At 42.2% G+C, this 96,830-nt stretch carries 101 protein-coding genes, 13 tRNA genes, 1 pseudogene, 1 riboswitch and 1 other annotated feature (1 of these 117 only partly in view); of the genes and pseudogenes, 80 read left to right on the top strand and 35 right to left on the bottom strand.

Annotated features, from left to right (window positions below):
- The first annotated feature begins 53 nt into the window (after positions 1-53).
- From C6348_RS09495 to C6348_RS09435, 13 genes are all read left to right on the top strand, one after another.
- Positions 54-126 (top strand) — tRNA-Ala (locus tag C6348_RS09495).
- A gap of 25 nt (positions 127-151) precedes the next feature.
- Positions 152-225, top strand: a tRNA-Met gene (locus C6348_RS09490).
- Between the two features lie 4 nt (positions 226-229).
- Positions 230-306: transfer RNA gene (locus C6348_RS09485), tRNA-Ile, on the top strand.
- A 7-nt stretch (positions 307-313) separates the two neighbouring features.
- Positions 314-406 (top strand) — tRNA-Ser (locus tag C6348_RS09480).
- Positions 407-428: 22 nt separating this feature from the next.
- Positions 429-505: transfer RNA gene (locus tag C6348_RS09475), tRNA-Met, on the top strand.
- Positions 506-509: 4 nt separating this feature from the next.
- Positions 510-586 (top strand) — tRNA-Asp (locus C6348_RS09470).
- A gap of 18 nt (positions 587-604) precedes the next feature.
- A tRNA-Phe gene (locus tag C6348_RS09465) sits at positions 605-677 on the top strand.
- 27 nt (positions 678-704) lie between these two features.
- A tRNA-His gene (locus C6348_RS09460) sits at positions 705-780 on the top strand.
- 11 nt (positions 781-791) lie between these two features.
- Positions 792-865: transfer RNA gene (locus C6348_RS09455), tRNA-Gly, on the top strand.
- 17 nt (positions 866-882) lie between these two features.
- Positions 883-959: transfer RNA gene (locus C6348_RS09450), tRNA-Ile, on the top strand.
- Between the two features lie 6 nt (positions 960-965).
- Positions 966-1,040: transfer RNA gene (locus C6348_RS09445), tRNA-Asn, on the top strand.
- Between the two features lie 3 nt (positions 1,041-1,043).
- Positions 1,044-1,134 (top strand) — tRNA-Ser (locus C6348_RS09440).
- Positions 1,135-1,141: 7 nt separating this feature from the next.
- Positions 1,142-1,213: transfer RNA gene (locus C6348_RS09435), tRNA-Glu, on the top strand.
- A gap of 77 nt (positions 1,214-1,290) precedes the next feature.
- On the opposite strand, the gene C6348_RS09430 is transcribed toward C6348_RS09435, so the two are convergent.
- From C6348_RS09430 to C6348_RS09420, 3 genes are all read right to left on the bottom strand, one after another.
- A complete protein-coding gene (locus C6348_RS09430) occupies positions 1,291-1,767 on the bottom strand; it encodes a TspO/MBR family protein (RefSeq protein WP_034620862.1) in 477 nt (158 codons plus the stop codon).
- 86 nt (positions 1,768-1,853) lie between these two features.
- A complete protein-coding gene (locus C6348_RS09425; RefSeq protein ID WP_106042751.1) occupies positions 1,854-2,588 on the bottom strand; it encodes a TraR/DksA C4-type zinc finger protein in 735 nt (244 codons plus the stop codon).
- Between the two features lie 117 nt (positions 2,589-2,705).
- Complete coding sequence (locus C6348_RS09420) at positions 2,706-3,644, bottom strand: 1,4-dihydroxy-2-naphthoate polyprenyltransferase (RefSeq protein WP_106042749.1); 939 nt, start codon at positions 3,642-3,644, stop codon at positions 2,706-2,708.
- A 382-nt stretch (positions 3,645-4,026) separates the two neighbouring features.
- On the opposite strand from C6348_RS09420, the gene C6348_RS09415 reads away from it, so the two are divergent.
- The 6 genes from C6348_RS09415 (at position 4,027) to menC (ending at position 11,466) form a co-directional block, all read left to right on the top strand.
- The gene (locus C6348_RS09415; protein ID WP_106042747.1) at positions 4,027-5,445 is read left to right on the top strand and encodes an isochorismate synthase; all 1,419 of its coding nucleotides are present in this window, start codon (positions 4,027-4,029) and stop codon (positions 5,443-5,445) included.
- Positions 5,438-7,180, top strand: a complete 1,743-nt coding sequence (menD, locus tag C6348_RS09410; protein WP_106042745.1) for a 2-succinyl-5-enolpyruvyl-6-hydroxy-3-cyclohexene-1-carboxylic-acid synthase — start codon at positions 5,438-5,440, stop codon at positions 7,178-7,180. Before C6348_RS09415 ends, menD begins: the two co-directional genes overlap by 8 nt.
- Positions 7,165-7,989, top strand: coding sequence for a 2-succinyl-6-hydroxy-2,4-cyclohexadiene-1-carboxylate synthase (menH, locus tag C6348_RS09405; protein ID WP_106042743.1), 825 nt, complete (start codon positions 7,165-7,167; stop codon positions 7,987-7,989). Before menD ends, menH begins: the two co-directional genes overlap by 16 nt.
- Positions 7,990-8,003: 14 nt before the next feature.
- The gene (gene menB / locus C6348_RS09400; protein ID WP_034665273.1) at positions 8,004-8,822 is read left to right on the top strand and encodes a 1,4-dihydroxy-2-naphthoyl-CoA synthase; all 819 of its coding nucleotides are present in this window, start codon (positions 8,004-8,006) and stop codon (positions 8,820-8,822) included.
- A gap of 71 nt (positions 8,823-8,893) precedes the next feature.
- Positions 8,894-10,345, top strand: a complete 1,452-nt coding sequence (locus tag C6348_RS09395) for an o-succinylbenzoate--CoA ligase (RefSeq protein ID WP_223251547.1) — start codon at positions 8,894-8,896, stop codon at positions 10,343-10,345.
- Positions 10,342-11,466, top strand: coding sequence for an o-succinylbenzoate synthase (gene menC, locus C6348_RS09390; RefSeq protein WP_106042739.1), 1,125 nt, complete (start codon positions 10,342-10,344; stop codon positions 11,464-11,466). Before C6348_RS09395 ends, menC begins: the two co-directional genes overlap by 4 nt.
- Before the next feature lie 106 nt (positions 11,467-11,572).
- Here the strand turns inward: menC and C6348_RS09385 are convergent, their stop codons facing one another.
- From C6348_RS09385 to C6348_RS09370, 4 genes are all read right to left on the bottom strand, one after another.
- Complete coding sequence (locus C6348_RS09385; RefSeq protein ID WP_034665287.1) at positions 11,573-11,764, bottom strand: hypothetical protein; 192 nt, start codon at positions 11,762-11,764, stop codon at positions 11,573-11,575.
- A gap of 25 nt (positions 11,765-11,789) precedes the next feature.
- Positions 11,790-11,948, bottom strand: coding sequence for a DUF1540 domain-containing protein (locus tag C6348_RS09380; protein ID WP_008360682.1), 159 nt, complete (start codon positions 11,946-11,948; stop codon positions 11,790-11,792).
- A 68-nt stretch (positions 11,949-12,016) separates the two neighbouring features.
- Positions 12,017-13,063 (bottom strand): cytochrome d ubiquinol oxidase subunit II, encoded by a 1,047-nt coding sequence (locus C6348_RS09375; RefSeq protein ID WP_181185487.1) that lies wholly within the window; start codon positions 13,061-13,063, stop codon positions 12,017-12,019.
- 21 nt (positions 13,064-13,084) lie between these two features.
- Positions 13,085-14,416, bottom strand: coding sequence for a cytochrome ubiquinol oxidase subunit I (locus C6348_RS09370; RefSeq protein ID WP_066030510.1), 1,332 nt, complete (start codon positions 14,414-14,416; stop codon positions 13,085-13,087).
- A 175-nt stretch (positions 14,417-14,591) separates the two neighbouring features.
- On the opposite strand from C6348_RS09370, the gene C6348_RS09360 reads away from it, so the two are divergent.
- Positions 14,592-14,834, top strand: coding sequence for a type B 50S ribosomal protein L31 (locus C6348_RS09360; protein WP_034665302.1), 243 nt, complete (start codon positions 14,592-14,594; stop codon positions 14,832-14,834).
- A 73-nt stretch (positions 14,835-14,907) separates the two neighbouring features.
- On the opposite strand, the gene C6348_RS09355 is transcribed toward C6348_RS09360, so the two are convergent.
- Positions 14,908-15,897: a metal ABC transporter solute-binding protein, Zn/Mn family gene (locus C6348_RS09355; RefSeq protein WP_106042737.1), complete on the bottom strand. Its 990-nt coding sequence runs from the start codon at positions 15,895-15,897 to the stop codon at positions 14,908-14,910.
- A 212-nt stretch (positions 15,898-16,109) separates the two neighbouring features.
- Here C6348_RS09355 and C6348_RS09350 point away from each other — a divergent pair, with 212 nt between their 5' ends.
- A complete protein-coding gene (locus C6348_RS09350) occupies positions 16,110-16,676 on the top strand; it encodes a beta-class carbonic anhydrase (RefSeq protein ID WP_106042735.1) in 567 nt (188 codons plus the stop codon).
- Position 16,677: 1 nt separating this feature from the next.
- Here the strand turns inward: C6348_RS09350 and yidD are convergent, their stop codons facing one another.
- Complete coding sequence (gene yidD / locus C6348_RS09345; RefSeq protein ID WP_003217666.1) at positions 16,678-16,902, bottom strand: membrane protein insertion efficiency factor YidD; 225 nt, start codon at positions 16,900-16,902, stop codon at positions 16,678-16,680.
- Positions 16,903-17,028: 126 nt separating this feature from the next.
- Here yidD and C6348_RS09340 point away from each other — a divergent pair, with 126 nt between their 5' ends.
- A complete protein-coding gene (locus tag C6348_RS09340; RefSeq protein WP_003217624.1) occupies positions 17,029-17,502 on the top strand; it encodes an S-ribosylhomocysteine lyase in 474 nt (157 codons plus the stop codon).
- A gap of 114 nt (positions 17,503-17,616) precedes the next feature.
- Entirely contained in the window at positions 17,617-18,051 is a 435-nt protein-coding gene (locus C6348_RS09335) for a FixH family protein (RefSeq protein WP_106042733.1), read from the top strand.
- A 7-nt stretch (positions 18,052-18,058) separates the two neighbouring features.
- On the opposite strand, the gene ytzI is transcribed toward C6348_RS09335, so the two are convergent.
- The gene (gene ytzI / locus C6348_RS09330; protein ID WP_034665318.1) at positions 18,059-18,205 is read right to left on the bottom strand and encodes a YtzI protein; all 147 of its coding nucleotides are present in this window, start codon (positions 18,203-18,205) and stop codon (positions 18,059-18,061) included.
- Positions 18,206-18,336: 131 nt separating this feature from the next.
- On the opposite strand from ytzI, the gene C6348_RS09325 reads away from it, so the two are divergent.
- The 4 genes from C6348_RS09325 (at position 18,337) to C6348_RS09310 (ending at position 20,000) form a co-directional block, all read left to right on the top strand.
- Complete coding sequence (locus tag C6348_RS09325) at positions 18,337-18,774, top strand: Dps family protein (protein WP_003217576.1); 438 nt, start codon at positions 18,337-18,339, stop codon at positions 18,772-18,774.
- A gap of 121 nt (positions 18,775-18,895) precedes the next feature.
- Positions 18,896-19,087, top strand: coding sequence for a hypothetical protein (locus C6348_RS09320; RefSeq protein ID WP_034665322.1), 192 nt, complete (start codon positions 18,896-18,898; stop codon positions 19,085-19,087).
- A 156-nt stretch (positions 19,088-19,243) separates the two neighbouring features.
- The gene (locus tag C6348_RS09315; RefSeq protein ID WP_060597096.1) at positions 19,244-19,648 is read left to right on the top strand and encodes a phage holin family protein; all 405 of its coding nucleotides are present in this window, start codon (positions 19,244-19,246) and stop codon (positions 19,646-19,648) included.
- Between the two features lie 43 nt (positions 19,649-19,691).
- Positions 19,692-20,000 carry a hypothetical protein gene (locus tag C6348_RS09310; protein ID WP_034665329.1) on the top strand — a complete coding sequence of 103 codons (309 nt, stop codon included), beginning with the start codon at positions 19,692-19,694 and terminating at the stop codon, positions 19,998-20,000.
- A 28-nt stretch (positions 20,001-20,028) separates the two neighbouring features.
- Here C6348_RS09310 and C6348_RS09305 read toward each other — a convergent pair whose 3' ends face one another.
- Both C6348_RS09305 and C6348_RS09300 read right to left on the bottom strand, forming a co-directional pair.
- On the bottom strand, positions 20,029-20,820 hold the full coding sequence (locus tag C6348_RS09305; RefSeq protein WP_106042731.1) for an AIM24 family protein: 792 nt from the start codon (positions 20,818-20,820) through the stop codon (positions 20,029-20,031).
- A gap of 22 nt (positions 20,821-20,842) precedes the next feature.
- Entirely contained in the window at positions 20,843-21,496 is a 654-nt protein-coding gene (locus C6348_RS09300; protein WP_060597067.1) for a TerD family protein, read from the bottom strand.
- A gap of 249 nt (positions 21,497-21,745) precedes the next feature.
- On the opposite strand from C6348_RS09300, the gene ytkD reads away from it, so the two are divergent.
- Positions 21,746-22,222 carry an RNA deprotection pyrophosphohydrolase gene (gene ytkD / locus C6348_RS09295; RefSeq protein WP_034665337.1) on the top strand — a complete coding sequence of 159 codons (477 nt, stop codon included), beginning with the start codon at positions 21,746-21,748 and terminating at the stop codon, positions 22,220-22,222.
- A gap of 33 nt (positions 22,223-22,255) precedes the next feature.
- Here ytkD and C6348_RS09290 read toward each other — a convergent pair whose 3' ends face one another.
- The 3 genes from C6348_RS09290 to C6348_RS09280 are packed head-to-tail and all read right to left on the bottom strand — an operon-like array spanning position 22,256 to position 24,824.
- Complete coding sequence (locus tag C6348_RS09290; protein ID WP_370876318.1) at positions 22,256-23,002, bottom strand: ABC transporter permease; 747 nt, start codon at positions 23,000-23,002, stop codon at positions 22,256-22,258.
- 34 nt (positions 23,003-23,036) lie between these two features.
- Positions 23,037-23,807, bottom strand: a complete 771-nt coding sequence (locus tag C6348_RS09285; protein ID WP_034665342.1) for an ABC transporter ATP-binding protein — start codon at positions 23,805-23,807, stop codon at positions 23,037-23,039.
- 15 nt (positions 23,808-23,822) lie between these two features.
- The gene (locus tag C6348_RS09280; RefSeq protein ID WP_095286121.1) at positions 23,823-24,824 is read right to left on the bottom strand and encodes an ABC transporter substrate-binding protein; all 1,002 of its coding nucleotides are present in this window, start codon (positions 24,822-24,824) and stop codon (positions 23,823-23,825) included.
- 173 nt (positions 24,825-24,997) lie between these two features.
- Here C6348_RS09280 and C6348_RS09275 point away from each other — a divergent pair, with 173 nt between their 5' ends.
- The 4 genes and pseudogenes from C6348_RS09275 to C6348_RS09255 all read left to right on the top strand — a co-directional run bounded on the left by C6348_RS09275 (position 24,998) and on the right by C6348_RS09255 (position 28,061).
- Complete coding sequence (locus C6348_RS09275) at positions 24,998-25,378, top strand: hypothetical protein (RefSeq protein WP_223251546.1); 381 nt, start codon at positions 24,998-25,000, stop codon at positions 25,376-25,378.
- Between the two features lie 135 nt (positions 25,379-25,513).
- Positions 25,514-26,958, top strand: a pseudogene (locus tag C6348_RS09265) (phytoene desaturase family protein).
- Between the two features lie 26 nt (positions 26,959-26,984).
- The gene (locus C6348_RS09260) at positions 26,985-27,779 is read left to right on the top strand and encodes an alpha/beta hydrolase family protein (RefSeq protein ID WP_034665354.1); all 795 of its coding nucleotides are present in this window, start codon (positions 26,985-26,987) and stop codon (positions 27,777-27,779) included.
- A gap of 39 nt (positions 27,780-27,818) precedes the next feature.
- Positions 27,819-28,061 (top strand): DUF2584 domain-containing protein, encoded by a 243-nt coding sequence (locus C6348_RS09255; RefSeq protein WP_003217584.1) that lies wholly within the window; start codon positions 27,819-27,821, stop codon positions 28,059-28,061.
- A gap of 45 nt (positions 28,062-28,106) precedes the next feature.
- Here C6348_RS09255 and pckA read toward each other — a convergent pair whose 3' ends face one another.
- Positions 28,107-29,693: a phosphoenolpyruvate carboxykinase (ATP) gene (gene pckA, locus C6348_RS09250; RefSeq protein ID WP_012010978.1), complete on the bottom strand. Its 1,587-nt coding sequence runs from the start codon at positions 29,691-29,693 to the stop codon at positions 28,107-28,109.
- 228 nt (positions 29,694-29,921) lie between these two features.
- Positions 29,922-30,056, top strand: a riboswitch (SAM riboswitch).
- Between the two features lie 195 nt (positions 30,057-30,251).
- Between pckA and metK the strand changes: the two genes are divergently transcribed.
- Together metK and asnB are read left to right on the top strand one after the other, a co-directional pair.
- Entirely contained in the window at positions 30,252-31,454 is a 1,203-nt protein-coding gene (gene metK, locus C6348_RS09245) for a methionine adenosyltransferase (RefSeq protein WP_066030513.1), read from the top strand.
- A 148-nt stretch (positions 31,455-31,602) separates the two neighbouring features.
- Positions 31,603-33,501 (top strand): asparagine synthase (glutamine-hydrolyzing), encoded by a 1,899-nt coding sequence (gene asnB, locus C6348_RS09240; RefSeq protein WP_106042728.1) that lies wholly within the window; start codon positions 31,603-31,605, stop codon positions 33,499-33,501.
- A gap of 142 nt (positions 33,502-33,643) precedes the next feature.
- Here the strand turns inward: asnB and C6348_RS09235 are convergent, their stop codons facing one another.
- On the bottom strand, positions 33,644-34,159 hold the full coding sequence (locus tag C6348_RS09235; RefSeq protein ID WP_106031925.1) for a gamma carbonic anhydrase: 516 nt from the start codon (positions 34,157-34,159) through the stop codon (positions 33,644-33,646).
- Positions 34,160-34,204: 45 nt separating this feature from the next.
- Here C6348_RS09235 and C6348_RS09230 point away from each other — a divergent pair, with 45 nt between their 5' ends.
- A complete protein-coding gene (locus C6348_RS09230; protein WP_034665364.1) occupies positions 34,205-34,984 on the top strand; it encodes an alpha/beta hydrolase in 780 nt (259 codons plus the stop codon).
- Positions 34,985-35,014: 30 nt separating this feature from the next.
- Positions 35,015-36,094 (top strand): tetraprenyl-beta-curcumene synthase family protein, encoded by a 1,080-nt coding sequence (locus tag C6348_RS09225; RefSeq protein ID WP_060597057.1) that lies wholly within the window; start codon positions 35,015-35,017, stop codon positions 36,092-36,094.
- 5 nt (positions 36,095-36,099) lie between these two features.
- Here C6348_RS09225 and mnmM read toward each other — a convergent pair whose 3' ends face one another.
- Positions 36,100-36,684 carry a tRNA 5-(aminomethyl)-2-thiouridylate-methyltransferase MnmM gene (mnmM, locus tag C6348_RS09220; protein ID WP_106042725.1) on the bottom strand — a complete coding sequence of 195 codons (585 nt, stop codon included), beginning with the start codon at positions 36,682-36,684 and terminating at the stop codon, positions 36,100-36,102.
- Positions 36,681-37,646: a tRNA modification radical SAM protein MnmL/YtqA gene (gene mnmL, locus C6348_RS09215; RefSeq protein WP_003217704.1), complete on the bottom strand. Its 966-nt coding sequence runs from the start codon at positions 37,644-37,646 to the stop codon at positions 36,681-36,683. The genes mnmM and mnmL overlap by 4 nt, the downstream gene beginning before the upstream one ends.
- 152 nt (positions 37,647-37,798) lie before the next feature.
- On the opposite strand from mnmL, the gene C6348_RS09210 reads away from it, so the two are divergent.
- The 7 genes from C6348_RS09210 to C6348_RS09180 all read left to right on the top strand — a co-directional run bounded on the left by C6348_RS09210 (position 37,799) and on the right by C6348_RS09180 (position 42,674).
- Positions 37,799-38,074: a YtzC family protein gene (locus tag C6348_RS09210; RefSeq protein ID WP_034665376.1), complete on the top strand. Its 276-nt coding sequence runs from the start codon at positions 37,799-37,801 to the stop codon at positions 38,072-38,074.
- A 142-nt stretch (positions 38,075-38,216) separates the two neighbouring features.
- Positions 38,217-38,396 carry a hypothetical protein gene (locus C6348_RS09205; RefSeq protein ID WP_034665379.1) on the top strand — a complete coding sequence of 60 codons (180 nt, stop codon included), beginning with the start codon at positions 38,217-38,219 and terminating at the stop codon, positions 38,394-38,396.
- A gap of 17 nt (positions 38,397-38,413) precedes the next feature.
- Entirely contained in the window at positions 38,414-38,806 is a 393-nt protein-coding gene (locus C6348_RS09200) for a GntR family transcriptional regulator (RefSeq protein WP_034665384.1), read from the top strand.
- Entirely contained in the window at positions 38,799-39,677 is an 879-nt protein-coding gene (locus tag C6348_RS09195) for an ATP-binding cassette domain-containing protein (protein ID WP_106042723.1), read from the top strand. Before C6348_RS09200 ends, C6348_RS09195 begins: the two co-directional genes overlap by 8 nt.
- Positions 39,671-40,654, top strand: coding sequence for an ABC-2 transporter permease (locus C6348_RS09190; protein ID WP_106042721.1), 984 nt, complete (start codon positions 39,671-39,673; stop codon positions 40,652-40,654). The genes C6348_RS09195 and C6348_RS09190 overlap by 7 nt, the downstream gene beginning before the upstream one ends.
- A 21-nt stretch (positions 40,655-40,675) precedes the next feature.
- Entirely contained in the window at positions 40,676-41,374 is a 699-nt protein-coding gene (locus C6348_RS09185; RefSeq protein WP_106042719.1) for an ABC transporter ATP-binding protein, read from the top strand.
- A complete protein-coding gene (locus tag C6348_RS09180) occupies positions 41,364-42,674 on the top strand; it encodes an ABC transporter permease (protein ID WP_106042717.1) in 1,311 nt (436 codons plus the stop codon). The genes C6348_RS09185 and C6348_RS09180 overlap by 11 nt, the downstream gene beginning before the upstream one ends.
- A gap of 63 nt (positions 42,675-42,737) precedes the next feature.
- Here C6348_RS09180 and C6348_RS09175 read toward each other — a convergent pair whose 3' ends face one another.
- Positions 42,738-43,439 carry a coiled-coil domain-containing protein gene (locus tag C6348_RS09175; RefSeq protein ID WP_106042715.1) on the bottom strand — a complete coding sequence of 234 codons (702 nt, stop codon included), beginning with the start codon at positions 43,437-43,439 and terminating at the stop codon, positions 42,738-42,740.
- Positions 43,440-43,523: 84 nt separating this feature from the next.
- The gene (ytvA, locus tag C6348_RS09170; RefSeq protein WP_034665400.1) at positions 43,524-44,327 is read right to left on the bottom strand and encodes a YtvA family blue-light photoreceptor; all 804 of its coding nucleotides are present in this window, start codon (positions 44,325-44,327) and stop codon (positions 43,524-43,526) included.
- A gap of 426 nt (positions 44,328-44,753) precedes the next feature.
- Between ytvA and C6348_RS09165 the strand changes: the two genes are divergently transcribed.
- The 6 genes from C6348_RS09165 (at position 44,754) to C6348_RS09140 (ending at position 52,357) form a co-directional block, all read left to right on the top strand.
- The gene (locus tag C6348_RS09165; protein WP_223249904.1) at positions 44,754-45,083 is read left to right on the top strand and encodes a DUF4257 domain-containing protein; all 330 of its coding nucleotides are present in this window, start codon (positions 44,754-44,756) and stop codon (positions 45,081-45,083) included.
- A 103-nt stretch (positions 45,084-45,186) separates the two neighbouring features.
- Positions 45,187-45,408, top strand: a binding site (T-box leader).
- Between the two features lie 97 nt (positions 45,409-45,505).
- Complete coding sequence (leuS, locus tag C6348_RS09160; protein WP_106042713.1) at positions 45,506-47,920, top strand: leucine--tRNA ligase; 2,415 nt, start codon at positions 45,506-45,508, stop codon at positions 47,918-47,920.
- A gap of 130 nt (positions 47,921-48,050) precedes the next feature.
- On the top strand, positions 48,051-48,953 hold the full coding sequence (locus C6348_RS09155; RefSeq protein WP_106042711.1) for a dienelactone hydrolase family protein: 903 nt from the start codon (positions 48,051-48,053) through the stop codon (positions 48,951-48,953).
- Between the two features lie 46 nt (positions 48,954-48,999).
- Entirely contained in the window at positions 49,000-49,752 is a 753-nt protein-coding gene (locus tag C6348_RS09150) for an NAD-dependent epimerase/dehydratase family protein (RefSeq protein WP_034665411.1), read from the top strand.
- 219 nt (positions 49,753-49,971) lie between these two features.
- Positions 49,972-50,832: a carbohydrate ABC transporter permease gene (locus tag C6348_RS09145; RefSeq protein WP_087976618.1), complete on the top strand. Its 861-nt coding sequence runs from the start codon at positions 49,972-49,974 to the stop codon at positions 50,830-50,832.
- A gap of 25 nt (positions 50,833-50,857) precedes the next feature.
- Positions 50,858-52,357 (top strand): extracellular solute-binding protein, encoded by a 1,500-nt coding sequence (locus C6348_RS09140; protein WP_106042709.1) that lies wholly within the window; start codon positions 50,858-50,860, stop codon positions 52,355-52,357.
- Positions 52,358-52,402: 45 nt separating this feature from the next.
- Here C6348_RS09140 and C6348_RS09135 read toward each other — a convergent pair whose 3' ends face one another.
- Both C6348_RS09135 and C6348_RS09130 read right to left on the bottom strand, forming a co-directional pair.
- Positions 52,403-53,242, bottom strand: coding sequence for an aldo/keto reductase (locus tag C6348_RS09135; RefSeq protein WP_106042707.1), 840 nt, complete (start codon positions 53,240-53,242; stop codon positions 52,403-52,405).
- Between the two features lie 13 nt (positions 53,243-53,255).
- Positions 53,256-54,443 carry an MFS transporter gene (locus C6348_RS09130; protein WP_106042768.1) on the bottom strand — a complete coding sequence of 396 codons (1,188 nt, stop codon included), beginning with the start codon at positions 54,441-54,443 and terminating at the stop codon, positions 53,256-53,258.
- A gap of 157 nt (positions 54,444-54,600) precedes the next feature.
- Here C6348_RS09130 and C6348_RS09125 point away from each other — a divergent pair, with 157 nt between their 5' ends.
- Complete coding sequence (locus tag C6348_RS09125; protein ID WP_003217763.1) at positions 54,601-54,972, top strand: winged helix-turn-helix transcriptional regulator; 372 nt, start codon at positions 54,601-54,603, stop codon at positions 54,970-54,972.
- 37 nt (positions 54,973-55,009) lie between these two features.
- Here C6348_RS09125 and C6348_RS09120 read toward each other — a convergent pair whose 3' ends face one another.
- A complete protein-coding gene (locus tag C6348_RS09120; protein ID WP_106042705.1) occupies positions 55,010-57,310 on the bottom strand; it encodes a helix-turn-helix domain-containing protein in 2,301 nt (766 codons plus the stop codon).
- Between the two features lie 235 nt (positions 57,311-57,545).
- Here C6348_RS09120 and C6348_RS09115 point away from each other — a divergent pair, with 235 nt between their 5' ends.
- The 7 genes from C6348_RS09115 (at position 57,546) to C6348_RS09085 (ending at position 62,829) form a co-directional block, all read left to right on the top strand.
- Positions 57,546-58,511: an ABC transporter permease gene (locus tag C6348_RS09115; RefSeq protein WP_034665423.1), complete on the top strand. Its 966-nt coding sequence runs from the start codon at positions 57,546-57,548 to the stop codon at positions 58,509-58,511.
- An 18-nt stretch (positions 58,512-58,529) separates the two neighbouring features.
- On the top strand, positions 58,530-59,642 hold the full coding sequence (locus C6348_RS09110; protein ID WP_066030528.1) for a glycoside hydrolase family 88/105 protein: 1,113 nt from the start codon (positions 58,530-58,532) through the stop codon (positions 59,640-59,642).
- Entirely contained in the window at positions 59,639-60,163 is a 525-nt protein-coding gene (locus tag C6348_RS09105; protein ID WP_106042703.1) for a lipoprotein YteS, read from the top strand. Before C6348_RS09110 ends, C6348_RS09105 begins: the two co-directional genes overlap by 4 nt.
- A gap of 17 nt (positions 60,164-60,180) precedes the next feature.
- The gene (locus tag C6348_RS09100; RefSeq protein WP_106042700.1) at positions 60,181-61,473 is read left to right on the top strand and encodes a Gfo/Idh/MocA family protein; all 1,293 of its coding nucleotides are present in this window, start codon (positions 60,181-60,183) and stop codon (positions 61,471-61,473) included.
- A gap of 22 nt (positions 61,474-61,495) precedes the next feature.
- Positions 61,496-62,179 carry a YesL family protein gene (locus C6348_RS09095; RefSeq protein ID WP_106042698.1) on the top strand — a complete coding sequence of 228 codons (684 nt, stop codon included), beginning with the start codon at positions 61,496-61,498 and terminating at the stop codon, positions 62,177-62,179.
- Positions 62,180-62,233: 54 nt separating this feature from the next.
- Positions 62,234-62,545: a rhodanese-like domain-containing protein gene (locus C6348_RS09090; protein WP_003217560.1), complete on the top strand. Its 312-nt coding sequence runs from the start codon at positions 62,234-62,236 to the stop codon at positions 62,543-62,545.
- Positions 62,546-62,646: 101 nt separating this feature from the next.
- Complete coding sequence (locus tag C6348_RS09085; RefSeq protein ID WP_034665546.1) at positions 62,647-62,829, top strand: sporulation protein Cse60; 183 nt, start codon at positions 62,647-62,649, stop codon at positions 62,827-62,829.
- A gap of 44 nt (positions 62,830-62,873) precedes the next feature.
- Here C6348_RS09085 and C6348_RS09080 read toward each other — a convergent pair whose 3' ends face one another.
- From C6348_RS09080 to C6348_RS09065, 4 genes are all read right to left on the bottom strand, one after another.
- Positions 62,874-63,398 carry a CbrC family protein gene (locus C6348_RS09080; protein ID WP_106036982.1) on the bottom strand — a complete coding sequence of 175 codons (525 nt, stop codon included), beginning with the start codon at positions 63,396-63,398 and terminating at the stop codon, positions 62,874-62,876.
- A gap of 125 nt (positions 63,399-63,523) precedes the next feature.
- The gene (gene opuD / locus C6348_RS09075; RefSeq protein ID WP_106042696.1) at positions 63,524-65,056 is read right to left on the bottom strand and encodes a glycine betaine transporter OpuD; all 1,533 of its coding nucleotides are present in this window, start codon (positions 65,054-65,056) and stop codon (positions 63,524-63,526) included.
- A gap of 140 nt (positions 65,057-65,196) precedes the next feature.
- Positions 65,197-65,394: a hypothetical protein gene (locus C6348_RS09070; RefSeq protein ID WP_034665444.1), complete on the bottom strand. Its 198-nt coding sequence runs from the start codon at positions 65,392-65,394 to the stop codon at positions 65,197-65,199.
- The gene (locus tag C6348_RS09065) at positions 65,391-66,662 is read right to left on the bottom strand and encodes a BaiN/RdsA family NAD(P)/FAD-dependent oxidoreductase (RefSeq protein ID WP_106042694.1); all 1,272 of its coding nucleotides are present in this window, start codon (positions 66,660-66,662) and stop codon (positions 65,391-65,393) included. The genes C6348_RS09070 and C6348_RS09065 overlap by 4 nt, the downstream gene beginning before the upstream one ends.
- Before the next feature lie 175 nt (positions 66,663-66,837).
- Between C6348_RS09065 and C6348_RS09060 the strand changes: the two genes are divergently transcribed.
- Together C6348_RS09060 and C6348_RS09055 are read left to right on the top strand one after the other, a co-directional pair.
- Positions 66,838-68,460 (top strand): putative polysaccharide biosynthesis protein, encoded by a 1,623-nt coding sequence (locus C6348_RS09060; RefSeq protein WP_034665449.1) that lies wholly within the window; start codon positions 66,838-66,840, stop codon positions 68,458-68,460.
- A 16-nt stretch (positions 68,461-68,476) separates the two neighbouring features.
- Positions 68,477-69,193, top strand: coding sequence for a pseudouridine synthase (locus C6348_RS09055; RefSeq protein WP_034665452.1), 717 nt, complete (start codon positions 68,477-68,479; stop codon positions 69,191-69,193).
- 270 nt (positions 69,194-69,463) lie between these two features.
- Here C6348_RS09055 and C6348_RS09050 read toward each other — a convergent pair whose 3' ends face one another.
- Positions 69,464-69,685 (bottom strand): DeoR family transcriptional regulator, encoded by a 222-nt coding sequence (locus C6348_RS09050; protein ID WP_008356419.1) that lies wholly within the window; start codon positions 69,683-69,685, stop codon positions 69,464-69,466.
- Positions 69,686-70,056: 371 nt separating this feature from the next.
- Positions 70,057-71,355, bottom strand: coding sequence for an NCS2 family permease (locus C6348_RS09045; RefSeq protein ID WP_034665455.1), 1,299 nt, complete (start codon positions 71,353-71,355; stop codon positions 70,057-70,059).
- Between the two features lie 94 nt (positions 71,356-71,449).
- On the opposite strand from C6348_RS09045, the gene pepV reads away from it, so the two are divergent.
- Complete coding sequence (gene pepV / locus C6348_RS09040) at positions 71,450-72,850, top strand: dipeptidase PepV (RefSeq protein WP_034665458.1); 1,401 nt, start codon at positions 71,450-71,452, stop codon at positions 72,848-72,850.
- A gap of 23 nt (positions 72,851-72,873) precedes the next feature.
- A complete protein-coding gene (locus tag C6348_RS09035) occupies positions 72,874-73,500 on the top strand; it encodes a Type 1 glutamine amidotransferase-like domain-containing protein (RefSeq protein WP_034665461.1) in 627 nt (208 codons plus the stop codon).
- 48 nt (positions 73,501-73,548) lie between these two features.
- Here the strand turns inward: C6348_RS09035 and cysK are convergent, their stop codons facing one another.
- Positions 73,549-74,478 carry a cysteine synthase A gene (gene cysK / locus C6348_RS09030; RefSeq protein WP_034665463.1) on the bottom strand — a complete coding sequence of 310 codons (930 nt, stop codon included), beginning with the start codon at positions 74,476-74,478 and terminating at the stop codon, positions 73,549-73,551.
- Between the two features lie 94 nt (positions 74,479-74,572).
- On the opposite strand from cysK, the gene thpR reads away from it, so the two are divergent.
- The 4 genes from thpR (at position 74,573) to C6348_RS09010 (ending at position 78,147) form a co-directional block, all read left to right on the top strand.
- Entirely contained in the window at positions 74,573-75,124 is a 552-nt protein-coding gene (gene thpR / locus C6348_RS09025) for an RNA 2',3'-cyclic phosphodiesterase (RefSeq protein ID WP_034665466.1), read from the top strand.
- Positions 75,125-75,149: 25 nt separating this feature from the next.
- Positions 75,150-76,085, top strand: a complete 936-nt coding sequence (locus tag C6348_RS09020) for a hypothetical protein (RefSeq protein ID WP_034665469.1) — start codon at positions 75,150-75,152, stop codon at positions 76,083-76,085.
- Positions 76,086-76,133: 48 nt separating this feature from the next.
- The gene (locus C6348_RS09015; protein WP_034665473.1) at positions 76,134-77,063 is read left to right on the top strand and encodes a YegS/Rv2252/BmrU family lipid kinase; all 930 of its coding nucleotides are present in this window, start codon (positions 76,134-76,136) and stop codon (positions 77,061-77,063) included.
- Positions 77,064-77,346: 283 nt separating this feature from the next.
- Entirely contained in the window at positions 77,347-78,147 is an 801-nt protein-coding gene (locus tag C6348_RS09010; protein ID WP_170938436.1) for a phosphotransferase family protein, read from the top strand.
- On the opposite strand, the gene C6348_RS09005 is transcribed toward C6348_RS09010, so the two are convergent.
- Positions 78,144-78,419, bottom strand: coding sequence for a YtzH-like family protein (locus tag C6348_RS09005; protein ID WP_095286138.1), 276 nt, complete (start codon positions 78,417-78,419; stop codon positions 78,144-78,146). The two genes, C6348_RS09010 and C6348_RS09005, sit on opposite strands and share 4 nt — an antisense overlap.
- Before the next feature lie 188 nt (positions 78,420-78,607).
- On the opposite strand from C6348_RS09005, the gene trmB reads away from it, so the two are divergent.
- From trmB to C6348_RS08990, 3 genes are all read left to right on the top strand, one after another.
- A complete protein-coding gene (gene trmB, locus C6348_RS09000; RefSeq protein ID WP_060597029.1) occupies positions 78,608-79,249 on the top strand; it encodes a tRNA (guanosine(46)-N7)-methyltransferase TrmB in 642 nt (213 codons plus the stop codon).
- A 116-nt stretch (positions 79,250-79,365) separates the two neighbouring features.
- Positions 79,366-80,214 carry a YtnP family quorum-quenching lactonase gene (locus C6348_RS08995; RefSeq protein ID WP_106042692.1) on the top strand — a complete coding sequence of 283 codons (849 nt, stop codon included), beginning with the start codon at positions 79,366-79,368 and terminating at the stop codon, positions 80,212-80,214.
- 73 nt (positions 80,215-80,287) lie between these two features.
- On the top strand, positions 80,288-81,985 hold the full coding sequence (locus C6348_RS08990; protein ID WP_106042690.1) for an NAD-dependent malic enzyme: 1,698 nt from the start codon (positions 80,288-80,290) through the stop codon (positions 81,983-81,985).
- Positions 81,986-82,028: 43 nt separating this feature from the next.
- Here C6348_RS08990 and C6348_RS08985 read toward each other — a convergent pair whose 3' ends face one another.
- A complete protein-coding gene (locus C6348_RS08985; protein WP_003217759.1) occupies positions 82,029-82,343 on the bottom strand; it encodes a PepSY domain-containing protein in 315 nt (104 codons plus the stop codon).
- 199 nt (positions 82,344-82,542) lie between these two features.
- On the opposite strand from C6348_RS08985, the gene C6348_RS08980 reads away from it, so the two are divergent.
- Positions 82,543-83,616, top strand: a complete 1,074-nt coding sequence (locus C6348_RS08980; protein WP_106042688.1) for a M42 family metallopeptidase — start codon at positions 82,543-82,545, stop codon at positions 83,614-83,616.
- Between the two features lie 129 nt (positions 83,617-83,745).
- On the opposite strand, the gene C6348_RS08975 is transcribed toward C6348_RS08980, so the two are convergent.
- The gene (locus tag C6348_RS08975; RefSeq protein ID WP_003217634.1) at positions 83,746-84,192 is read right to left on the bottom strand and encodes a YtoQ family protein; all 447 of its coding nucleotides are present in this window, start codon (positions 84,190-84,192) and stop codon (positions 83,746-83,748) included.
- A 199-nt stretch (positions 84,193-84,391) separates the two neighbouring features.
- Here C6348_RS08975 and C6348_RS08970 point away from each other — a divergent pair, with 199 nt between their 5' ends.
- The 11 genes from C6348_RS08970 (at position 84,392) to ccpA (ending at position 95,976) form a co-directional block, all read left to right on the top strand.
- A complete protein-coding gene (locus tag C6348_RS08970) occupies positions 84,392-85,420 on the top strand; it encodes a PTS sugar transporter subunit IIC (RefSeq protein ID WP_060597026.1) in 1,029 nt (342 codons plus the stop codon).
- Positions 85,407-85,727 (top strand): thioredoxin family protein, encoded by a 321-nt coding sequence (locus tag C6348_RS08965; protein ID WP_034665496.1) that lies wholly within the window; start codon positions 85,407-85,409, stop codon positions 85,725-85,727. Before C6348_RS08970 ends, C6348_RS08965 begins: the two co-directional genes overlap by 14 nt.
- Positions 85,728-85,746: 19 nt before the next feature.
- A complete protein-coding gene (locus C6348_RS08960) occupies positions 85,747-86,559 on the top strand; it encodes a DUF1444 domain-containing protein (protein WP_080869489.1) in 813 nt (270 codons plus the stop codon).
- A 16-nt stretch (positions 86,560-86,575) separates the two neighbouring features.
- Positions 86,576-87,181, top strand: coding sequence for a YtpR family tRNA-binding protein (gene ytpR / locus C6348_RS08955; protein WP_034665498.1), 606 nt, complete (start codon positions 86,576-86,578; stop codon positions 87,179-87,181).
- A 196-nt stretch (positions 87,182-87,377) separates the two neighbouring features.
- A complete protein-coding gene (locus C6348_RS08950; RefSeq protein WP_106042686.1) occupies positions 87,378-90,128 on the top strand; it encodes a DNA translocase FtsK in 2,751 nt (916 codons plus the stop codon).
- A 303-nt stretch (positions 90,129-90,431) separates the two neighbouring features.
- On the top strand, positions 90,432-91,730 hold the full coding sequence (murC, locus tag C6348_RS08945; RefSeq protein ID WP_106042684.1) for a UDP-N-acetylmuramate--L-alanine ligase: 1,299 nt from the start codon (positions 90,432-90,434) through the stop codon (positions 91,728-91,730).
- Positions 91,731-91,955: 225 nt separating this feature from the next.
- A complete protein-coding gene (locus C6348_RS08940) occupies positions 91,956-92,375 on the top strand; it encodes a DUF948 domain-containing protein (RefSeq protein ID WP_003217556.1) in 420 nt (139 codons plus the stop codon).
- Positions 92,376-92,402: 27 nt separating this feature from the next.
- The gene (locus tag C6348_RS08935) at positions 92,403-92,873 is read left to right on the top strand and encodes a YtxH domain-containing protein (RefSeq protein ID WP_034665507.1); all 471 of its coding nucleotides are present in this window, start codon (positions 92,403-92,405) and stop codon (positions 92,871-92,873) included.
- Between the two features lie 33 nt (positions 92,874-92,906).
- The gene (ytxJ, locus tag C6348_RS08930) at positions 92,907-93,230 is read left to right on the top strand and encodes a bacillithiol system redox-active protein YtxJ (RefSeq protein ID WP_034665511.1); all 324 of its coding nucleotides are present in this window, start codon (positions 92,907-92,909) and stop codon (positions 93,228-93,230) included.
- Positions 93,231-93,447: 217 nt separating this feature from the next.
- Positions 93,448-94,524, top strand: coding sequence for a bifunctional 3-deoxy-7-phosphoheptulonate synthase/chorismate mutase (locus C6348_RS08925; protein ID WP_003217626.1), 1,077 nt, complete (start codon positions 93,448-93,450; stop codon positions 94,522-94,524).
- Positions 94,525-94,974: 450 nt separating this feature from the next.
- Entirely contained in the window at positions 94,975-95,976 is a 1,002-nt protein-coding gene (ccpA, locus tag C6348_RS08920) for a catabolite control protein A (protein ID WP_034665514.1), read from the top strand.
- A 42-nt stretch (positions 95,977-96,018) separates the two neighbouring features.
- On the opposite strand, the gene C6348_RS08915 is transcribed toward ccpA, so the two are convergent.
- A protein-coding gene (locus C6348_RS08915; RefSeq protein ID WP_066030541.1) for an acetoin utilization protein AcuC crosses the window boundary here: on the bottom strand, positions 96,019-96,830 show its 3' portion. Its footprint extends 349 nt past the window's final position; the window shows 812 of its 1,161 coding nt (coding positions 350-1,161); its start codon lies off the right edge, out of view; the stop codon is at positions 96,019-96,021.

Raw genomic sequence — 96,830 nt, 5'->3', positions numbered from 1 at the left:
TTTGGGACCAAGGGGTCGCAGGTTCGAATCCTGTCTTCCCGACCATCTTTTATGGGGCCTTAGCTCAGCTGGGAGAGCGCCTGCCTTGCACGCAGGAGGTCAGCGGTTCGATCCCGCTAGGCTCCACTTTTTAAAAGATTATTTTGATCATGGCGGTGTAGCTCAGCTGGCTAGAGCGTACGGTTCATACCCGTGAGGTCGGGGGTTCGATCCCCTCCGCCGCTATAAAGGACCTTTAGCTCAGTTGGTTAGAGCAGACGGCTCATAACCGTCCGGTCGTAGGTTCGAGTCCTACAAGGTCCACCATCTATACGGAGGAATACCCAAGTCCGGCTGAAGGGATCGGTCTTGAAAACCGACAGGGGTGTCAAAGCCCGCGGGGGTTCGAATCCCTCTTCCTCCGCCATATTTTTTAAAACCCATATCATCGCGGGGTGGAGCAGTTCGGTAGCTCGTCGGGCTCATAACCCGAAGGTCGCAGGTTCAAATCCTGCCCCCGCAACCAAAATGGTCCGGTAGTTCAGTTGGTTAGAATGCCTGCCTGTCACGCAGGAGGTCGCGGGTTCGAGTCCCGTCCGGACCGCCATTTTCAAAAAGAATACTTGGCTCGGTAGCTCAGTTGGTAGAGCAACGGACTGAAAATCCGTGTGTCGGCGGTTCGATTCCGTCCCGAGCCACTTTTATAAAAAAATATTGACAGTATGGCGGTTGTGGCGAAGTGGTTAACGCACCAGATTGTGGCTCTGGCACTCGTGGGTTCGATTCCCATCAATCGCCCCATACATATTTTTGCGGGTGTAGTTTAGTGGTAAAACCTCAGCCTTCCAAGCTGATGTCGTGGGTTCGATTCCCATCACCCGCTCCATTTGTATATCCGTTCATGGGCCTGTAGCTCAGCTGGTTAGAGCGCACGCCTGATAAGCGTGAGGTCGGTGGTTCGAGTCCACTCAGGCCCACCATGATATTCCGCAGTAGCTCAGTGGTAGAGCTATCGGCTGTTAACCGATCGGTCGTAGGTTCGAGTCCTACCTGCGGAGCCAAATGGAGAAGTACTCAAGTGGCTGAAGAGGCGCCCCTGCTAAGGGTGTAGGTCGCGCAAGCGGCGCGAGGGTTCAAATCCCTCCTTCTCCGCCATTTATCTGGCCCGTTGGTCAAGCGGTTAAGACACCGCCCTTTCACGGCGGTAACACGGGTTCGAATCCCGTACGGGTCATGTTTAAAAGAGGTCTTGTCAAAGATCTCTTTTTTATTTTCTTCAAAAGGAAAGACCGCCATCATAGCGGTCTTTTTTTACATATTCATGGAATAGATCGTATAAGACAAATATGTCGCAAAGAATCCCCATAAGACATAAGGGATCAGTAAAATTGGAACGACTTTGCTTAGTTTACGCGAGACGATGACAAGTGCAAGTGCTGTCAGTGCTACAAGCAGGCAGTCGATCGTAGCGGCAAATAAATCTTTTTGTGTAAATTGAAAAAAGCTAAAGGCTTGATTAAATACGTAATTTAAAAGAAAAAGAATCCAAAATGGTAAAGTGATTTTTTGAAATCCGTACTTTCCATAAATGATCGCTGCGGACAACGAGATCAGAGCAAATAAGACAGCCCACACAGCACCAATTACACCACCACTCGGTGTCCATTCTGGTTTATTCAGTGCATCATACCACTCTCTGTCAATCGGAAACAAGAATCCGGCAATAGAGAATAATGCGTATGTAATAAAGAAGACAACCACTGCCCAAATGATACTTTTTCTTGCCATTAAGAATCTCCTCCAATCAAATTCACTCTTAAAGTGATTTCCCAATCATTACATGATATAAACATAAAGCCCCCAATATGAGGGGACTAATGATTTTCTTCTGTATAAGGTTCTTCTTCGTACGGCTTCAAGTCACCAAATACCGTCATGACACTTTCTTCGTCTAATGCCTCTTCATAGGCTTCGTGGGCTTTATTTGGATATACCTTGCTTGCTTTGCCCTCAATATCAGCTGCTGCGAATCCTTCATAGTCCTCCACATAATCTTCATCTTCTGATTGCGTATACACATCATCGTATGTCAATGGAGGGAATTCCATATCGGACGGGGTATCAGAGTTTCCATAGCGTTCTACGTCTTGATATGCATCCTCTCCATCGTAGGCTGCGCTTTCTTCATTTTCAAATTGACCTGATGGCGGACTTAATAAATCCTCTTCAATCGGACGGTTTTGTGAAACGGTTTGTTCTTTTGAATGCTCTGTGCATGTGACGGCACTAGGCAAGGCTTCTAAGCGTTCCTTTGGAATAGGGGCTTTACAGACCTTGCACAGGCCATAAGAGCCGTCTGTGATGGCTTGAAGTGCTTCATTGATGTCTAACAGATGTTCATGTTCCAAACTGTTTAACGCAATATCTTTCCCGCGTTCGAATAGCTCTGTCCCTTGATCACCTGGGTGGTTATCATAGGCTGACAGTTCTCCGAGCGAATCATAAGGAAATGATACTTTTTGTTCATCGTCATGGCTTTTAGCTTCGAGTTCTTGCTTTTCATCGAGAAGTCGCTGCTTCAAATGATGTAATTCGTCTTTAGACAACAAAGCGATCATCCTTTCATATCAAACATAATGTTAGTATGAGCAATTTTGTCTGTAAGACTAGTTCCAATTTGAAGCAATTCCTCATGAAAAAACGCCTGCGGCTGCAGGCGTTCTTTGTTACGCAATATAGTATTGTAAGATCAAAGCGATTGTCAGCAGGAAACCGAAAAATGTATTGGTTTGAGCTGTAGATTTCATGGCATTCATTAATTCAATTGCTTTTTCTTTTTGCTTAAATTCTTTGATAGCTGTATATGCTTTTGGCACACTGAGTAAAACAAGAAGACTCCAAAGGCCGACAATATCTGTGAAGATATAAACAAAAATAAGTACATATGAGACCAAAAACATGGAAAGTAAAATGTTCACTGCAGCTTTTCGCCCAGCAAGGATTGCAAGTGTTTTTCGTCCATTTTCTTTATCGCCGTCTAAATCGCGGATATTGTTCGATAGTAAGATGGCACCAACTAAAATAGAAATTGGTAGTGAAACGAGAAAAGCTTTAGATGTCAGTGTGCCTGTTTGGATATAGAAACTAATCAAGATGATTCCTAGTCCCATAAAAGCACCTGACACAAGTTCTCCAAACGGCGTATATGCAATGGGTACAGGGCCGCCGGTATAGAAATAGCCTGCTGCCATACAAATGAGTCCTATCAGTGCAATCCACCAGCTAGACATCATGCAAATATACACCCCTAATAGTAAAGAAAGCGCAAATAGTGCATAAGCGAGGCTGAGGACTGTTTTTGGCTTCACACCGTTTCTTACAATGGCTCCGCCGATGCCAACAGATTTCTCGTTGTCCAATCCGCGAACATAATCAAAGTACTCATTAAACATGTTCGTTGCGATTTGGATAAACATAGATGCAAACAGCATAGCTAAAAATAGCCCAACATGTATTTGACCACTTGGAAGTGCTAGAACAGTTCCTAAAGTAACGGGAATAAATGCCGCTGTTAATGTATGCGGTCGTAGTAAATTCCACCAAATCCGCCAGTTTTTATCAGGCTTAATCGGTGAAAGCTGATCTGATATCGATTGATGCTGCATAAAATATACTCCTTTAAATAAAAAAATACGTACACGTCCAAATTCCAGTTTAGCAAAGTTCAAAAAGGTGTCAATATATTGATGCGATGAAACCGGAAAAAGATGTTTGCTAATCGTTGCCATATCGAGAGAAAGCTTGATCTTAGAACAGGACTTGCCATTTTTCCTTTAGATGCTCTCGTTAAAAGAAGCAGGAGCGAAAAAATCTAGAAAGCGTGATATAATAAGGATTCGAGGTTTTAAAAGCTGTTTTCTTTACTAAGTTCATCTGTTAAGGTTTATAATAGAAAAGCAGGTCATTCGACATACTCGAATGATCATGTATTTTTTCATTATGGTTTTATTTTTTTATGTTATTTCATGGATTTTGGAGGAATGTATCATGGTGACAACAGTGCAAAGTACTTTCCGGCAGGAAGCGCTTGCGACATTAGAAGAAGCGAATAACGTCAACCATGCTGTTTTGATAAGCTACTCCAGAAGAGTTGACGATCTGGATCCTCTTGCCTTTTTCCAAAGCGGCGAAGCGGATTTTTTAGGCGAGCGGTTTTTTTGGTCTGATCCAGAAAGCCAAATGATATTTTCTGGACTTGGCAGAGCGGCCGTCATTAAATCAACTGAGCAAGGCAAGGAACGATTTGATATAGTCCATCAAGAATGGGAACAGCTGAAGCAGCACATGTTCCATTTTCATGATGGAAAGGAGTTAAGGCAAGCGGCTGTTGGTCCGCTTTTATTTGGAGGATTCTCATTTGATCCGTATGAAGAGAAGGCGCGTCACTGGGAAGCTTTTGGCGAGGCTCATTTTTTTGTGCCATCGATGATGCTCACTGTCTCGAAAGAAGGTACGTTTCTTACGATCAATGAATGGAAGCAGGTGGACGGGAATGTTCATCAGCTCATTCAAGAATTAGAACAAAAAGCCTCTCATTTTGAAACATTACCGCTCAGACATGATGGACAAGCTGAACTTGTTCATATGGAAGAACTAGATGTGAAGGAATGGATGAAGGCGATCCAAGAAGCGACAGACCACATTCGTGCAAACGAATATGAAAAGGTTGTTTTAGCAAGAGAAGTCTTGCTTCACTATAAAAATCAAATAGAACTCGCTCCACTGTTAGCAGAATTATTAAAGCATCAAACAACGAGTTATGTATTTGCGGTTGAACAAGGAAGACAAGCATTTGTCGGAGCTACGCCGGAACGCTTAGTAAAAAAAAGCGGCGGAGAGGTCTTTTCATCTTGTTTAGCAGGTTCGATTGTTCGAGGAAAAGATGAAGCGGAAGATCGAGCATTAGGCGAGGAACTGCTGCATGATGAGAAGAATTTGATTGAACATCAAATTGTCGTCAATATGATTCAGCAAGCATTTGAGGCCAATTGCCTTCACGTGCACAAACCAAATCAACCTAGTCTTTATAAAACAAAAAACATTCAGCATTTGTTTACACCGATTGTGGGAGAAATTAAAAGCAGCTGTTCCCTCTTTTCATTAATTGAACAGCTCCATCCGACGCCAGCATTAGGCGGATATCCGAAGGAAAAAGCGGTTGAGGTTATTCGTGAAATCGAACCGTTGAAGCGTGGCTGGTACGCGGCGCCGGTGGGCTGGATTGACTCTCAGGATAATGGAGAATTTGCTGTCGCCATTCGGTCAGGTCTTATTGAGGAAGACCATGTTCGTTTGTTCGCTGGCTGCGGCATTGTAGAGGATTCCCTTGCAAAGCAGGAGTACGAGGAAACGCAAGTGAAATTAAGACCAATGCTATCTGCTCTTGGAGGTCGTCCGATTGAATAATCAAATCATGACAACATATATTGGCAGATTGATGGATGAATTTGTACAAGGTGGTGTGAAGGAAGCGGTTGTCTGTCCTGGTTCCCGTTCAACCCCGCTTGCGATGCTGGCTCTTGCCCATCAAGACATCAATGTTCATGTATTAGTGGATGAACGGTCTGCTGCTTTTTATGCGCTTGGTCTTGCAAAAGCAAGTCAAGCACCAGTGCTGCTTATTTGTACATCAGGTACGGCAGCTGCTAACTTTTACCCAGCCATTGTAGAGGCACATTATTCCCGTGTACCACTTATTGTTTTAACTGCTGATCGGCCGCACGAATTGAGGGAAGTTGGGGCACCTCAAGCGATTGATCAGCAATTCTTATTCGGTAAGTTTGTTAAATGGTTCACAGACTTAGCATTGCCAGAAGAAAGTCAGACGATGTTACGCTATGTTCAGACGGCTGCGGCAAGAGCAAATCATATGTCAATGCAAGAGCCGAAGGGACCTGTCCAGATAAATGTCCCTCTGAGAGAACCATTGCTTCCTGATTTGTCTATTGATCCTTTTGAGCGAGAAGAAACAGGCCGAAAAAAGGTCATAGCTGCAGGACAAGCTTTCCCAAATGATGATGTGATGTCTGAAATCATGACGGTCATGAACCATTCCAAAAAGGGACTGATTGTGTGTGGTGAACTTCATACGCAGGAAGAGAAAGAGGCAGTGTTACGTCTTTCGAAAGCCTTGCATATTCCGATTTTAGCGGACCCGCTTTCTCATTTGCGAAATGGTCATGAACATGCAGATCTTATTATTGATGCGTATGATTCATTATTAAAAGATGAAGCATTGCAGCAGCATCTATTGCCGGATATGGTCATTCGTTTTGGACCGATGCCTGTGTCCAAACCTTTATTCAAGTGGCTGGAAAAACATGTGGAAGTGAATCAGATTGTCGTTGATGCTGCCGGAGGTTTTCGAGATCCTGGATTGAGTGCTTCATACGTCATTGAAAGTGATGTGGCAACTTTTGTAGATGAAGTATTCAAGAGAGCGGATCAACGTGAGGATACAAGTTTTCTAAAACGCTGGCAGAATGCTAATTCTTCATTCAGAACGCATGCATCCCATTATTCTGATGAGAATCTGTCATTTGAGGGAAATGTGTACCGTCAGCTTCAGCATCTCTTGCCGAAGGAGAGTGTCCTTTTTATCGGAAACAGTATGCCGATTCGTGATGTGGATACATTTTTTGAAGCGCAATCGAAGCCTTTTCGGATGATGGCGAATCGAGGAGCCAATGGCATTGATGGCGTTGTGTCTACAGCACTTGGCACGTATGCGGCTTTGAAACAGCCAGTCACCTTAGTGATTGGAGATTTATCATTTTATCATGATATGAACGGTTTGCTTGCAGCTAAGCTGCTGGACATTCCGCTGACGGTTGTGTTGTTAAACAATGATGGGGGAGGCATCTTTTCTTTCCTTCCACAGGCGTCTGATGAACCGTATTATGAAAAACTCTTCGGTACGCCGACTGGACTGAATTTTGAGTATGCTTCGAAGCTGTATGGGGGAACCTATTCGAAACCGTCAACGAAACAAGAATTACATGATGTCTACATGGCGCATATAGAAGAGCCTGGACTTCATTTAATTGAAATTGAAACTGATCGGCATTCTCGTGTAAGCAAGCATCGTCAAATGATGGATGACATATTGGAAGAAGTGAAAAAAGAATGTCTTCTTTTATAATACGGATGCGTGATGGTGTGGCGTACGAGGTGGTGGATCAGAATCCATTGGCTGAGAATGCCACGCTATGCTTACATGGCTTCACTGGAAGCGCGGCTTCTTGGACGTTCTTGAATGGTTATATGGAGAATACAAAATTGATTCAAGTCAGCTTGCTTGGACATGGCCGCACGGACTCACCAGAAAGTATGAGAAGATATGCGATGTCGCATCAGCTGGCAGATCTTGCAGAGATTTTAAACCAATTAAAGCTTCACAAAGTGAATATTCTCGGATATTCTATGGGAGGACGTATTGCTTTATCATTTGCCTCTCGTTATCCAGATCGTGTCAACAAATTGATCCTTGAGAGTACCTCTCCAGGGCTTCGCACTTTTAAAGAGCGGATGGCAAGACTCAAACACGATCATCAGCTCGCTCAGAAACTTAGACATGAAGGTTTAGTGAAGTTTGTGGATTTTTGGGAGAGTATTCCACTGTTTGCTTCGCAGAAAACTTTATCAGCTGAAACGCAGGCTCAACTGAGAGAGGGAAGGCTGAAAGCCAATCCACTTGGACTGGCTCGCAGCTTAGAAGGCCTAGGAACAGGTTCGCAGCCCTCTGTTTGGAAGGCATTAAAGCATATGAATTTACCTGTTTTGTTGATTTGCGGAGCGCTTGATGAAAAGTTCTGCAATATCGCCAAACGTATGCAGCAGGAGCTTGAAGGCAGTCAATTCATATTGGCTGAGCAGGCTGGGCATACAGTTCATGTGGAACAACCACATTTTTTTGGTAAAATAGTAAGTGAGTTTATTACGCAAGATTAGAGGAGGAACTATTGATGGCTATTGAATGGCAAACTGAGCGTCAGTATGACGAAATTTTATATGAAACGTACAATGGGATCGCAAAGATCACGATTAATCGTCCACATGTACATAACGCGTTTACACCAAAGACTGTGAGTGAATTAATTGATGCATTTTCACGTGCTCGTGATAATTCAAATGTTGGTGTAATCGTACTTGCAGGAGCTGGCGGCAAAGCATTCTGTTCTGGTGGAGATCAAAAAGTACGCGGCCATGGCGGCTATGTAGGAGACGATCAAATTCCGCGTCTAAATGTATTAGACTTGCAGCGTTTGATTCGTGTGATTCCAAAACCGGTGATTGCAATGGTTGCTGGTTATGCAATCGGCGGCGGGCACGTTCTTCACGTTGTATGTGACCTGACAATTGCAGCAGATAATGCGATTTTTGGACAAACTGGTCCAAAAGTAGGCAGCTTTGATGCTGGTTATGGTTCAGGCTACCTTGCACGTATTGTTGGTCATAAGAAAGCGAGAGAAATCTGGTACTTATGCCGTCAATACAATGCACAAGAAGCGCTTGATATGGGACTTGTCAATACAGTTGTACCATTAGAGCAGCTTGAAGAAGAAACTGTGAAGTGGTGTGAGGAAATGCTAGAAAAGAGCCCGACTGCTTTACGATTCTTGAAGGCTGCATTTAATGCAGATACGGATGGATTAGCTGGAATTCAACAATTTGCAGGAGATGCGACACTTCTTTATTACACAACAGATGAAGCAAAAGAAGGACGCGATTCCTTTAAGGAAAAACGCAAGCCGGACTTCGGTCAGTTCCCGCGTTTCCCTTGATTCAATCATATCGATGAAAAACAGCTTAGTGCATCAGACTAAGCTGTTTTCTTTTAAGAAGAGGAGGTGTCATGATGAAGCAACCTAATTGGCTGCTGTACCGTGCTTATTTAACGCCAGAAAGAGTCGCGCTCATTTATCAGGATAAAAAGTGGACATTTCGCGATTTAGCTGATGAAGTAAATGAGCTTTCTAATAGACTTGCAGATGCATCATTGAAAAAAGGGGAAACGGTTGGGCTTTTGATGAACAATCAGCCTCAAATGGTGATGCTTGTTCATGCTTGTTTTTCATTAGGATTAAAAATCGTGCTATTGAACAATAAGTTAACAAAAGCTGAGAGGCGCTATCAGCTTGAAGATGCAAAAGCAGCCGCTTTATTAACTGAACCTGTTTATGCCAGTGATCATAAAGGTGATCTCCCCGTTTATACAATGGAGACTTTACCTGAAGCAGGTCAAGATAATGAAAAGAAAATCGAGAGCGAATTTGATTTGAATGAAACAGCGACCATCATGTATACATCTGGCACAACAGGACGCCCAAAAGGCGTGGAGCAAACGTTTGGCAATCATTTTCATAGTGCTGTTTCGTCTGCACTAAATATGGGCATCAGAGAGGATGACCGCTGGCTTATTGCACTGCCTCTTTTTCATATTAGCGGGTTATCCGCTTTATTTAAGTCTGTGATTTATGGGATGACTGTCGTACTTCATGAGAAGTTTGATGTCGATGAAGTAAAGGATTCTATTGAACAGCATCGTGTGACGATGATATCTGTTGTCCAAACGATGTTATCCCGTTTATTAAGCAGACTGGAAGAATGCCCGTCTTCTTTGCGCTGTCTTTTATTAGGCGGAGGACCTGCGCCTTTTGCGATGCTTCAAGAAAGCAAAGAGAAAGGCTTCCCTGTGTTTCAATCGTACGGTATGACGGAAACCTGTTCACAAATTGTGACCCTTGCGCCTGAATTTAGTGTAGAGAAGCTTGGATCAGCGGGAAAACCCCTTTTTGGGTGTGAGCTGAAAATTCAAGATGGTACACGCACTTGTCGTCCTTTTGAGCATGGCGAAATTATGGTGAAAGGGGCAAATGTCATGAAAGGGTACCTTTACCGTGAAGAAGCAACCGCAGCTGCCTTTGATCAAGGCTGGCTGAAAACGGGTGATATTGGCTATGTGGATGAGGAAGGGTTCTTATTTGTGCTTGACCGCCGTTCAGATTTAATTATTTCTGGCGGTGAGAATATTTATCCTGCTGAAATTGAAGCGGTTCTGTTAACACATCCGCATGTAAAGGAAGCCGGAGTGACGGGTATGTATGATGATAGATGGGGAGAGGTACCGGCTGCCTTTCTTGTCACAGACCATAAGATACCGGAGGATGAGCTCTATGCTTTATGTGAGTCGCATTTAGCAAAATATAAATGGCCCGCCGCTTTTCACTTTGTGGACGAGCTGCCAAGAAATGCGTCGAATAAATTGCAGAGGCACAGACTCAGGATCAAAGGGGTTTTTAGATGATTCAAATTGAACGAGTGATTTTATATCATGTCACGATGAAGCTCAAGCAGCCATTTACAACAAGTCTTGGAACCATCTCAGAGCGTGAGTTTATTATTGTCGAGGTAAAAGATCAAACAGGATTGACTGGATGGGGAGAGGTGTCAGCCTTTTCTTCTCCATGGTATACAGAAGAAACCATTGAGACTTGCTATCATATGCTGAGAGCTTTCTTTATACCGAATGTACTGACACGCACCTTTACACACCCTTCAGAAATACCAGACAGCCTGTACCAATTTAAAGGTAATAGGATGGCGAAAGCGGGAATCGAAGCGGCTGTTTGGGATATTTATGCGAAGCGTGAGAATAAGTCGTTACGCGATGTATTAGGCGGCACCAAAGAGAGAATACCTTCTGGTGTTGTGGCGGGGTTAGGACCCATTGACGCCATGCTGAAGCAAATTCAGCAATATGTTGACCAAGGCTATCAGCGTGTGAAGGTGAAAATTAAGCCGGGACAGGATATTGGACTTCTTAAAAAAATTAGAGAGTCTTTCCCTAACCTTCCATTAATGGCGGATGCAAACTCTGCTTATGAATTAAAGGATATTAGCAAGCTCAAGCAGCTCGATGACATTCGTTTATTAATGATTGAACAGCCATTAGCTGCAGATGATATCGTGGATCATCGCCATTTGCAAAAGCATTTAAAAACACCGATATGTTTGGATGAAAGTATTTGTTCTTTAGATGATGCTAGAAAAGCTGTAGAGCTTGGCAGCTGTCAAATTATTAATGTGAAGCCTTCACGAGTTGGGGGGCTGACAGAAGCCCTTAAAATCCATACATTCAGTAAGGAGCATCAAATTCCATTATGGTGCGGAGGGATGATTGAAACAGGCATTTCCCGCGCGCAGAACGTGGCACTTGCTTCCCTTCCTCAATTTACAATCCCAGGTGATATTTCAGCTTCATCAAAATATTGGGAGCAAGATATCATTTTTCCTGAAATCAAGGTTGAGAATGGTTTTATTGAGGTACCTCGTTCCCCAGGAATGGGCGTAGAAGTGGACTATCAAGCGCTTCGTTCTTTTTCAGATAAAATTGACGTGTTTACAAAACATGATTTTGTGATGTGAAAACGAGTGAATCACCTTTTGCACATCCAATAAAATCTATGTATAGTGAGAGAAAGTTTTTCCTTCCTGTCTCATTAAGAAAGAAAGAGCGGTGATCCGCTCTTTCTTACTCTTCTACAAGCTCGCTGTCGTAAGCAAGCTGTCCGATATAGTGATTCATTTCATTGGGCATGTCTGCTGCATGGCCATATTCATAATCCCAAAGGTTTAAAAAGGAGTGAGCAGCCTGATAAAATGCGGCTTCGTCCGCGTCATGAATTTCGTCAAAAAACGTTTGAAGCAGCCGATCGTGTTTCAATGTGAAGCGCCTCCTTTAATGAGACTTAAAGATCTTGTGGTTTAAACGTTTTACAATCCGTTTCTTCACTTTTTTCAGCCGTATTTCCTGTGTGGCTGACGACATAGATTGCATCTGCCCCACAGCGGTTTCCAGCATTCCAATAGGAACAGTTATTGACTTCACAAAGGATTTTTTGACTCATACAGATGACCTCCTTTTGAGTATGTCTTTCTTCTATAATGTAACCGAAATGAACCTCGTCCATTCATGTTAATCTTCCTGACGAATATAGCGCTTATCCTTCATAAACAATTTCCAGAAGAAATAGAACCCAGGGAATAAGATGATAAAACCTACAATATAGGTGATAAACAATGCTCTAAATGTGACAGGGTCTGTAAATCCAGACATGATTGTAATATCTGGATAGGCCATATAAGGCAAATGGGCACGTCCGTACACGTAGCTTGCTAAAAAATATTGAATGGTAATCGCAATGACAGCTAAACGTGGCCGGCCTTTCCGCTGCTTAAACCGGCTGTTTGGTAAAAATAGAGCCAGTCCTGCTAGCAAAAACATCAGGAGTGATACAAGAAGAATAGGAATGTTCTGCATCATTTTTGTGAACAGCCAATTGGCCTCGCTTCGTAATGTCAGCATGATAAAAAAGGCCATCAGGAGTGAAAGCGGACCCGTAATGAGAGCCCCTCTTCTATAAATGCTGTAAGCTTCATCTTCATCAGCCACATTCGAGAAATCAGCTAAAAGCAAAGACGAAAGAAAAAGGGTGCTGAAAATGGCAAAGCCGACAAAAGAATAGACATTTGCACTCGTAAAGACCAGTCCAAGATCTAATGAGTAGACGTTGTTCTCCTGAAAGATAAATCCACCATGAGTAATCGGAAGAACCATGATCAGGATGGACGGAATGATAAAGCCGCTAATCCCTGAAATGTAAGTAACCGCTTTTCGGTATTTTTTAGGGAGAGAATGAGAAAACACGAGAAACCCGCTTCGCAGTGCAAGTAGTAACAATATGATGCTGCCGGGTATTAATAAAACGGTACCAAGTACAAAGGTCGCACCTGGAAACAAGCTAAACAATGCAACAACAATCGCCACAATGAAGACGTTTGTTACTTCCCATGTTGGAGAAAGATATTTATTTGCAATATTAGCGGCCTTTGTTTGTTCTCTATTCATATAAATCATCGACCAAAATCCTGCGCCGAAATCCATTGATGCCATCACTGCATAGATAAAAACGAATCCCCATAAGATGGTGATTGCAATGAGCGCATCAGTTGTAACATCCATTTGCATCTAGATCGCTCCTTTTTAAGATTCTGTTAACCGTAGGTCTTCTTCAATCGAATGTTTTCTAAAGTAGTACGTCAGTACAATAACGGTTGCTATGCCTAAGATGAGATAGACAATGGCAAAAAGGATAAAGAGCGTACCGATTGAACCGGATGATGTGACGACCTCTGAGGTTTTGAGCATTCGATAAATGACCCATGGCTGACGGCCTGTACATGCAAAGATCCAGCCGAACTCAATGGCCAAAAGACTAAGGGGCCCGCCGAATAAGTAAAGAAAAAGGAGCCACTTCGGATAATGTTCGCGTTTTAAAATTTTACGGTAAAGCAGTGCTAACACTGCAAACAAAATGAGGACTGAGCCAATGATAACCATGCCGTTAAATAATGTGTGAATAAATAAAGGCGGCCACTCGTCACGAGGGAAATCATTTAAGCCTTTGACCACCGTATCAAAGCTATTTCCTGCCAGAAAACTAAGCGCCCAAGGGATTTCAATTGCTCCTTTAATTTCCTGTGAATCGGCATCAGTAAAACCACCTATTGCAAGAGGCGCATGTGATTGTGTTTCAAATAAACCTTCAGCACCGGCTAACTTTTCAGGCTGATATTTATACAGAAGCTGAGCAGACTCATGACCATTTAAGGCCGTAAGAAATGAGAAAAGGCCTCCTACAATAAGTCCAAGAAAAAGGGCTTTTCGATGAAAAGTATAGAGTTTCTCATTCTTTCTTGTTTTGAGCATTTTAAAAGCGGCCACCGAAGCAATCACAAAAGCACCTGTTGTAAAAGCAGACAGCACGACATGTGTCGCAGTCACCACAAAGCTTGGATTGAAAAAGGCCTTCCAAGGCTCGATATTTGTAATCTCTCCATTGACCATTTGAAAGCCAGCAGGTGTTCCTTCAAACGCATGTACGTTTGTGATCAGAATCGCTGAAGCGGCTGCGCCAATCACGACAAAAATAACGGTAATGATGCGCATAGCAGGTGATAGGCGATCCGCTGCGTACACATAAATAGACATAAATAATGCTTCAATAAAGAACGCATAAATTTCAATCTGAAATGGCAGTGACATGACCTTTCCGATGACCTCCATAAAACCTGGCCATAGAAGAGCGAGCTGAGTACCAGCAATCGTGCCTGTTGGAATGGCGACACCTAACAAGACAGCCTGCGCTTTCGTCCACCGTTTGGCCATGACAGCATAGTGAGGGTCCTTCGTTTTTTGGAAGATGAGTTCAGCTAACAAAATCATTAGCGGGATGCCCACGCCAAGCGAGGCATAAATAATATGAAAGCCCATGGTTGTGCCGAACAGGCTTCTAGCTAAAACGAGATCAGTCAATTTTTTCTCCGCCTTTCTTATCGCTTCTCTTTTTCATGATGTTATTATTCTCCACCATTTTTAGATTATTCTTCCTGACTAAGAAAGCTTGATTTTTGACAAGTTGTAAAAGAGGGAGTAGAATATAAATGTAAAGCGTAATCATTACGTTTTGATAACGAAAGGAGTTTTGACATTGAAAAGAGATATTCATCCAACCTCACATGAAGTTGTATTTATGGACGTAAACAGCGGTTACCGCTTCTTGAGTAAATCGACAAAGACATCCAATGAGACAGTAGAATGGGAAGATGGGAAAACGTATCCTGTGATTAAAGTAGAAACAAGCTCTGATACGCATCCTTTTTATACAGGACGACAAAAATTCGGAGAAAAAGGCGGAAGAGCCGAGTTGTTTAAGAAAAAATATCAAATGTAATAAAAAGCACACCCTGAATTGGTGTGCTTTTTTGCAGCAAAGAACCCCGGATGATCACCCGGGGTTCTAGTAATTAATCATTTAAAGCGGTTTTTAAGGTCTTTAGATTTTGTTTCATTAAGCTGATGTAGCTTTCGCCATTTTTGGCATCATCTTCAGTAATAGATTCTAGATTTTTAAGTGTGAGGCTTTTTGCCCCAATTTCACTGCGGATTGTATCTGATACTTTGCTGCTGACGTTGTTTTCAAAAATCACATATTGAATGTGATGCTTTTCAGCTTTTTGTACAATGCTTTCGAGCTGCTTTTGTGAAGGCTCTTCAGAAGCGGATAACCCTAATACACTGATTTGCTCAATACCGTAGCGCTTTTCCCAATAACCGTAGGCTGCGTGAGAAACAAGGATTTCTTTATGTTTTGCTTTAGATAACGTTGTGTTGAATTCTTGATCTAGCGATTGTAAATCTTTTTTAAGTTTTTCATAGTTTTTTGTGTATTCGTCTTTATGATCTGGATCTAATGAAACGAGCGTGTCCTTAATGTTTTTCGCCATTTGCTTTGCATAAACCGGGTCTAACCATGCGTGAGGATCTTTATCTCCGTGATCGTGTCCATCATGGTCATGATCTTCACCTTCATGATCGTGGTCATGGTCTTCGCCTTCTTCATGTGCATGCTCTTCTTTTGTCGATAACAATTTGATGCCTTCGGCTGCTTTGACTGTTTTCACGCCTTGGTCTTTTAACGTAGAAGCGGTTTTATCAGCGAATGCTTCAGCTCCTGTACCGCTGTAGATGAAGGCGTCACCTTCAGCCATTTCAACCATCGTTTTTGAACTTGGTTCAAAGCTGTGTGCATCTGCATTGGCAGGGTACACACTTTGCGCATGAACGTGAGAACCGCCAATTTTTTCAGTGAAATCTTGGATCGGGAAGATCGTGGTGTAAATGGTTAGTTTCCCGTCTGCCTTTCCTTTTGAAGCATTTGTCCCCGTACTGCTTGAGCAAGCGGCAAGACCGATCGCAAATAAAGCAACTGTTAAAATATAAAAGATTTTTTTCATGTAGAAATGTCTCCTCTCAATCTATTAGATAGAAATGATTACGATTTAATGTCCTGAGTTATTGTATCGTAATAATTACGATTTGAAAAGAGGAAAATAAAAAAATTTCATCAGCAGATGTTTCCTTTAAAAAAATGCGCTGCAAAACGTGACGAAATTTCTCACATTGTGCTATATTTATTTTTAAAAAAGATAAAGGAATGGGCAAACGTATGAAACTTTTAGATGAAATCATCGAATATAATCAACAGTTTATTGAAGAGAAGAAATACGAAGAATTTACAACAACGAAGTTTCCACAGAAAAAAGCTGTCATTCTGTCATGTATGGATACAAGACTTGTCGAGCTGCTTCCGCGTGCAATGAACATGAAAAATGGAGATATCAAGATCGTTAAAAGTGCTGGTGCTCTTGTTTCTCATCCATTTGGAAGTATTATGCGAAGCATTTTAGTGGCTGTTTACGAATTAAATGCTGACGAGGTTTATGTCATTGGGCATTATGATTGCGGTATGAGCAAAATAGACAGTCAAACACTTTTAAACAAAGCCATTGAGCGTGGTATTCCAGAAAAGCGTATTGAAGTACTGGAATACTCAGGAATCGACTTTAAACAGTGGCTCAAAAGCTTTAGTTCTGTTGAAGAGAGCGTGAAGGACAGTGTGTCCGTTGTAAAAAATCACCCGCTTCTTCCATCAGATGTGCCTGTGCACGGTCTTGTCATTGATCCTGGAACAGGCAAGCTTGACTTAGTCGTCAACGGATATGAAGAAAAATAAGTTATTTTTCCTTTTTCGGCGGGACAGGATCGATGCCGCCAGGGTGGAGCGGATGACATTTTAAAATCCGTTTGATGGTGAGCCAGCCGCCTTTTAAAGCGCCATGCGTTTTGATCGCCTCTAGCCCATAGTTTGAGCATGTTGGGTAAAACCGGCAGCTAGGCGGTGTAAGAGGGGAAATACATTTTTGATAAAAGCGTATGATGCCGATAAAAATTTGTTTCATAGAGGTTCCTCCTTGTCTGTCTTTCACAGTATAAGAAAAAAGGACAAGGAAGGAAAGTTTTATAAACTAAGCTGGTCGGAGAAATATGTTATAATATAGGAAATTGCAATTATAGGAGTGGTGATTATGCCTTCAGTTGAAAGCTTTGAACTTGATCATAATGCTGTAAAAGCGCCATACGTTCGTCATTGTGGCGTTCATAAAGTGGGATCAGATGGGGAAGTAAATAAATTTGATATTCGTTTTTGTCAGCCTAACAAGCAGGCGATGAAACCTGATACGATTCATACATTAGAGCATTTACTTGCGTTTAACATTAGAACACACTCAGAGAAATACGATCATTTTGATATCATTGATATTTCTCCAATGGGCTGCCAGACAGGCTACTATTTAGTGGTCAGTGGTGCACCTACTCCAAAAGAGATCGTTGAACTTCTTGATGCAACATTCAAGGATGCAGTTGAGGTAACAGAGATTCCTGCTGCAAACGAAGAGCAATGCGGCCAAGCGAAGCTTCATGACCTTGAAGGGGCAAAACGTTTGATGCGTTTCTGGCTTTCTCAAGATCAAGAAGAGCTTCTAAAAGTATTTGGTTAATAGATCATAAACCGGACATGTTGATGTCCGGTTTTTTGAATTCGATCATGAGATGTCAAAATAGGGGATATTTGTTAAAATGGACATGTCAGTAAAAGAAGGGGGAAACTCGGGATGCGAAAAATGTTGGGAATGATTTTGATGCTCATGTTACTAAGTGCATGTGGGAACTCTGCAGCAAATAGCGGCAAAGGGGAGGTGCCTGAGCTATTAGAAGTGAAGCTTACAGGACCTGAGCAAGTGGAGAAAAATGAAAGCGTTATAGTAAAAGCAGCTGTCACATATGGTGATAACCCTGTTGATGATGCAGACGATGTTCAATTTGAAGTGTGGAAAGATGGTGACAAAGATAACAGCAAGATGATTCAGCCAAAGAAAGAGAACAAAGGTGTATATGAATTGCATACAGCCTTTAAAAAAGATGGCCTTTATATCATACAAGTCCATGTGACAGCTAAACAGCAGCATAATATGCCGAAGACGAACATCCACGTAGGTGATGTGAAAAAAGAGAGTTCATCTACTGAAGCAGAAACCTCACATCATTAAGTGCGATTTATTTTGGGTTAGGACGTTGGTTTGGTTCAGCATCCTGTGGTGAATCGATTTTATGCTTATATTCATAAGCCTTCGATGTTGTCCACAGTGATAAAAAGACAACGATTGAGATAATGATAAAGCTGATAATCCCAAGTAACAGCATCTAACTCCCTCCTTATTTCCATATTAACATATATTTCATGCAGTCAAAATAGAAGAAATTCATGGCAGGTTTCAGTATAATAGGAAAAGGGTATTCTCATACTAAACGCAATTACATAAGGAGGAATGAACATGTCTGAAAAATTATTAAACGTCGTCAATAAACAAGTAGCTGATTGGACTGTGCTTTACGTGAAATTACATAACTATCATTGGTACGTAAAGGGAAAAGACTTCTTTACACTCCATGAGAAATTTGAGGAACTTTATACAGAAACAGCGACATACATTGATGATTTGGCTGAGCGTATGCTTGCGTTAAATGGACAGCCTGTTGCGACAATGAAAGAATGCTTAGAAATTTCTAGCATTCAAGAAGCTGAAGGCAATGAATCAGCGGAGCAAATGGTGAAAAATCTATATGATGATTTCTCCAATATCGCAGAGGAATTAAAGCAAGGAATGGAGCTGGCTGGAGAAGTTGGCGATGAAACAACAGGTGATATGCTGCTTGCGATACATCAATCTATTGAGAAACACAACTGGATGCTTAAAGCATTTTTAGGATAATACGAATGTGAAAGGAATGTCGATCATAAGATCGGCATTCTTTTTTGATGGATTTGTGACAGACAGCCCATTGAAATCATAGGGCTTTCAGCCGAAGAGAAAAGAGAAGGGAGGGGAGAAGATGTCTTCCATTGCAGGAATGATGAGTCAGCAAGTCGCGAGCATTCAAAGAACACTCAATATTAGTTTGTTGAATTCGCAGCTTGCTACGAATACAGCACAAGCCATGGTCATGCTGGATCAAGTTCAGCAGCAGCCTCAAGCTGTTCAGCCAAAGGATTCAGACGCTCGCTTTATTGATGTCAGAGTCTAAGAATGGAAGCCGCCGCACAAGGCGGCTTTTTTTCTTGTCATCACTCTGTCCGATTTAAAAGACGACGCCTTTATTTTTTGTCGTCCAAGCTATTGCGAGGATCCGGCATATACTATTGAGGTAAGGAGTTCCACTATGAAAGGATGTTGATGCCAAGTGAGCAAGGATTTAGGCATCTTTTCGTTGTTTACAGTCAGTTTGTCAGCGATGGGCTTTCTGTTTGGTGGAGCAGGATATTTACTGATGATATTAGTAACATTGATGGCCATTGAATTAATTTGTTCAAGCCTAAGAGAATCTTTGACTGGGCAGCTCACAATGAAACGTTTTTTTACACGGCTTGTTCGAAAGATTGTGACGGTCTCCTTAATATCGATGGCGCATTTCTTCGATGTCATGCTGAAGACAAATGGGATGATTAAGGATTTAGCGATCATCTTTTATATTATTTATGAATCTTACCAAATCGTCTCGACAGCCAATGCCCTCGGAATTCCCATTCCACAGTTGTTTATTGATGTGTTGGACATGTTGAAAAATAAATTGCGCAAAAAGCCGTAATTTCTTCATATCTGGTCATACTAAAGGAAAAAGGATGAATCAGATGGCGAGACACACATATTATGTATCTGTACAGGATGGGTCGATATCGCAGCATAGAGATGCGGCGGCTTGGCAATTTCAAATAGAAGCAGATGATGATCAAATTTTGCAGCTGAGAGACTATTTCGATGAACAGTATATGACAGATTGGAAAGGTTTCTTTCGAGCGCATGTTCCGTTTCTTGAATATCATTATGACAGTCCGAATGATGAAATGGATCGAAAAAGACAAGAGATTTACTCAATGATTTATGAGCTCGGGAATGAAGAGACAAAGAACTTTATTGAAACAAATGGATTAATGAATTGAAAAAGCATGTAGAGATTTTCTACATGCTTTATTTTCGCGGTTGTAAGATGCCTCCGATCAGGTCACTAAGCCCGCCTTTATTCTCTTGCTGTGATGTCTGTGAATTAGTGAAATCATGAGAAGAGCTCTGGATTTGAGGCTTGTAGCGGTTATCATCTAAATCAACCCGTAAGCCAGATGTGCGCTCAGATGGCTGGATAATGACAATTTGGCCTTGTTCTTGAAACTCAAATAAGTAGGATTCACCAGATGTTTGTCCAATGAAGGTTTTCCAGTTCACATCTAATTTGACCTTCGGTGCTTTGCCTGTCCAAGCGACAATGGCGTCAGGATCTACACGGCAGGGGGCTTTTAAAATGAGCGGGTTTCCATTCGTTTTAATGGCGACCTGCGCTCCGTGGCCTTGATAGGAGAGCTTTGATGTAAACAGTCCTTTCTGTGATAAAATACCAACGCCTACTGGTGTCACGCCGTAATGACACTCCTCAGTAAAGGCAAGTAGATCTTCACTTTCTACACTTACATGCTGCCAAGGACCGCTCGGCTCAAGATTAATCACTGTCACGTGCTCGCTGGAATCAGCTAAATAACAAGTACCTTGTCCACTCACTTCCATCACCTCAAGGTTTTCACCTGTCAATTTTCTGCTGATGTGGTTAAATACTTGACTGACCATATTTCCTTTATTTGTCCCGAGTAGTCGTTTGCGGTATTGAAACGTTCCTTGATCGGCAATCATTGCGCCTTTTTTCGCAAAAAAGATTCCGCTGCCTTCTGCTTGTAAAGTGAGTTCTTCTATCGTGTTGAAATGAAATCCCATTGGTGCCGGCTCCTTTCCTGCGTCAAGATGTGAATCCGTAGATGCGGCATAAGTCATTTAAATCTAGCGTAGTTCCTTGCCCAGTCGCGATAATTTCCCATTCGTCCTCATCTCTTATGAGTTCAGCGCAAATGATGGAGGTACAATACGAATAATCTTCTGTTAATTGAAAGGTACAAATCTCTTGTTGCGAGATTTGATCAGTAAGATGCACGTAGGCGTTGGTCACTTGTCCAAAATGATGCTTGCGCTCGTGTGCATCATGTATTGTGGCTGTTACGACGATTTTATGAATATCAGGTGAGACTCTGCTTAATTGCATAATGATCATTTCATTGTCTCGATACCCGCCGCCAAATTGATGATCACCAAGATGACGAACAGCCCCGTCTAAGCTTTGCTGCTGATGATAATAGATCAGATGGCTTGGAGACAACAGCTTGTCCTCTTCATTTAAGAGAAACACTTGCGTATCTAAATCAATTGGCTGGCCAGCCAGATCCCAGCCAAGCCCGATATGAATTTGGTCGATATTTGGATTGTCTTTTGTTAAATCTAGCTTTTGTCCTTTGATGAGGTGTTTCTTGATCACCTCATGAGGTGCGTCTTCTTTCTCATTTTTCCTGAGCGGAAGCGCTTGATCTTTCTCTTGTTTTGACCCATTTGTTATACTCATGCTGTTTTCCTCCTCGTCGTGATAGGACAAACCCTTATTGATTTACGTCATCAAGGGATAAAAGGTTTCATGATTAAAATTGGATGAAGTTGGAGATGATAAAAAGGTTTTAGCAACAATAACCTCATTTTAAATACAGACGAGATGAAACCACTCGTTTGTTTCACTTTTGATAAAAATTCTTCAGAGAAATGTGATCTGTGGTATGATGTTTTACAAGAAGCAAGGACAGGATATGAGGGATTTCACATGCATGTATTTAAAGACTATTATCATAATACGGTCAAGCTCTCCTTTGAAGAGAAGCCTTTTTCAAGTCATCCAAAGCATGTTTGGGCCATCTGCCGCTACCAGGGAAAATGGCTGCTCACTGAACATGAGGATCGGGGCTATGAGTTTCCAGGAGGGAAAGTTGAGCCAAATGAAGAAGCAGACCAAGCCGCTATACGTGAGATTCAAGAAGAGACGGGTGCTGTTGTTCGTGAATTAACGTATATTGGCCAATATCAGGTGCTAGGCAGAGAAAAGGTCATCGTAAAGAATATTTATTTCGCTGATATTGAAAGGCTAGTGAAGCAGGACACGTATTTTGAAACGAAAGGACCTGTTCTTTTCGCAGACTTGCCAAGATCTATCGCAAAAAATAAGAATTTCAGTTTTATTATGAAAGATGATGTGCTAAGACAAAGTCTTGCTTATTTAGAAAAGAACGGTTTGATTCGTTAAAAAAAGCGCAGGGAGACCATCCCTGTGCTTTTTTTATTTTTGGAGAAAACGGCGTTCGAGCCATTCCACAAGCTGGTACATGATGGTAGCAAACACAGCAATAATGAAAAGACTTAAGAACACGAGTGTAAAGTTGAAGACTTGAAAGCCGTAAATGATCATGTAGCCGAGCCCTTTTGAGGATACAAGAAATTCCCCTACAATGACCCCAACCCAAGAAAGACCGACATTGACTTTGATGGCAGAAATCATCGTTGGAATACTGGCTGGCAACATGACCTCACGAAAGACGACGCCTTTTTTCGCGCCAAAGGTTTTCATCACCTTTAAATAATTCTCATCGACCTCTTGAAAGGCAGTGTAAATGACGATCGTTGTAATAATCACACTAATGATCGCACCCATCGCAACGATGCTGATCATACCAGGCCCAAGGGCAACAATTAAAATGGGGGCAAGGGCAACTTTCGGCATGGCATTTAAAATGACTAAATAAGGATCAAGAACGTTTGCTAATCGGGTGGACCACCATAAGGCGGCAGCGAGCAAAATGCCGCAAAAGGTACCAAGTAGAAAACCGAGCACCGTTTCAAATAACGTAATACTCATATGATTTACTAAAGAACCATCTGATATTTTTTGCACAAATAATTGGCAGACCGCAGATGGTGAACTGAAAATCAGCGGATCGATGAGCCTGAAATGACTGGCAAGCTCCCAAAGCGAAAAGAAGCTGGCGAATATGATGAACTGATAGATACGTGTGATACGTTTTTCCATTCGGTATTTTTTGCGATAGGCTTCATGTAAAAGGTCACTGTGTTTCAACTGTTTTCAGCTCCTTCCAAATCGTTTGAAAGAGCTCTTGGAAACGCGGGGTCTGTCTCGCTTCGAAAGGAGAGAGAGCCCTTATATCGTCTGGTACGGTAAAGATTCGCTGGATAGAGCCTGGATGCTTTGAGAATAAGAAAATGCGGTCACTCATCGCAATGGCTTCGCCGATGTCATGTGTCACAAGGACTGCTGTTTTTTGATAGTTTTTTAATGTGTGAAAGACGAGATCTTCTAATGTCAGTTTGGTTTGGTAGTCTAGCGCTGAAAATGGCTCATCTAGTAAAAGCAGACCGGGATCAACTGCAAGCGTTCGGGCGAGAGCCGCACGCTGCCTCATTCCGCCAGACAGCTCCTTCGGATATTTTTCCTCTACTTCATGCAGTCCAAACTTTGGCAGTAAATCAAGGGCAGCTGAGGTGGCCTCATGTGAATCTTGTTTCGCAATTTTCAACCCGAGAATCACATTTTCCTTGATGGTTTTCCAAGGAAACAAATAATCTTGCTGGAGCATATAGCCGATTTGATGCTCCTTTTGATTTGGTTCTTTTCCTTCGATTAAAATTCGACCTTCAGAGGGCGGCGTAATGCCTGCGATGATAGACAGCAAGGTGGTTTTTCCGCAGCCGCTGGGACCAATAAATGAGATGAATTCACCTTGGTCTATCTCCATATTGATGTGCTGTATAGCCGTTGTTTTTTCTTTTAAAGAGAAGTACGTGTGGGTCACATGGTCAATTTGAAGGAAAGACATGTGCTACCTCCTATTCTATTTGTGATCTGTGACCTTCTTTGCAATGGATGAATCCACAAGTTGTTTGTACGGGATAAATTCCGGCAATTCACCGCTCTCCTTCATGATTTCCTGCAATTTGTTCCATTCCTCTTCATTCAGAAGGGGATCTGTTGCATAGGAATCTTGCTGTTTGTAGCGTTTGATGGCAGTTGATAAGACATCAAGATCTGTATCAGGAAAATGAGATTGAATGGCCTTTGCGGTCTCCTCCGGCTGCTTGGCTTTTACCCATTTCTGCGCTTTGTAAATGGCACGGGTGAAGGCTTCAGCTGTCTCTTTGTTTTCCTCTAAGTAACTCTTCTTTGCCATGAAGGTAGTATATGGCACCTTGCCAGAAGCTTCTCCAAAGGAGGCGGTAATGTACCCTTTACCTTCTTTTTCAAGTAAGGAAGCGGTCGGTTCGAATAACTGCACAAAATCGCCAGTTCCAGAGGAGAACGCACCTGAAATGTTGGCAAAATCAATATTTTGAATCATGCGAAGATCCTTTTTTAAATCAATGCCTTCCTTTTTCAAGACATATTCACCGACCATTTGCGGCATGCCGCCTTTCCGCTGTCCTAAGAAGTCTTTTCCTTTTAATTGATCCCAAGAGAATTGGTTTATTTCCTCCCTTGAAACAAGAAATGTGCCGTCTGTTTGTGTCAGCTGTGCAAAGTTCATGACAGAGTCCTTTGTGTCTTGAGCCTCTACATAGATAGAGGATTCAGACCCGGTCAGGGCGATATCAGCACCGCCTGATAAGAGAGCTGTCATCGTTTTATCACCGCCCCAAGTGGTTTTCAGTTCAACCTCCAAGCCTTCTTCTTTGAAGAAATCCTCTGATAAGGCGACATATAGCGGAGCATAAAAGACCGAATGGGTCACCTCGGCTACTTGTACGGTCTGCTCTTGTTCTTTTTTACAGGCGACAAATGGAATAAAGAGCAGGACCACGACGATGAATGCCAGTCTGACTTTGATGGAACGATTCAAGAGTAATTCGCCTCCTTTGTTCTAGATCACTATTAAAGTATGTGAAAAGGGATTTTTGGTGAGTGCCTAGATGAAAATAAGAAGCGCATTGTTTATTTATAGAACGCGTCTTTTTTTCTATACTAGGGGAATGAATGCTTTCTTGAAATTGGCAGAAATAAAGGAGCGGTTTCGTGTATAAAGTGAGTTGGGTATTTGTTGGATGGTATTTAGTAGGTCTTATCTTAATGGTCTTTTTTGAAGTGCCAGCATGGCTTCAGTTTGCAAATGGAATCTTTCTTGTGCTGTATGCCTGCTGCGTCATAGAGATTGGGCGGCATATTTATGGCTCATGGGGGCATGTGATCAAAAGGGCAGCCATTGTTGGGGTGCTTACATTTACGGTTGAGTGGGTAGGTATCACAACGGAGTTTCCATTCGGGGCCTATGAACACCATGCTTTATTTAGCTCCTGTCATTTGTTTGATGATGGCTTTGCTGCAGCTGGATGTGCTCAGTATATGCTTAGCCATTCTTTGCTACGGGCTGGGTGTGTCGATCAAAGCGGCAATTGATATCGAGAACGGGAGAACATCTGCAATGGCCTTTTTATTGCCGGTCAGCATATTAAGTTTGATCGCCATTGGCTTTGCTTCTATGAAAATCGGGCTGAAAAAAGAAGGGTATGAATGGAAAGGGAGAAGGTACGAATGAAAAAAGTGATCATCATCGGAGGCGGGCTTGGCGGATTATCAGCAGCGATCCGCTTACAGTCACGCGGGGTTCAGGTCACCATATTAGAAAAAGAAGCAGCTTTAGGCGGGAAATTGCAGCGCCATCAGGGAGCTGGCTACTCTTTTGATCTAGGACCGAGTACCATTACAATGAAGTCATACTTCGAGGAAGTGTTTGCTTCCTGTCATAGACGGATGGAGGATTATGTCACATTTTATCCGATTTCTCCTCTGACCAAAAACGTTTTTTCAGATGGACATACGGTCGAATTTACGCCCAATTTTGAGCAAATGGAATCTCAAATTGCAGCATTCAGTCCTGAAGATGCGAAGCAATACCGTGCATTTTTACAGGAATCAAAGATGTTTTTTCAAAAGGCTGAGGAGCAGTTTTTAAATCGTTTGTTATTGACGTGGAAGGATAAGGCGGATGTAAAGCTCATGAAAGCACTTCTCTTTGTCAAACCGTTTACAACCGTTCAACGCCTGCTGCGTCAATATTTCCGTCATCCGCATACATTGGCGATGTTTGGACGGTATGCTACATACATCGGCTCTTCTCCCTATGAGGCACCGGCTATATTTAATATGATGGCGTATTTAGAAGGGGAGAAAGGGATTTATGGAATAAAGGGCGGTACATATCGTTTAGTTGAAGCATTTGAGACTTTGGCAAAGGAATTAGGCGTACAGATTCACCTCAATGAACAAGTCAACAAGATTCTTGTGAAGGACCGGCGAATCAAAGGAGTAGAGACGGCTCACCAGATGTATGAAGCAGATCAAGTCATTGCAGGGGCGGACGCGCTGACTGTTTACCGCCATCTGATTGATGAAAAAGACCGTCCAAGCTTTTTAAATCAAAAGCTGGCTAATATTGAACCGTCATTATCTGGCTTTGTTCTCTTATTAGGTGTACCTAAAGTCTATGAACAGCTGTCCCATCACAATGTGTTTTTCCCAGAGAATTATGAGCAAGAATTCAAAGATATTTTTCAGAAAAAACAACTGTCTCAGGATCCAACGCTTTACATATGTTATTCAGGTCATTCAGAACCAGCTTTAAGCGGAGGACCGGGAAGAAGCAACCTTTTTGTACTGGCGAATGCGCCTTATGTGACAAAAGAGCAAGATTGGGACATGCTAAAGGAGACGTATCGGCAGCATTTGAAAAGGTTGCCGAATATGAAGCGTTTCAAACTCCGCTTGATCTGCAGCAGAAAACAGGAGCATATCATGGCGCCATTTATGGCATGTCTTCCAACTCGTTCAAGCAGGCGTTCTTCCGAATCAATAATCAGTCAAAGGACATTGAAGGGCTTTGGTTTGTTGGAGGAACAAGTCATCCAGGCGGCGGCACGCCGATGGTGACAAAATCAGGCCAGCTCGTCGCAGAAGCGATCATGAAGCATTTGATGTAAGAACAGATGAAAAGGAGAGAAATCAAGTGATTGTGGAAAAAAGAAGGTTTCCGTCCCCCCATCCGCATATTCACTTATTTACAGTGACCTATGAGGCAGATGGGCTTCGGATCAAAGGACTGCTCGCTGAACCGGCCGGAGAAGGTCTCTATGACGGCTTTTTGTATTTACGAGGCGGCATTAAAAATGTGGGGATGGTGAGACCAGGCCGGATTGTGCAATTTGCAGCGCAGGGCTTTGTCGTATTTGCTCCCTTTTACCGAGGAAATCAGGGAGGCGAAGGGAACGAAGATTTTGCCGGAGAGGACCGGAAAGATGCTTTTGCTGCCTTTCAATTGTTAAAGCACCACAAAAAGGTGAAGCAGGATCGTATTCATATCTTTGGTTTTTCGCGCGGAGGGATTATGGGCATTTGGACCGCTGTTGAAATGAAACAAGAGGCGGCTTCCTTTGTGACATGGGGAGGCGTCAGTGATATGAAGCTCACCTACGAAGAGCGTGTGGATATGAGAAGAATGATGAAGCGTGTGATTGGCGGTCCCCCGCACAAGGTGCCAGAGGCCTATGAGGACAGAACGCCTTTAAATGATGTGGACAAAATTGAAGCGCCTGTTCTCATCATCCACGGAGAAGAGGATCAGAATGTATCGATTGAGCATGCGTATTTACTAGAAGATGCGCTGCGCCAGCACGGAAAGTCAGTGGAGACTTGGTATTTTCACGGATACAACCATTATTTCCCGCCGCAGCATAATCGGGAAATTGTCAGAAGGCTGACGACGTGGATGCACAGCCGGAAAAGCGGAAATGTGGTAAAATAAGCAGTATAACGAAATTTAGAAAGTAGGGGGATTTTCAATATGGGAATGCCTGTTGAATTTAATACAATGATTGTCACGAAGGGAAAAGAGACAAGAATTGAAGAGAATGTATTTGAGCTCATGAAGGAAGGGTACCGCATTTATCCATTAAATATTCCGCTTGAGGTACGTAAAACGAAAGATGGAGAAAAAACAGGGACAGCACACGTTGAAAAGCTGGAGCTGACAGACAATGTGACAAAGGTAACTTACCGTCTCGTGTCATTACATTCAACGAACTAACAAAAAAAGCTGAGGGAATGATTCCCCTCAGCTTTTGTCATTTGATTATACGAGTGGTCCGCCTTTGGCTTCAATGTCACTTGCTGCGTGGCTGAATTTTTGGAAGTTCTTTTTAAATTCATTGGCAAGGAAGTGTGCTTTTTCTTGATAAGCCTCTTGGTCATCCCATGTTTTAGAAGGTTGAAGCACTTCATCTGGTACGCCAGGAATATGAAGCGGGATGTGTAATCCAAAGATGTCGTCAGTGATCATTTCGGCGTTGTCGAGATCGCCTTCGATCGCTGCTTGCACCATTGCTCTTGTATGCGCTAGGTTCATGCGTTTGCCTGTACCATAGCCTCCGCCAGTCCAGCCTGTATTCACAAGGAATACTTTTGCGCCGTGCTCATCAATTTTCTTGCCAAGCATTTCAGCATAGACGTGAGCTGGAAGCGGCAAGAACGGTGAACCGAAGCAAGTAGAGAATGTCGTTTCTGGTGATGTGACACCGCGTTCAGTTCCTGCTAATTTACTTGTGTAACCGCTCAAGAAATGGTACATCGCCTGTTCTTTTGTTAAACGGCTGATTGGAGGTAAAACGCCAAATGCATCAGCTGTTAAGAAGACAATGGCAGATGGGTGTCCTGCGATACTTGGCTTCACGATGTTATCAATCATTTCGATTGGGTAAGCAGCGCGTGTGTTTTCAGTGAAGAATGTGTCATCATAATCCGCTTCACGTGTTTCTTCATCAAGCACAACATTTTCAAGAACTGATCCGAAGCTGATGGCTTTGTAGATTTGCGGTTCTTTTTCTTCGCTTAAGTTCACACATTTCGCATAGCATCCGCCCTCAATATTGAAGACTCCTGAGCCAGACCAGCCGTGTTCATCGTCACCGATCAGCTTGCGGCTTGCACTTGCAGAAAGCGTCGTTTTCCCAGTACCTGAAAGGCCGAAGAATAATGCGACATCGCCTTCTTGACCGACGTTTGCTGAGCAGTGCATGGATAAAATATCTTGCTCAGGAAGCAGGTAATTCATGACAGAGAAAATGGACTTTTTCATCTCTCCTGCATATTCTGTACCACCGATCAGAATGGTGCGTTTTTCAAAAGAAACGATAATAAACGTTTCAGAGTTTGTGCCATCTGTTTCAGGATCTGCTTTAAAATGCGGTGCAGATAAGATGGTGAATGGTTTTTCGTTTGAAGAAGGTGTTGATCCGTCAGGTCTGATGAATAGCTGCTTTGCAAAGAGATTGTGCCATGCAAATTCGTTTACCACTGTAATTGGCATACGGTATCTTTCATCAGCGCCGGCAAATCCTTCAAAGACGAAAAGTTCATCACGTTCTTTTAAGTATGACACAACCTTTGTATATAAACGGTCAAATGCTTCTTTAGAGATCGGCTGGTTGACTTGACCCCAATCAATTTTATGTTCAGAGCTTTCTTCTTTGACGATAAATTTATCTTTAGGTGAACGTCCTGTGTAGGCACCAGTTGTAGCGCGGACCGCTCCTGTTGATGTTAAAACGCCTTCATCACGTGCCAAAATCTTTTCAACAAGTTTCGGAACAGATAAATTTTGGTGCGTATTTTCTAATGAGAGCAATGACTGCAAATCTTCTTTTAAATCCACTGAGTTCATAAAAAAAACCCTTCCTTTACCGTTGAATTTGTTTGTTTTGATTAGTATAACACATTCATAATAATAGTCTATACTATTTAAATGTTTTTGTGTGTGTTTTTTCATTTCTGCTATGAAAATATGCTTTTTGGTGATGCTAAGTGTGAGGTGAAAAAAGAGGGGAGATAATTCTGATGAAGCATTGACATGATGCAAGGGTTTGAGATAAGATATCTTATTGAACGGATACTCTTATCCCGAGTTGGTGGAGGGACAGGCCCGATGAAGCCCAGCAACCGGTTTCTTATGAAAAAGGCATGAATATGCTGAGAAACCAAGGTGCTAACCTGATGCAAGGTACAAGAACACCTTGAGCGATAAGAGTGAAAGGCATGCGATCTCAGACCCTTTCCTCGCAATGAAGGAAATGGTTTTTTTATTTTTGGGATATCATATGAACAAATTGCCAATAACATCTCTAATAGAAACGTTTTCAAATATAAGAGGGAACGAGTTCCGTATCATATTGGAGGCCTCATCTTGGGATGATGTGGTCTTGTACAGGAGGAAATAGCCATTATGAGTCAAAATCGTCGTTTATTTACTTCAGAATCAGTAACAGAAGGACATCCGGATAAAATCTGTGATCAAATTTCAGACAGCATTTTGGATGAAATTTTAAAGAAAGATCCAAATGCACGTGTTGCCTGTGAAACTTCTGTTACAACGGGTCTCGTATTAGTAAGCGGAGAAATTACAACGTCTACTTATGTCGATATTCCAAAGACGGTGCGTGACACGATTAAGGAAATTGGCTACACACGAGCGAAATATGGTTTTGATGCGGAAACATGTGCAGTGCTCACATCCATTGATGAACAGTCTGCTGATATTGCGCAAGGTGTAGACAAAGCGCTTGAAGCACGTGAAGGAACAATGACTGAAGAAGAACTTGATGCGATCGGTGCAGGTGACCAAGGATTGATGTTTGGTTTTGCCAACAACGAAACCGAAGAGCTTATGCCGCTGCCGATTTCACTAGCGCATAAATTATCTCTCCGTTTAACAGAAGTACGCAAGGATCAAACACTTGCCTATCTTCGTCCAGACGGAAAAACACAAGTAACAGTAGAATATGATGAGCAAAATAAACCTGTTCGTATTGACACAGTGGTTATTTCTACGCAGCATGCACCAGAAGTGACGCTTGAACAAATTCAAAGCGACTTAAAAGAGCATGTCATCCGCCCTGTGGTTCCAAGCGAACTCATTGACGAAGAGACAAAATACTTTATTAACCCAACAGGCCGTTTCGTCATCGGCGGACCTCAAGGAGATGCTGGTTTAACTGGACGTAAAATCATCGTTGATACGTATGGCGGGTACGCTCGTCATGGCGGCGGTGCTTTCTCTGGGAAGGACGCAACAAAGGTTGACCGTTCTGCGGCATACGCTGCTCGTTACGTAGCGAAAAACATTGTAGCTGCCGGTCTTGCAGATTCTTGTGAAGTACAACTTGCTTATGCAATTGGTGTTGCGCAGCCTGTATCGATTTCAATTGATACATTCGGAACAGGAAAAGCTTCTGAAGAAAAATTAATTGAAGTGGTTCGTGCGAACTTTGATCTTCGTCCAGCTGGCATTATTAAAATGCTTGACCTGCGTCGTCCGATCTATAAACAAACAGCTGCATACGGACATTTCGGCCGTCATGATTTAGATCTTCCGTGGGAAAAAACGGATAAAGCCGATACACTTCGTAAAGAAGCATTAGGACAATAACAACATAGAAAACCGCTTATTTTAAGCGGTTTTCCTTTTGATTAAAAAAAATTCTACAAAAAGTGAAAAAATGTGAAACAAAATCGGACAAAATACTGTCTAATTATAGGTCTACTTTTAAGAAATAACATAACGTGGAGGCAATAATATGTGTGGGTTTGTTGGTGTATTTAATCACCGTCCATTGTCCGAAACTACTGAGCAGGAAGAGTTAATTAAACAAATGAATCGTCTCATCGTTCACCGTGGTCCCGATGATGAGGGTTACTTTCATGACGAGCATGTAGGATTTGGATTTAGACGTTTAAGTATTATAGATGTTGAGCACGGAAAGCAGCCGCTTTCTTATGAAGATGAAAAGTATTGGATTATTTTCAACGGAGAAATTTATAACTATGTGGAGCTGAAGGAAGAGCTTGTGAAAAAGGGCTATACGTTCAGCACAGATTCTGATACGGAAGTACTGCTTGCCACATACCGTCATTATAAAGAAGAGGCGGCTTCTAAACTTCGCGGCATGTTTGCATTTTTAATTTGGGATAAAGAAGCGCAGCAATTATATGGCGCGAGAGATCCTTTTGGCATCAAACCGCTTTATTTTACACAAATGGATGAGCAAGTGTACTTTGCGTCTGAACGCAAAAGCTTGATGGCTGTGAACGAGAACATTTTATTTGATGAGACTTCATTGCAGCAGTACATGTCGTTCCAGTTCGTTCCTGAGCCAAATACACTTGATCAAAAGGTGCACAAAGTTGAGCCTGGTCATCAGTTTATTTTACGCCCAGGACAGGAGATCGAATTTAAGACATACTGGAAGGTTCAATTCAAGCCTGAACAAACACAAGAACAGAAATTAATAGAAGAAGTACGCGATGCAATCTATGATTCTGTGAAAGTTCACATGAGAAGTGATGTACCTGTTGGTTCATTCCTATCAGGTGGTATTGATTCTTCCTTCATCGTGTCTGTCGCAAAGGAATTACACCCTGAGCTGAAGACATTCTCTGTTGGCTTCCAGCAGGATGGCTTTAGTGAAGTCGATGTCGCGAAGGAAACAGCTGATAAGCTAGGCTTACAAAACTTCAGTGCCGTTATTTCTCCAGAGGAATATATGAACGAGCTTCCGAAGATTGTCTGGCATTTAGACGATCCTTTAGCTGATCCGGCGGCGATTCCATTGTATTTTGTGGCAAAAGAAGCGAAGAAACAAGTGACGGTTGTTCTTTCAGGTGAGGGAGCGGACGAGCTGTTCGGCGGATATAATATTTACCGTGAGCCTCTTTCTCTTAAACCATTTGAATCTGTACCATCTATGCTGAAAAAGCTTCTTCTTCGTCTGGCGCGATTAATGCCAGAAGGAATGAAAGGGAAGAGCTTTATCGTTCGCGGCTGTACGCCATTAGAGGAACGTTATATCGGTAATGCGAAAATCTTTGAAGAGCCAGTGAAGAAAAACCTCTTAAAACATTATGATCCAAGCATCACGTATCGTGACGTAACGAAGACATACTTCGAGGAAAGCGCAGGCTATAGTGATATTAACAAAATGCAATATGTTGATATTCATACGTGGATGCGCGGAGACATCTTACTGAAAGCAGACAAGATGACGATGGCGAATTCTCTTGAGCTTCGTGTTCCATTCCTTGATAAGGTCGTTTTTGAAGCGGCTTCTAAAATTCCAGAAGAGCTGAAAACAAAAGATGGCACAACGAAATATTTATTGCGTAAAGCAGCAGAAGGCATTGTGCCTGACCATGTGTTAAACCGTAAAAAGCTTGGTTTCCCTGTGCCAATTCGTCATTGGCTGAAAAATGAGATGAATGCTTGGGCGAAAGACATCATCAAAAACAGTCAAACAGATGAATACATTAACAAGCAATATGTGCTTGATTTATTAAATGAGCATTGTGCTGGCAAAGCAGATCATAGCCGTAAGATTTGGACCGTCCTCATCTTTATGATCTGGCACAGCATTTATGTGGAGCGCAGCATTGATCCAGAGCAGTTGAATCATCAACCGAAAGAAGTCATCTTTAGTTAATGAAAAAAGGTTTTCAGCTTTGTGCTGAAAACCTTTTTTGTCATGATAGAAAGCAGTGGAAAAGGGTAAAATAACAAGCGGTTCATAGTTATTGCTTAATATCCTGAAAAAAACATGATAAAGTGAAGATACACGTATGATGTTAACGGGATAAAAGGGAACGATAGTATTGTCCTTTTTCTACATATTCTCTACGGATTCTGTCCATGTCTTGGATATCTTCATCTGTTAACTGACGGACGACCTTGGCTGGACGGCCAAAAGCGAGTGATCCTTTTGGAATAACCTTTCCTTGAGGGACAAGACTACCTGCACCGATAAAGGCACCTTCGCCAATTTCTGCACCATCGAGAATGATGGACCCCATACCAATGAGGGCATTTTTTCGAATGATTGAGCTATGTAATGTGACTTGGTGTCCAATGGTAGCACCATCTTCTATAAGAAGTGTTTTTCCAGGACTTTGATGCAGACAGGATAAATCTTGAATATTGACGTTTTTTCCAATTCTCACAGGAGCGACATCGCCTCTGATGACGGTTTGAAACCACACGCTCGAATATTCTCCAATCGTGACATCACCAGTAATGGTGACGTTATCTGCGACAAAGACCGATTCATGAATCTCAGGTGTAAACTGATGATATGGATAAATCACTTTTTCGACTTCCTTTCTTAATACAACATTTGTGAGGTGTTTACTTTGTGGACTTGGCATGCTGAAAGACCAGTTGGTACAATTGTAATTGTACATGGTGCGAGTGAATATCACGGCCGATATAAATGGCTGATCGAAATGTGGCGAAATGCAGGCTATCACGTCGTTATGGGTGACCTCCCTGGGCAAGGGACATCGACACGTGCGCGCGGCCACATTCGCTCGTTTCAGGAATACATTGATACAATAGATGAATGGATCGAACATGCGAAATCATTCAGGCTTCCTACTTTTTTACTTGGACACAGTATGGGTGGACTCATTTCAATTGAGTGGATCAAGCAGTATACCCATACGAAGATTGATGGCCTTATTTTATCATCACCTTGTTTAGGTCTGCAATTTAAACCGAAGAAGCTAATGGATTTTGCATCAAAAGGTCTAAATGTGCTGGCACCGTCCTTTAAAGTCGAGTCAGGGCTGTCGATTGAACTAGCCACACGGAATCAGGCTGTGATTGAGGCAGACTCAAATGATTCTCTTTACGTAACAAAGGTGTCGGTTCGCTGGTACCGAGAGCTGATCAAAAATATTGATGCGGCCATGCAGCCAACGAATGTCTTTAAATCGATTCCGCTCCTTTTAATGCAGGCGGGCGATGATAAGATCGTGGATAAAACGAGGGTGATCAAATGGTTCAATGGCATTGAATCAACCAATAAATCATACCGTGAATGGGAAGAACTGTATCACGAAATTTTTAATGAACCGGAAAGAGAAGATGTGTTTAAGGCAGCAAGAGCCTTTACAGATCAATATATTTGATGGTGAGCTTTAAGTTGGGGGTGGATTGATTTGTCAGTACCAGAGCGTCCTTTTGCACTGATGACAAAGGTGTATAAAGATATTTTTCCGCTTGTTCATCAGGAGCTGAAAAAGTGGCGGGCTCATGCAGAAATGATTGAAAATGAAGAACTGCGAACGCAGGCACTAGCGAGCATATCTAGTAAAACCTTTCACTGTGAAGGCGGAGGCATTTTATCTCTTCTAGCAGGTGAGGCGAAAGAAACGTGTATTGAATTCATTGTGGCGTATCAAACCATCAGTGATTACTTAGATAACCTATGTGACCGCAGCACGTCGCTGGATCCAAAAGATTTTCATATGCTGCATCAAGCGATGAGAGATGCGCTTGATATTCATGCTGAGCTCAAGCCGTACTATCAATTCCGTGATGATCAAGAGGATCATGGGTATTTACATGCGCTTGTCCGCACATGCCAAGACGTGCTTACGCGCCTTGAGCATTATCCAATCATTCAGCCATATTTACACACGCTTTGTGATTACTACAGTGATTTGCAAGTACATAAACACGTCGTTCCTCATGAGCGGGTCCCGCGGCTAGAATCGTGGTTTCGCCAGTATGAAAAGGATTTGCCTAAGATGGAATGGTATGAATTTTCAGCTTGTGCAGGATCAACGTTAGGGATTTTCTGTCTTGTGGCGTATGCGCTGCAGCCGGATTTTACAGAAAAGCAGGCGAAGCAAATATACGAAAGCTATTTCCCTTATATCCAAGGTCTGCACATTTTACTTGATTATTTAATTGACCAAGAAGAAGACCGGCTTGGGGGAGATCTGAACTTTTGCTCCTACTATGCCTCTCATCATGAGATGATGGATAGACTTCAGCATTTTATTGAAAAAGCGGATGAGCAGCTGAAAGGCATTCCGCACGAAAACTTTCACAAATTGATTAACAGAGGGTTACTGGCAGTCTATTTGTCCGATGAAAAAGTGACAGCCCAAAAAGAGATGAATAAGCTGGCAAAACGGCTGATCAAATCAAGCGGGAAAACATCATTCTTTTTCTATATCAACGGAAGAGCCTATCGGACCTATCAGAAAATGCCTTGGATGAAATCCTCATAAAAAGCTCAAATCCTAATGGATTTGAGCTTTTTTTCAATGGCGACCACAAAAGGCGGGTCGTTTTGAATATTCATGTATTGATATGATAAAACTTGTACCTCTTCATGAGGAAGTGATCTGCAATAGTCGAGAAGTACTTCTTTTTCTCTTTTTCCTTCGGAGTGTCCATGGTAAATCACAAGGACGATCAGACCTCCGGGTTTAAGCCAGTCGAGGAGCTGCTCAATGGCTTCAATGGTTGTATGGGCCTGAGTAGTGACGGCTTTATCGCCTCCGGGCAGGTACCCAAGGTTAAACACCGCACCAGAGATATGCCCATAAACATCTCTTGGCAAGTGTTGAGCCAGTTTTTCATGACCATCGTGAATCAGATGAACAGAAGGATATCCCTCGCCAAGCCTTTTGCGCGTCTGTTGTATGGCTTCTTCTTGTACGTCGAATGCGAAAACTTGTCCATCATGACCTACAAGATCAGCTAAATAGAGTGTATCATGGCCATTTCCCATCGTTGCATCAATGACGACATCGCCTTTTTGACAAGCCCGTTCTAACAGCTCTTTACTAAAAGGGAGCATGCGTTTCAAAATCATTTGGCTGCTTCTTCCAATCTGACGAAACGTTTGCCTTGGTAGCTGTTACGTCTTTCGAGCTCAGCATTAATGGCATTTAGTACTTCCCACTTGTTTACACTCCACATCGGACCAACCATTAATTCAATTGGGCCATCCCCTGTAATGCGGTGAATAATCATTTCTGGCGGCAGGATCTCCAGTTGATCACAAACAAGCTGAACATATTCTTCCTGGCTTAGAAACTCCAATTTGCCTTTTTCGTATTGCTTGACCATTGGGGTTCCTTTTAAAAGGTGAAGTAAATGAATTTTAATTCCTTGCACATCTAAATCTGCGACAGCTTTTGCTGTTTCCATCATCATGTCCCGGTTTTCTAGAGGCAGTCCGTTGATGATATGCGAGCAGACACGAATTCCGTGTTTTCGCAGTTTTTCTACACCTTCTACGTAGCATTCATAATCATGGGCACGGTTAATGAGCATCGCTGTACGTTCATGAACCGTTTGAAGACCAAGCTCTACCCAGAGATAAGTGCGCTCATTTAATTCGGCTAAATACTCCACCACGTCATCTGGCAGGCAGTCAGGTCTTGTCGCAATAGATAAACCAACCACTCCATCCAGATTCATGACGGTTTCAAATTTTTCTTTTAGAACAGGAAGCGGGGCGTGTGTGTTTGTATACGCTTGAAAATACGCCATATATTTTCCGTCTTTCCATTTTGTGTGCATCCGGTCTTTGATTTCGTTAAATTGAGTGATGAGATCATCAGCCCGGTTTCCTGCAAAATCACCAGACCCAGCTGCACTGCAAAATGTACAGCCTCCGTGGGCTACAGTACCATCACGGTTTGGGCAGTCAAAGCCGCCGTCTAAGGCCACTTTAAATACTTTATGACCAAAGTGCTCTCGCAAATGATAGTTCCATGTGTGATAGCGTTTTTCGCTGTTTGAATATAAAAAAGGGTTATGCTGATCCAAGTCAGTAACCTCCTTGCGTAATAATAGGCATCCTTAAAGTTTAACAAAAATCATGAAGGAGGACAATTGAATCTGTCCAACATTTTCTTTAGTGAAAAAGCTTTACGTGGGCAAAATAGGCGGGAGCAATGATGAAATGGAGGGAATGCAAGATGGCAACAAGGCAGTCGATCGATGAATTTATCCAAAAAAGTACTGAAACCCTTGAGTTTGCAAATGAGCAATTTGATTTGAACTTACGCCAAGAGCATTATAATGAGGACGAATTTTCTAAGGCGCAGCTTATGCTTGAAGATGCGGTGAACGAATTAGAAAAATTAAAAGATGTCGCCAATGACCAGCAAAGAGAGCGATTAGACAGGGCGCGTGTTCAAATTCAAAGCTTGCAAAATCAAATGATTTTAGGTATTTCTTACGACAACGAATGATGAACAGATCCTTTTTTTAAGGATCTGTTTTTTATTTTTTAAAAGGCTATTGACTTTTTGGCTGAGTGTCTTTATTGTGTTAAGTGTACTACAACAACTAATACACTAAAGACACTTAAAAAGTGAAGAAAGGTGTTCAACCATGAAAAAAGAAAAAAAACCAATCAATTTGAAGTGGATGGTGCTGGCTGTTGCGTTAGCATGTACATTTTTTTTCGTTCTCGTTTTCATTGGTTTTGAAGTTCAAAAAGATTTGATACCTAATTCAATCCCTTTAATGCAAGGGCATGAACAAGCGATAGGACTGCAAAAGCATGAATGAGGAAAGAGGGAGCCATCATGATTCAAATAGATCCACGAAGCGCTGCGCCATTATATGAACAAATCATTGAGCAACTCAAAATTTTATGTCTAAAAGGTGTAATGAAACCTGGTGACAAACTGCCCTCTGTCAGAGAGCTCGCCACCATTATCATCGCCAACCCAAACACCGTCAGTAAAGCATATAAAGAGCTTGAGCGGGAAGGGATTATTGAAACACTAAGAGGCCGCGGTACGTATGTAACAGAAGGGGCTCAGTTAAAGCTGAATGAAGGGAAGGTGTTGGAGATGAAGGAGCAATTAAAACAACTCATTATAGAAGCTCATTATGCCGGTATTGATATTCAACAACTGAAGGAATGGATAGAAGAGATCGGCTCAAGTCTTGAGGGAGGAAAACAAGTTGATTGAGGTTAGAAATGTATCAAAGACATTAAATGGACGTGAAGTACTCAGTAACGTTTCCTTCAAAATAGGCGAAGGTGAGATCTTCGGTCTGCTTGGCAGGAATGGCTCAGGAAAAACAACACTTCTCCGCTTGATTCAGCAAATTCTTCTTCCAGATGAAGGAGAGATTTATTTTAAAGACGTGCTTGTGAAAGACCACCCGTTAGTGAAGCAAAATATTGTGTATATGCCAGTCGTAAATCCCTACTTTGACAGATACAATTACGGACAGCTTGTCCAGCTGTTAAAGCATATTTATCCGAAGTTTGACGTGACATATGCCAATGAGCTTGTGAACCGCTATGAAATTCCGGAAAAAGTGAAATATCGTGAACTATCGACAGGGTTAAAAAAACAGCTGTCATTAATTTTAAGCTTTGCGATCAAGCCAGCGGTGATTTTGTTAGATGAACCGACAGATGGAATTGATGCCGTCACAAGAAATGATGTTCTTCAGCTCATGATCGACGAGGTAGCGGAACGTGAAACATCGATTCTCATTACATCGCACCGATTAGAGGATATTGAGCGTATGTGTAACCGAATCGGGTTTTTAGAAGGAAATCAGCTTACAAGTGTCATGGATCTAGATGAGTTAAAGAATGATTATGTCAAAATACAGATGGCTTTTGAAGAAGATATGAACTTGAGTATACGGAAAAATGGCGTTGCTATATTAGATCAAGCGGGCATTTTTTATACAGCGCTTGTTCTTAAAACCGATGTAGAGGCTAAAGAGTACTTGAAGTCGCTGCAGCCAAAAGTATGGAATGAACTGCCTGTGAATTTAGAAGAAGTATTCATTGCAAAGTTTGGAGGGAAACGGAGATGGTAAAGCGGCAATTATTATATAAGGAGTGGAAGCAATCAGAGCTGACATTTATTTTAGTGATGCTGGTTGCGGCGCTTGCGACGCCCTTATCCCTCCTAATGGGATATTCATCCTTTCAAACATGTTTAAAGGATCCCACATGTATTTTGGATACATCACATTTTTCCTATAGTTTTAAGAAAGATGCTTTTCTCGCTCTTTCATGGTTAATGGGAATCCTTTTTGCCATAATTCAGCTTGGCTTTGAGAGAAATAAAGGGCAAATGGATTTCACCTTAGCCTTGCCTTTTAGTAGAAGTACCATCTATCAGACAAAATTTTTCTTGGGTGCCGGGATCATTGCACTCATTCATGCATTCTCATATGCCTTAACTTACTTACTTATATTAGGCATCAAACCTGATGAGACACCTGGATTTAACAGTATGTATTTATATGCTTTGGTGTCATCCTTGATGATATATGCCCTGTTTTTTGCAGCAGGCACTTTAACAGGAAGTGCAATTGCCCAAGCAATCGTTGCATTCAGTACAGCCATTTTACCTTTTTTACTAATTGGTCTACCATTGGTTCATTTAGAATTTATATTGAGAACAAATGGGGAGTGGGTTGATCAGTGGCTTAATCATATTATCTTGGCAATTTCTCCAATCACTTATATTGCTGAATTTAATCAGTATGAATATACGATTTGGTTCAGCGGTGAAGAATTCATCGTACCAATTGTCATGATGATTTTATTTTATTTCATTGGTTTGTTTAGCTTCATCAAACATCCAATTGAACGAAGTGGCCGTTTTTTCCTTTACCCAAAAATGGATCGGCCTATTCAAATTATGGTCATTGCTTTTGGTGTTTTAGGTTTTGGCTGGGGTGGATTCTCCTCAGACAATTCCATGTTTGGTTATATCGCTGGCATGATAATCGGCGGTGCTGTAGGCGCACTAACGAGTTATTTCTTAATATATCGAAAAAGATAAACAGAGAGTAGGGGAGTAGAGATGATTCAGGTTCAAGCGTTAGATCATGTGTTTAAAATTGGTAAAAAGGGCAGAGAGAATGAGATTCCTGTGCTGAAAGGGATTGACCTATCCATCAAAAGAGGCGATATTGCTTGTATTGTGGGACGGAGTGGTTCGGGGAAATCTACCCTATTGAACTTAATTTCAGGATATATTACGCCAACGAGCGGACAAATTGTCATTGATGGAACCGATGTGACCGGTTTTAATGAAAGAGAATGGGCGGACTTCCGCTTAGATCACTTTGGCTTTATCTTTCAAAGCTTTCAATTGATCGGGAGCTTAACGACGTATGAAAATGTTGAACTTCCGCTCACTTTAAAAGGTGTGAAGCCGTCTGAACGAAAGGCGAAAGTAAAAGAAATGCTGAAGCGAGTAGGCCTCGAACATCATGCAGGGCATTACCCGAATGAGTTGTCCGGCGGGCAGCAGCAGCGTGTGAGTATTGCAAGAGCCTTGATTTTAAATCCATCTATTATTTTAGCGGATGAACCAACAGGCAGTCTAGATTCAGAAACCGAAGGAGAAATCTTAGCATTTATCCAGCAGCTCAATCGTGAAAAAGGAATCACGTTTGTCATCATTACACATGACGATGAAGTCGCTTCAATCGCAGATACAACGTTCCAGCTTCATGATGGTGTATTAAAGAAAGGGGAAAAGACCATTGAAATTTAGAGATCAGGTCAAATTCATTAGAAGAAACATGAAGAAAAATAGATTGCGTGTGTTTATGACCATTCTTGCGACGACAATGGCATGCTCTTTCTTAATCGTTCTAGCATCTGTCGGTTTTGGTTTGCAAAAATCGGCGCAAGATGAAATCATGAAACAGCAAATCATCACAGAAGTGAAAGTGTTAGGCAAGGAAAAAGGTGACGTCAAGGTTGATGATTTAAAGAAATATGATCATGTGAAATCTGTCGTCTCAAGAACAGCGATCAATCCATCGGTTAACGTCGAGCTCGATGACCGCTCAAGTGAAACGCAGGCTGCTCTGACCGATATGAAAGAGGAAAAAGAAGCAGGGCTTGAACTAGACAGAGGGAAAGTCCCAACATCAGCAAACGAAATTGTGGTTGGGTACCATATGGCAGAACAACTGTGGACAAAAAAAGAGCGCAAAGCCTATGAAAAAGAATTAAATCAAACGTCAAACGGTGAAGAAGAACCAAAAGAGCCAAAAGGCTACACGAAAGATATTTTAAATAAAGTGATTCAAATCAAGGTACCAAAACTCAACAAAGAAAATGAAGTCGTCAAAGAAAAAACATTTGATTTCCGTGTAGTAGGAGTCATGAAAAAGCCAAATTTGGAGTGGCAGCAGGATCATAAAATTCTCATTCCGAATGCGTATGAAAAGGAATTTGGTCAAATACTTGATCTATCTCCTGAAGCAGGAAATGTCGAGAAAATGACCTCTGTCTATGCAGATAAATTCGACAATGTCGGTGCACTCACGAATAAGCTGACAGATGAGGGCTACCAAGTCATCTCTGTGACGAATCAGCTCGAAGGTATGGATATGTTCTTTACTGTCTTCAAAATTGGACTCATTTTTGTCGGCTGTATCGCAGTCATTATTTCTGCAATTGGTATTTTTAATACGATGACAATGGCAGTAACAGAGCGAACACAAGAGATTGGGATTATGAAAGCCATTGGTGCGAATCCATCGATTATCAAGCGAATGTTCCTCATGGAAAGTGCTTATATTGGGGTGATTGGGTCGATCATCGGTATTATCATCTCATATATCATTAGTTTCGCCGTCAATTTAATCATTCCAGCCATTTTGTCGTCCATGTCAGAGGGAGGGTCAAGCGATCAATTCTCGATCACCTTCTCCTATATTCCGCTCAGCCTTGTGATCACAGCAACAGTGATTAGCGCAGGGGTAGCGATCCTTTCAGGGCTTAACCCAGCACGTAAAGCAACAAAAACGAATGTATTAGCAGCATTAAGAAGAGAAATCTAAAAAAAGAACCTCCTAAGACACCCGATTGGGCTGACAGGAGGTTCTTTTTTTTGTGACACATGGCTATTGCTTAGGTGCCCGGTACCCTGCACGTTCTGCCTCTTCTACGGAGCAGAACATTTTGGTTACATTTTTTGTTCTAGAGTAGTATCTGCTGCTCGGTGTGTGATAAATGCCATTGACACTTCCTTTGATGTTACAGGCTGCTGATTCTTTTTTTGTTTCCTTCTGCGATTCATGACCGCCTGTACTTTTTCCTTCATCTTTAGGAGCGGAGCGCTGAACAGTGGAAGACTTCGTATCGCTGCTGCTTTTCTTGTTCTCTTTTTTGAGTGTTTCATTGCTTGAGGCAAGCTTGTCTATTTTCTCTTCAAGCACTTGAATGGTCTTTTCTTGCTTTTTGACTGTTTCTTTTTCTGAGGTGATGGTTTCTAGCTTTTTAGCTAGTTTTTCTTTATCCTTTGTTGCGTCCTCTAAAGAGGCGGTAAGCTCCTCTTTATCAGCTTTTAAGTGCGTTATGTCAGATGTGAGCTGCTTTTGATCCTTTAACAGCTGTTCTGAAGATGGATCTGCTTGTGCCTTCGGTGCATCTGTGGCAGCAAACGGTAATGACATAATGGAAAAGACGAGACCGAAGATCAAAAAAGGATAAAATAGTTTCTTTGAAAAGATATGCTCGTTCTGGTGTTTGAGTAATAAGAAATTGACGGCATATCCTATGGCGAAACAAACACACAAAAGACCTATGATGAGTAACATCATCATCTAGAAGCCCCCCTAAATCTTTATTTACTCCTATCATACCTCATTTTTCCATTTTTAGGGGCGGTTTAACTAAAAAAGCCCTGTTTACACAGGGTTTTCAGCTAATGTTAATCCTTTGATTGCTTCCTTAACCGTCAAATATGTGATCGTATCCTGGAAATCTGTATCCAAGTCTTTCATTTTCATCGCAAGCTGCGGTTTGATCCCTGTGATGATCAGTTCGGTTCCAGTTAAACTGAGAAGATGATGCAGCTTGAAAATGCGTCCTGCAACGGAATCATCGACATCGATTAAGCCAGAAAGATCGACAATTAAATAATCATCCTTTGAATCATCTAATATACAAGTTAACTTCGCAACAATGGCATCAAAGCGTTCTTCAGATAGTTTTCCAATGAGTGGTAGAGCAGATACACCATTTTTGATTGGGACGATTGGCGTCGAAAGAGAGGTGACTTCCTGTAAGGAATCTTCTAGGAGTTGTTCATATTCTTTCTGTTTCGTAATATCCTTTTGAAAGCCAATGAAAAATGTTTTATCATCTTGTTCAATGTATAGAGGATCTATATTGAGTTCATTCCAAAAAAAAGTACCGTCTTTTTTATAATTTTTTAGCTGTGTGGTAATAGGTATTTTATTCTGTATTCCATGACGTATTAAATCAAGCTGCTCTTGATCTGTGTCTTTTCCTTGAAGGAATCGACAATTACGCCCAAGAATCTCATCTGGTTTGTATCCAGTCATGTGTGTAAAGCCATGGTTCACATAAATGATAGGGTTATCCTCTAAAGAAGGGTCTGTAATGACAACACCGATCCGCGCATGATCTAGCGCTTTTTTTATGAGTTCAAGCTGTTTTTGCAAGCCGAAGATGTTCGAGCTGACCATATTACCCTCCTTTGCTGCTACTAGCAGACATATCAAATGGCTGTCTTTTCAACCAAAGGTATTCCTTACTAAAGTAACATAACATATGTTCTGTTTCAATGATTGCAATGGCTTTGTTAAATTTGTCATCATAGTTTGTCCTCCATTAGAATATAGTAAGTAGAGAGACTTTTCTTTAGAAAAAGAAGGAATCAATTGCTCATAATTCATAAAATGACAAAAATAGTTAATATGGATTAGGCAAAAATGATTCCAATGCATCAAGATTGTTTTTGGGTCATTCACATATAATGGAAGAAACAAGCTTTTTTTCTTCGTTAGAGAGAATAGACCTTTTACATGGATTATGACGGAACAGCAGAATGGCATTACAGGGGGCTGGACAGCCTGAAGTCGCTTTACTATTCTAAGGGCTTTAGGAAGGTGATGAAAATGCTGCAACAAGTCATTATTGCTTGCGCCATTGGAGGGGTCATGGGCATTCTCGGTCACGTAAAGAAAAAAGGCAGGCTAGAGAAGCCCAGAATGACAAAAAAGTTTATTTATTTAGGGTTTATTGAAGATTGGCTCGTTGGGATGATTGCCGCTACACTGCTTGTCTTATCCTCAAATCCCGATTCTAGTCTGCACTTGGTCATCTTATCAATTATTTCAGGTTACGGAGGAGAAGCAGTTCTGCGAAGCTTTGATTTTGTAAGAGAACAGCGTTCACAGGATGCAGACTCCAACCGTCATAACCGATCTCCACACGAATAATATCCTCTACTTTACCCTGATCTAGGGTACATTCCCATTGTATACAAACCTGCTTGCACTTATGATCATAATTCTATAAAATACTACTTAGATGACGGTTACGATAAGAACAGTGAAGAGGAGTAGTAGGAAAGCAGTATTTGTCTTTAGAGAATTGACGGCTGGTGAAAGTCAATCAAATCTGCTTCTGAACTCGCCTCAGAGTTGCAGTTGCGTTAAAGCTTCTGTCGCATGTCTGCGTTAAAGATATTAAGTGAGCGTACAAACAGAAAGTGACGCTAACAAGGGTGGTACCGCGGGAACCAAAAAATCTCTCGTCCCTTTCCAGGGATGAGGGTTTTTTGTTGATTTTAGAAAAATCTGAATTCTTGCAGTGGTCATCTGAGCAGATACAGCCGTACATATTAAAGGAGGTTTTCACATTGAGTTTTCAGCATCGGGAAATTGAAAAGAAGTGGCAGGATTATTGGCTGACACATAAAACATTCGCCACATCTGACTCGGAAGATAAACCAAAGTTCTATGCGCTTGATATGTTTCCATACCCATCAGGAGCAGGGCTTCATGTCGGGCACCCTGAGGGCTACACAGCAACGGATATTTTATCACGCATGAAACGTATGCAGGGATATGATGTTCTTCATCCAATGGGATGGGACGCATTTGGTCTTCCAGCAGAACAGTATGCACTAGATACAGGGAATGATCCAGCGGTCTTTACAGAAGAGAACATCAATAACTTCCGCCGCCAAATTCAATCACTAGGATTCTCATATGATTGGGATCGAGAAATCAACACGACTGATCCGAATTATTATAAATGGACACAATGGATTTTCTTGAAATTGTACGAAAAGGGATTGGCGTATATCGATGAAGTACCAGTGAACTGGTGCCCGGCGCTTGGTACAGTTCTTGCAAATGAAGAAGTCATTGATGGAAAAAGTGAACGCGGAGGGCATCCAGTTGAAAGACGTCCGATGAAGCAATGGATGCTGAAGATTACGGCATATGCGGACAGGCTGTTAGAAGATTTAGAAGACATTGATTGGCCTGAAAGCATCAAAGATATGCAGCGTAACTGGATCGGACGTTCAGAAGGTGCACACGTTCATTTCGAAGTAGAAGGACATGACGAACAGTTTACTGTTTTCACAACGCGTCCGGATACATTATTTGGTGCAACATATGCGGTACTTGCACCAGAACATGCACTTGTTGAAAAAATTACAACAGCTGCTCAAAAAGAAGCAGTCGAAGCATATATCAAAGAAATTCAATCAAAGAGCGACTTAGAGCGGACAGATCTTGCAAAAACGAAGACGGGTATTTTCACAGGCGCTTATGCCATCAATCCATTAAATGGTGAAAAGATGCCGATCTGGATTGCAGATTACGTGCTGGCTACTTATGGAACAGGCGCGATTATGGCGGTACCTGCCCATGATGAGCGTGACTATGAATTCGCCAAAACATTTGATCTTCCAATCAAGGAAGTTGTAGAAGGCGGAGACATTGAAAAAGAAGCTTACACAGGTGATGGAAAACACATTAACTCTGATTTCCTCAATGGATTAGGAAAAGAAGAAGCGATTGAAAAAACCATTGCATGGCTTGAAGAACATCAAAAAGGCGAAAAGAAAGTCACATATCGTTTAAGAGACTGGCTATTTAGCCGCCAGCGTTACTGGGGTGAGCCAATTCCAATTATTCATTGGGAGGACGGAACTTCTTCAGCCGTTTCAGAGGAAGAGCTTCCACTGATTTTGCCTAAAACCACTGAGATTAAGCCAAGTGGTACAGGTGAATCACCTTTAGCCAATATCAAAGAGTGGGTTGAGGTTGTAGATCCTGTAACAGGTAAAAAAGGACGCCGTGAAACCAATACAATGCCGCAATGGGCAGGCAGCTGCTGGTATTTCTTACGTTATATTGACCCGCATAACTCAGAAAAGCTTGCATCTCCTGAGAAGCTAAAGAAATGGCTTCCTGTTGATGTATATATCGGCGGAGCAGAACATGCTGTACTGCATCTTCTATATGCGCGCTTCTGGCATAAGTTCTTGTATGATATCGGTGTTGTTCCTACAAAAGAACCTTTCATGAAATTGTTCAACCAAGGAATGATTCTTGGAGAAAATAATGAAAAAATGAGTAAATCAAAAGGGAACGTTGTCAATCCAGATGATATCGTAGAATCTCATGGTGCGGATACATTACGACTTTATGAAATGTTCATGGGACCTTTAGATGCATCAATCGCTTGGTCTGAAACAGGACTTGATGGTGCTCGCCGTTTCCTTGATCGTGTATGGCGTCTATTCACAAATGAAGATGGCACAATCAGTGATAAAGTGACGGAGCAAACTGGAGGCGCATTAGAACGCAGCTATCATGAAACCGTGATGAAGGTAACGGACCATTATGAAGGCCTGCGCTTCAATACAGGGATCTCACAATTAATGGTGTTTATCAATGATGCCTACAAGGCTGATACACTGCCGAAAGAATATGCAGAAGGCTTTGTGAAACTTCTTTCTCCAATTGCACCGCATTTAGCGGAAGAGCTTTGGAATAAACTTGGTCATGAAGGGTCTATTTCTTATGAAGCATGGCCGCAATATGACGAGTCAAAGCTTGTCGACGATGAAGTAGAAATTGTCGTACAGTTGAATGGAAAAGTGAAAGCAAAATTAACCGTTCCTGCTGATGCAACAAAAGAACAGTTAGAAGAGCTTGCGAAAAATGATGCACGCGTAAAAGAACAGCTTGAAGGGAAAACCATTCGCAAAGTGATTGCGGTTCCTGGGAAGCTTGTCAATATTGTTGCGAACTAATGATGACACCCATCGGTATGAACCGGTGGGTGTTCTTTATTTCCCGGGACATAATTTTGTCGAAAACAAGGTGATTACTTCATCGACCTCGTATTTTAACAGGTGATCAAGAAAATGAGGAGTGACGTCAATGGAAAAGGAAATCAAACGTGAACAACTGCTCAGTCTGTTAGGAGAAATGCCAGAACGCCATCGCGTGGAGGCATATACGTTAAAGATCGAGGAACGTGAATCGTATGTAGTCGAAACACTCATTCTTTCGATTCATGGTGTAGAGGAAGTGCCCGCTTATTTTGTAAAGCCAAAGGATACGGTGAAAAAAAGACCTGTTGTGCTGTTCCAGCACTCTCATGGCGGGAACTACGTGGATGGGAAGGAAGAACTGATCAAAGGTGCTCATTATTTGCAAGCGCCTTCATATGCGAAAGAGTTCACATCAAAAGGCTATAGTGTCCTGGCTATCGATCATGCAGGGTTTGGTGAGAGAAGAGGAAGAACAGAAAGTGAAATTTTTAAGGAGATGCTTTTAACAGGAAAAGTGATGTGGGGTATGATGCTGTATGAAAGCATGTGTGCGATTGATTATGTGCTGTCTCGATCTGATGTGCTGCCGGACCGGTTAGCTGTTTTTGGAATGTCAATGGGAGGGCTTCTTTCCTGGTGGACTGCTGCGCTTGATGAGAGGGTCAGTGTGTGTATTGATCTTTGCGCACAGGTCGATCATCACACATTAATTGAAACGAACAATTTAGACAGGCATGGCTTTTATTACTATGTACCAAGCTTAGCAAAGCACTTTACAGCAGCTGAAATTCAGAAAATGATTTTTCCAAGGCCGCATTTAAGCCTAGTTGGAAAACTTGATCCGCTCACGCCAGCTGAAGGCGTCGCACGCATTCAAAAGGAATTGAGCCAAACCTATCAAGCTGCTTCATTGAAAGAACGGTATCAGCTTGTTGGTCTTCATGCAGGTCATTTTGAAACAGCCGCTATGCGTCACGAGGCCACACGATTTTTGAAAAAATGGCTGTAACCCATAAAGGCTTGGACATACTACGTCAATAGAAAGGAGGAAACAGATGAAAAAGATCACGATCATTGGCGGATGCGGTGTGATAGGCCGTATTTTAACAAAAGCGCTCTCTTCTGAGTACGAAATCACCATCATTGATCAAACGAGCTGTGTAAAAGGAGCCATTTTAGCAGATGCAGCGAATGAACAGGAATTATATGAGGCGATTCCGAGAGATACAGATGTCATCATGCACCTTTTAAACATGGATATGACGCATGATGTGATGAATCTTGAGGAGTTTGAAAAAATGAATGATATTTTTTGGAGGAGCTCCTATTATATGTTTCGGTCAGCTGCACGTCTCGGCATACGAAAAGTCATTTTTGCAAGCAGCAATCATGTGACCGATCGTTATGAAGAGGATGGCCGCTCCTTACTAGGGCGAAATATTACAACAGACGATGTGCCAGCGACTAAAAATGTCTATGGTATTTTAAAATTTGCTTCAGAACAGCTAGGCCGTTTGTTCCACGATCAAACGGGGATGTCTGTTATCAATTTACGGATTGGAACGGTTGTGACGGATGAGATGGAGGCATTACACAAGAAACGAAGAACGAAACGAACACTTCTGTCACATGAAGATCTTATAGGGATGACAAAGGCAGCGATTGAAACGACCGTCCCCTTTGGGACATATTATGCCGTATCAGAAAACGAAGAAAAGCCCTGGTCTACGGAAAAAATAAAGCAGGAGTTAGGCTACAGACCTGATGTGAATACGACGGAAATCCTAGAAGAAAATGATCAGGCATAGGGCATAATCATGTCATTAGCTGATGATCTTATTCTTTTGTTTCATGAGCATAAAAGCACGATTGACATGATCCATCCAGTTGGTCTGTCAAGATGATTATAGACGCTTTCTTCCTCCGTTTGTTACATTTTAATCACGATATCGTCACAGGCTGCAGCTTATTTTCGGACGAAATGATAACGCTTTCAAAGAAAGGGCGTGATGAACATAGATCGTTCTATTAAAGGCCGATTGTTCAACTTATTTAATTACTCTTTTCTACTCATGTTCGCATTAATATGTGTGCTTCCGTTCATCCATGTCATTGCAGCCTCTTTTGCTACAGTAGAAGAGGTCATCACGAAGAAGTTTATCTTGTTCCCGACCACGTTTTCTTTAGAGGCCTATCGATATATTTTCTCTACGGATATTGTGTATCGTAGCCTTATTGTGTCCATTCTTGTGACGCTCGTTGGAACAGCTGTCAGCATGTTTTTGTCCTCACTCATGGCATATGGGCTGTCTCGTCAGGAGCTAAAAGGCCGGAGAACATTGATGTTTCTCGTTGTCTTCACGATGTTGTTTAGTGGAGGTATGATTCCGACGTTTATTGTGGTGAAAACACTTGGTCTGCTTGATACCTATTGGTCACTTATTCTACCGGTTGCGATCAATGCGTTCAATTTGATCATTTTGAAAAACTTCTTTCAAAACATCCCGGCAAGCCTTGAGGAATCAGCGAAGATGGATGGCTGTAACGATTTAGGGATTTTCTTTAAAATTGTGCTGCCACTTTCTTTGCCAGCTATTGCGACCATTTCACTTTTTTATGCCGTGACGTATTGGAATACGTACATGACCGCCATCCTGTATTTAAATGATTCAGTGAAATGGCCGATTCAGGTGCTGCTAAGGCAGATTGTCATTGTCTCAAGCGGAATGCAGGGAGATATGTCGGATATGGGATCATCCACACCACCGCCAGACCAAACGATTAAAATGGCTGTCATTGTGGTAGCGACCATTCCAGTTCTGCTTGTCTATCCATTTATTCAAAAGCATTTTAACAAAGGGGCATTACTAGGTTCTGTAAAAGGTTAAAAAGATGGAACAACGGAGGGATCTTATGGGGAGAAAGAAATTATGGTTGATTGCGTTTGTCCTGTTATTTACAGCAAGCGGTATTCTATCCGCATGTTCAAGCAAAGGAACAAGTTCATCAGATGAAAAGGTTGATTTAGATAAAAAGGTAAAGCTGACCTGGATGGCTATTTTGTATCATCAGCAGCCGCCGAAGGATTCCGTCATAAAAGAGATTGAGAAGCTCACAAATACAGAGCTTGATATTACATGGGTGCCTGATGCCGTGAAGGAAGACCGTTTAAATTCCGCACTTGCCGCAGGGAATCTGCCGCAGATTGTCACGATTCAAGACATTAAGAATTCGTCTGCTATTAATGCGTTCAGATCAGGCATGTTCTGGGAAGTCGGTCCGTATTTAAAGGATTATCCAAATTTAAGTAAGATGAACGAACTGATTAATAAAAACGCCTCTATAGACGGTAAGCTTTATGGCATTTATAGAGAGAGACCACTTTCAAGACAAGGAATTGTCATTCGAAAGGATTGGCTTGAAAATTTAAATTTGGATACACCAAAAACATTGGATGATCTTTATGAGGTAGCTAAAGCTTTTACTGAAAAAGATCCGAATCAAAACGGAAAAGCGGATACAATTGGCTTTACGGATCGGAACGATTTGATTTATGGGGCATTTAAAACACTCGGTTCATATGAGGGAATGCCGACAGACTGGAAAGAAGAAAACGGCAAATTCACGCCAGACTTCATGACAGATGAGTACATGAATACAATGAAATACATGAAGAAACTGCGTGACAATGGCTATATCAACAAAGACTTCCCTGTTACAAGCAAAACACAGCAGCAGGAATTATTCTCACAAGGAAAAGCAGGGATCTATGTTGGGAATATGGTAGACGCAGTGAACTTGAGAGATGATGCGACAGATAAAAACATGGAAGTAGATATCATCAACCGAATCAAAGGCCCAGATGGCAAAGAACGTGTGTGGGCATCAGGTGGTCATAATGGCATCTTTGCATTCCCTAAAACAAGCGTGAAATCAGAGGCAGAATTAAAACGGATTTTGGCCTTCTTTGATCGCATTGCAGAAGAAGATGTATATGGTCTCATGACGTACGGTATTGATGGCGAGCATTATAAGAAAGAAGAAGGGAATTCATTTGTCAGAGAAGAAAGCCAAGTGAAAAGCTGGCAGACAGACGTACAGCCGCTTGTCAGTCTAGTAGGAATTGATAGACGTTACTTGAAAAATAAAGGAGATGCGGTTCGTACAAAATATGAAGAGCTAGAAGAAGACAATCAAAACATCATCGTCGCCAATCCTGCTGAAAGCCTGTATTCAGAAACAGCCTCAGAGCGAGGAAACGAATTGAAAAAAATCATCGATGATGCGACTTATAAGTTCATTCTTGGAGACATCAGTGAAGATCAATTTAAGAAAGATGTAGAGAAGTGGAAATCAAATGGTGGTCATAAAATCATAGAAGAATATGAAGCTTCCTTTAAAAAATCAAAATGATCAACATAAATACCCCCGCACAGTTAAAAAGCGGGGGTGTTTTTATTAAAAGTCAAAGTTGTCTGGGTCTGGACCGATACGTTTGTTTTCATTTAAGTCAGAAAGGCGCTTCATATCCTCATCAGAAAAGGCAAAATCAAATATGTCTGCATTTTCTTTTAAACGATGGGCTTTCGTTGATTTTGGAATGGTGATGACGCCTTTTTGCACATCCCAGCGCAAAATAATTTGAGCAGGTGTTTTGCCGTATGTGTCCGAGAGCTCTTTGATCACCGGATGATGAAGCAGTTCCCCCTGCATTAGCGGTGACCAAGCTTCCATTTGAATGCCATGTGTGTTCAAATACGTAAAGAGTGTTTCCTGCGTCAGTTTTGGGTGAAACTCCACTTGATTGATAGCTGGTATGATGTCTGCATCTTTTAATAGTTCGTCTAGATGATGCGGCTGGAAGTTGCTCACACCAATGGCTCTGACCTTTCCTTCACGATACAAGGTTTCAAGCGCACGCCAAGCGTCTTTATATTTTCCTTCAACCGGCCAATGGATTAAATATAGATCAAGGTAGTCAAGCTGAAGTTTTTTCAAGCTTTCCTCATATGCTTGCAGGGTGGATTCATATCCTAAATCGGCATTCCACACTTTTGATGTCACAAAGAGGTCTTCGCGGCGAAGTCCTGTTTCTGCTAGACCAATTTGTATGCCTTGTCCAACCCCTTCCTCATTGCCATAAATAGCCGCTGTATCAATACTGCGATAGCCTAATTGAATGGCTGTTTTGACGGCGTCTATTAATTCTGCGCCATCTTCAACCTTGAATACACCAAGACCAAATCCTGGCATGTGGATCCCATTGTTTAATGTTTTTGTACTTTGTAAATGGTTCATATTGAAAACTCCTTTAGATGGTTTGATTTTGTTCTTGTTGTTCCATTCGAAAACTAATCATCGTGAGAATTGCTGCGATAAGGACCATGATGCCGCCGACCCAGCCTGTATGCACAAGCCCAAGAGTATCTGTCACGATGCCGCCTAAAAATGAGCCGATGGCGATACCGGCATTAAAGGCAGCGATATTCATAGCGGAAGCGACGTCGACTGCTCCTGATGTGTATCTTTCTGCAAAGTCAACGACAGCTACTTGCAATCCAGGAACATTCATGAAAGCAAACAGTCCCATCAGCATGACGGTTCCAATGCCTAGCACCGTGAATCCAGCAGTCAAACTAAGGGTAAACAAAATGATGCTTTGGATGATAAACATGTAAATCAGTGCTTTCATTGGCTGCTCATTAGCAGCCTTTCCGCCAATGACATTTCCGGCTGCGATCGTGATCCCGTATAAAAGCAGGATCAAGGCCACCGCCCCAGGCTCAAGACCTGTCACATGCTGTAAGAGAGGGGATAAATACGTAAAGACGACAAAGGTTCCTCCGTATCCTGTTGCTGTAATGACAAATAGAAGCAAGATTCTTTTTGTTTTTAATAAGACAGCTTGATCCTTAAATGATGTTTTCACGCCTTGCTTTAATTGAGATGGAACAAGAAAATAGTTGGATATCAGTGCGATCAGACCAATGATGACAATCACACCAAATGACGTCCGCCAGCCGAGCTCATGGCCAAGAAATGTCCCAAATGGCACGCCCGTCACAGTAGCAACTGTTAATCCAGTGAACATAAAGGCAATCGCACTTGCCCGTTTTTCTTTCACTACAAGGCTTGCAGCAATCGTAGAGCCGATGGACATAAAGATTCCATGGGATAAGGCTGAAATGACCCGTCCGATTAATAGCACTGAAAAAGTCGGAGCAATCGTGGCTAGTGTATTTCCAATCAAAAAGACGAGCATAATGAGCAATAGCAATGTCTTTCTTTTCATCGTTGAAGTCAGAGAAGTCAAAATAGGCGCGCCGAATGTCACACCAAGTGCATATAAAGAGACGGTCCAGCCCGCCTGGCTGACGCTCACTCCAAAGTCCTCTGAAATCATCGGCAAAAGACCGACACTAATGAACTCAGTGGTTCCTATAGCAAAAGCACTAATGGCTAGTGCGAGAAGGGCAAAGTGGTTTTGCTTTTTCTTCATGAATAAGTGTTCACATCCTTCTATGATGACATTTTGATAGACGAAGCCGATCGGCAAGAGTTATTATCTAGCATAGATGACGAAAAAAAAAGTACGTACTTTTTTGTAATATAGGTACTAAAAAGTGCCTATTCGCACAAAGAGGAGTGAGGATTTGATGGAAAAGAAAAAATATAATATCTCAGTGGAAGCGACCCTTGAGGTCATTGGCGGGAAGTGGAAGTGCGTGATTTTATGTCATTTAACACATGGAAAAAAACGCACGAGTGAATTGAAGCGGCTCATGCCAAACATCACACAAAAAATGCTTACACAACAGCTGAGAGAGCTTGAAAGTGATGGGGTGATTAACCGAATTGTGTATGAGCAAGTACCGCCTAAAGTGGAATATGAATTAAGTGAATACGGACAGTCGCTCGAAAGAATTCTGAATGCGCTTTGTGATTGGGGAGCAGCTCATATTGAACGTGTGTACGGAGAGCCGCTTTCAGTGCTGGAAGACAGCATTTTAAATGAACAATTTAAATAAAAAAGTCCCGCTTCCTGTGCGAGCGGGACTTTTTGTCTTATGTGCCTTTTTTGTGGTCGCGGTATTTGCCAGGGGTCGTGCCTTCTAGTTTTTTGAAGGAACGGATGAAGTTTTGCGGATTTTTATATTTCAGTTTTTCCGAAATTTCTTTGACGGACATATCGGTTTCCACGAGCCAGTTTTTGGCGACATGGTGTCTGTAGGACGAGAGATATTCACTAAAGGAGATATCCATTTCCTTTCTAAAAATACTGCTTAAATAATTGGGATTGTAATGCAGGCGTGTGGCGATTTCATCCAATGTAAGATCTGAGTCGAATTCTTGATGAATGATATGAATGATTTTCTCTGAGATGTTTTTGTATTGTGAGTCCTCACGTGCACCTAGCTGGTCAATAATCGGCCGAATGATCTCATGTTTCAGCCATGCTTCGGTATCTTCAAAGGTTTTAAATTCAAAAATCGTATCATACAGCATTTTGTTGTCTTCGACCTCAAATAATTCAATGCCAAGCAAATGCATCAGCTCAATCAAATTGTTTAAAAAACGGGCGAGAGCGATATGGTATTCATGCGGTCCTGCATTTTTAGAGAAAATGGATTGCAGGAGCACATGTAAATAATGATCCGCCTTGCCTTGATCACCTGCTTTCATCGCATCGAATAAATCATGCTGCAGCTGTTTTGGAAAATGGGTTTTAAACGTTTTTCCTTGCTGAATATGTTCATATAAGATAATGGATTTTTTCTCTGCTTTGAGCCTGTATTTTAAGGCTTCTTTTCCTTCAATGTAAGCCTGTTTCGCCATCGTGAGCTCCTTAAACTGGCGGCTGATCCCGATGCTGATCGATAAACCAAGCTCTTCCTCGATGCGCTGCTGAATAGTTTCCGCTAATTGATTTAAATATTCAGTAAACTCTTCATCTGACTTTGAGTGATTCAGGATAATCGTCGTTTGATGCTGATTGACAACCGTTGGCTGAAGGTGCTCATCTTGCGGAATCATCTGCTCGATCAGTCCATTGATGGCAAATAACAGCAAGTCAGCATCCTTTTTTTCATAAGGTGTTCCTTTTAACGTATCGATTTGGGTCACAAGCATGGATAAATGAGACCAGCCCTGAGGGAATCCCAAACTTTGGAACCGGTTGTTAATCTCTTCTTCTGTCAGCTTTCCGAGCAATAGCCGCACCATAAAGTATTGCTGAAGGTGCGTGACTTGCTGCTCAATACGTTCCTCTAAATCATTATTTTGATCCTTCATTTGTTTAATACTCGACTCAATCAACTCAAATTCATTTTGAAAAGGCTGTTTTTGCAAAAAGGATTCATTGCGTGCAAAGGACTCATATAACAAGCGGATTGGTTTATAAAAATGTCTGGACCCAAACCATGAAAATAGTAATGAAAGCGCTAACAAAATAAAGCAGATAATAAAAGTAATCCACCCAATTGATTTCGTTTGTGCCTTGAGTTCTGGAATGGAAACAAAGGATAGGTACGTCCATTCGTTATAGTCTGATTTTTGAAACGCAATTTGATAGTCTAGTTCCTCGATCTTCATGTTAAATTGACCTGATCGTTCTTCACGTGATAGGACATGCTTGACGAGCTCTTGATTCTTCAAGGATTCACCAATTTGTTCTTTGCGGTTATGTAGCAGCACTTTTCCGTTTGTATCAATGACAAACATACTGTCAGATTGAGAGAAGTCAGGCATATTGTCAGCAATCGTGCAGCTCGGAATGCTGGCAACAGCGATCCCTTTTTTCTGGACACTGTTCATAGGGAGTTGTTTGATTAAGTTCACATTGTATTTGCAAAAGGAGGCCTTTCCTTCTTTTGTCGCAACAAGTGGATTATTCTCTTCAAGTGCCCAGCTGGAATGACTCGGTATATTGAGGTAAGAGGTGAGCGCTTTCTCTTGGTCTCCGCTTGTGACATGATAAAGTCCCGAATTGTTCATGTACCAGTCTTCCATTTTACTCACGAGTGTAATATTGGAAAGATCGGTGTCAAAGGTTTGCAGGTAGTTTAGTTCCTGCTGTACTTGATTATAAAGCTGGAATTGGTCTGGATTTAAAGGTTCTGCCAGTGTTTGAAGGAGAGGCGGCGAACTGACATAGTGAGTGAGAGAATGATCCACTGTTTTTAAAATATGCTCAATATTGGATTGCGTTTGTTTGACGCTGTCCAGCTTTTCATTTGAGATATTTTCGAGTGCGGTTTTTTGCGAATGCTGATAAGAAAAAATACCGACAATGATGACAGGAATTGTACTAAGCATGAAAAAAAACGTCACAAGCTTGTAATAAAATTTATACTGCCTTCTTTTCATAAAACCCCCCATTTCAAACGGAACAATCTTTTCCCCTTAATTTATTAATCCAAAAATTTGGTAGGTTTGTCAATAATCATTTTCTGAGATTAGGATCATTTTCTTATGTTTTATGTAACGTTTTGAGTAGCTTCCCCTAAGTAAATATGATCTGATGATATGATTGTAGACGGATTTTTCATCCTTAAGATACAGTTAACACATGCATCAATCAGCATGAGGGGAGGCTTTATCTATGAAAACAGAGGATGTCACTGCCAAGGGTATGCCTGCGGCAGCTTTGAAAAAAGAAAAGAGAAAGCGCTTACTTAATCAATTGCTTAGTCAAAAGTTTTTGTATGTCATGATTTTGCCAGGGCTCATTTATTTTCTTGTCTTTAAATATGTGCCGATGTGGGGGCTTATCATTGCCTTTCAAGATTACCAGCCGTTTCTCGGTATTCTTGGGAGTGAGTGGGTTGGCTTCAAACACTTTATTCGATTGTTTACAGAACCAACATTTTTCATCTTATTAAAAAATACACTGATTTTATTTGCCATGAATGTCGTGATTTTCTTTCCGATTCCGATCTTATTGGCCCTGCTTTTAAACGAGGTCAGATTGGCATTGTTTAAGAAATTTGTCCAGACGATGATATACATTCCTCACTTCATGTCATGGGTGATTGTTGTGTCCTTATCTTTTGTTTTGTTAACAGTAGATGGCGGGTTAATCAATGAATTGATTGCTTTCTTTGGAGGGGAAAAGATTAACTTCCTCCTTAGTCAGGAATGGTTCAGACCCATGTACATTTTACAGGTGATCTGGCGGGAAGCAGGCTGGTCGACGATCATTTATCTTGCGGCGATTACAGCGGTAGATCCGCAGCTATATGAAGCAGCAAAAATGGATGGGGCCGGCAGACTGAGACAAATGTGGCACATCACTCTTCCTGCCATTAAAAGTGTGATTGTCGTTCTGCTTATTTTGAAAATTGGTGACACATTAGAGCTTGGCTTTGAGCATGTCTACTTATTACTCAATGCAACGAACCGGGAAGTAGCAGAAATCTTTGATACGTACGTCTATACAGCTGGTCTTAAGCAAGGACAATTCAGCTATAGTACCGCTGTTGGTCTATTTAAAGCAGCCGTTGGACTCATTTTGGTCATGCTGGCGAACCGTTTAGCGAAGAAATTCGGGGAAGAAGGTATTTACTAAAAAGGGAGATGAAGAAGAATGACATTATCGACTGAAAAGGGATCACCACTTGAGCATGCAGAGAAATTAGCACAAACAATTATGAAAGCGCATACACCAATTGAGCTGCCTCCAGCTGGAAGATGGCATTATCATCAAGGCGTTTTTCTTTGCGGTGTGATGAAGCTATATGAGGCAACGAAGAACGAGACGTATTTCAATTATGTGAAAAGCTACGCAGATTCGCTCATTGATGAGTATGGAAACCTGTTATTTCGCAGAGATGAGCTTGATGCGATCCAAGCAGGGCTCATTTTATTCCCTCTTTACGAACGGACGGGAGAGAAGCGGTATGTGCTGGCAGCGGAGAAGCTTCGGGGGCTTTACCGCACATTGAATCGCACATCTGAGGGCGGGTTTTGGCATAAAGACAATTATGCCTATCAAATGTGGTTGGATGGTCTCTACATGGGAGGACCTTTTGCCTTAAAGTATGCAAAGCTGAGAGGTGAAGAGGAACTGGTGGATATGGTGATCCATCAAGAGTATCTCATGAGAAAGCATACAAAAGATGAAAAAACAGGTCTGTACTATCACGCGTGGGACGAACGAAAAGTGATGCCATGGGCTGATCAAAAGACTGGCTGTTCCCCCGAGTTTTGGGCAAGATCGTTTGGCTGGTATGTCCTTGCATTAGCAGATATGATCGAGGATCTGCCAGAAGAACATGAGGGACGAAAGGTTTGGAAGGAAACGCTGACAGACATGCTGGAAAGTGTATCCAAGTACCAGGATCAAGACACAGGTCTCTGGCATCAAATCATTGATAAAGGTACTCATAGCGACAATTGGCTTGAAAGCTCAGGATCGTGTTTATTCATGTACGCCATGGCAAAAGCCATGAATGAAGGGTATGTCAGCCTTCGTTATGTCGATCATGTGGTGAAAGCATACCAAGGCTTAATTCATCATAAGACGGCTGAGACAGAAAACGGTGATTTTACCATCAATGATATTTGTATCGGAACATCTGCTGGATTTTATGATTACTACGTTGAAAGAGAGCGAAGCACAAATGACTTGCACGGGGCAGGCGCTTTTATTATGGCGTTAACTGAGCTAGAGAAGCTGTCTGTTTTTCAGAAGGCATGAAGAGGCGAAAAAGGGGTGCGGTATGGCTCCTCAGCTTCATCGCTGCCCTTTGTTTGTCAGCCTGCCAAGGGAAAACAAACGGTATTGATGTTCTGATTTTTTCTGACATGTCAAAGGGGATGAAGGATCAATTAGTCGAGAAGGCTTTTCAGACGGAACATGAAACTTATAGCGTCCACATCTTTCCGGCGATTCCTGAAAAGCTTCTTGTTGAAATTACCGCAAAAGAGGGGGACATCATGCTTGTCCCAGAAGAAATGTTTAGAACATATGATGATCCTGAAAGCTTTCAGCTGCTTGAAGAAATGGGCATAGATGATCAAGCGGCAGGGCCATATACGGTCGAGGACAAAAAGACAGGGAAAACGGTCGATTATGCGGTTCAAGTCAATAAAGGCACGAAAAAGCTAAACGGCTATACCTTTCAATTACACCGAGATATGGTCGCTTTTATTCCCGTGTATGCTGACAAGTCCAATGAGGCGCTGTCTCTCATGAAACAACTTCGTGAAAATCGATAGAAAAAGGGGTGGGGCCTGTGAAAAAGGTCGTGGTTTGCGGACTCAGTCATCGTGCGTTCAATATGTTTATTAAACCGCTCACAGAGGATTTCAATGAGCATTACAAGATTACAGGGCTTCTAGATATAGATCATCATCGTTATACACTTTGTCAGGAGCGTTTTCCATCACTGCGAGGCGTCTCGTTTTTTCATGAAGAGGCATTTGATCAAATGGTGAAGGAAGCAAAGCCAGATATCGTCATTGTGGCAGGCCGGGATGACACACATGTCACGTATATTTTGCAGGCACTTGACCATGATCTCGATGTCATCACTGAAAAGCCAATGGTCACAACAGCAAAAGACGCCAAAAAAGTGATGGAAAAAGAAAAGAAAAGTAAAGGGAAGGTCACAGTCACTTTTAATTATCGCTACAATCCATTTCATCGAAAGATCAAAGAACTCATTTTAGAAGGAAAGATTGGAAGGGTCACATCTGTTGAACTGAGCTGGCTCATTGATACGTATCATGGTGCTAGTTACTTCAAAAGGTGGAACCGAACGAGGCAATTCTCTGGCGGACTATCCATTCATAAATCGACGCATCATTTTGATTTGGTCAATTGGTGGATCAATCAAAAGCCGAAGCAAGTATTTGCCTATGGGGCGCTGAACTATTACGGAGATAAAAGTCCTTGGAATCCCTTGCAGGGGGGAGAAAACAGATATTGCGGAACATGTCATGTGAAGGATTCATGTCATTATGAAGCAAGGTGGAATCCGCGGGTAGAACGCTCAAAGGTCGAGGACGACCATATCGAATCCAGTAAGGAGCAGTCTCAGCAGTACTCAATTTATCGCCCAGACGCCTGTATTTTTGATCAGGAAATTGACATTGAGGATACATATGTGGCATCAGTGGCATATGACCAAGGGGCTCTGCTCAGCTATTCAATTCAATTCTCAGCGCCATATGAAGGATACCGGCTTGCCATTAATGGGACAAAGGGACGTATTGAAACAAATGAGTTTCATGTGCCATCAAGAATTCCTTTTCAATTCCCAGAACAGACGATTTCTTATTATCCGATGTTTGGGGCAAAAGAGACAATTGAAGTCGTGAAACAGCCAGGGGGACATGGCGGCGGAGACCCTCTGCTTCTGGCCGATTTATTTATAGGAAAAGATCCTTTAATTCACTATGACATATCAGCAGGAGCAGAGGCTGGTGCTTATTCGATTGCACTTGGGGAAGGCATGTGGCGGTCTGTTGCAGAGAAACGTCCAATTGACATAGAAGAGTTGCTTCATAAAGAGACGGTGTTATAAGAAAGAGAGGAGGGGGATAGAGATGGATCATGATGGTTCAATGAGCAGAATGCTTCGAATGTGTGAGTGGGTGATGAGACTTGCCTATACGAATTTGCTATGGCTGCTGTTCACCATGCTGGGGCTTGGGATCTTTGGATTGATGCCTGCGACCACTGCGTTATTTTCAGTGATGAGAAAGTGGATACAAGGGCATGAGCAAGTCAGCGTTTTCCGCACTTTTTGGAAGGTGTACCGTGAGGAGTTTGTACGTTCTAACTTGATTGGAGTGACGTTATTTATCATAGGGACGATTATATATGTAGACCTTGCGTATATTTATCCAACGAGCTGGTTTTTGCATGTGCTTCGTTTTGCCATTTATATCTTTGGTTTTCTATTTGTTGTAAGCTTGTTTTATATTTTTCCGCTGCTGGCTCATTATGATTGGAAAAAACGTCTCTATTTGAAATTCTCTCTATTGCTTGGTATCTCATATTTGCAATATACACTCTGTATGCTCGTATTCTCGGCTCTGCTGTTTGTTCTCTTTGCTTATTTGCCGGGAATCGTGCCGTTCTTTAGTGTGAGCATACTCGCCTATTGCCATATGTGGCTGGCCTATCAAGTATTCAAAAAGGTAGAGTTTGAAAGTGAGCAGCAGACAGCCGAAGTGAAGAAACAGCTGCCGTCTTTCCTTCAATCGAAGCGGGTGAATACACAGTGATGCGGTTCATTTGCTATAATGGTGTCACCGTGATTAAAAGGAGAGATGAGCGCCGTGTCAGTTAAAGAAATCTCAATAGAAGAATTAAAACAAAAGCTAGAGCAAGAAGAAGCCATTCAGCTTGTTGATGTTCGTGAGGACGAGGAAGTAGCAGAAGGAATGATTCCTGAAGCGGTCCACATTCGAATGGGAGATATCCCCGAGAAACTGGATGCATTCGATCAAACGCAGGAATATTATATTATTTGCCGCTCTGGTAAACGTAGTGAAAATGTCTGCTATTTCCTAGAAGACCAAGGCTATCAAGCGACCAATGTCGTTGGCGGAATGCTTGCTTGGACAGGAGAAACAAAACCGAAGCTGTAAACAGAAGTCCTTTCATCTCACAGATGAAAGGCTTTTTTTGTTCATATGCCCGCCCTAATGTGCATAAAGATAGAGTAGCGAGAGAAGGGAGAGTGGCATATGTGCTAAAGGTAGCTGTATTTGATGAAGAACACGAAAAAGATTTGCAGAGCGAAATCAATCTTTTTTTAAAAGGAATGGATGACGACCAAATCATTGATATCAAGTACGATGTAGCGGTGATCTGTGAGCAGGGAGGAGAACAGCTCTACTGTTTTTCTGCACTCATTTTATATAAAAAATAGACGGCATCAAAAAAGGACCTGTTTGAAGGGCCCTTTTTGTTTGATTAACTAGCGTCAATATATAAACGATGCTTTTTGCAGTGAACACATTGAAAGAGGTAGCCCTGCAAGTCTCCTCCGTTGACGAGCCATTGTTTTAGGTTCTCTTTCGTTAATCCCCCGCCGCTGCAAATGTCTTCGATATCTTCTGTGAGTTCTTCCTCTAAATGTTCTATCTCTTTCCATCCGACATACTGGACGATTGCGCAAAAATCTCCGCAATGGCTTAACCAATATTCCTGCTGCCAGCCGCGATAACCTGGCGTTCTGAAGATCAGTTCATCTACATATTCCTCTTGATCGACGTCATCACAACTTGCATCGTCTTGAAAGATGCCATCGTATTTTTTAGCGGCTGATCCATCTTTAATACACCAAGGGCAAATTCCTTCCACATCTTCAACAGTATAAAATGGACCATGATACACGTAATCTCTTTCTTTCTCACAAACAGGACATGTCGTATGCTCTTTTTTGATCACGTTTAACGAAACTGGATCTGGGTTGTACTTGAATGTAGGTAACGTCATAAAAACCTCCATGTTGTGAATCACTTCATTCTATTATTTTATAGGAATGTGGAAGAGCATGACAATCTTAAATTGTTTGTATAGAAAAAGCCGTTCACATGAGGAACGGCTTTTTCAAACAGCGTTTATGCTTTTTTTACTCTTGGACTTCTTGGTTTATTGACTTTATTGGCCTGTTTGATTGCTCTTCGTTCATCATTTAATGATTTATACAGTGACACAACCATCAATATAATGACAACGGAGAACGGCAAGGCGGCGAGTTTTGCTGTATTTTGCAAGGCTTGAAGTCCGCCTGAAAATAATAGCACTGCCGCAACAGCTGATTGGATGATGCCCCAGCTGATCTTTACACTATTCGCAGGATTTAATGAGCCATAGGTTGTCTGCATTCCTAGAACAAATGTGGCTGAATCTGCTGATGTGATAAAGAATACAGCAATTAAAATAAGTGCCAAAATCGACGTAATCATGGCAAGCGGGTATTGATTTAAAACACCAAACAGCATCGTTTCAGTCGGCATACCAGCTACATCTATAATATTTTTTTGTTGTAAATCCATAGCTGATACTCCGAAGATAGAGAACCATAGGAAAACGAGGATTGAAGGAGCCACTAAGACACCAATTAAAAATTCTCGAATGGTTCTTCCGCGCGAAACTCTCGCAATAAAAATGCCGACGAATGGAGACCAAGAGATCCACCATGCCCAATAGAAGATGGTCCAACCATTAATCCATTCTCTCTTTTCTGGATCATTTGGTGATAATCTAAAGCTCATTTGCACAATATTCGATAAGTATTGTCCGATCGAATCTGTAAATGAATTTAAAATAAAAACAGTTGGTCCAGCAAAGAGTAAAAAGATCATGAGTATAGCAGCAAATATCATATTAGAATTACTTAAATATTTAATACCTTTACCAATTCCGCTCCAAGCAGAGATCAAGAACAGAACAGTCACGATTGCAATAATAATGAGCTGAGTCAAAAAGTTATTTGGAATGCCGAATAAATAGGTTAATCCACCATTAATTTGTGCGGCACCTAGTCCTAAACTTGTGGCTACGCCAACTACTGTTGCAAACACTGCGATACAATCGATTGTTTTTCCAATCCATCCATGAATTCTGTTTCCGAAAACTGGGTATAAGGTGGAACTAATTAATCCAGGCGCATTTTTTCTAAATTTAAAGTAGGCGATGCAAAGTGCGACAATCGCATAAATGGCCCATGCATGAAGTCCCCAGTGGAAAAAGGTATAACGAAGGGAATCGCGGAAGGCTTGTGCAGATTCAGTCTCACCTGTTGGTGATTGAATAGCATAGTGACTGATCGGTTCAGCGGCCCCATAAAAGACAAGACCAATTCCCATACCGGCACTAAATAGCATCGCAAACCAAGAAAAAAGGCCAAATTCAGGCTCTTCACCTGGTTTTCCTAACGTAATTTTTCCGATTGGACTAAAAATAAAGAATAGACAAAAGCCGACAAGTAGTGAAATCACTATCAAATAATACCAGCCAAAGTCGTTTGTAATGTAAGTTTGAATCTGATCTGTGACATTTTGTAATGTTTCTGGAGAAAAAGCTCCCCACATAACGGCAACAAATGTGATCGCAATCACAATCCAAAATACACTTGATACGTTTTTCACACCATCTCACTCTCCTGTTGTTCTACACGTTTAAGCAGAGGATTTTGCTTAATATCCCCTAACTCAACTAATTTCAAACAAAAAGAGGCGAGCTTCTCACTCGACCTCTACTTTACCGTAACATGTTTTGCTTCCATTAATCAACTATCGATATGTGAAGATGATTTTTCTTCAATTCGTTTACGAAGACGGTAGACGTATTCTTTTAAACAAACAGCGAAGATGGTAAAGGCCAAAACAATGGCGACTTTTAACGGGGTAATTGATAGCTTCAAGAAAACAGCGGCTGTCAAACTAATCACAACCGCTAGGATAATCGGAAGTGCACGTCTCATCATGAAAATCTCTCCTTTGCTTCGAGTGCAGCATTCATACCGGCAAGCCTGCCTGTCACAAGTGCTGACGTGATATTGTATCCGCCTGTATAACCGTGAATGTCTAAAATTTCTCCGCAGAAATAAAGGCCGGGCATTTTTTTAGACGCCATTTTCTTCGGTTCAATTTCTTTCACAGAAACGCCGCCTCCTGTGACAAACGCTTTGTCTAAGGAAAGAGTGCCGTTCGCATGAATGATAAAGTGTTTGCAATCATTTACGAATGCGCGCAGTTTGTCCTTAGCAAGACCAGAAAATGTGTCTTGCGGATCTATGCCGTTCCGTTCTAACAGAAACAATAAATAGCGTTCTTGCATCCAAGACTTCAGGACATTTTTTATGGCTTTTTTGGGTTCATCTTTTAGGTCTCGATGAAGCTTTTGGAACAGCTCCTCGTCATTAAGCTTCGGATATAAGTCTATTTGCAGACGAACAGTCGGCTGTTTTTTCAATTCTTTCACAACAAATCCGCTGCATCTAAGAACAGCTGGGCCGGATAAGCCAAAGTGAGTAAAAATCATATCCATGACATGTGTGACGACGGGTTTCCCCTTTTTATTTAAAACACTGACAGCCACACTTCTTAAAGAAAGACCTTGTAGCACTTTTTCTTTAATAAAGCGCTCATCTGATGTGACCGGTACTTCTGTTGGGAAGAGCTCTGTAATCGTATGACCAGCGGCTTCTGCCCATGCATAGCCGTCACCAGTAGAACCAGTATGCGGCACACTTTTTCCGCCAACAGCAATGACAACGGCGTTACTTGAAATTTTTTCATCATTATTTGTAACAATTCCAGCTGCTTGTCCGTCTTGATACAGAACTGTTTTAATCTTTTCATTCGTTCGAATGGTGACATTGAGGTTGCGGAGCCTGTCTAAAAGGGCATCCACAACAGATTGTGCTTTGTTTGAGACAGGGAACATACGTCCATGGTCTTCTTCTTTAAGTTCAATGCCGAGGTTTTCAAAAAACGAAATAATATCCTCGTTATTGAACTCAGAAAATGCACTATATAAAAAACGGCCGTTTCCGGGAATATGCTTGATGATTTCTTCTACTGGAAGGCGGTTGGTGACGTTACAGCGTCCACCGCCAGAAATGGCGAGCTTCCTGCCAAGTTTATTTCCTTTGTCAATTAACAGAACAGTCGCTCCGTGCTCTGCTGATGCAATCGCGGCCATCAGTCCAGAAGGTCCACCGCCAATGACAATGACATCATAATGTTTCATGTTACATTCCTCTTTCTACTTTCAGTCATTCATCTATTATAACGAAAATTGGGGAAGGCTGAAATATGAATTGATTGGTTTTGTGCCTTCTGTATTGGATTTGTTACCTGTGCGTCGAAATGATGTGGTAAAATAGTTAAGTTGAATATTCATTAGAAAAATGGTGGTTAAGCGCATGTCTAATAAACTGCTTCGTGGTACGTTGGTTTTAACGATAGGGACTTATCTCTCTCGTATTCTTGGTATGATTTACTTAATTCCATTTAGCGCAATGGTTGGAGCTACTGGTGGAGCGCTATTTCAATATGGATACAATCAGTATACGATCTTTTTAAGTATTGCTACGCTTGGTTTTCCAACAGCGGTATCAAAATTTGTTTCTAAATATAATGCAATCGGCGATTATGAGACAACAAGGAAAATGTTCAGGGCGGGTATGTCGGTCATGCTTGTCACCGGGATTATCGCCTTTTCTATTTTATATTTGACCGCACCGATTTTTGCCAAGATTCAGCTTGGCGGATCGAATGAAACAGGCGGTTTGACTGTCGATCAAGTGGTATATGTGATTCGGATGGTCAGTTTAGGTCTTTTGGTTGTACCTATTATGAGTCTTGTGCGGGGGTTCTTCCAAGGACATTCCATGATGGGACCGACAGCTGTTTCCCAAGTGATTGAGCAGCTTGTCAGAATCATCTTCCTATTAACTGCAACGTTTATTATTTTAAAAGTGCTTGACGGCGGGCTTGTCATCGCTGTCGGATATGCCACATTTGCAGCACTTATCGGCGCATTTGGGGGTTTATTCACGCTTTATTTATATTGGCTGAAGCGCAAGGACCGGCTCTTATCCATGCAGCCGAATACAGGTGCTTCCTCTGACTTATCTTATAAACAAATGTTTACAGAGCTGTTTAGCTATGCGGCACCGTATGTGTTTGTTGGACTTGCGATTCCAATTTATTCTTATATTGATACAAACACCATTAACAGAGCTATGATTGCATCAGGACATCAGGATATTAGTACAGCGGTATTGTCTATCGTGACGTTATATTTACCGAAGCTCGTGATGATTCCTGTGTCGCTTGCAACAGCGTTTGGCTTAACCTTAATCCCGACGATTACGGAATCATTTACAGCTCGTAACTACAAGCTTCTCAATAGACAAATTGATCAGACGATGCAGGTCATTTTATTTTTCGTACTGCCTGCTTCATTTGGTATCTCGGCATTGGCTGGACCGGTTTATTGGTTTTTCTATCCGTCCGTTCATCCTGAGATTGGGATGTCAATTTTGTTCTGGTATGCACCTGTTGCGTTATTGTTTTCCTTATTCACCATTAATGCAGCAATTTTGCAGGGAATTAACAAACAAAAATTCGCCATTGTCAGTCTGTTGTTAGGGATCATTATTAAAACGGTTCTGAACATTCCGCTAATCAGCTGGCTGCAAGGAAATGGTTCTGTGCTTGCGACTGCGTTAGGCTATAGCGCGTCCATCTTGTATATGTTTATCATGATTAAGCGCCATGCCGGCTACTCGTTCCGCAGGATTTTCAAACGATTTATTCTCATTGGTATTTTAACGGCGATTATGGCTGTTGTGGCGTATGTGACATGTCAGCTTGTGAGCCAAGTGATTTCGTATGAGGGTGGAATTGTACAAGCGGGTATCGTCATTTTGATTTCAATGATCACTGGCGGCGGTGTGTATCTGTTCTTGTCTTATAAGGTAGGATTACTTGAGCGTGTACTCGGCAGCCGTATGCCGAAATTTTTAAGAAAAAAGAGTTAAGAAGAGGTGGATATTCATGAGGCTTGATAAATTGCTTGCTAGCAGCGGCTTTGGTTCAAGAAAAGATGTGAAGAAGCTGGTCAAGGCACGGGCGGTCACAGTGAATGGAGAAGTGGCGAAGCAGGTGAAAGATCATGTTGATCCATCGAATGATGAAGTGCTCGTACACGGAGAGCGTGTAGAGTATAAAGAATTCATTTACTTAATGATGAACAAACCGGACGGGGTCATCTCAGCAACTGAAGATCTGCGGGATGAAACGGTCGTCGATTTACTAGAGCCGGAGGATATCGCAAGGGAGCCATTTCCTGTGGGGAGACTGGATAAGGATACAGTCGGTCTTCTCCTCCTCACAAATGATGGACAGCTTGCTCATCAATTACTTTCTCCAAAAAAGCATGTGCCAAAAACGTACGAAGTTCATTTGAAATACCCATTAGGAGATCAAGACATCAAGCGTCTTGAAGAGGGCGTTGTCATTTTAGATGATTACCGCACGAAGCCGGCGAAGGTTGAAGTAGATGCGAATGAAAACGAAGATACACGCATCCGTTTAACGATTACTGAAGGAAAGTACCATCAAGTGAAGCTGATGGCGCAAGCAGTGGGAAATGAAGTCATTTTTTTAAAAAGACTCTCGATGGGGGCTGTCTCTTTAGATGAAGATCTAGCGCCTGGGGAGTACCGTGAATTGACGGATGAAGAATTAGACAGCTTAATCAATCGACCATAAATGTAGAATAAAAGAAAAGAACCGGCATATCGCCGGTTCTTTCAGCGTGTAGACAAACCCTCGCATTCGGTGTCAGGTCTGCGCTCCGGTGCTCACGAATGTCAAATTCGCTCCGCTCCGGTACTCGTCCTTCCTAGACTGCAAAGGTTTTCTATCACGCTGAAAAGAAGACAAAAGGCTAAAATGAAGATCATTTTAGCCCTTTGTCAACAATCTGAAGAACCGGCATATCGCCGGTTCTTTTTGTTATATGGACAGTTCATTATAAGCTTAAGATGATATTTTCACTTTTTTTCTCGTTGTTTCCCATTTGCCTCTGCTTGGACTATGAACAAGATCGTTATAGGCAAGCACGTTTAAGTCTCTTTGAATGGTTCTAGGTGTGATCCCGAATTCATCAACCAGCTCTTGTGTCGTCACAAGACCTTTCTCTTGAATGAACATATAAACTGATTTAATTCGAGTCATCATACGGTTTGTTGAAGGTTTCAAAAAACCACTCCCTATCAATAAGATCGGATGGACTTGACTAACCACAACTTACTACACTAAAACTGCGAAATAAGGACATGCAACAATGGTAAATGTTCGTGTTTCTTAATGTTTTATTCTATTATACACGTTATTATGCATCTAGTTCCACCAAAAAGTCAACTTTACGTGTTTTTTAACTTGTCTTCATGAATCGAAACATGGTATATACCATGTTTTGAATTCGGTTACAACCCAATAGGCGTAAGGGGTATGGAGCATACCGTCACATTCAAACATCCAAAAAATAAACACAGAAAATTTACAAAATAAAAAATTCACTCATCTCAAAAAGACACATCCCTTGTTAGAATGTGCCTTTTTTGTTTCTGTTATCCTTCTAAGAAAAAGAGCTGAATGAAAAATAAAATGGCAAAGATGAGAACAAGTACATGTACTTCTCTCCATTTCCCTTTTGCCAGTTTCACAAGGGGATATGAGATAAATCCAAGTGAAATTCCTGTAGAAATACTAGATGTCAGCGGCATGGAAAGGATCACAAGAAAAGCAGGGAATGCTTCGTCTAGCTCGTTCCAGCGAATGCGTGACACTGAGTTCATCATCAAGCACCCGACAATGATGAGAACAGGTGATGTGATGGATGGTAAAGAAGAAATGGCTTGAACGAGCGGGCCGAAAAACAATGCCACAATAAACAGTGCAGCGACCGTTAAAGACGTTAGTCCAGTTCTTCCGCCAGCAGCAACCCCAGATGATGATTCAATATAAGCTGTTGTTGGGCTTGTCCCAAACATAGAACCTATCGTCGTTGCAGCAGAGTCAGCGAGCAGAGCTCTGCGTACCTTTGGCAGCTGGCCTTTTTTCATGAGTCCTGCTTGTTCAGCCACTCCGATCATTGTGCCCGTTGTATCAAAAATCGTCACTAGTAAGAAGGAGAAGACGACAGCATATAAATGATGAGAGAATACATCGCCAAAAGCAGCGAATGGATTTGTAATCAGCATGCCTTCGGGTAGTGCAGGGATGTCCATCAGCATTTTAGGGAAATGAAGCTGGCCTGTTACGAGCGCAATCAGTGTCGTCGCTAACATGCCGATAAACAGAGCGCCATTTATTTGAAGAACCATTAAAATAACAGAGATCATTAAGCCGACAAGCGTTAATATGACAACAGGCGAGTTTAAGTTGCCAAGCTTCACTAGATTTTCAGGGTCAGCTGCGATAATCCCAGACTGACGGAGGCCGATAAATGCAATGAAAAGCCCGATTCCTGCTGTAATGCCGTACTTTAAATTATCTGGAATGGCTTGAATCAGTTGTTTTCTAAGGGATGTTAACGATAAAATAATAAAGAGTATACCAGCAACAAATACCGCACTGAACGCTGTTTGATAGCTGATGCCGCCACCACCGACAACTGTAAAGGTGAAATAGACATTCAGCCCCATGCCTGGTGCAATAGCAATCGGATAGTTTGCAAATAGTGCCATCCAGAGCGTACCGACGACAGCAGCGATAATTGTTGCAGTAAAGACTTGGTCAAAAGGAATGCCTGCTTTTGAAAGAATTCCTGGGTTAACGGCAACAATATATACCATGGTAAAGAATGTCGTCATACCAGCGATTAATTCTCTCTTTATGTTGGTTTGGTTTTCTTTTAACTGAAACATAAAATCCTCCATTTACGAACATTATTACAAAACAATTAATATAATATTCGTTTTAAGGATGGATTGCAACCTTTTTTCAAGGAGGAATGGAAAAATGAATTGGGAAGCTGAAGTGATACGAAAAAAAGACGACTTAATTAAGGACACACAATCTTTTTTGCAAATTGAAAGCGTCCTTGATGAAGAAGGTGGAAAAAAAGGAAAGCCATTTGGTGAAAAAGTCGATCAGGCCCTTCAGTATATGCTGAAAAAAGGGGAAGACGAAGGATTCACAGTCAAGAATGTCGATGGCTATGCAGGTCATATTGAATATGGAGAAGGCGAAGACATTGTAGGTGTGCTATGCCATGTGGACGTTGTGCCTGCTGGTGACGGCTGGACAACCCCGCCATTTTCAGCGGACATAAGAGAAAATAAAATATTTGCACGAGGGGCCATTGATGATAAAGGTCCAACCATGGCTGCTTTCTACGCGCTAAAGATGATAAAAGATACAGGGATGAAGCTGTCAAAAAAGATTCGAATGATCATTGGAACGGATGAAGAAAGTGATTGGCGCTGTGTGGACCATTATTTCAAGCATGAGGCGATGCCGCAAATTGGATTTGCGCCAGATGCCGATTTTCCGATTATTCATGCTGAAAAAGGGATCATTGATGCCATCGTGTCATTTACATATCAACATACAGAAAATCATCAGCGCTATACGCTCAAGCAATTCACATCGGGTATGCGGCTGAATATGGTGCCGGATGAGGCAGCTGCCACTGTGACAGCTGCACAAGATCACGATGATGAATCATTAAAAACAGCTTTTGAAGCTTATCTTGCTCACAATCATTTATCAGGTGAGGTAAAGAATGCAGCGGACGGACTGCATCTCACATTAAAAGGTGAATCAGTTCATGCCATGGAGCCGGCGCATGGCATCAATGCGGGCATTCATATGGCCAATTTCCTATGTGGACAAGAGTTAGATGAAGACGGGCTTGCTTTTACCTCCCAAATCAACGCTTTATTTGATCAGGATACAAGAGGGAAAAAGCTGGGGATTGCTTGTAAAGATGAGATTAGCGGAGATTTGACTTTAAATGTTGGAACGATCCGCTATAAACAAAACGAGGAAGCGAAGCTAGGATTAAATGTCCGCTATCCAGTGACAGCAGACGGCAAGGACGTTAAAAAAGGGATCGAAGGCATCAAAGGGGCCACCCTTCTGAAATTTGACGACAGTCCTCCGCATCACGTCTCAAAAGATCATCCGCTTGTGAAAACATTGCAGCGGGTATATGAGGAACAAACGGGAGATCCAGCTAATCTGATTGCGATTGGTGGAGGAACGTATGCGAGATCTTTAGAAGCGGGCGTTGCCTTTGGTCCTCTATTCCCTGGCAGACCAGATTGCGCACACCAGAAGGATGAATATATCGAAATCGATGATCTACTAAGAGCAACCGCTCTATATGCACAAGCCATGTATGAATTGGCAAAATAGAAAAAGAGAAGAGGGGATTCACAGTGAAAAAAATGTTCTTATGCTCTTCATTCAAAGACAGCTATTCTCTCTTATCTGACTTTGCGGGTGAATCATTAAAAGGAAAACGCGTGACATTTTTTCCAACAGCCAGTGCTGTGGAAGAAGTCACGCACTATGTGGAGGCAGCGAAAGAAGCCTTTCATCAACTAGGTATGCATCTGGAGACCGTTCAGATAGCTGAGCAGTCTACTGAAGAAATCACAAAGATGATTGAACAAAATGATGTGATGTACGTATCAGGAGGCAACACCTTCTATTTGCTGCAGGAATTAAGAAAGCATCGTCTTGATGACGTGCTGAAAGAAGAAATCAATAAAGGCAAGCTGTACATCGGAGAGTCCGCAGGGAGTATCATCATGGCACCAAGCATTGAATATATCTCCGTGATGGATGATCGGCAGAAGGCAGCAGAACTTTCATCATGTCAAGGATTCAATGAGATAAGCTACTATCCGGTACCGCATATGTACAATACCTATTTAGGCGAGGCTGCGCAGCAAATCATGGAACAGTTTGAGCAGACGCTTGATTTATGCCCGCTTACTGATGAGCAGGCTTTACTCATTACAGGGGAGCAGGCTGAGGTGAAGTCCGACAAATCGTCCTAACCTTGAAACGAAGAAAAAGGAACAGGGATTCATGACCCTGTTCCTTTTTTAATCTTGAAAAACATCACTTGATAAGTATCGTTCGCCTGTATCTGCTGTCATACAGATCACGATTTGTTCTGCCGGCAGTTGCTTGGCTGTTTCAATCGCAGCATAGCAGGCTGCACCAGATGATGGACCAACTAAAATTCCTTCAAGCCGGGCAAGCTGACGTGTGAGGGTGTACGCATCCTCATCGCTTACTTGCACGATCTCATCATAGACATGCTCGTTTAAAATATGGGGAATAAATCCTGGGCTTGTGCCAACAAGTTTATGTTTGCCAGGTTTCCCGCCAGATAAGACTGGAGATCCCTTTGGCTCTGCCACACGTATGGTCAAATGAGGGAATGCCTTCTTTAATTCCTCTCCGGTGCCTGTAATGGTTCCGCCAGTTCCTGCTGTTGCGACAAAGGCTCCAAGGGGCTTTCCAAGTTGTTTTACAGCTTCCATGATTTCAACAGCCGTTGTGCCTCTATGTGCATCTGGGTTCGCCCCATTATCAAATTGCATCGGGATAAAGCTATGAGGAATTTGAGACGCCAGTTCCTCTGCCTTGCGAATACAGCCTGGCATTTTTTCTTCTCCTGGGGTTAAAACGACCTGCGCCCCATAAGCCTTCAAAATATTGATTCTTTCCTTTGTCATCGTATCTGGCATGACAAGGATTGCTTTATAGCCTCTTGCTGCTGCGTTCATGGCTAAACCAATCCCTGTATTCCCACTCGTTGGTTCAATAATGGTCGCTCCTTTTGTAAGCTTTCCTTGCCTTTCAGCCTCGACGATCATATTGTAAGCAGCGCGGTCCTTCACACTGCCGCTAGGATTAAATGATTCCAGCTTTAAATAAACAGCTGCCGCATTGCCTGGCTGAAGCCGCTGTAATTTAACAAGTGGTGTATCGCCAATCAGCTCAGCTATATTTTGTGCAACCTTCATCATGTGACACCCTTTCTTCTCATTCTGCATTTCTTTAGTTATACTATCATCAATGGGGATTCGTAAAGTTTGTTAAAAAAGGACAGGTGATATTGTGGCAGAAAACCGTCATTATTTTATAGGGATTCACATCCCTGAACAACTTGCGCATCAAATCAAAAAAGACATGGATCTAAGGAGCGGACTATCCTTTCAAAAGTGGACAGCACCAGATGATTATCATGTGACCCTGATCTTTTTAGGTGCCATTCCAGATGAGCGTTTAAAAAAGATCATCGAGCTGCTTGATATCCTTTCAAATGAAGCCGCTGCATTTTCACTAGAGCTGAATGAGGTAGGACAGTTTGGCATGAAGGAGCGCCCGAGAGTCTTTTTTGCAAAACCTAATGAAAGTGAACCGCTCATGCAATTAAGAGAAAAGGTGAAAGAAGCCGTATTGTCAGCAGGACATCCTGTTGAAAAGAGACCGTTTCATCCGCATATGACGATTGCGCGAAAATGGAACGCGGATCACTCTTTTGCAGAACAAGCGCCTTTACGCAAAGAGCCATACGTGATAGAGGTTTCTTGTATGACTCTATTTGAAATACGTCCGAAAGAAACCCCGCGTTATCACGCAATCAAACAATTTGCACTACATAAATGATTCTAAAAGTTGGAGTGAGCAGCAGATGGCGCAAATTATCAAAATTCAAGATTATATATCACGATATGAACAAGACCCGCATCACTACATCAATCAATTCATTCGATTGAAAAAGCAAAGGTGGGACGAGTTAAAAAAGGCTTCAAAACAGGAGGCGCAGCATTCATTTGACCAAATCTCTGAACAAGTGCCTGAACAAGAGGAAGAAAAGAGAAAGAAATTCTCCTTAAAAAGAAAGCAAAAAGAAGCCGATATGAAAAAGGAACGGGACCTGAGTCTTTTTAACGAGCCGACAGATATAGAGCAAGGTGTCTTTACAAACGTTCCTACCGATGAAACGAAGCTCATTCATTTTTTTAAGGATCATCTATACGATGTTCAATTAAAATGGGCGAGCTCGACGATTTCCCACATTTCAACCGTCTCCCATCATATTCGGTATGATGAAAAGCTGCGTATGCTTGCTAGGCAGCTTCCGGATTCATATTTTGTGATGTATAAGCCGGTGCTGCTCATTCAAAAAGCAGAGATGGAATTATGTTCAGTACTTATTACGCCGCTGGAAGTGATTTGTTTATCCTTCTTAGAGGCAGAGCCTGACAGCGTATATATCGGAACGAAGGAACGTTTTTGGGAAAAGCGGGCGAATGGGAAAGCTGTTCAGTCCGTTTTGAATCCTTGCGCAAGCCTTCTGCGCTCTGGCACCGTCGTGTCAAAGATCTTACAGCAAAGCGGTGTCGATCTTCCTGTGAAAAAAATCCTGATCAGCAGAACCTCTTATATTGACTTACCGGAAGTTCCATACGGGATGGAGGTTGTCGATAAGAAGAAGGCGGAAGATTGGTTTGAAAAGCAGCGGAAAAATACCGCGCCGACAAAGCATCAGCAATTTAAGGCGACAAAGGCATTGCTTGCTTATGGTGAATCAGACAGCAAAAGAAGGCAGGAATGGCTCGATTAAAGGCATAATGGAAGGTCACGAAAAATGAGACCTGAGTGGAGCTAATATATGAATGAATGGTACTTTATCGTTAATCCAGCAGCAGGACATGGAAAAGGACTTCGTACATGGAGGAGCATAGAGAAAGAATTACAAAAGGTGGAGATCTCTTATCGATCGTTTCTCACCCAGCATGAAGGTCATGCAGAAGTATTGGCAAGACAAATTAGCGCCATGCAAGATGACAGGCTGAAGCGCCTGATTGTCATTGGCGGTGACGGCACCATTCATGAAGTCCTGAATGGCTTAAAGGAAATGGATCATGTGCAGTTAAGCTTTGTTCCCGCCGGTCATTGGAATGATGCGGCGAAGGGCCTCGGCATCCATCGTCAAGATGTCCTAAAAGAAGTGAGAAAGCAAAAGAGAATGCTCACCAAAACATTTTCTCTCGGCTCCTTTCAAGATCATGCAGAAAGCCCGCAATCCGTTCTCTTTCTCAATCATATCGGTGCTGGGTTTGATGCGCATGTGCTAAGGAAAACAGTGCATTTCAGAGGAAAAAAGTGGCTGAAACGGCTGGGGCTTGGGTTTATCATCTACCCGCTGTCATTTCTCCATTCTTTATGGTCCTTTAAGCCGTTTGACCTTGCGCTGTTTATTGAAAATGAGAAGAAGGTCTTTCGCCAAGTGTGGTTTGTGATTGTATGCAATCACCCCTATTACGGAGGGGGGCTGGAAGCAGCGCCGGAAGTGAGCGCGAGGCAGCCAGGCTTTCAAACGATCGTTGTCACAGATTTGAATCCATTCAAAGTGCTCTTGTTTTTAAGTGCGATGGTGTTTCGAAAGCATCTTGGAATGAAGGGCGTTACCCTGTATCAGCACGAGGAAGCGTACTTGGAGGCAGATGCAAAAATCTTATTTCATGCAGATGGAGAAGTGATCGGCGCAACGCCTGTCTTTGTGAAGGCGAGTGAGCGCTCCTTAAAATTACGTGCTTAAATGGCTTCTCGTGAATGCCCTAGTCAAAGAACCATGAAAAAGCCTTCCTTTTCATAAGGTTCTTGTCCTGATTTTCTAGTTTTGCTTGACGAGTATAAGAAGGTAACGATAAAATCTATAGGACGGCTATTGTTTAGCATCTCATTCTCAATAGCTGTCCTTTTTGTTTTTATGATCATATAAATAAAAAAGAAACAGCCAATTGATCTTCAATCGGCTGAATTTTGTCGACTAAAAAAGCAAGATTTAAAATATTTTAAGAAATGATGGGTTGAAAATTGATATGAACTGGTTGGGACAAATATTAGGTAGCGAATGGCACATCTCTCCTGCTGGAGGCGCTACGGGAGATGCGTACTTCGCAACACACAATGACCAAAAGCTATTTTTAAAACGCAATACGTCACCGTTTCTTGCGGTTTTGTCAGCTGAAGGCATTGTGCCGAAGCTTGTCTGGACAAAACGAATGGAAAATGGGGATGTCATCACTGCGCAGCACTGGCTGAGCGGCAGAGAGCTGAAGCCAAAGGACATGAATGACCGTCCTGTAGCAGAGCAGCTAAGAAAAATTCATACATCTAAAGAATTGCTTGATATGCTGAAAAGATTAGAGAAGCACGCTCTACACCCAGAATCCATTCTGAAGCATTTAAAACAGTCCATATTAAAAGAGCAAATCGATTCACAAGACATTACACGTGCCATCCAGTACTTAGAGAAGCATGTGGAGGCAGTCCAATTTGAGGACAAGGTCGTGTGTCATTGTGACCTCAATCATAATAATTGGCTGCTGACAGATGAAAATCAGCTTTACTTGATCGATTGGGATGGGGCGATGATTGCTGACCCAGCCATTGATCTTGGACCACTTTTATACCATTATGTTGAAGAAGAGAACTGGGAAAGCTGGCTCTCGATGTACGGTGCCCCGCTGACGGACAATTTGCGAAAACGCATGGATTGGTACGTCCTCGCTGAAACCGTATCGTTTGTCGTGTGGCATAAAAGAAAAGGAAATGAAAAAGCGCAGCAAGAAGTGCAAGCGGAGCTGAGCGCTCTCTTAAAGCGGTTAAACATCCATTAAGACATAGGAATATTCTCTACCCACTCTGACAAATGCGATTGATGCTCCTCGATATGTGCATCAATTGAACTGACAGAAGTGCCCTTTTGGCTGTAATCATAAATATCTGTTAATAATTGACGAATGTCGGCATCAAGGTCTTCTTTTGCCAGCATTAATTGAATCACACGTCCCACCTGTTCATATTCTGCAACAGTCCCGCAGCAATCCAACTGGTGATCGGTTAAAATATCTTTGATTAATTGAAGCTGATGTTGACGGTTTAATCCCATACGTATGCTCCTTTTCTGCGTGTCATTTATGTGGTTAAACTGTGCATTCAGCGCCCAATTTATACATGCGGCAGACCAGCTCAAGCGAAGGGCTGGTCTTTTTCATATGCGCATAAAGATGCTGTCTTGCGGGTCTTTATGTTTCATGGTATCTTGATAAAATGTAAAGAAAATAGAGGTGTATCAAATTGAGAATGCGACATAAACCATGGGCTGATGATTACTTAGCTGAAAATGCTCATATTGCCTTAGCTAGCCCCGAGCAATATAAAGGGAAATGGCATGAGCTGTTTGGAAATGATCATCCAATCCATATCGAAGTTGGGACAGGAAAAGGGAGCTTTATCGCTGGAATGGGCAAGCTTCATCCTGATATCAACTATATTGGCATTGAATTATTTAAAAGTGTCATTGTGACAGCAGTAGATAAAATCAAAGAGACAGATGTTGAAAATGTAAAGCTTTTGAACATTAATGCTGAAACGCTGACAGATGTGTTTGCGGAAAATGAAATTGACCGGGTGTATTTGAATTTCTCTGATCCGTGGCCAAAAGCAAGGCATGAAAAGCGCAGATTAACGTTTAAGGCCTTTTTAGAGCGATATGAACATATTCTCCGTCCAGGTGGTGAATTGCATTTCAAAACAGATAACCGCGGATTATTTGAATATTCCTTAAAGAGTTTTTCTGCATATGGCCTTCTTTTAACGTATGTAAGCTTAGATTTACATAAGGACGGATTAGAAGGAAATGTGATGACTGAATACGAAGAAAAATTCTCGTCTATGGGACAACCCATCTATCGATCAGAAGTAAAATTTCCAGATTAACAAGTGACATCAAGCTGGCTGCAAAGAAAAATTGCAGTCAGCTTTTTTCATGAAAAGATTGATGCATGCGATTTTCAGCTGTATTTGCTACGATAGAAAAAGGAGGGATGACAGCAATGGAGACAATGAAAATAGGTGACATGGAACTGTTCTGGTTAAATGGGGGAGATACACACATGGACGGCGGTGCGATGTTCGGTGTAGTGCCAAAGCCGTTATGGTCAAAAAAATACCCGGTGAACGATCGCAATCAAATTGAACTGCGGTGTGATCCGATCCTCATTCGGTGGAATGGTCTTCATTTATTAGTGGATTCCGGAATCGGATCAGGGAAGCTGACAGATAAACAAAAACGCAATTACGGCGTAACAGAAGAGACGAAATTGGAACAATCGCTAGCGGCACTCGGCCTGCAACCAGCTGATATTGATTACGTTTTAATGACACACCTTCACTTCGATCATGCAAGCGGGCTGACAAAACGTGAGGGAGAAGAGCTCGTGTCTGTTTTTCCGCAGGCAAAAATCATCACATCCAAAATCGAATGGGATGAAATGAGGGCGCCTAACATCCGCTCAAGAAATACATATTGGAAAGAAAACTGGGAGCCTATAGCAAATCAAGTGGTGCCATTTGAAGAAAGCATCGAAGTAACAAAAGGCATTGGGCTGCATCATACAGGCGGTCATAGCAATGGCCATAGCATCTTAACGCTCACAAGTCAGGGCGAAACAGCGATTCATTTGGCTGATATCATGCCAACACACGCTCATAAAAATCCATTATGGGTCTTGGCTTATGATGATTACCCAATGACTTCGATTCCAGCTAAGCAAAAATGGCAGGCATTTGCAGAAGAAAAAAATGCGTGGTACTTGTTTTATCATGATGCGGTTTACCGCGCTGTAAAGTGGGATGAAGACGGGCAAATCACACATGAAGTTAAAAGAGAAACAGGAAGATAAAAGATCATCTGCATGTTTTTTCGCCTTTCACACAAAATAACGACAAAATGAACTTGTGAAAGGAAGAGTGCAGGTGAACCAATTTTATCGTGTACATGGTGATGTCATTGAAACACCATTAAGAGGGATGGAAGTCATGTCCGTCCCTTATTTAAACAAAGGGGTTGCATTTACTAAGGAAGAGCGGGAAGAGCTTGGTTTAAAGGGATTTCTACCGCCTAAGGTTTTAACATTAGAGGATCAGGCAAAGCGTGCATATGAGCAGTTCAAGGCACAGCCGGATGAACTGGGGAAAAATGTGTATTTAACATCACTTCATGACAGAAACGAAGTGCTTTTTTACAAATTACTAAATGAGCACTTGGCGGAGATGCTGCCGATTGTTTACACGCCGACTGTTGGAACAGCCATTCAGCGTTATAGCCACGAGTATCGAAAGCCAAGGGGGCTTTATTTATCGATTGATGATTTGGAAGGCATGGAAGAGATTTTTGCCTCTTACGGTGTTGATGAATCAATTGACTTAATCGTTGCGACAGATGCAGAAGGCATTTTAGGTATTGGAGACTGGGGTGTTGGCGGTATTGCCATTTCAGTCGGGAAACTTGCTGTTTATACAGCCGCAGCAGGCATTGATCCTAGCCGCGTGCTGGCCGTGGTGCTTGATGCCGGGACGAACCAGGAAAGTCTCTTGAATGATCCGCTTTATGTTGGAAATCAGCATTCTCGCGTTCGAGGAGAACGTTATGATCAGTTCATTGATCAATATGTAGAGCTTGCCCGCGCAACCTTTCCAAATGCACTCCTTCACTGGGAAGACTTTGGGACAAAAAATGCCCGAGCCATATTGGAAAAATATAAGGAACGTATTTGTACATTTAATGATGACATTCAAGGTACTGGAGCTGTTTCACTTGCTGCGGTTCTGGCATGTGCAAAAGCTTCGAAGGTTCCGCTGAAAGATCACCGAATCGTCATTTTCGGAGCGGGTACAGCAGGGATTGGCATAGCGGAGCAGATCCGTGATGCTCTCGTAAGAGACGGTGTCAAAGAAGAGGAATCATATGATCATTTCTGGTGTATTGATAAAACAGGATTGCTTACAGATGATTCGCCTGACATTCAGCCATTTCAAAAGCCATATGCAAGACGTTCTGACGAAGTAAAGGATTATGCCCGTAACGGTCCTAAGCATTCCATTGATTTATTAGAGGTCGTCAAACAGGCGAAACCAACCATCTTAATTGGCACCTCGACGGTAGGAGGAGCATTTACAGAGGAAATTGTGAAAGAAATGGCGTCACACGTGGAGCGACCAGCCATTTTACCGATGTCGAACCCAACACCTCTTTCAGAAGCAAAGCCTGAAGATCTCATCGAGTGGACAGAAGGACGCGCCCTTGTGACAACGGGAAGCCCATTTGATCCTGTCGAATATGGCGGCGTGACATATGAAATTGGGCAGGCAAATAATGCCCTTGTGTTCCCTGGGCTTGGTCTTGGAACGATTGTGTCTAAAGCCCGCCTCATGACAGACAGCATGTTTGTTGCGAGTGCTGAAGCGATTGCCAGCATGGTCAATGTCGGAAAGCCGGGTGCAGCGATGCTGCCAAGTGTGGATCAGCTTCGAACTGTTTCAGCGACAGTGGCTGTCCGTGTGGCGCAAGCAGCGATCGATGAAGGAATTGCAGAGGAAACGCCTGAGGATCTCATTCAGGCTGTACAGGACGCCATGTGGCATCCTGTGTACAAAAAAATCAAAGCCATATAAAAAAGAAGCTTCGCAAGGACACGCCTTTGCGAAGCTTTCTTTATCAAGCCACAGAATCAATGACATCAACGATCATGCCTGTTTTGGCATCAATCATGACTTCGTACTGTTCAAGCTCGCCAAAGGCTGAGCGAGTAATGCCAGATTTGTACACATCAATCGTTTCACCATTTACGGTATACGGTTCTGGTACAGTATAAATCCAAGAGCCATCAATCGGGCCGCGCTGTTTAAAAGCAGATTTCACAATTTTTAATGCTTTTTCAGACGAGATATACGTAGGGAAAAATACTTTCTTTGCAACAATTGCAGCGGCTACGCCAATACTCGCACCAATCAGAACATGTTTTAACTTCAACGTGCTGCACCTCCGTATTGCTGTTTTTTCCATTATACAAAACTTGTCCATTGATGTTAAGGAATCCGAATACTTGAAAGCATATTCAAAATTTCTGGAGAGATACTTGGAAAACCGAAAGAATTCTTATAGTATAAAGTGAGTGTTATTTTTATAGGAATATATATGGTCATTACATAGAAACGAGGTAAACCGGAGAATGAATGAAGAAACATTGTCGCTTTTCCGAAATTTAACAGAATTACAAGGAACTCCAGGTAATGAGCACCATGTGCGTGCTTTTATGAAAAAGGAACTTGAGAAATATTCTGATGAACTCATTCAGGATCGTCTTGGCGGTGTGTTTGGCGTACGCAAGGGGCCGGAGAACGCACCTAAAATTATGGTGGCTGGTCATATGGATGAAGTGGGATTCATGGTTTCATCCATCACGAAAAATGGGATGATACGTTTCCAAACACTCGGCGGCTGGTGGAGTCAAGTCATGCTGGCGCAGCGTGTGGACGTTCATACCGATCACGGGCCAATTCCTGGTGTCGTCTCTAGTACACCACCTCATCTTCTGACACCAGAACAAAAAAGCAAACCTGTGAAACCATCAGACATGCTGATTGATATTGGTGCAGACAGTGAAGAAGAGGCAAAAGAGCTTGGCGTTCGCCCAGGACAGCAAATCGTGCCTGCAACAGTCTTTACCCCAATGGCGAATCCCAAAAAGATTTTAGCGAAGGCTTGGGATAACCGCTATGGCTGCGGACTTGCGATTGAGTTATTAAAAGAAATAAAAGACGAACCCCTTTCATGTCAGCTGTATTCAGGTGCAACGGTTCAAGAAGAAGTAGGGCTTAGAGGGGCAGAGGTAGCTGCCAATATGATTCAGTCGGATCTGTTCTTTGCTTTAGATGCAAGTCCTGCAAACGATGTGACAGGTGACAAAACCCAATTCGGCCAGCTTGGGAAAGGTGCACTTCTGCGTATTTTTGATCGAACAATGATTACGCACCGCGGGATGAGAGAATTTGTGCTCGATACTGCTGAGTCAAACAGCATTCCATACCAATACTTCGTATCACCGGGTGGTACGGACGCTGGGCGTGTGCATGTGTCAAACCAAGGCGTGCCTTCTGCTGTCATTGGGGTTTGCGCTCGCTACATTCATACAAGTCATTCAGTATTGCATGTGGATGATTACGCAGCGGCAAAAGAATTAATTGTCCGCCTTGTGAAAAACTGTGATCAAAGTACAGTGGATTCTATTTATCAACAGGTGTAAATGTAATAGAAAAGGCTGCCTCTTTCATGAGAGCAGCCTTTAGTGTGTATATGTAGACAAAACCTCGCATTCATTGCCAGGTCTGCAAAGGTTTCGAAAAGAGGAAAAAAGGTTGCAGTTTCACCTTTTTTATTGCTGTTCAAACACGTAAGATAACGCCTTGATCGCTTGGTTCACGGTTTCTACAGTGATATTCGCTTTGTTTGATAGTTCCTTTAACGGATGGTGCAGTTCTTTTGGGCGGATCAAAATGAGAGGTTTTCCTTTTGCGATGGCAGCAGATGCATCCATTGCCGTGTTCCACTGTTTATATTTCTCACCAAAGCGGGCAATGACGACGTCTGCCTTGTTTAATAAGATCTCAGTACGGAAATTGTTCAAATCAGAAGCCGCATCATCTTTGAAAATGGCATTCGGCTGCTCACCTAAAATGTCCTCACCAATGTGATCTGAGCGGTCATGATTCTCCATTGGACCAACAAACGTCACCGGCAGTTTCAACGATTGGCTTTTCTCCTTGATTTCATCACGCCACTGGCTATGAATTTCTCCTGCTAAATAGACGGTTAATTGCATAACGATCTCCTCCTTTTGTACAAACTTAGTAAAGGTTTGCCCTGTTTCTTTTCATGTTACACAAGAAGTGCTTGATAAAGCAAAAAAAATATGATTATGATATTCATGGTAGAGACTATTTTTCATCGTAAGAATACTACATATAATGGGAAGGACAGGCTCTTCGTCTTTCCTATGAGAAAGCAGGAAGACGACGTTGATGACTTATTTGAAAAGAAAAGGGATCTCCCTTTCGCCAAAAGTGTATTTCATTGATGCACTCTCTTATATGGCTTTAGGTCTATTTGCTACCTTAGTGGTAGGGCTGATTTTAAAAACAGCAGGCGGTCTGTTATCACTTCCGCTCATCATCAAAATGGGAACACTCGCAATGGGGCTCATGGGACCAGCGATTGGCGTAGCTGTTGCGTATCGCTTACATGCATCTCCTTTGATCATTTTTGCAAGTGTTGTCTCAGGTGCTGCAGGAGCAGAACTTGGTGGACCTGCTGGAAGCTTTGTCGCAGCATTAATTGGTGTGGAACTCGGCAAGCTGGTCAGTGGTGAGACAAGAATTGATATTATTTTAACGCCGCTTGTCACCATTATTACTGGCTTTTTCACCGCCGCTTTGATCGGTCCTGGGATTGAAGCCATGATGACAGGGCTTGGTAGGCTCATCATGTGGGGGACTGACCAAAGTCCGCTGATCATGGGCATGCTAGTAGCGACCATTGTTGGACTTGCCCTCAGCTCACCGATTTCAAGTGCTGCGCTTGCGCTCATGCTTGACTTAAGCGGAACAGCGGCTGGTGCTGCAACGATTGGCTGCTGCGCTCAAATGGTCGGCTTTGCCGCTGCAGGCTTTAGAGAAAATCGTTTTGGCGGTCTTGCTGCTGTCGGCATTGGCACGTCAAAATTGCAGCTGCCGAACATTGTGAAAAATCCCCTTATCCTTATTCCGCCGACGATTGCGGGCCTCATTCTCGCGCCAATTGGTATTATTGGCTTTGGGATGGTCAATAATGCGGCAGGGGCAGGTATGGGAACGAGCGGCCTCGTTGGACAGCTCATGACACTGACCGTTATGGGATTTCATCCATCCGTTTTTCTGGCCATCGCTCTTTTGCATATCGTTGGCCCGGCAGTGATTAGTTTGGTAGTATCAGAATGGATGAGAAAGAAAGGCTATATACAATTCGGAGATTTAACCATACAAACTGGAGGAATGAAACATGAAAAAAATTGAATCAAACGAAGAATTACAAAAAGTGATTCAAGAAGACTTAACAGTATTGCTATTTTCAGCTGACTGGTGCCCGGACTGCACCTTTATCGAACCATTCTTGCCAGAGCTTGAAGCAAACTACCCAGAATTTGAGTACTTCTATGTGGATAGAGATCAGTTCATTGACACTTGCGCAGAGTGGGAAATTTACGGCATTCCAAGCTTTTTAGTTTTTAAAAATGGACAAGAGGTTAACCGCTTTGTGAGCAAGGATCGTAAGACGAAGGAAGAGATTGAAGCATTTTTAACAGATTCTCTTTCTAAATAATGAAAGGAGAGTCTAAATCATGACAAAAATGACATCAAGACAGCTTGCGAACGAACTCAAAAGCCGTCTGACAAATGACAGCTGGTCACACCAGTTTGACCGAGAAAAAGATACGCTTCGTATTGAAGATAAACAGACAAGTAAAGGTATTACACTAGAGCTCCCGCCAATCATTGCAAAGTGGGAAGTAAAGCCTGATGAAACATTAGATGAGATCGTTTACTATGTGAAAGAGGCGCTAAGTGCCATGAAAGGCGAAGCGCAGCACATCTCAGGAAAAGAAAAGCAGATCTATCCTGTCATTCGTTCCACTTCCTTTCCTGAGGCATCAAGTGATGGCATTCCCCTCGTTTTTGATGAGCATACAGCTGAAACGAGAATCTTCTATGCACTTGACCTTGGAAGCACCTACAGATTAATTGATGAGAAAATGCTTCAAAAGGAAAACTGGACAAAAGAGCGAATTAGGGAAACTGCAAGCTTCAATGTCCGCTCACTTGAAACTGTGGTGAAAATGGATGAAGTTGCAGGCAATCGGTTTTATTTCTTCCGTGCGAATGACGGATATGATGCCAGCAGACTTTTAAATGAATCGATTTTACAAGAATATGCGCAAAAAATAGAAGGACAGATGGCCATTTCTGTTCCCCATCAAGATGTATTCATCATTGCAGATGTTCGCAATGAATCAGGCTATGATATTTTAGGACAGATGTCGATGAGTTTCTTCGCCAGCGGCACGGTTCCGATTACCGCATTGTCATTTTTATATGACGAGGGCAAGCTTGAACCGATCTTTATTCTTGCTAAAAGCAGACCAAAACAGCAGTAGAAGGGAATTTTGAAGAATGAACGTTTTTTATAATGCAGAAGGTGTAGGCGACACACTCCTTATTTCATTGAAAGATGTGACGAGAGAAGAAGTAGGTCATGAGACGTTTGGAGATGTCGTAAGAATCTTCAATCAAGAAACAAAAGAAACAACAGGTTTTAATATCTTCAACGCATCCACTTACATGAAAATTGAAGAAAACGGATCTGTACCGCTATCTGAAACACTTGTTCAAGATATCAACGAAATTTTAAACCGCAACGGTGTAAGTGAAACGTTGACTGTGGATCTATCACCAAAATTTGTTGTCGGTTATGTGAAGGAAAAAGAAAAGCATCCGAATGCAGATAAATTAAACATTTGCCAAGTAGATGTTGGCGATGAAACATTACAAATCGTGTGTGGTGCACCAAATGTTGATCAAGGGCAATATGTCGTGGTTGCGAAGGTTGGTGCGGTGATGCCAAGCGGTTTGGTCATTAAAGATGCTGAGCTAAGAGGTGTTCCATCAAGCGGAATGATTTGTTCAGCAAAAGAACTAGATCTTCCAGACGCGCCTGCTGAAAAAGGGATTCTTGTTCTAGAGGGAAGCCACCAAGCTGGCGAACCCTTTAAAGCGTAACCTCCCATAAACGGGCACATAGGAGCGAAGAATGTGTTATACCAAAAGTCACTAAGTACGTACTTAGTGACTTTTTTTCATCTACAGACAGCACAAATAGCAAAGAGCGGCACTTTTCTCGCTTTTCTGCATGAAAAAGCAATGGTATACTAAAAATCGCCCAAGAAAATGTAAGGGGAGTTAAAGTGAGTGATAAATGATGAGTTGGTTAGATAAATTTTTTAGTGTATTTTTAGGAGAAGAAAAGAAAGAAGAAAAAGCTGTGAGACCTGAGGAAGGTCCAGCTGCACGAACGCAGCCAGTTTTTGAACAGCATAAAGAATATAAAAAAATTGAAGATACAAAAGTCTATTATGAATATCCGAAAGGCAACTTCCGCTTTCCGCTCGTTCCAGACGAACCTCTGCGTGACGGAGTGAAGCAGGAAAGAAGACGCGCAAAGCCAAGCAAGCCAAAGGCTAAGCAGAAGACCTATGAGCCAAAACAAACGGTGCAGCCTGACATCAATAAAAAGCCATTCAAAACAGAGCAAATTCCATCACCGATCTATGGCTATCATCAGGATATGCGTCCAAAACGAACAGAAGCGAAAGAAGAATCATCTTCTGTTCAAAAGAAAGCAGCAGAAACAGCGCAGCGTGTCACCCTATTATCAGAAGAGGCAGAGCGTGAACGGAATGTCAGACAGCAAATGAACATTCCGTCAATACGGAAAGAAAATCGTATGGAAGAAACGGTTTCAGCCCCAGCAGAAGAAAGAGTGGACATGCAAACAGACGTGACCCCGCTTACTTTGCAAGAGGAACTCGCTTATCAGGATCACGTTCAATCGACGATGGAGCGTTTAAATGACGAGCCTTTCATTCAAACAGAGGAAAAAGAGCCAGCCTTTTCTGAGCCTCAAGACCATATTGAAGCTGACTTACATAATCAGGAGGCCGAAGCTTATCAAGAACAGCCGGTAGAGGCTGAGCCGGAACAGGATGTCTCAAGCGATGACGAAGAAATAAAAGGCGAGCCGGTACATCAGTTTGTAGATCATACGGAGGAAATAGAACCGTTGACATTCGAAACAGCAGAAGACACACATCCCGCAATTGAAATGGAAGTAGACATGCCGGCAGAAGAAGTGGCGATAACAGAAGACATCACAGCAGAACCGGTCGCGGAAATAGAAGCTGATTTCATAGAAGACCACCAAGAAGAAGTGCCAGCGGCAGCATTTGAAGAAGCTGAGCCAGTCGCCAAGCATGATCTGCAAGAAGACCAATTGTTGGAAGAAGCTGAAATAGTAGAAGATCATCAAATGATGCCAATAGAACAAGCAGCAGACGATGAGACCGCTACGGAACCAGCAGAACCTGTCATAGAGCAGCAAGAAAAGCAAGAACAAGTGCATGAAGTGATGGAAGAAAAACCGGAACAAGCAGCTCCGCAGCCGCCACGTACAAGCGGACAAACCTCAACGGTTCCTTTTAACGTCATGATGTTAAAAAGTGATCAGCGTGTGCAAGGGCAAAAGAAAGCAGCAGATGCACAAGGGTATGTTTTTCCAAGTCTCGCCCTTTTAGACGTACCTCCAGCTCAAAAAGAAGAGGACGGGACATGGGTGAAAGAGCGGGCAGAGCTGCTCAATGCCACGCTGAAAAATTTCAATGTCAGAGCAAGTGTGGTTCATGTCACGCAAGGCCCTTCTGTGACAAGGTTTGAAGTACATCCAGAACCAGGTGTCAAAGTGAACAAAATCACGAACCTATCAGATGATATTAAACTCAGTTTGTCCGCAAAAGATATTCGAATCGAAGCACCGATTCCAGGTAAGAACACGATCGGGATCGAAGTGCCGAACCTTCACAGTAAAATGGTTTTCTTACGAGAGATGATCAGAAGCAGTGCATTTAGAGAAAATCCATCACCTTTAACAGCAGCACTCGGATTAGATATATCTGGCCAGCCTGTTGTGGTTGATCTGCAAAAAATGCCGCATGGCTTAATTGCTGGAGCAACAGGGTCAGGAAAAAGTGTCTGTATCAATACCATTTTAGTGAGCTTAATGTTTAAAGCGTCACCAGATGAAGTAAAAATGCTCTTAATCGACCCTAAAATGGTTGAATTAGCGCCATATAATCACATTCCGCATCTCGTGAGTCCTGTTATCACCGATGCCAAGACAGCGACAGCCGCTCTGAAATGGGTAGTGGATGAAATGGAAAGGCGCTACGAACTGTTTGCGCACTCTGGCGTGAGAGAAATTAAACGATTCAATGAGCTTGTCAAAGAAAAACAAATGGGTGAAAAACTGCCTTATCTTGTCGTTGTGATCGATGAGCTCGCTGATTTAATGATGGTCGCACCAAATGAAGTCGAAGAAAGCATTTGCCGAATCGCACAAAAAGCAAGAGCATGCGGCATTCATTTATTGATTGCGACACAAAGACCTTCTGTTGATGTCATCACAGGTCTCATTAAAGCCAATATCCCAACAAGAATTGCTTTCTCTGTCTCAAGTCAGGTAGATTCTAGAACGATCATTGACATGGCAGGTGCAGAAAAGCTTCTCGGAAAAGGAGACATGCTTTTCTTAGAAAATGGCTCCGGCAAGCCGACGAGGCTGCAAGGGAACTTTGTATCAGACCGTGAGATTGATCAAGTAGTGGCACATGTAAGAAAACAGCGTAAGCCAGTGTTCCTTTTCGAACAGGAGGAATTAATGCTCCAAGGCTCTGCGATTACAGATGAAGACGAATTGTTTATGGATGCCTGCCGTTTTGCGATTGAGCAGAATAGCGCTAGTACATCGAGTTTGCAGCGAAGATTTAGAATTGGCTACAATCGTGCAGCCAGATTGATCGACATGATGGAACGCGAGGGCATGATCTCTGGTGCAAAAGGCAGTAAGCCAAGGGAAGTCCTCATGACACTGAGTGACTTAGAACAGCTGATCTAAACAAACCACTTCATTTTTTTTATAAACATGGTATGATAGCACATAGGTGCAATTTTGTAATTGGACGCTTTTCGTATGCCTGTCAGAACGCTTTTTTATGTAAAATGAGCGAAAGCAGGTGTTAGAAATAGGAAAGTTGTCGGATACTAATCATAGTTAATATTGATTAGAATAGGAAGATCGGAAAAAAATCTTTATTTGGAGCTGCGATCTGTGAGCCGCTAGAGGCGAAAATCACAAGTTGCAAATTGAAATGAGCGTCATATACTGTAAGTCAGATAGACGTTTGTTGGAGGTACAATTATGACTGTTTATCATTTTGTTGGAATAAAAGGGACAGGTATGAGTCCACTGGCCCAAATTCTTCATGATACTGGGTATACTGTCCAAGGATCGGATATCGAAAAACATATCTTTACACAAAAAGCATTAGAAGAACGAAATATTAAAATTCTTCCATTTGACCCAGATAATATTCAGCCAGGGATGACCGTGATTGCAGGTAATGCATTTCCTGATACACACCCTGAGATTGAACGTGCCCTTTCTGAAGGGATTCCTGTCATTCGTTACCATAAATTCCTTGGAGAATACATGGATTCATTCACAAACGTTGCGATTACTGGTGCTCATGGTAAAACGTCGACAACAGGACTGCTTGCCCATGTGATGCAATCAGCGAAACCAACTTCATACTTAATCGGTGATGGATCTGGTATGGGGAAAGAAAACAGCGAGTATTTTGTATTTGAAGCATGCGAATACCGCAGACACTTCCTCAGCTATCATCCAGACTATGCGATCATGACCAATATTGATTTTGATCATCCTGATTATTTCTCGGACATTGACGACGTGTTTGATGCATTTCAAAACATGGCGCTTCAAGTGAAAAAAGCCATTATCGCTTGCGGTGATGATGAGCATCTGCCCAAGATTCAAGCGAAGGTACCTGTTGTGTACTACGGTTTCAATGAAGAAAATGATTTCCAAGCACGCAATGTTGTGAAAAACACGGAAGGCACTACATTTGATGTATTTGTACGCAATACGTTTTATGATACCTTCTATATTCCTGCCTACGGAAATCATAATGTCCTCAATTCATTAGCTGTGATTGCATTATGTCACTATGAATCCATTGATGTAGAGCTCATCAAAGGCGCACTAACGACATTTGGCGGGGTGAAACGCCGCTTTAATGAAAAAGTGGTCGGTGAGCAGGTCTTAATTGACGACTATGCCCATCACCCAACGGAGATTGAAGTCACGATTGAAGCAGCACGTCAAAAATATCCAGACCGTGATATTGTCGCTGTCTTCCAGCCGCATACCTTCACACGTACACAGCAATTCTTAAGTGAATTTGCTGACAGTCTGAAAAAAGCGGACTATGTATACCTATGCGATATTTTCGGTTCAGCCCGTGAAAACATTGGGAAGCTGAGTATCGAAGATTTACGAGAAAAAATCCCGCAGGCCCAATTGATTGGGGAAGAAGATACATCTGTGCTGAAAGCGCACGAAGATGGGATTCTGATCTTTATGGGAGCAGGAGACATTCAAAAATATCTGCGTGCTTATGAGAAAGTCGCTGTATAAATGCTTAAACGAAAAGTGCCGTTTTGATCGGCACTTTTTTTATTTTGAATAAAATGTGACAAAGGGGCTAAATGTGTCAACATCTGCCGCTTTTTTTCGTTCGCTGTGGACAGGAATCAGCGAATAAGTGTAGAATTATTATTCAATCGGTCATTCTAGGCGATGTTTGAATGATACAACGAGAGGGTAATGAATTGCATATGCCCGCAGCAAAGGAGGTATCAGATGATTATTATTCTATATCTAAGCGTTGCACTGATCGCAATTGCTTTCCTCATTCTTGTCATCTATTTGTCCAAAACATTAAAATCCTTACAGCTGACATTAAAGAATGTTGCATCAACTTTAGAAGGTCTTGAAGGTCAGATGCAAGGGATCACCACAGAGACGACACAGTTGCTACATAAGACGAATCAGCTTGCTGAAGATATTCAAGACAAATCGGCAAAACTCAACACAGTTGTGGATGCGGTGCAGGGAATTGGCGGCTCGATCAACCAATTTAATACAAGCATAAAGCAGGCAGCTGGTGCAGTTTCTTCATCCGTTGAACGAAATCAAGAAAAAGTCACGGATGTGGTAAGCTGGAGTAACGCAGCACTTGAAATTTATAAAAAATGGAAACAACGAAAGCACCAAAAATAAAACCATTTTCGCATAGGAGGAATAATCATGAGCAAAGACGGAATCAACAGCAAAGACTTTTTGATCGGAACACTTATTGGTGGAATTGTTGGTGCAACAACAGCCTTATTTTTAGCACCGAAGTCAGGGAAAGAGCTTCGCGATGATTTGAACACCCAAGCGAATGTTTTAAAAGAAAAAACAGATCGCCTCACAACAGATGCAAAAGAAAGAGGCACTGAATATGTGACGATTGCGAAAGATAAAACGTCTGAATTGTCCCAACTGGTAGCAGAACAGTCAAACCAGATTTTAGACAAAGTGAAAGACATAAAAGAGCGTGCAGCTGGAAAAGCTAATCATGTGAAAAGTGAAGCAGAAGATGCAGCAGCTGATCTAGCAAATGAAGCTTCAGATGTAGCAGACGAAGCAAAAGTACGAGCACAAGAAGCGAAATCAGAAATTGAAGATGGCATCAAAGATGTCAAAGAAAAAGTAGAACAATCGACTAAAGGCTAACTCTCACTGCTCGGAGTGAAGAAGGAGAACATCATGTCAAAACAACTCATTGAAACAGAAGAACAGTTTGATCAACTAACGAATCAAGATGGGACGTTTGTCTTTTTTAAGCACAGTTTGACATGTCCGATCAGCCAAGCGGCTTTTCAAGAGTTTGAAGCATTTGCGTCTGCACATGAAGACGTGCCTACTTATTTCTTGCAAATCCAAAACACAAGAGAGCTTTCATCCTATGTGACTGAAAAGTCGGGGGTAAAGCATGAAAGTCCCCAGGCACTCGTCTTTAGCGGTGGAAAAGTGAAGTGGCATGCATCTCACTCAAGCATTACAAAAGAAGCGCTTGAACATAATCTGTAGAAGAAACGTCAGCAATTGCTGACGTTTTTTTATAAAAAAAGGTTTACTTCAACCAAAAGTATGCTATAATCTTACACATAATACTTTATCGCTTAAAAGCGTTTGGGTAATAAAGAAAATTTTCGTGACAATTCCGAAATCTTTGTTTATAATAAACCCTATCATGAGAGAATGAAAAAATAAAAAGCGAGAACAGGCAGAGGAAAGGATGACAAAAATGAGCAACAATGAACTAGAACAATTGAGACAGCAGGCAGATGAACTAAATCTTCAAATCTTAAAACTGATCAATGAAAGAGGAAGCATTGTAAAAGAAATTGGAAAGGCGAAAGAAGCGCAAGGTGTCAACCGTTATGATCCTGTCAGAGAGCGCACAATGCTGAACCAAATTCTTGAAGCAAATGATGGACCATTCGAAAACTCAACGATTCAGCATATTTTCAAAGAGATTTTCAAAGCAGGCCTAGAGCTTCAAGAAGATGACCACAGCAAAGCACTTCTTGTTTCTCGTAAGAAAAAATCGGAAAATACAATCGTGAACATCAATGGAGAAGCGATCGGTGATGGGAAACAGCGCTTCATCGTTGGACCATGTGCTGTTGAAAGCTACGAGCAAGTCGCAGAAGTTGCGGCAGCAGCGAAACAGCAAGGACTAAAACTACTTCGCGGAGGTGCATTTAAACCTCGCACAAGTCCATACGATTTCCAAGGACTTGGTGTAGACGGTCTAAAAATTCTAAAGCGTGTAGCGGATGAATACGGTCTTGCTGTCATTAGTGAAATCGTCAATCCTGCTCATATTGAAGAAGCGATTGAGCATATCGATGTCATCCAAATTGGTGCACGAAACATGCAAAACTTCGAGCTATTAAAAGCAGCCGGATCTGTGAAGAAACCAGTTCTTTTAAAGCGTGGTCTTGCAGCGACTATTTCAGAATTCATCAATGCAGCTGAATACATCATCGCCCAAGGAAATGACCAAATCATCCTTTGCGAGCGCGGTATCCGCACATACGAAACAGCGACAAGAAATACACTAGATATCTCTGCAGTGCCAATCTTGAAACAAGAAACACATTTACCAGTATTCGTTGATGTGACGCACTCAACTGGACGTAGAGATCTTCTCCTTCCAACAGCGAAAGCAGCTCTTGCGATTGGAGCAGACGGTGTCATGGCAGAAGTGCATCCAGATCCATCTGTTGCTCTATCTGACTCAGCGCAGCAAATGGACATTCCTCAATTCGAAAAATGGTTAGATGCGTTAAGACCACTTGTCAACATTCACGCGTAATCATAGATAGAAAAGCCGCCGGATAACTGCCCGGCGGTTTTTCTATGGATAAAATATGATGAGATTGGGAATGAAAGGAAAAGAGCACATTACAAGCCTCAAAAGTGCTTGTTCACAATGTTTTCATTTTTAAAATTCGATAGAATCTGCTAAGATCATTGTCATAGCTGACGTTCTCGGCGATTTTTCATGAAATATGATTCAATTTACAGGTAACAAGCTCATTAAAGTTTGTTTAATTTAGTTATAAAAAGAAAGGGAACGTTTTCATATGGTGAAAAAACGTGTATAATTTCATAAAAGAATGTCATTTTGATGTAGATTGAAAAATTATGTGTCTCTTTTCATCGTTTTAATGACAAATAGGATATTATTTTCCTCGTATCTGACATGTCTCTATCCAATTGGTGAATGCTATAGATATGAAGTGTATTTGAAGGAGTGATTTATGTGAATAATGTTACAATATATGATGTAGCAAGAGAAGCAAATGTAAGTATGGCAACGGTATCACGCGTAGTGAATGGTAATCCGAATGTAAAACCAACAACAAGAAAAAAGGTACTTGAAGCGATTGATCGTCTTGGCTACCGTCCGAATGCTGTGGCACGAGGCCTTGCAAGTAAAAAAACTACAACAGTTGGGGTGATCATCCCTGATATTTCTAGTATCTTCTATTCGGAGCTTGCTCGCGGAATTGAAGATATCGCCACGATGTATAAGTACAACATCATTTTAAGCAACTCAGATCAAAATACCGATAAAGAGCTTCATCTATTAAATACAATGCTAGGTAAACAAGTAGATGGGATTGTCTTTATGGGCGGAAACATCACAGATGTGCTTGTTGAAGAATTTAAGCGCTCTCCTGTGCCAATTGTTCTTGCAGCATCTGTTGAAGAGCAGGCTCAAACACCATCTGTCAATATCAACTACGAGCAAGCGATTTATGATTCAGTCCAGCTTTTAGTTGAGAAAGGACATAAGCGAATTGCCTTCGTATCTGGCCCAATGTCAGAACCGATTAACTCTATGAGAAAGCTTGCAGGTTATAAGCGTGCGCTTGAAGAAGCGGGCATCGCATTTGACGATGCGCTCGTCGCTGAAGGCGATTACTCCTATGATTCTGGAATTGAATCACTTGCTCATTTACTTGAGCAGTCTGACAAGCCGACAGCTGTTATTGCGGCTACCGATGAAATGGCGCTAGGTGTCATTCACGGAGCACAAGATAGAGGCGTATCGATTCCTGAGGATTTAGAAGTGATTGGCTTTGATAACACGAGACTTTCTCTCATGGTGCGTCCTCAGCTGACAACAGTTGTTCAGCCGACCTATGATATTGGCGCTGTCGCAATGAGACTGCTGACAAAGCTGATGAACAAAGAACAAGTGGACGATCAAATTGTTGAGCTTCCGCACAGAATTGAAGAAAGACAATCAACAAAATAAAACGAAAAAGCAGGCTTACACATTAGTGAATGCCTGCTTTTCTTATGCATTTTTCTTTTCTCTTCTTACAGGCATAAGTGCTTTTTCTACAGTTTGAGCATTCTTTTCTGTGATTTCTGCTTTTCTTGGGATCGGTGGATATAAATCGTCAGGGTCTCCCCATGTCGATGGCAGGCTGACAGGCGATTGTTTATGCCAAGCCTGAACCCAGTCCTGAGGCAGTTCAGCCGGCGGTGTGATGCCTTTCATCTCAAGCCAAATCCGGCTCCATGCCCTTGGAACGACACGCCAAATATCATATCCCCCTCCGCCAACAGCAATCCATTTGCCATCACAATATTGATGCGCTAACTCATGGGCAAGTCTAGGAATTTCCTCATATATTTTCATGGTGGCAGATAAATGGGTTAACGGATCATAGTAGTGTGCATCCGCGCCGTTTTGCGTCAAAATCACATCTGGTTTAAAAAAAGCAGCAATTTCAGTCACTGCTGTTCGGTATGCTTCGAGGAACGATTCGTCTTCTGTAAATGCATCAAGCGGAATATTATAAGCGTAGCCATAGCCTTTATCGTGACCTCTTTCCTGTACTTGTCCAGTTCCAGGGAACAAGTAGCGCCCCGTTTCATGAATAGAGACCGTACAGACCTCTGGGTCGTCATAGAAGCTGAATTGTACACCATCTCCATGATGGGCATCTGTATCAATATATAAAATTCTTGCACCATATGTCTTTTGAATATATTGAATGGCCACGGAGCTGTCATTATATATACAAAAGCCAGATGCACGTCCTTTAAACCCGTGGTGAAGTCCGCCGCCAAGATTGAGTGCATGCTGCGAGTGTCCCATCA

It is taken from the genome of Bacillus sp. YBWC18 (genome assembly GCF_002998775.1).
Classification (GTDB): Bacteria; Bacillota; Bacilli; order Bacillales; family Bacillaceae; genus Bacillus.
This window is presented reverse-complemented; position numbering and strand designations above follow the sequence as displayed.

Bases quoted from the DNA above. Each gene is read 5' to 3' on its own strand.
- C6348_RS09165 (WP_223249904.1), top strand. From the start codon at position 44,754: ATGAAAATGCTGCAACAAGTCATTATTGCTTGCGCCATTGGAGGGGTC.
- C6348_RS09140 (WP_106042709.1), top strand. From the start codon at position 50,858: ATGGGGAGAAAGAAATTATGGTTGATTGCGTTTGTCCTGTTATTTACA.
- C6348_RS09155 (WP_106042711.1), top strand. From the start codon at position 48,051: ATGGAAAAGGAAATCAAACGTGAACAACTGCTCAGTCTGTTAGGAGAA.
- C6348_RS09130 (WP_106042768.1), bottom strand. From the start codon at position 54,443: ATGAAGAAAAAGCAAAACCACTTTGCCCTTCTCGCACTAGCCATTAGT.
- C6348_RS09355 (WP_106042737.1), bottom strand. From the start codon at position 15,897: ATGAAAAAAATCTTTTATATTTTAACAGTTGCTTTATTTGCGATCGGT.
- C6348_RS09015 (WP_034665473.1), top strand. From the start codon at position 76,134: ATGAATGAATGGTACTTTATCGTTAATCCAGCAGCAGGACATGGAAAA.
- C6348_RS09060 (WP_034665449.1), top strand. From the start codon at position 66,838: ATGTCTAATAAACTGCTTCGTGGTACGTTGGTTTTAACGATAGGGACT.
- C6348_RS08995 (WP_106042692.1), top strand. From the start codon at position 79,366: ATGGAGACAATGAAAATAGGTGACATGGAACTGTTCTGGTTAAATGGG.
- C6348_RS09065 (WP_106042694.1), bottom strand. From the start codon at position 66,662: ATGAAACATTATGATGTCATTGTCATTGGCGGTGGACCTTCTGGACTG.
- C6348_RS09020 (WP_034665469.1), top strand. From the start codon at position 75,150: ATGGCGCAAATTATCAAAATTCAAGATTATATATCACGATATGAACAA.
- C6348_RS09110 (WP_066030528.1), top strand. From the start codon at position 58,530: ATGACATTATCGACTGAAAAGGGATCACCACTTGAGCATGCAGAGAAA.
- C6348_RS09200 (WP_034665384.1), top strand. From the start codon at position 38,414: ATGATTCAAATAGATCCACGAAGCGCTGCGCCATTATATGAACAAATC.
- C6348_RS09320 (WP_034665322.1), top strand. From the start codon at position 18,896: ATGTCTTCCATTGCAGGAATGATGAGTCAGCAAGTCGCGAGCATTCAA.
- yidD (WP_003217666.1), bottom strand. From the start codon at position 16,902: ATGAAACAAATTTTTATCGGCATCATACGCTTTTATCAAAAATGTATT.
- C6348_RS09290 (WP_370876318.1), bottom strand. From the start codon at position 23,002: ATGGAAAAACGTATCACACGTATCTATCAGTTCATCATATTCGCCAGC.
- C6348_RS08935 (WP_034665507.1), top strand. From the start codon at position 92,403: ATGAGCAAAGACGGAATCAACAGCAAAGACTTTTTGATCGGAACACTT.
- C6348_RS09080 (WP_106036982.1), bottom strand. From the start codon at position 63,398: ATGACGTTACCTACATTCAAGTACAACCCAGATCCAGTTTCGTTAAAC.
- C6348_RS08940 (WP_003217556.1), top strand. From the start codon at position 91,956: ATGATTATTATTCTATATCTAAGCGTTGCACTGATCGCAATTGCTTTC.
- C6348_RS08980 (WP_106042688.1), top strand. From the start codon at position 82,543: ATGAATGAAGAAACATTGTCGCTTTTCCGAAATTTAACAGAATTACAA.
- C6348_RS08975 (WP_003217634.1), bottom strand. From the start codon at position 84,192: ATGCAATTAACCGTCTATTTAGCAGGAGAAATTCATAGCCAGTGGCGT.
- C6348_RS09420 (WP_106042749.1), bottom strand. From the start codon at position 3,644: ATGCAGCATCAATCGATATCAGATCAGCTTTCACCGATTAAGCCTGAT.
- C6348_RS09255 (WP_003217584.1), top strand. From the start codon at position 27,819: ATGGGAATGCCTGTTGAATTTAATACAATGATTGTCACGAAGGGAAAA.
- C6348_RS09335 (WP_106042733.1), top strand. From the start codon at position 17,617: ATGCGAAAAATGTTGGGAATGATTTTGATGCTCATGTTACTAAGTGCA.
- C6348_RS09380 (WP_008360682.1), bottom strand. From the start codon at position 11,948: ATGAGTCAAAAAATCCTTTGTGAAGTCAATAACTGTTCCTATTGGAAT.
- C6348_RS09055 (WP_034665452.1), top strand. From the start codon at position 68,477: ATGAGGCTTGATAAATTGCTTGCTAGCAGCGGCTTTGGTTCAAGAAAA.
- C6348_RS09045 (WP_034665455.1), bottom strand. From the start codon at position 71,355: ATGTTTCAGTTAAAAGAAAACCAAACCAACATAAAGAGAGAATTAATC.
- C6348_RS09375 (WP_181185487.1), bottom strand. From the start codon at position 13,063: ATGGATGTTACAACTGATGCGCTCATTGCAATCACCATCTTATGGGGA.
- C6348_RS09010 (WP_170938436.1), top strand. From the start codon at position 77,347: ATGAACTGGTTGGGACAAATATTAGGTAGCGAATGGCACATCTCTCCT.
- C6348_RS09310 (WP_034665329.1), top strand. From the start codon at position 19,692: ATGGCGAGACACACATATTATGTATCTGTACAGGATGGGTCGATATCG.
- cysK (WP_034665463.1), bottom strand. From the start codon at position 74,478: ATGAAGGTTGCACAAAATATAGCTGAGCTGATTGGCGATACACCACTT.
- C6348_RS08960 (WP_080869489.1), top strand. From the start codon at position 85,747: ATGACAAAAATGACATCAAGACAGCTTGCGAACGAACTCAAAAGCCGT.
- pepV (WP_034665458.1), top strand. From the start codon at position 71,450: ATGAATTGGGAAGCTGAAGTGATACGAAAAAAAGACGACTTAATTAAG.
- C6348_RS09120 (WP_106042705.1), bottom strand. From the start codon at position 57,310: ATGAAAAGAAGGCAGTATAAATTTTATTACAAGCTTGTGACGTTTTTT.
- menC (WP_106042739.1), top strand. From the start codon at position 10,342: ATGATTCAAATTGAACGAGTGATTTTATATCATGTCACGATGAAGCTC.
- C6348_RS09185 (WP_106042719.1), top strand. From the start codon at position 40,676: ATGATTCAGGTTCAAGCGTTAGATCATGTGTTTAAAATTGGTAAAAAG.
- C6348_RS09395 (WP_223251547.1), top strand. From the start codon at position 8,894: ATGATGAAGCAACCTAATTGGCTGCTGTACCGTGCTTATTTAACGCCA.
- C6348_RS09005 (WP_095286138.1), bottom strand. From the start codon at position 78,419: ATGGGATTAAACCGTCAACATCAGCTTCAATTAATCAAAGATATTTTA.
- murC (WP_106042684.1), top strand. From the start codon at position 90,432: ATGACTGTTTATCATTTTGTTGGAATAAAAGGGACAGGTATGAGTCCA.
- pckA (WP_012010978.1), bottom strand. From the start codon at position 29,693: ATGAACTCAGTGGATTTAAAAGAAGATTTGCAGTCATTGCTCTCATTA.
- C6348_RS09105 (WP_106042703.1), top strand. From the start codon at position 59,639: ATGAAGAGGCGAAAAAGGGGTGCGGTATGGCTCCTCAGCTTCATCGCT.
- menB (WP_034665273.1), top strand. From the start codon at position 8,004: ATGGCTATTGAATGGCAAACTGAGCGTCAGTATGACGAAATTTTATAT.
- C6348_RS09325 (WP_003217576.1), top strand. From the start codon at position 18,337: ATGTCTGAAAAATTATTAAACGTCGTCAATAAACAAGTAGCTGATTGG.
- ytxJ (WP_034665511.1), top strand. From the start codon at position 92,907: ATGTCAAAACAACTCATTGAAACAGAAGAACAGTTTGATCAACTAACG.
- C6348_RS08925 (WP_003217626.1), top strand. From the start codon at position 93,448: ATGAGCAACAATGAACTAGAACAATTGAGACAGCAGGCAGATGAACTA.
- C6348_RS09135 (WP_106042707.1), bottom strand. From the start codon at position 53,242: ATGAACCATTTACAAAGTACAAAAACATTAAACAATGGGATCCACATG.
- C6348_RS09340 (WP_003217624.1), top strand. From the start codon at position 17,029: ATGCCTTCAGTTGAAAGCTTTGAACTTGATCATAATGCTGTAAAAGCG.
- ytvA (WP_034665400.1), bottom strand. From the start codon at position 44,327: ATGGTCAGCTCGAACATCTTCGGCTTGCAAAAACAGCTTGAACTCATA.
- ytzI (WP_034665318.1), bottom strand. From the start codon at position 18,205: ATGCTGTTACTTGGGATTATCAGCTTTATCATTATCTCAATCGTTGTC.
- C6348_RS09125 (WP_003217763.1), top strand. From the start codon at position 54,601: ATGGAAAAGAAAAAATATAATATCTCAGTGGAAGCGACCCTTGAGGTC.
- C6348_RS09095 (WP_106042698.1), top strand. From the start codon at position 61,496: ATGGATCATGATGGTTCAATGAGCAGAATGCTTCGAATGTGTGAGTGG.
- C6348_RS08970 (WP_060597026.1), top strand. From the start codon at position 84,392: ATGACTTATTTGAAAAGAAAAGGGATCTCCCTTTCGCCAAAAGTGTAT.
- C6348_RS08950 (WP_106042686.1), top strand. From the start codon at position 87,378: ATGATGAGTTGGTTAGATAAATTTTTTAGTGTATTTTTAGGAGAAGAA.
- C6348_RS09210 (WP_034665376.1), top strand. From the start codon at position 37,799: ATGGCAACAAGGCAGTCGATCGATGAATTTATCCAAAAAAGTACTGAA.
- C6348_RS09150 (WP_034665411.1), top strand. From the start codon at position 49,000: ATGAAAAAGATCACGATCATTGGCGGATGCGGTGTGATAGGCCGTATT.
- C6348_RS09300 (WP_060597067.1), bottom strand. From the start codon at position 21,496: ATGAGTATAACAAATGGGTCAAAACAAGAGAAAGATCAAGCGCTTCCG.
- C6348_RS09305 (WP_106042731.1), bottom strand. From the start codon at position 20,820: ATGGGATTTCATTTCAACACGATAGAAGAACTCACTTTACAAGCAGAA.
- menH (WP_106042743.1), top strand. From the start codon at position 7,165: ATGTCTTCTTTTATAATACGGATGCGTGATGGTGTGGCGTACGAGGTG.
- metK (WP_066030513.1), top strand. From the start codon at position 30,252: ATGAGTCAAAATCGTCGTTTATTTACTTCAGAATCAGTAACAGAAGGA.
- C6348_RS09415 (WP_106042747.1), top strand. From the start codon at position 4,027: ATGGTGACAACAGTGCAAAGTACTTTCCGGCAGGAAGCGCTTGCGACA.
- C6348_RS09115 (WP_034665423.1), top strand. From the start codon at position 57,546: ATGAAAACAGAGGATGTCACTGCCAAGGGTATGCCTGCGGCAGCTTTG.
- ytpR (WP_034665498.1), top strand. From the start codon at position 86,576: ATGAACGTTTTTTATAATGCAGAAGGTGTAGGCGACACACTCCTTATT.
- asnB (WP_106042728.1), top strand. From the start codon at position 31,603: ATGTGTGGGTTTGTTGGTGTATTTAATCACCGTCCATTGTCCGAAACT.
- C6348_RS09190 (WP_106042721.1), top strand. From the start codon at position 39,671: ATGGTAAAGCGGCAATTATTATATAAGGAGTGGAAGCAATCAGAGCTG.
- C6348_RS08965 (WP_034665496.1), top strand. From the start codon at position 85,407: ATGAAAAAAATTGAATCAAACGAAGAATTACAAAAAGTGATTCAAGAA.
- C6348_RS09175 (WP_106042715.1), bottom strand. From the start codon at position 43,439: ATGATGATGTTACTCATCATAGGTCTTTTGTGTGTTTGTTTCGCCATA.
- C6348_RS09205 (WP_034665379.1), top strand. From the start codon at position 38,217: ATGAAAAAAGAAAAAAAACCAATCAATTTGAAGTGGATGGTGCTGGCT.
- C6348_RS09285 (WP_034665342.1), bottom strand. From the start codon at position 23,807: ATGTCTTTCCTTCAAATTGACCATGTGACCCACACGTACTTCTCTTTA.
- C6348_RS09350 (WP_106042735.1), top strand. From the start codon at position 16,110: ATGAAACTTTTAGATGAAATCATCGAATATAATCAACAGTTTATTGAA.
- C6348_RS09430 (WP_034620862.1), bottom strand. From the start codon at position 1,767: ATGGCAAGAAAAAGTATCATTTGGGCAGTGGTTGTCTTCTTTATTACA.
- C6348_RS09070 (WP_034665444.1), bottom strand. From the start codon at position 65,394: ATGATGAGACGTGCACTTCCGATTATCCTAGCGGTTGTGATTAGTTTG.
- mnmM (WP_106042725.1), bottom strand. From the start codon at position 36,684: ATGATTTTGAAACGCATGCTCCCTTTTAGTAAAGAGCTGTTAGAACGG.
- ytkD (WP_034665337.1), top strand. From the start codon at position 21,746: ATGCATGTATTTAAAGACTATTATCATAATACGGTCAAGCTCTCCTTT.